Here is an 89806-nt window from a genome sequence, read left to right as displayed (position 1 = left end):
CGGAGCCGCCGCCATCGCCGCCACCACCGTCACCGGAGCCGCCGCCATCGCCGCCACCACCGTCACCGGAGCCGCCGCCATCGCCGCCACCACCGTCACCGGAGCCGCCGCCATCGCCGCCACCGCCATCGCCACCAGAGCCACCGCCATCGCCACCAGAGCCACCGCCATCGCCACCAGAGCCGCCGCCATCGCCACCAGAGCCGCCGCCGTCGCCACCAGAGCCACCGCTGCCGCCAGAACCACCGCTGCCGCCGGAACCACCGCTGCCGCCGGAACCACCGCTGCCGCCGGAACCGCCGCTGCCGCCAGAACCACCGCTGCCGCCAGAACCACCGCTGCCGCCAGAACCACCGCTGCCGCCAGAACCACCGCTGCCGCCGGAACCACCGCTGCCGCCGGAACCGCCGCTACCGCCGGAACCGCCGCTGCCGCCGGAACCACCGCTGCCGCCGGAACCACCGCTGCCGCCGGAACCACCGCTGCCGCCGGAACCACCGCTGCCGCCGGAACCACCGCTGCCGCCGGAACCACCGCTGCCGCCGGAACCGCCGCTGCCGCCGGAACCACCGCTGCCGCCGGAACCACCGCTGCCGCCAGAACCGCCGCTGCCGCCGCCAGTTGGAGTTACACCACCGCTGCCACCGGAGCCTCCACCCGAGCCGCTGCCGCCAGAGCCGCTGCCACCCGAACCACTGCCGCCAGTTCCACCACCGGTGCCGCTACCAACAACATCTTCATCATCTTCGTTCGCACGGCCGTCACCAGACCGCTGATCGGTCGCTGAAACTGTTGCTGTTGGAAAGTCGGTGAGCACCGCTGCAAAGCCCGGGCAGGTTTTCAAGGTGCGGGCAAGAATGTCCTCGAAGTCAGCGCGCCGCTGAATGTAACGCAACATACGCGCGTCAACGACTGTACATGCGCAGAGCGATTCGGTTGAAACTGATTGCTTAGCTGTTCGAACCGTACATTTCTCGGCTGCTTGTGTTGCACCACCGGCCAGTAGGGGAAATGTCGCGGAAGCAAAAACGAAAGATAACAAACGCGGTTTGATGCGCATAGCGCCTCTCCTTGAAACTCTTTACTTACTCCGTTGCCTTATGCACCGTTAAACCATCGGTGTTTATGAACAACGTCACACTTTGGACATAAATACACCTTTGTCCGGCCGGATTTACAAGGGCGTACTTGAGGGATTCCGTTAAAGTTGACTCACCTATAAGTAGATTATTCATAGAAATCAGAAAGAAGACCTGACGTAGCGGCAGGCCTTCGGTTTCTGATCATTTTCAGAATGGATGAAAAAATGTCACAGGTGTGCCATTGTTTCCAAACTGTCCGGCATGAAATTGCCTTAAATCAGGCTGATTTAGCCATGCGCTTGCGTTCGTGGGGGTCAAGAAACCGCTTTCGCAGACGAATGGCATTGGGTGTAACCTCAACCAGCTCATCGTCATCGATGTAGGCGATTGCTTCCTCCAGCGAGAACTGGACATGCGGAGTGAGTCTTACTGCGTCGTCAGATCCGCTTGCGCGTACGTTCGTCAGTTTCTTGCCCTTCAGGGGGTTCACTTCCAGATCGTTGTCACGCGAATGCTCGCCAATGACCATGCCCTGATAGACATCTGTCTGCGGGCCAACAAACATGCGACCACGCTCTTCGAGGTTCCAGAGGGCGTAGGCGACAGCCTGACCATTTTCCATCGAGATCAGAACCCCTGCACGACGGCCCGGGATAGGGCCCTTGTGTGCCGCCCAACCATGGAAGACGCGGTTCAGAACGCCGGTGCCGCGGGTGTCGGTCAGGAACTCACCGTGATAGCCGATCAGGCCGCGTGAAGGCACATGCGCGATGATGCGGGTTTTGCCGGCGCCAGCGGGGCGCATCTCGACCAGTTCACCTTTGCGGGCGCCGGTGATCTTTTCAATAACCGCACCCGAGTATTCGTCGTCCACATCAATTGTGACTTCTTCGATGGGCTCCAGACGCTGTCCGTCTTCCTCGCGAAACAGAACCTGCGGACGCGAAATGCTGAGCTCAAAGCCCTCACGGCGCATGTTCTCGATCAGAACACCCATCTGCAATTCACCACGGCCAGCGACTTCGAAGGCTTCGCCGCCCGGAGTGTCGGTGATGCGGATCGCGACGTTCGATTCAGCTTCTTTCATTAGGCGGTCACGGATGACGCGCGACTGAACCTTTTTACCGTCACGACCGGCCAAAGGAGAATCGTTGATACCGAAGGTCACGGTGATGGTCGGCGGATCGATTGGCTGGGCGGGCAGGGCTTCTTCGACCTGCGGCGAGACCAACGAGTCGGCTACGGTTGCCTTGCTCATGCCTGCGATGGTGACGATGTCACCCGCTTCGGCCACGTCAATGGGCTGTTGCGCCAGGCCGCGGAAGGCCAGGATCTTTGACGCGCGGAAATTCTCGATCAGCGTGCCGTCGCGGCTCAGCGCCTTGAGGCTGTCACCGGCTTTCAGCGTACCACTTTCGACACGGCCGGTCAGGATGCGACCGATAAAAGGGTCGCTGCCCAGTGTGGTGGCCAGCATACGGAAGGGTTCGTCTTTCTTCTCGGCCTGTTTCGGGGCAGGAACGTGATCGACGACAAGATCGAACAGGGCGGTCAGGTCCTTGCGCGGTCCGTCCAGCTCCATATCTGCCCAGCCCGAACGGCCCGAGGCGTACATGGCAGGGAAGTCCAACTGGTCATCGTCGGCCCCCAAGTTCGCAAACAGGTCGAAACATTCGTCCAGCGCGCGGTCAGGTTCGGCGTCAGGCTTGTCGACCTTGTTCAGTACCACGATGGGACGCAGGCCCAGCGCCAGTGCCTTGGAGGTTACGAACTTGGTTTGCGGCATCGGACCTTCGGCAGCATCCACCAGCAGTACAACACCATCGACCATGCTGAGAATGCGTTCTACTTCGCCGCCAAAGTCGGCGTGACCGGGCGTGTCGACGATGTTGATGCGCGTGCCTTTCCATTCGACCGAAGTCGCCTTGGCCAGAATGGTGATGCCGCGCTCACGCTCAAGATCGTTGCTGTCCATGGCGCGCTCGGCCACGGCCTGATTTTCCCGGAATGCACCGGATTGTTTAAGCAGCTCATCGACCAAAGTCGTCTTGCCGTGGTCAACGTGAGCGATGATTGCGATATTGCGCAGGTCCATGAGAGGTCAGCCTTTGAACGGGAAGTTGCCGCGCGCATAACGCGACGCGAACAAATATACCAGCCCTAACCGGCGGTCAGTGACCTGCTGTCTTCGAAAACAGGTGAATAACCAGAATTCCGGCCATGATCATTGTCAGGCCGAATACGGCTGGCCAATCCAGCCTTTGTCCAAAAACGATAAATCCAATCAATGCGATGAGGAAAATTCCCAGACCTGACCAGATCGCATAGACGATGCCAACCGGCATGACCTTGAGTGTGAGAGCCATCAGGTAAAAAGCGCATCCATAGCCAAATACAACAAGGACAGATGGCCAGAAGCGGGTAAATTGCTGGCTTGCCTGAAGGGCTGTTGTTCCAATGGTTTCAGCAACAACAGCCAGCAATAGGATCAGATAAGCTTTTGGCACCGGGCAGAACCTTCTCGCTGATTTTCGCGCAAGCTTGAGCACGAAAACGAAATGTTGAGCAAGCGGATTCGTTTGCCGGTTGATCGCTTTCTGTCACCACATACCTGAAGGTGTCTTCCGTAGGTCAGGTAATCCCGACTATGTGGGCTGGGGGAGTTATGTTACTATTTAAATGTTTTTGATTTTAAGTTTAACGAGTGTTTGTCATGACGAAATTTGCTAAATACGTCATTTTTGCTTCGGCTCTTATTGTGGCGCTTGGGTGGCTTGCTGGCGGGGGGTCCGTCGAAATTGATGCAGCCCAGATGGTTGAACGGTTTGATGATACAGCGGTTTAGGCGTCTGCCGGGTAAAGGATAAAGAGGCTTTCGGGCCTCTTTTTCTATTCTGAAACTAACTGGCAGCGGTTTTTGAGTTTGAGAAAAAATCCTCAAGCTGCGGCCTGAGCCACGCCCAAAGTTTTGGTGAGCCCCGGTGTACAGATGTTCCAACCCGGCTCTCAATCTGTGCCAAGGTTACATCGTAATCGATCCACGATCCGCCGCCCGTTTCCAGATTGGCAATCGGTGTTTGAATTCGGTCAACTGCTTTGGCGAACCGGGCATCAGGCGTCTCTGCGGCCTCAAATTCATGCCACAAGGCTAGAAACTCTTCATATTGATCCGCAGGAAGCATGCCAAACAATCGCGATGCAGCAGCTTCTTCTTTGGCGGCCTGGGCTGCGTGATCAACCTGCCCGTGGATCGGATGGTCGCCTGCATCGATTTCTACAATGTCATGCAGCAGTAGCATTTTGAGGACCCGGTCAGTTTTAACCGTGGGTTCTGCGTATTCCGCCAAAACCCATGCATGCAGCATGATGTGCCATGAATGCTCGGCCGAGTTTTCAAAGCGGTCACCGGACAGCAAACGTGAAGCGCGCTGTACAGACTTTAGCTGATCGGCTTCTGTGAGAAACGGAAGCCGTTGAGTAAACAGATTAGTATCTGTCGGCGTATCCCCGGAATACATCTGCCGGGCGTGCCCATAGGCATATGGAAAAGCGTATTCGAGATAGGCGGCGCGTCCACCATCCAGATTGCTCTGCACAACGTCCAGATGATCAGGGCGCGGCTCACCGGCGCACAGTACTTGAAACAGTGGCTGGCAACGATCCAGAATTTTGGCAAAGCGGGCGTCTGATGTTTTGTCTTCCTCAAACTCGCGCCAGAGGTTTAGAAACGCAATCGCTTGATCCTCGGGGAGAATGCCAAACAACTCTTCTGCGGCTTTGTTTTCAGCCAGTGCAACGGCCTGCCAATCAGTTTTCAGATGGATTGGGTGATCACCCACCAGGATCTCGACCAGATCATGAAGCAGCAGCATCTGAATGACCCGGTTGATACTGACATCTTTCTCCGCAAGCGGCTCCATGACCAGCGCCCAAAGGGTCAGGTGCCAACTGTGTTCGGCAGAGTTCTCGGGTCGGGATTGATCGAGCAGGACATTCGCCCGCTCGACCGATTTCAGTTTGTCTGCCTGTTTCAGGAAAGCGATCTGTGCAGGCAAACGGTCATTCATTGTTTTTCTATGGCCTTCAGTTTTGAGCGATGGTCGGACAACCGCTTGATTACGAATTGTCTGGCCTTGCGTTCGGCCAGACGTACGCGAATCTCGGTCAGATACGCCTCTTCAAGAGACTGCGAGGACGCGCCCAGCAGTTCACCGACTTCGACGTAAAACCGGTCCTGTCCGGTTTCATCCATCACTTTCATCGTGTCCTCGGCCAGTTTCGAGGCCAGGGTTGTGATGGTGTCCGACATCAGCGTGTGTTCTCTGTCAGACGACGCTTCACATATTCCGTGGTGTGATCGATCAATGTGTCCATGTGACGATCTTGGAAGAAGTGGTCTGCGCCTTCGACTTCGGTATGCGTGATCGTGATACCTTTTTGCTCATGCAGCTTGCTGACCAGAGTGGTGGTATCGGCGGGCGGTGCCACGCGATCTGCTGATCCGTTGATGATCAGGCCGGATGACGGGCAGGGTGCCAGGAATGAAAAATCGTACATGTTCGCTGGCGGCGAGACGCTGATGAAACCGGTAATTTCAGGGCGACGCATCAGCAATTGCATTCCGATCCACGCTCCAAACGAGAAACCGGCAACCCAGCAATGCTTGGAGTTGTTGTTCATCGACTGCAGGTAATCGAGCGCCGAAGCGGCATCGCTCAGCTCTCCGACGCCTTGATCGTATTCACCCTGACTGCGGCCAACGCCGCGGAAGTTAAAGCGCAACACGGTAAAGCCCATGTTGTAGAACGCATAGTGCAGATTGTAGACCACCTTGTTGTTCATGGTCCCGCCAAACTGTGGATGCGGGTGAAGCACGATGGCGATCGGTGCGTCTTTTTCCTTTTGCGGGTGGTAGCGGCCTTCCAGACGGCCTTCGGGTCCGGGAAAAATCACCTCGGGCATGTGTGCTTTGGTCCTGTCTTTTTCTCTTATGGCCCCGGGATATACTTGACGATATCCGTCAGGCACCTTAGAACGGTTCTAATTACGATACATAGCGTGAAGACGCTGTCAGTGGGAGATACGCACTGGCTGCGGCGGCGTCAATGTTTTCGCGCGATACTTGCCACGAGGGAAGACAAATGAAGCTATCGACCAAGGGTCGTTATGCGATGGTCGCACTGGCCGATATCGCGCTACAGCCTTCAGATTCGCTGGTCACATTGGGTGAAATTTCCGAACGTCAGGATATTTCCCTGCCGTATCTCGAGCAGTTGTTCGTTAAGCTTCGCCGCGCCGAGTTGGTTGCTTCTGTGCGCGGACCGGGTGGCGGTTACAGGCTTGCGCGTCCGGCGTCCGAGATTCGCGTGGTCGAGATTCTGGCTGCCGTTGATGAGACCGTTGATGCAATGCACAAGGGGGCTGGTGCCTCAGGTGGATCATCGGGCAGCCGGGCGCAATCGCTGACCAATCGTTTGTGGGAGAGCCTCAGTGCTCATGTCTATGTTTTCCTGCATCAGACACGGTTGTCTGATGTGATCAAGAACGATCTTGCGCCATGTCCTGCGGTGCCCAACCTGTTTTCGGTCGTTGATGACTGATGAGTTTAGAGGTTGAGCATAAAGTCCGGACAGGTTTTTCGCAGGAAAAGATGCATCTATGAATCGCGTTTATCTGGATCATAACGCTACGACGCCGCTCAGACCCGAAGCGCGGTCCGCAATGATTGCTGCCATGGAAGTGTGTGGTAACCCGTCTTCTGTTCATGCCGAAGGTCGGGCAGCCAAGGCAGTGGTCGAAAAGGCCAGGGCACAGATTGCTTCAGCGTTTGGCGCGGATGGAGCCGACATTGTCTTTACATCCGGATCTACCGAGGGTGCCGCTTTGACAATGGCTGGGCGTAACCTGCATGGCTCGGCTGTTGAGCATGATGCTGTAAGGGCTTGGTCTGTCGAAGATCTTTCAGTTTCAAATCTTGGGTTGGTCGATATGCCTGACCCTGAGGATTCGACGCTTCAGCTTGCAAATTCAGAGACTGGAATCATCCAAAAGCTACCGCAAGGCGTCGCAGTGACGGATGCGACGCAGGCCTTTGGGAAACTGCCAGTGGCTTTCAACTGGCTGGGAGCGCAGATGGCATTGATTTCCGCCCATAAATTGGGTGGTCCCAAAGGGGTTGGCGCTGTCGTGATGAGGCGTGGAACCGACTTGGCCGCTCAGATCAAGGGCGGTGGCCAGGAAATGGGGCGTCGTTCGGGTACGGAAAATGTCATTGGAATTGCAGGGTTCGGTGCTGCAGCTGAAGTGGCTGCCCGGGATTTGGCTGATGGCGTTTGGGAAAAGGTTGCAGAACTTAGAAATATTCTAGAAAAGGCCCTTGAGGCCGGTTCTAAAGCTACTATTTTTGTCGGGAAAGGTCAGGATCGCCTCCCGAACACTTTGTGTTTTACGACTCCCGGGTGGAAGGGTGAAACACAAGTGATGCAGATGGATTTGTCCGGATTTGCGATCAGTGCAGGTTCAGCATGTTCCAGCGGCAAGGTCCGGGCCAGCGCGGTACTGACCGCGATGGGATATGATGAGGTGACAGCAGCCAGCGCGATCCGCGTTTCGCTGGGCTCTCAGACGACCGAAGAAGATGTGCTGCGTTTCGCGGAAACGTGGCTTGAGAAAGAGAAAAAGCATCGCGCGCGCGCCGCGTGATCTGACGGAGGGTGAGTCATGGCCGCTTTGGACCAGACCCAGGTAAAAGAAGGTGTCGATCAGGAAACCGTTGATGCGGTGCGCGAGGTCGGAACCTATAAATACGGATGGGATACCGATATCGAGATGGAGTATGCGCCAAAGGGCGTAAACCCCGATATCGTTCGCCTGATCTCAGAAAAAAACGACGAACCCGAGTGGATGACCGAGTGGCGCCTTGCAGCGTTCGAACGATGGACCCAGAAGGAAGAACCGAACTGGGCCATGGTTCACTATCCGAAGATCGATTTTCAGGACCAGTATTACTATGCCCGTCCAAAATCGATGGAGGAGAAACCGAAATCTTTGGATGAAGTCGATCCCAAGCTACTGGCGACTTACGAAAAGCTTGGTATCCCGCTGAAAGAACAGATGATTCTGGCTGGTGTGGAAGGTGCAGAGGATGCACCCGCAGAGGGCCGCAAGGTTGCTGTGGACGCAGTATTTGACTCTGTGTCGGTCGGTACGACTTTCCAGGATGAGCTGAAGAAGCATGGCGTAATTTTCTGCTCGATCTCGGAAGCGATCCGTGAGCATCCGGAACTTGTTAAAAAGTATCTGGGATCTGTGGTTCCTGTTTCTGACAACTTCTATGCAACCCTGAACTCTGCTGTGTTCTCGGATGGATCATTTGTCTACGTACCGCCGGGCGTGCGCTGCCCGATGGAACTGAGCACCTATTTCCGTATCAACGCGGAAAACACAGGTCAGTTCGAACGCACTTTGATCATCGCCGACAAGGGGTCTTACGTTTCGTATCTCGAAGGTTGTACGGCACCACAGCGGGATACAGCACAGCTGCACGCAGCTGTGGTTGAGATCATTATCGAGGAAGATGCCGAGGTTAAGTACTCGACGGTTCAGAACTGGTTCCCCGGGGATGAAAACGGCAAAGGCGGCATTTACAACTTTGTGACCAAGCGCGCCGATTGCCGGGGTGATCGATCCAAAGTGATGTGGACACAGGTCGAGACTGGTTCTGCGGTGACCTGGAAGTACCCGTCCTGCATATTGCGCGGCAATGAAAGCCAGGGTGAATTCTACTCGATCGCCATTACCAACAACTATCAGCAGGCTGATACCGGCACCAAGATGGTGCATTTGGGTAAGAACACCAAGTCGCGGATTGTCTCGAAAGGCATCAGTGCCGGTAAAGCGCAGAACACCTATCGCGGGCTGGTGTCGATGCACCCCAAAGCCAAGGACAGCCGCAACTATACCCAGTGTGACTCGCTGTTGATCGGCGACAAATGCGGTGCCCACACGGTGCCTTACATTGAAGTAAAGAATAACTCGAGCCGGGTGGAACACGAGGCCACAACCTCGAAAGTTGACGATGATCAACTGTTCTATTGCCGCCAGCGCGGTATGGACGAGGAAGAGGCCGTGGCACTGGTCGTCAACGGGTTCTGCAAAGACGTCCTTCAGGCATTGCCGATGGAGTTTGCGATGGAAGCCCAGCAACTGGTCGCCATCAGTCTTGAAGGATCTGTAGGCTAATTCGCTATGTTGGACACCCGGACCATAACTGGCTCTGCGCCGCGTTCGGCTGTCCACACGGTGGCTTGCGCAGTGCCGGGCGGAGTCGCGCCAGCATTGCAAAAGCAATTGTTGGCTCACCCTAAAATGGTGATTTGCCTGCCGTTCCAACGCTTGGTATCCAGACGCGGATATAGAGTTTGTGAATTTGGTAGACGCGTCGATGATAGAAGAACAAAAGTCAGCCTTCCAATCACGCGTCGAACGCATCAATGCCCGGGCGGAGGAAGCGTCAAAAGGCACATCTCGACGGTCCGGGGACACCATCTGGCATCGCCTTTCATATCCGATTTCATTCATCGGAGCGTTTCTGCTGGGGGTCGGAGCGGTCTTCCTTTCGCGCTATATCCAGTTTCAGATGATCGGCGTGCCGGGCGATCCAAAAGCCGGTTCTCAGGATCTGATCAGTATTGTTCTGGCCATGGCCGCGATCTTTCTGATTTCGTTCCTGTTGAACGGCAGGCAGAAAGAATTCGCACGGACAAGTGCATTGGCGATGATGGCAACCACGTTCACGTTCCACAATGCCGTCTGGGCCTACCCAGACTCGTTCGAGCAGGTGTATGGGCCAGACTGGGTGGAAATGGTGAAAAAGCAAACCGAACCATCAAGTATCCGACTGTTCAGTATAGTGATCGCCTTCGACTGATCGAGAATAGCTCAGAGCCGATCACTGACACTTATCTGCAGATGCCAGCCGATGGCGCTGTAACTGACAAGATTCGTTCAAACCAATGGTTTCTGCTGCGGCCGTCACATCTCGGTCAGAGATGTGACGGCCCGGGCCTGCAGAAATCAATCAGATAAAGCCGCCAAATCAGACGGCATCGAAGTATGTGAGGAAAAAATGCTGGAAATCAAAAACCTGCACGTGAAACTTGAGGAAGAAGACAAGCAAATCCTCAAAGGCGTCGACCTGACTGTCGAAGCTGGCAAAGTGCACGCGATCATGGGGCCGAACGGTTCAGGTAAGTCGACGCTTAGCTACGTGCTGTCCGGGCGTGACGGCTATGAAGTCACTGAAGGTTCAGCGACTCTGGACGGGGAAGACCTGCTGGAGATGGAACCGGAAGAGCGCGCGGCAGCGGGTGTTTTCCTTGCTTTCCAATACCCGGTTGAAATTCCCGGCGTTGGCAACATGACCTTCCTGCGCACAGCCGTAAATGCCCAGCGCAAGGCGCGTGGAGAAGAAGAACTGTCTGCGACAGATTTCCTCAAGGAAGTTCGCGCAAAGGCCAAATCCTTGAAGATCGACGCTGACATGCTCAAGCGTCCGGTCAATGTTGGCTTTTCGGGCGGTGAAAAGAAACGCAACGAGATTCTTCAGATGGCGATGCTTGAGCCCAAGATGTGCATTCTGGACGAGACAGACTCGGGTCTGGATGTCGATGCGATGAAACTAGTGGCCGAAGGTGTAAATGCATTGCGTGACGAAGGCCGTGGCTTCCTCGTCATTACCCACTATCAGCGCCTGCTGGATCACATTAAACCGGACGTTGTGCACATCATGGCAGATGGTCGCATCGTCAAAACTGGTGGTCCTGATCTGGCGCTTGAGGTTGAAAACAACGGCTACGCCGACATCCTTGCTGAGGTGAACTGATGGCCTTGCCCGAAGTCAAACAAAACGCGACTGAGGCTCGGCTGGCATCGCTGAGCCTGCCCGAAGCCGGTTGCACGCGCGCTGCCCGCGAAGCAGCGCTTGCACGTGTTCGTGAAATGGGCTTGCCGAGCCGCAGGGACGAGTACTGGAAGTACACACATCCCGATACTCTGGTGTCCCTAGAAGCTACTCCGGCTGCCTTGTTCAAATCCGACGAACCCATGATGTTCGATGGATTTGACCGGTTGAAGATCGTTTTCATCGATGGTGTGTTCAATGCCGAGGCCTCAGATGATTTGTCGCTGGAAGGCGTGAGCATCGATCGTCTTGAGGATATTTGCTGCAAGGACATCCATTGGGCTAAAGAGCTTTACGGAGTACTGGAAGCTCGTGGTCAATCACCGGTCGAGCGCCCGCTGGCAGCGCTGAATACTGCTTTTGCCACCGATGGTGTTGCGATCCATGTGACAGGTAAACCGTCGAAGCCGATCAGCCTGATATACCGTCATGCATCGGAAACATCGGATGCGATCCTGCACCATATCGTCCGCGTGGAAAGTGGTGCCGAAGTTACGATCCTCGAAAATGGTCCAGCTGCATCTCGTTTCAACAAGTGCATGGAAATTGATATTGCTGACGGTGGTGCATTGCATCATGTGCGAGCGCAGGGCCGCGATCATCAGCGCCGTGCTGCAACACATATGTTTACACGACTGGGTAAAGAGTCGGTCTATAAATCATTTACACTTACCGTGAATGGTGTGCTGACACGCAACGAACAAGTGGTCGAGCTGACGGGCGACGATGCGATCGCCCATGTTGCAGGCGCTTGCGTCGGAGATGGCGACTTTCATCACGACGATACGGTTTTCATCACCCATGATGCGGTGAACTGCGAAAGCCGGCAGGTGTTCAAGAAGGTTCTGCGCAACGGTGCCACCGGTGTGTTTCAGGGCAAGATCCTTGTGAAAGAAGGTGCCCAGAAAACAGATGGTTATCAGATCAGCCAGTCGCTGCTTCTGGATGATGACAGTCAGTTCCTGGCCAAGCCTGAACTCGAGATCTACGCCGATGATGTTGCCTGCTCACACGGTTCCACCTCGGGCGCGATCGACGAGACAGCATTGTTCTATCTGCGCTCGCGCGGTGTTCCCGTGAAAGACGCCACAAATATGCTGACGCTGGCGTTTTTGGCAGAAGCCGTGGATGAGATCGAAGATCAGTCTTTGGCCGAAGACATCGTGACGCGCCTGGAAGGCTGGCTGGCGCGGCGCGGCTAATGCCTGTTACCACAGATATCGTGGCCACATATCGGGGGCCGGGCCGTGTGGTGCGGCGCCTGTTGGATATGGGGCCACGCGAAGATCGAGCGCTGGCGTTTGTGATGGCGTTCTGCGTGGTTGGCTTTATCGCTCAGTTGCCCGGTCTGGCCCGGCGCGCCCATCTTGAGAACCTTGAACTCAACATGCTCTTGGGTGGGGCGCTACTGGGATCGGTCTTCATCCTGCCGTTGATGTTCTATTTTCTGGCTTGGATTTCGTATCTCGGGGCGAAGCTTGTAGGAGGCAAAAGCACATCCTATGGCGCCCGGCTTGCTTTGTTCTGGGCGCTCTTGGCCTCAGCGCCCTTAGTTCTGCTGAATGGCCTGATCGCCGGATTTATCGGACCGGGACCGGCACAAACGGCTGCGGGTCTTTTGTGGGTTGTGGTTTTTGTGTGGTTCTGGTTCTCCGGTTTCAGACAAGCACAAGGGCCTGCCGCATGAATGTCGCCGTATTGGGTAATCTGGCTTTGCTGACAGTCAAAGACCCCGCCGAAGCTGCGCGGAGGTTGTTGACTCTGAATATGAACCGCGAGGCGCTCTGGGTGGCTTTGGCGCTTGCCGTTGTTCTGAACACCTTGCTTCAGGTTCTGTCAAACGTCCTATACCCCGTAAGCGACCCTGATATGCAGGATCTGGCCGGATCAATCACCCTGTATATCGCCGTGGTTGGCGGAGGGCTGGTCGTCAGCATCGCCGCATTCTATCAGGTTGGCCAAAAGATGGGCGGCAAAGGGTCTTTCAATGACATCATGATACTGATGGTCTGGCTTCAGTTTCTGCGTGTCGCCGTTCAGGCCTTCAGTCTGTTGTTGCTGATCAGCCTTCCCGGGCTGTTGGACATTCTGGCTTTTGCAGCTTTCTTGCTGGGCCTTTACATCACGGTCCACTTCATCGATCAGGCCCATCGCTTTGGATCTCCGCTCAAGGCGCTTGGTGTTCTCGTTCTTTCGGCGTTGGCTATCGCCGTTGTTATCACTATCCTGTTGTCCCTCGTTGGGGGACCAATGCTGGGAATCCCCGCCCATGTATGACGTTCAGAAGATCCGATCCGATTTTCCCATCCTGTCACGAGAGGTTAACGGCAAGCCGTTGACTTATCTCGACAACGGCGCATCAGCGCAAAAGCCACAAGTGGTGATTGATGCGGTGACGAATGCTTATGCACATGAGTACTCGAACGTTCATCGAGGGCTTCACTATCTGTCCAACCTCGCTACTGAGAAGTATGAATCCGTGCGCGGAACCGTTGCGCGTTTTCTGGGTGTCTCCAACGAGGATGAGATTGTCCTGAATTCGGGTACAACTGAAGGTATCAATCTGGTTGCCTATGGTTGGGCCATGCCCCGCATGGAAGCGGGGGACGAGATTGTACTCAGCGTGATGGAGCATCACGCAAACATCGTCCCGTGGCACTTTCTTAGGGAACGGCAGGGCATTGTATTGAAGTGGGTCGATGTTGACGCCGATGGCAGCCTGGATCCGCAAGCAGTGATTGATGCGATCGGGCCGAAAACCAAACTGGTTGCGGTCACCCATTGTTCGAATGTCCTGGGCACTGTTGTGGACGTCAAAGCTATCACGCAGGGCGCGCATGACAAAGGTGTGCCGGTTCTGGTGGATGGTAGCCAGGGCGCGGTGCATATGCCGGTCAACGTTCAGGATATTGGCTGCGATTTCTATGCGATCACCGGACACAAGCTTTACGGTCCGTCCGGGTCTGGTGCGATCTACATCAAATCCGAGCGTATGGCCGAGATGCGCCCCTTCATTGGCGGCGGGGACATGATCAAGGAGGTGTCCAAAGACCAGGTCATCTACAACGACCCGCCAATGAAGTTCGAAGCTGGTACGCCGGGCATCGTGCAAACCATCGGGATGGGTGTCGCGCTTGATTACATGATGGAGCTCGGGATGGATGACATCGCCGCGCACGAATCTTCACTTCGTGATTACGCGATGCAGCGCCTCACCGGGCTGAACTGGCTACAGGTTCAGGGAACGACGTCGAACAAAGCTGCAATCTTCAGCTTCACTTTGGACGGGGCAGGGCATGCGCATGACGTTTCTACGATTCTCGACAAAAAAGGCGTAGCGGTTCGTGCTGGTCACCATTGCGCCGGGCCACTGATGGATCATCTGGGAGTGACGGCCACCTGCCGCGCCAGCTTTGGTCTGTACAACACAACAGATGAGGTCGATACGCTGATCGACGCACTGGAGCTTGCCCATGATCTGTTCGCCTGATGTTGCCAAAAGCTTGGCATCAGGAGCAGATTTTCAGTTGCACCCGGATCGTATCAGGGTTAGCTAACGGCCAAGGCACCTGTAGCTCAGCTGGATAGAGCGCTGCCCTCCGAAGGCAGAGGCCAGAGGTTCGAATCCTCTCAGGTGCGCCATATACCCTAAATTAATGTGATTTATCGGTGACTTAAGAGTGCCGGTACTAGCTGTTTGTTCATCCATTCCTTGTTCGGTCTTTTTGGTCGGTCGTATCTGGCGAACTGTCTGCTAAGGCGATGGTTCAGTACTTCTTAGGAGATGAAGAACAGCAGCTGTAATTAATAGCTCTGTGCCGAAAATGGATAGCGTCGCGATCAATTGCGCTGAACGCTCTCAGCAGTCAATGGGTAGCCCGCGACACCGGTATTGCGGGCATGTTCCGGGTTGAGTCAGAAGCCAGCCGTACTGATGAAAGCGTGAAGACGTTGCCAAACCCAGATTTCTCTAGGTCAAAGTCATTGCGTATTTGCGATGAACAAAACTCGGGCTCGTTCTGTGCAGACTAGAAGGCGTTACCCCCCCCATCAGAGCAATCACCCGGCGTAAGTGGTCGGGCATTATTGCGAGTGGCCTGTGCTGGGTATTTCTGCCAGTTCTCTCAGGAAAACCAGTCATCGAATGATGGGACCGTGTCAAAAGTCCAAAACACAGATTCAGGGGTTTCTGTGGTTTGTGAAGACAATGACGAACTTTTTTGTCCCATCAAACTGGACAACCTGAGATCCAACCCATTGGCCGACGCGCCATTTTCGGTGTCCTGAGCCGGAGCGTTAAATACAAACTCGTCGTTGCCAGTCCATGCATTGGTTGCGGTTACAGATTCAGCGAGTTTGAACAAGTTTCCTAATTCCTGCAGTTGCCAACCGCCACTGGCATCGACCGCAACTGCGTTTACCATAGCGGTGCTTCCTGCATTGTTCGTATCGCCATTGGCAACAACATTGTCCGGGAGATCGTCTCTCAAACTATCGATAAGCCCAGGATTCAATGGCCTGCCGCAATATCCACACATAGTGCTCTCCAAGTACGTTTATCGACAGGCCTATGATCCTATCGACTTAAAATAGCATTGATATAGGGCGTATCGATGAAATGCGGCAGTATTTTGGCTATCCGCGCGATGCCTCAATGTAGTCGTCGCGCTTAGGTTGCCAGATGTTGCGGTGGTTCTAACCTTCTGGATCGATTGAACATAAATGCGAATTCACATCTCACTTTCTGAGCCGGAATAGACTGCACTCATAACAAAATCCTACGAAACGTGTGGAGCTCTGAGGCGCGCCATCGACCAACTATTTTTCCGAATGAAGACGCAGGACGCGGTCTTGTGTGATCTGCCGCAATCACTTGACTTACCAGTTCTGGTTGAAACAACTGCGCTAAGTCAGACCAAAGTGAACAAATCCATAAAACAAAACCCCGGGTGGTACGGCACACCGGGGTTTCAGGCAGTTAACGATTTGTATTTCTTAGCCGCGCCAACTGCGAACCACACCGCAATCCATATGGACAAAGTTCGAGCGGTAGTACTGACCAACACCGCCAGCACGACAGGACATAGCTGCTTTGGCCATTTGCGAAACTGAACGTGAAGACAGGCGTAGATCAGCTGCCTGGCCCTTCATATGCAGCGAGTTTCTCGCCACCCCGCGCGAGCGCGAGCGCAACATTGCATTGGTTTGTGGGGAACGATAGCCGGACAGCAGCATATAAGGCTCATTTACGTCCAGCAGGTTATGGGAAGCTGCCATGATGTCGATTGTGCGCAAATCCATTGATTTGGACTGATCGGTACGCCAATCGCGCATGAAGTGGTTCACTTCTTTGACAGCATCCTTGATGTATTTTCCATCGACCCAATATATCATGTCGATGCGTTCGCCAGTGCGACCAGAATACATGCGGATACGACGAATATCGCCACCCCCACGAAGAAAGCCCGCTGCGTTGGAATAATTCGGTGCTGCAACTACTGCTGTTGCCGCAAATGCGCCCAATAGGGCACGCCGGGTCAACCCCGAAGTACTGCTCTCGGCCATTTTATGTTTCGTCCCGTACTGTTCCTGCCTGCACACGATGTTACGTGCGCTCTATTAATTTTTTCCCATCCCCAGATGCGGGATTTATGACACAGTAGGAATCATCCGCCAAGAAGTCTTTCGCACTCATGTTTTCAAGGGGGAATATTCGGCAGTTTCTTGCGCATATGACACAGGTGTGCACAGTTATGACACATTTCGACGGTTTTTCCGGCGTCCGATGCAAACGCGCATCAGCGTCTGACAGATAGGTCAGAGTCATCTATTTGTGAATGGACAAAGGGCAGGTACCGAAATCATATTTGTTCGGCGAGCAGCGCAAACTACAAGTTATTGAAAATTCAAGGCCATCCCATGCAGTCTGTCTTTCGGACAAGTACCAGTCTTCTTCTTGCCGCCTGTTTTGCGGTTTCAGCGTCCTTTACATCGGCAGCAACCGATGAAGGGCAAAGTACAGCTTTCCAGATGTCAGTTGCCGAGAGCACTTCGGCGGGGTCTGGTCTTGCTGAGTTCTATCGCAACAATGGCTTTGAACCTGTTTGGGTTGGCGATACGCCGGAACATGCAGCCAGACGTGCGGCTCTGATCAGAGCTCTGTCAAACGTTGAAATGCACGGTTTGCCAGCGTCCAGATATGATGTTCAGTCGCTGATCTCGAAAATGCAGGATGCCAAATCGGTCAGGGATCTTGGACAGATAGAGGCTGAGCTCAGCCGTGTTTTCCTGAATTACGCGCGTGACGTGCAATCCGGTGCGTTGCGCCCCTCACAAATTGATCCCGGCCTTGTTCGCACCGTCAAACGGCTGCCGGCCGAGGAACATCTGAACGCGGTCTTGGCTTCTAAAGATGGTGCCTACATTCAGCAGCTGGCGCCTCAGACCGGGCAATATCGCGCGCTTATGAAGCAGAAAATGGCGCTTGAAGCTCTGATCGCGAAAGGCGGTTGGGGATCGACAGTTCCGGTTGATAAGCTGGAGTTGGGCGACAGTGGGCCGAATGTAATTAAGCTTCGCAACAGATTGGTTTCATTGGGGTATATGAGGCCGACTGCCAGCCCGACTTTCGATAAAACGCTTCTGTCCGCAGTGAAGGATTTTCAGCGGGATCATGGCCTGGAGCCTGATGGTGTTGCTGGTCAGGGCACGATAACCGAACTTAACCGTCCGGCTTCGGATCGTTTGAAAGCCGTACTCGTTGCGTTAGAGCGGGAACGTTGGCTGCCGCGTGAACGGGGCGAACGCCATATCCTTGTAAATCAGGCGGATTTTTCGGCTAAGATCGTAGATGACGGTCGCGTCACGTTCGAAACGCGTGCGGTTATCGGAAAAAACACTCATGATCGTCGTAGCCCGGAATTCTCGGATGAGATGGAGCATATGGTGATTAACCCGAGTTGGTACGTGCCACGCTCGATCATCACCAAAGAATATCTGCCAAAATTGCGCGCCAATCCGAATGCGGTAGGTCATATCGAGATCACCGATCGCCGGGGGCGTCAGGTAAACCGAGGGGCGGTGGATTTCACCCAATTCACAGCTAAGAACTTTCCGTTCGCCATGCGACAGCCTCCAAGCAAGAGCAATGCACTTGGTTTGGTGAAGTTCATGTTCCCGAACAAGCACAATATCTATCTGCACGATACGCCGCAAAAGAGCTTGTTTGCGCGTGAAGTTCGGGCATTCTCGCACGGCTGTATTCGTTTGGCGCAGCCATTCGAATTTGCGTATGCTTTGCTGGCGCGTCAGGAGGAAGATCCCAAAGCGTTTTTCCACCGCATCCTGAGCACAGGTAAAGAAACCAAGGTGAACCTGGATAAGCCGGTTCCGGTGCACTTGATTTACCGGACAGCCTATATCGGCCCCAAAGGTGAGGTGCAGTACCGCCGCGATGTCTATGATCGGGATCGCAAAATTTGGGAAGCGCTGCAAAAAGCAGGGGTGGTCCTGCCTGACGTTCAGGGGTAATCACGCAGGCAAGTCCTGATATAAGGAAGCTTGCCATGCAGTTTACCATTCAACAAATCGCTGACGCACTCGGTGTCCCGGCCGAGGGTAACACCGATCTGACAATCCTGCGTGCTGCGGAACCGGCTGAGGCGGAGGCCACGGACCTGGCAATGGCAATGTCGCCCAAATACGCCGAGGCACTTTCATCCGGTACTGCGCGCGTAGCAGTGTTATGGGAAGGTGCGGACTGGCAGGCCCTTGGGTTGGAGGCAGCGTTGTTTGTGCCACGTCCGCGGATGGCAATGGCCGGGATTACAGCCATGCTGGACCGGGGGCAGGGCGTAGAACCGGGCATTCACCCTTCGGCAGTGATCGATCCGACTGCTGATATCGGCGACGACGTTGCAATCGGCCCTCTGAGTGTGGTTGGCGCGCGCGCCCAAATTGGCGCGGGATCAGTGATCGGCGCCCATTGCGTTATCGGGATGGATGCGAAGCTGGGCTCCAACGCGGTCCTGCGCGAAATGGTCAGCATCGGTGCACGGGCTCAGATTGGCGATCGTTTCATTGCGCAACCCGGTGCACGGATTGGCGGTGACGGGTTTAGCTTTGTTACGCCCGAAGTGTCTGACGTCGAAAATGTCCGCAAGACCATGGGCGACAAAGGAGACGCCAAGGCTCAGAACTGGCTGCGCATCCATTCGCTCGGCGCGGTCGAAATCGGTGATGATGTCGAGGTCGGCGCGAACTGCACCATCGACAACGGAACTATCCGCAATACGAGCATTGGTAGCGGATCGAAACTGGATAACCTTGTCCACGTGGGCCACAACACCCGGGTTGGGCAAGATTGTTTGTTGTGCGGCCAGACAGGCGTTTCAGGTTCAGTTGAAATCGGAAACAATGTTGTTCTGGGCGGTCAAACCGGGGTCGTGGATAATATTTTCATTGGCAATGGAGTGATCTCTGGCGGTGGAACCAAGATCCTGTCTAATGTACCTGCCGGGCGCGTAATTATGGGCTATCCGGGCATAAAAATGGAAAGCCACACAGACATCTATAAGGCTCAGCGCCGGCTGCCGCGTATGGCACGTGACGTCGAGGCGTTGAAAAAGGCTGTTTTCAAACAGCCTCCAAGCGATTAAATCATCCTCAAAGCGATAATTAGGGGATCACTATGAGCATCAGCGACCGCGTCATCGCGATCATTGCAGAGCAGGCAGTGCTGGAGCCATCCGATGTCACGCCTGAAAGCACGCTTGAGGATCTGGGCATCGACAGTCTTGGATTGGTCGAGAGCATCTTCGCCATTGAAGAAGAATTTGATATAACGATCCCCTTCAACGCGAATGAACCGACAGCCAGCGATTTCGATATTTCGAATGTCGCCGCCATCATCGCCGGGATTGAAAAGCTGGTTGCGGAAAAGGTCTGACAAGCGATCATGAAACGCGTTGTCATTACAGGTGCCGGCACAATCAACTCGTTGGGCCATTCAGTTCCCGATACCCTTGAAGCCATGAGAGAAGGCCGGTGCGGCATATCGGAACTGGAATTCCGGGATGTCGAAAGGCTGGCAATCAAGATCGGCGGTCAGGTCCGCGGGTTCGAAGCTGAAGGCCGTTTCAACCGTCAGCAAATGACATTGTATGATCGGTTCACTCAATTCACACTGACGGCCGCAAAAGAGGCGATCGAACAGTCGGGGATCGAGTTTCATGGCGAACTTGCTGCACGGTCCGGGGTCGTCCTGGGTACTGCCGGCGGTGGAGTGTCTACATGGGACGACAACTATCGCTCTGTCTATGAAGATGGCAAAAACCGCGTTCATCCCTTTGTCGTCCCTAAGTTGATGAACAACGCTGCTGCCAGCCACGTTTCGATGGAGCATAACCTCAAAGGCCCAAGCTTTACAGTTTCAACAGCCTGTGCATCGTCCAATCACGCGATGGCATTGGCCTTTCAGATGGTCCGCAGCGGTGCTGCGCCAGCGATGTTGACTGGCGGTTCGGAATCTATGCTCTGCTTTGGGGGCGTAAAGGCTTGGGAAGGCTTGCGCGTTATGTCCAAGGACGCCTGCCGCCCATTCAGCGCCAACCGCAATGGTATGGTTCAGGGCGAGGGAGCTGGTGTATTCGTGTTCGAGGAGTATGAGCACGCACGGGCTCGGGGTGCTGAGATTTTGTGTGAGGTGGTTGGATATGCGATGTCATCCGATGCCGCAGATATCGTGATGCCAAGCAAGCAAGGCGCATCACGCGCGATGTCCGGGGCACTGGCTGATGCCAAACTGAATGCCAGCGATGTTTGTTACATCAATGCGCACGGAACCGGCACAGCGGCAAATGACAAAACCGAATGCGCTGCGGTTGCAGATGTGTTTGGTCCTCATGCAGATGAATTGATGATTTCTTCAACCAAATCGATGCATGGTCACCTTATTGGTGGTACGGGTGCGGTGGAGTTGTTGGCCTGTATCATGGCACTCAAAGACGGCGTTATTGCCCCGACGATCGGCTATGAAGAACCTGATCCGGAATGCGCCTTGGATGTTGTCCCGAATGAGGCGCGCGAAGCGAAGATCGATGTTGCTTTGAGCAACGCGTTTGCGTTCGGTGGCCTGAATGCGGTTCTCGCGCTGAAGCGGGTCTAACAAAAAAGCCGCCGAGATAACCGGCGGCTTTTTCGTAGGTTTGTTTTCGTCTTAATTCAGATTAACGGACAGTCCGTCAAATGCTGACGTGAAACCGCTGAGGGACATTTCCATGTCCAGTATCTGATCCGGGAAACGGGCCGGAACCAGCGACAGAACGGCTTTTGTGCCCGCCTTCATTGCGTCCACATCACCTTGCGTCAGACCCAGCTGCGCTACGCAGCCGACCGGCACACAGTGGTGATAGTTATAGAGCTTGCGCGGAGCTCCATCGATTGACAGAGCCAGTTGGGCCTGCAGGAGAGTTTCGAGCGGAACAATCACGTTTGCCCAAGCGACAGCGGCACCGCCTTCGGGCAGTTTTCCAACGGTAATCTCGGCAATGGGTTCACCCTGTTGGCCGCTAAGTACCTGGACCATCGCACAAGGGTCTTCACCGTTTTCAGCCTTCAGACACGAAATTTCCCAATCGCCCGATTTTTCCTTAACGTACTGCTCGCCAATGCGGGGACCGGTTTCGCCCAGATCCAGGTCAGTACCCGCTTCGGCTTGCGGCGCTTCTGCCGGTGTTTCCGCGTCCTGCGTGGTTTCCTGAGCAATGGCTACACCGCACCAAAGAGCGGCCGCCACCATGTTAAGTGGGAGAAGTTTCTTGATCATGAATGCCTCATTGTGCTGATCCAGCTTTTCCACTCGTCTAACATCTGAAACTTCAGGTGTCAGGCGCAAACCTGTCATTGTTTTGCGAATTGAACGAAATTCTGCCGAATACGCACAAAGACCGCTGTTTTCGGTCTTGTGCAGGCCAATGAAAAAGGGAGCCGATGAGGCGGCTCCCCTTAGAATAGTTCTCCCCGTCGGACTGGCCGACTTAGTTATGCGCAGACGTTACGAAAGGGGAAGCCAGCGGTCAACAGCTATCCTGAAAATTTAATCATTCTACGCATTTGAATATTTTACTTAAAGGCCACGAAAAAAGCCGTGCCCGCAGGCACGGCCAGTCGACAGGGAGGAAGTCTGCCCCCGACGGCTTGAGCCGCATTGAAGGCAAATTGACTATCGCAGCCAAAGGTTAAGTTTGTATGCTGGTCAAAGAGCGATGAAGTTTAGGACAGTAAATCCATGAGCGAGAACATATTTGTTGGCGGTGCAGGGCAGGACTACGGGCAAGCACAAGGGCTGACTTTGAAGTATGCAAACCGTCACGGTTTGATTGCGGGTGCAACGGGCACAGGCAAAACCGTAACGTTGCAAATCTTGGCCGAAGGTTTCTCGCAAGCTGGTGTTCCTGTGTTTCTGGCCGATGTCAAAGGGGATCTGTCTGGCCTTGCACGCTCCGGCAGCGACCAACACAAGTTACACAAAGCGTTTATGGAGCGCGCAGAGAGAATTGGCTTCACGGATTTTTCCTATGCTGCCTGCCCGGTGACATTCTGGGATCTGTTTGGTGATCAAGGACATCCGGTCCGCACTACAGTAACCGAGATGGGCCCATTACTGTTTTCCCGTTTGCTGGAATTGTCCGAAGCCCAGGAAGGGATTCTGAACATTGCATTTCGGGTTGCCGATGAAGAGGGAATGCCATTGCTGGATCTCAAAGATCTTCAGGCATTGCTGGTTTGGATCGGTGAAAATCGGGCACAACTTTCCCTGAGATACGGTAACGTATCGACAGCTTCGATTGGGGCGATTCAACGGCGTTTGCTGGTACTGGAAAACCAGGGCGGGAACCGTTTGTTCGGTGAGCCAGCCTTGGCTTTGTCTGATCTCATGCGAAAGGATGAAAACGGGCACGGGATGGTGAATATCCTGGCTTCGGATAAGTTGATGGGGGCACCGCGCCTCTATGCGACTTTCCTTCTTTGGTTGCTGAGCGAGCTGTTCGAAGAACTTCCCGAAGTTGGTGATCCCGACAAACCAAAACTGGTCTTCTTTTTTGACGAAGCACACTTGCTATTTGAGGATGCTCCGAAGGTTCTGGTCGACAAGGTTGAACAGGTGGCGCGCCTGATCCGGTCAAAGGGGGTTGGGGTGTATTTCATTACCCAGAACCCTGCTGACATCCCCGAGGATATACTCGGTCAATTGGGTAACCGGGTTCAGCATGCGTTACGCGCCTTTACCGCGCGGGATCGCAAGAACTTGCGGCTTGCGGCCGAAACCTATCGCGAGAATCCCGCCTTCGACACCGAGACTGCGATCCGGGAAGTAGGGGTCGGAGAAGCCGTAACGTCCATGCTTGAGAAAAAAGGTATACCGGGCATGGTTGAACGCACCCTTATTCGCCCTCCTGGGTCCCAGCTTGGGCCAATCACTGCAGCGGAACGTCAAGCTGTTCTCGATGCATCTCCAATGGCGGGAAAGTATGACAGGCTGCTGGATCGGAAATCGGCGTTCGAGATTTTACAAGCTAGAGCGAACCAGGCTGCGCAAGAGGCAGAGGTTGCGGAAGCTGACGAAGTGGTCGAACGGCAAAGTCCGATGGAACGGGAGTATTCGTCGGCTCGCCGATACACCGGGGGACGTGTTGGCCGATCAACATCAAGAGCGGTGCGCAAGAAAGACACTTTTGCCAGTGCAATGAGTGAAGCGGTGATAAAGGAACTCAAAGGCACCACAGGCCGCCGGATTGTGCGTGGCATTTTGGGCGGTTTGTTCAGAAACCGATAGAATTGGCGTTAAGCCCCGCTGAAACGAAACTGCGGGGCTTTTATCGCGCTTAGCGTTTGAGCCGCCGTTGGCCTTCTTGCCGACAGTAGTTATCCGCTTGCGTTACAGACATCTTAGTAGCAGGGTAATCGATTGCACGATCCCAGGTTACACGATCCAGACGATAGAGCTGGCAGGTGACGACACCTTGGGGTGTCTGAACTTGGACTGGAGTCGTTTCAAGGTCTTCCGGGCTGGGGATGCAGCCGGCCAGGGCTGCCAGAACGGGCAAAAGAGTGACGGATGTGGTGAATGGTTTTTTCATGAGTGTCTGTGTTCTTTTATGATGACCAGAGCCGATTGTTACGAAACGCCGAAGATACTGAGTGAATTGGTTCGTTACATTGGAACGAACACGTTTACCGACGATGAACCCGTGTATAAAATTTTTTGTTTAGAATCAAGAAGCCGCGCCGAATTGAGGCGCGGCTTTTAGTTTGTGGAGGTTTCCGGAACTATTTCTCCGGAATAAGGCCCCTTGGACTAAATCTGAGAACAACCAGCAATATCAGGCCCATGGTGAACAGGCGCATGTGGGCTGCGCTTTCGATCAGATGTGTCTTGAGTGCACTTCCGTCCGGCATTCCAGCTGTGATCAGGTTCATCAACCACAGCCCGATTGGTTCGACCTGAACCCAGAGGAACCAGATCAAAAATGCCCCCAGAACAGCACCGAAATTGTTGCCGGAGCCGCCGACAATCACCATGACCCAGACCAAGAACGTAAAGCGCAATGGTTGGTATGCGCTTGGTGTCAGCTGCCCATCCAACGTAGTCATCATGGCACCCGCAATACCACAAATGGCCGACCCCAGAACGAATATCTGCAAGTGGCGACGGGTCACATCCTTGCCCATGGCTTCGGCGGCAACTTCGTTGTCACGGATTGCGCGCATCATACGGCCCCAAGGGCTCTTCAACGCCATTTGAGCCATCCAGAGCAGAATGAGCAGAACGGCCAGGAACAGCACCGAGTATCCCAGTTTGACCGAGAGTGTGGAGGCTGTAACCGGATCAAGGCCAAACCATGCTGCACGTTCAATGAAGCCAGGATCTTTTTGCAGCTCAATCTCATAGCCAACGACCGGGGATGGACGCGGGATGCCGTAGACATTCTTAACGCCCCGAGCCAACCAATCCTCGTTCTTCATGATGGCAATGATGATTTCGGCAATACCCAATGTTGCGATTGCAAGATAGTCCGAGCGAAGCCCCAGCGCCGTTTTGCCGATCAACCATGCGGCACCAGCAGCCAGCAATCCACCTGCAGGCCATGCCAGCAGAACCGGCAAGTTCAATCCGCCAATGTTGCCTTCCACTGCGGGATTGATTGCTTCGACTGCAGCAGCATTCGGATCAAAAATTGCACGGTAAACAAAGAAACCAACGATCAGAATACCTATGATCGACAGAGTCCGAACACGTCCGCTGGGCAGTTTTTGCGCTACAAGAACAGCAGCTACAACCGTTGCGGCACCTAGCAGAAGCGCAAGAATGATTCCGTATCCGCCAGCAGACCATGCACCGGGGGTCGGTGGAGTGGAGACAAGAACCACACCAAGTCCGCCAAGGGCTACAAAGCCCATGACGCCGACATTGAACAGGCCCGCAAATCCCCACTGAAGGTTAACACCTATGGCCATGATAGCCGAGATCAGCCCCATGTTCAGGATCAGGATCGCGGTGTTCCAGCTTTGGGAAAAACCGGTCACAAGAATAAGCGCACCGACCACTACGAATAGCAGAGTGTTTTTGGTCATCTCACTCATACCGCTTTCCCCTTGAATAGCCCCGTGGGCTTAAACAGAAGCACGATCAGCAGGATGACGAAGCTGACGGCAAATTTGTAGTCCGTGGACAAGAACTGAACCAAGCCTGACGGTGCCAAACTTTCGGGTGCAATGTATGTGAGGACTTTCTTCCATGCATAGGTGATCGTGACTTCCGAGAAGGCGATGATGAAACCTCCGGCGATGGCGCCTAACGGATTACCCAGACCGCCGACAATAGCCGAAGCAAAGATTGGAAGCAGAAGCTGGAAGTACACAAACGGCTTAAAGCTCTTGTCCAGCCCATACAGCACACCGGCGGTTGTCGCCAACGCTGCCACGATGATCCAAGTGATCATCACGACGCGTTCCGGGTTGATGCCCGAAAGCAGCGCCAGATCTTCGTTGTCGGAATAGGCACGCATGGATTTCCCGGTGCGTGTTTTGTTCAGGAACCAGAACAGCAAGGCGACCGAGACAACGGCGACGACGACGGTGATGCCCTGTGAGGTCTTGATCGCAAGTCCTTCGTTCAGGCCAGTCATCTTCTTGAAATCACGTGCGGATATCAGAAAACGCGCACCATCCGAAAAGCGCTGATCGTCGGGTCCGATGATAAAGCGAACAAGGCCGTTCATGATGAACATGACACCCATCGAGACAATGACCAATATGACTGGTTTGGCTTTCTGTTCACGATAGAAACGATAAACCAGTCTGTCTGTGATCAGGACAAGAATGATGCATCCAAGTATCGCGAATGGCATGGCCAGCAATGCAGTGGGCAACGGGCCAAAGCTGACACCGGCGGCTTGCAGCCCCCAAGTGACAAGCACAGCAATCATGGCGCCAAATGCCATCGTGTCACCATGAGCAAAGTTGGAAAATCGCAGAATGCCGTAGATCAGAGTGACCCCCAGCGCCCCTAGGGCAAGCTGGGATCCGTAGGCGATTGCCGGCACCAGCACAAAGTTAGCAAGCGCGACAAGCGCGTTCAGTATGTCCATGTGACCTTCTCATTTTCTCGGGTGCGGCTTTATGGCATGCAGGCCGCCCGATACACAACAATCAGGTAGCGAATAACGCTGTTAAATCGGCAATTTTCTCATGTTTTTTCTGGCCCCCGCATCGTCAGGTTGAAAACTCGCATATCGATGAAGGGCCTGAAAATACAAAGGCCGAACAGAGTTCATATCCGTTCGGCCCAATCGTCGAAGTGATGAATATAACCAGACTACTTGTTGGTTACCGCGCAGTTTCCGCGTTCGTCATGCATCTGGCCACCTGACGTATGCACTGAGACCTTTCCGGTTTTGTCATTGACGGTATAGCCAACACTTCCGCCGGCAGAAATCGAGAGGAATTCGTGGGTTCCCAGTCCGGGGAAGACCAGAACTTCGATAACCTTACCCTGCTTAGTCACAGTGCCCTTGGAATTCCCTTCGACCCGGTCCAGCGTGACTGGAATAACGGGATCGAGGGACGAGCACTTTCCCGCCTTGCAGATCTCGGTCAGCTGACATTCATAGACGAACCGACCTTTTGGAACATCCAGCGTCACGGACTGAGCGGCGACAGGAATAAATACGGCTGCAAGGGCGGCCAGGTGTTTCATTTTGCTTCTCCTGAAGTGGTCGCTTGTGGCATAGGCTGCTGCGACGTGGCACCAAAGAATCGTGAGTTTTTGACTCACGATTTTCGGCACCGGGGTAGGCGAGTAGGATCACAAAATCAAACGTTGAATCGCGTGTATCGGATTCAATTATTGGGTGAGCAGTTTTAAACCTCTTCACACGATCCGTGGTCGGTACCGGCGTGAGGTCCTTTGACGGACAGGTCGTAGGTCATGTCCGAGAAATGCACGACAAAGGTCATCACATCACTTTCTTCGATATGCACGAAAGTCATGTTGCCAACACCTTTGAAGACCAATGCATCGCCCGCGATGTCCTTTGTCTCGATGCTGCCCTTGTCTCCTTCAGGAGCACGGTTCAGGCGGACTTCGCTGCCGTCACGATCTGATACACAGACAAAGTGACGTTCCTCTGCGGCTGCACCGGTCGCAAGAACAGCGGCAACAGCAGCAATCATCCAGGTTTTCATGTTGAGATTTCCTTAGTTTTATTGGTCTTGTTTCGCTTTGGCAGCATGTTCAAATTACATGTTTATCCCGGATATCTTTTGCATCCGGACGATGCGGAACTAGTCAGGCATTGTGACGCCAATACAGCCTAACGGTGTCCAACTTCGGTTCGTGCGAAAATCTGCTTGTTCTTTTTTCCAGTTGGTCAAATCAACCAAATCAATGGTTTAGAATGTATGTTTGACCTTGGAAACGTTGATCGCTGGTGTGGTGCCACATTGGAGACACAAAATCGGTCATAAACACGTTGGTTTGTTTGCTTTAAGGTGATTCAGCACTGTCGCTAAAGTCAACCCGTCACCAAGCTGAGTCTGTCTGACCTGTGTACTCCCAAGGTGCTAACACGACAATTCTCACTTACTCTCAACTAGGCGTGAGGCAAGACCGATAAGCCTTTGCGAAGGCAGTATTCTATCTACCTATGATCGTGGCGCAGGGCATGTCCCGCCCCAGACAGGAACAAAGGGTCCCGGCCGGTCACTCATCCGTACCGGACCCCAGAAGGAAAGTGGAACTATGAAAAATACCATCTTGTTGCTCGCCGGTCTTGCCATGCCCACGATTGCTTTCGCCGCAACAAACGATCCGCTGAACGGAGCAGACTTCGTTGTGAACTGTGTATCAGATAGCAATGGCGGTGCAGTGACGCTGGCACGGTCTGGCGCGACTGACAAAGGGTTCATCGTAACCGATGACATCAAGGGCGAAGCGACAATTATTGCAGGTCTGAATTCACTGACCTTCCTGCATATCATGGACAAGGATGTCGTGACCTTTGTCGTAGATTTTGACAACCTCAACTACGACATGTCGATCAAAGGTCCGCATGCGGCGCAGGATTTTGGCTCTTGTGGTGATCCGATTGGGTGAGAACAAAAGGTAGTTTTAAATTAGAAGGGATTGAGGGCAAACCTCCACAGCAAAGATGGTTGTCGATTTGCTCTATTATTTGCTCTCACACCCTTGAAACTCAATGAGAAACTCTGAGAGGCCCGAGTTTTTGAAATGTCTTTCAATCCACTCAAAACCTTTTGGAACATAGGAGAAGAACAACACACCGTTTTCAATAGAGTCTTCATTACCTCCTCGAAAATCCACTGCGTGTTGCTCTGGCATTGAAACTGAAAAATCGTAGTCCGGCTTACCGTGAAAACCATCGTCGAGGAGTTCGATCTTCGTGTGGTAACCCTGCTCTGATGGTGCGTGGCTTAGAAAAACACTTTCATCCCCGTCAATTATCACGAGCAACAAATTGAGGTTTCGGGATTTTCGTTTGCAGCGTCCATTAAACTCGCAGACCGAAACAGTTCGGCACTCCAACGTTAATGCGTAGTCGATGGCTTCTTCAAAAGCAGCTAGAGGGCTGGCTTGAAGTAACGCAATTGCAAACGCGCAGAGAAAGCGCATCCTCAGCCCCCTAGGAAACTCTTCCGAACCTCAGGGTCAGCCAGCAGTTCCTTACCCGTTCCCGTATAGGCATTCCGCCCCTGAACCAGAACATAGCCCTTGTCCGCAATCTCCAGCGCCTGACGGGCGTTCTGCTCAACCATAAGGATCGGCAACCCGGTGCGAGAAACCTCAATGATCCGGTCAAACAGTTCATCCATCACGATGGGCGACACGCCTGCGGTCGGTTCGTCCAGCATCAGAACTTTGGGCTGTGTCATCAGAGCCCGGCCCACGGCCACCTGCTGCCGTTGACCGCCCGACAGTTCTCCGGCCGCCTGATTGCGCTTGTCGCGCAGGATGGGGAAGAGGTCATAGACCTGCTCCATCGTCTGGCTGATATCATCGCGACGGATGAAAGCGCCCATCTCGAGGTTTTCCTCGACCGTCATAGACGTAAAGATGTTCTGCGTTTGCGGAACAAACCCCATGCCTTTGATCACACGGTCCTGAGGGCTGAGGTTAGTGATGTCTTCACCATCCAGACGCACCGAACCTGCGCGAACGTCCAGCATCCCAAAGACAGCCTTCATTGCGGTCGACTTGCCAGCGCCGTTCGGGCCCACGATCACCGCAATCTCACCTTTGTCCACGGCGATGGTGCAGTCGTGCAGAATGTCGGGGCCTTTGCCATAGCCACCCGTCATCGTGTCACCGATCAGGAAGGGGCCGCCGCCAACATAGTGGGTTTCACCGCTTACGCGATGTGCGGGTGTCATTGTACCAACGCCCTGAGTGTTGGTGATCGAGGCGTCCTTGTTCCCGTGATCGTCCTGATAGGGATTGTCGCTCATGCCTCGGCCTCCAGCTTATCTTTGTTCTTGAGGCCGGTGCCCAGATAGGCTTCGATCACGTGCTCATTCGCCTTGATTTCGTCCAGAGTGCCTTCGGCCAGCACTTTGCCTTCGGCCATACAGATGACCGGGTCACAGATCTTGCCGATGAAATCCATGTCGTGTTCGATAACCACGAAGGTATAGCCACGTTCCTTGTTCAGACGCAGGATCGTGTCGGCGATTGTCATCAGCAGGGTGCGGTTCACGCCCGCGCCGACCTCGTCTAGGAATACGATCTTGGCGTCGACCATCATGGTGCGGCCCAGCTCAAGCAGTTTCTTCTGACCGCCCGAGACCTGACCCGCTTTGTGGTCGGCCAGATGTTCGATTGTCAGGAATTCCAGCACCTCGTCTGCTTTGGCCTTCAACGCACGCTCTTCATCTGCGATGCGTTTGCGGCCGAACCAAGTGTTCCAGAGCGATTCACCCGATTGGGCGCCAGGGACCATCATCAGGTTCTCGCGGCAGCTCATCGATGAAAACTCGTGCGCGATCTGGAACGTACGCAGCAGACCTTTATGAAACAGATCATGCGGGGGCAGGCCGGTGATATCCTCGCCATCCATGAACACCTTGCCGCTGGTGGGTGGAAGCACCCCGGCGATGACGTTGAACAGAGTGGTTTTTCCGGCCCCGTTGGGCCCGATGAGCCCGGTGATCGAACCCTTTTCGATTTCCAGCGATGCACCATCCACCGCGTGAAAACCGCCGAAATGCTTATGCACGTCCTCGACGACGATCATGTGTTCCCCTAGCCACTTTTGCGGCGCTTTGCTGAATTGCCCCATCCCCCCGAAAGAGGTGCGGTCTTTTGTCATTGAAACAGCCCGGACACAAGGCCCGGGCTGCTTGGTATTATGAAGAAATCGGTCGGATCAACGGAAGTTGACGGTCTTGTTCTCGCCGTCGGTGACTTCGATCTCGCGATATGAACCCGCGCTTTCACCGGGGCCGATCAGCTCAACGCCCGATGCGCCGACATAGTCGATGTCCTGACCTGCGGCCAGAAGCTCCAGACCTTTCGCCAATTCACCCGGATAGATCTTTTCACCCGGAGCGTTGGCGACGTCCATGATCTTGGCGCCGTACTCAGCCGGGCTGGTCGAACCTGCGGCCTGCATGGCCAGCATGAACAGAGCGGCTGCGTCGTAAGACTCAGGCGAGTAAGGCGACGAACCGTCGAAACCTGCGGCTTCGGCCATTGCGAAGTACTTTTCAGCACCTTCACCTCCCGAACCTGCGATCTGACCAAACGAACCATCGAGGTCCGGACCAACGTTTGCAGGCAGTGAGTCACCGATCATGCCACCAGGCAGACCGAATGTGTCAAACGCACCGCTGTCCAGCGACGACTGGATGATGCCCAGACCACCCTGATCCAGATAACCCGCGACGACCAGAATATCGCCACCGGCTGATGCAAGGGCACCAACTTCGGCCGAATAGTCAGCTTTGCCATCTTCATGTGCAGCTGTGATGGTTACTTCACCACCGGCTGCCTCGAACGAGCTTTTGATCGCGTCGGCCAGACCCTTTCCGTAGTCGTTGTTGGTGTAGGTCAGCGCGATCGAGTTGATGCCACGATCTTTCAGAATGTCAGCCATAACCTGACCTTCACGAGCATCCGACGGAGCGGTGCGGAAGAACAGGCCATTGTCTTCCATGGTCGACAGGCCAGGTGACGTCGCCGATGGCGAAATCATGACCATGCCGTTTGGAATCGCAACGTTCTGCAGGATCGCACCAGTTACGCCCGAGCAGTCACCACCGATGATGCCGGCAACGCCGTCCGCGATCATGCGTTCACCGTTCGATGTTGCCAGACCGTTGTCGATGCAGCCGGTGTCAGCTCGCGAAGCGGTTACGGTCGTGCCATCCAGCAGTTTGCCGGATTCGGTAACTTCAGCCATTGCCAACTCGGCGCCTGAACCCATTGCCGGGGCCAGCGATTCAATCGGACCGGTAAAGCCAAACAGTACGCCCAGTTTGACGTCTTCAGCCATCGCGGTGCCGGCCAGAAGAGCGGTTGCTGCAGTTGCAGTAAGCAGCTTTTTCATATGGTTACTCCCTAATTGGAACGTATTCGTTCTGCGCACGACCCTAGGCAAGCTGTCCGGAAAAGAAAAGTCCTAACGAAAAAGTGCTTTTGTGGGCCATAACTCTATTTGTTTTGATGGGTTTGCCCGATGATGGCGGCGAACATCCGGTATTGGAGAGCAACGATGATCAGAGTTTGCGCGATTCTAGTTCTGCTGGTGATATCCGGAGGTATCAGGGCTGATGTACTTCAAACTTCAGCCGGTTCTGTTCGTGTAACAGAAATGCTGGGTGGCTTGGATACGCCATGGGCCATAGGCATTCTGCCAGACGAGAGCTTTCTGGTCACCGAGCGGGAAGGCGAATTACTATATGTGAAGGATGGTAAGTCTCAGCGAGTGTCAGGTGTGCCGAAAGTTGCAGCATCTGGGCAGGGCGGATTGCTGGATGTCACGATCGCCCGGGATTTTTCGAATAGTCGGGAGGTCTTCCTGACCTATTCCAAGCGTCAGAGTAGTGGCGCCGGAACTGCTGTTGCCGTGGCGCGATTGTCTGAAAATGGAAAGAGGCTTACCAACCTGCGCGTGATCTTCGAAGCAGTGCCAGGCGGGTCTGGGGGTCGTCATTTCGGTTCGCGTGTCGTGGAAGCTAATGACGGGTCGCTGTTCATCACGCTGGGTGAACGCGGAGACCGACCAGCTGCGCAGGACAAATCAAATCATATGGGCACCGTCATCAGGATCAATCGGGACGGAACAATCCCGTCTGACAATCCATTTGTTGGCGACCCCAGCGCGCGACCAGAAATCTGGTCATACGGGCACCGAAACCCTCAGGGCGCGGGACTTGATGCGCGGGGCAGGCTGTGGGTCTCAGAACATGGCGCGCAGGGTGGGGATGAGGTCAATCTTGTGCAGCCTGGTCTCAACTATGGCTGGCCGGTCATTTCATATGGCAAACACTATTCTGGCCAAAAGATTGGCGAGGGCACATCCAAACCGGGGATGGAACAACCCGAATTCTATTGGGATCCCTCCATCGCTCCATCAGGCTTGTTGGTGTATTCAGGCAAACTCTGGCCGCAGTGGAAAGGCGATATTTTCGTGGGATCTCTGAAATTCGACTACATTTCCCGTCTGGCTGGCAACCCACCGCGCGAAGTCGAGCAGATCAAAGGAGCTGAGACGGAACGCGTGCGCGATATCGTCGAAGCGCCTGATGGATCGATCTGGTTTATTTCTGTGGGGCAGGGTGCTGTTTACCGACTGACACCCGGATAGTTCGCGACAAAGTCAGACAGACAAGCGCCCGCCCTGAGTTCCACGCTCACGATACGGAGTAGTATTGTAGTGCGCGCGGTAGCATTTCGAAAAATGCGACGGGCTTGCGAAGCCACAAGCCAATGCGACGTTGATAACGCTCATGTCGGTTTGCATCAGCAGGTTCCGAGCTTTGTGCAGGCGAAGTTCCATGTAATAGCGCTTGGGTGAGCGGCTGAGATAACGGCGGAAAAGACGTTCCAGCTGGCGCGTGGACATACCGACATCTTTGGCAAGAATCGAAGGCGATATCGGCTCCTCGATGTTCTTTTCCATCATCAGGATAACCTGACTGAGTTTCGGATGGCGTACACCAATCCGCGTCGGTGTCGACAGGCGCTGCGTGTCCTGATCGGTGCGGATCGACGAATAGATCATCTGATCCGCAACCGCGTTTGCCAGATCTTCGCCGTAGTCATTGGCAATCAATTTGAGCATCAGGTCGATCGATGATGTTCCGCCCGCGGTGGTCATCCGGTTGCCATCAATCTGAAAGACCGATTTAGTCAGTTCGACGGTGTCAAATTCCTCTGAGAAACTATCGGAGTTCTCCCAGTGAATTGTCGCTTTCTTGCCCTCCAGAAGTCCGGCCTTTGCCAGTGTGTAGGCAGCTGTACATAGACCACCAATCTTAATCCCCTTGCGGGCCTCTCGACGTAGCCAGTTCAGAATTTTCTTGGTCGTGGCCGCCTGCACATCGACCCCGCCGCAGACCAGGATGACATCATCGCGCTGAAGTTCGGACAGGTCCGTGTCGAGCTTGAAAGTGGTTCCGGCAGAACAATGAACGACGTCTCCGCCTTCTCCGGCCAAGGTCCATGTATAGATCGGGCGATCGGACATACGATTTGCAATGCGCAAGCTGTCCAAAGCTGACGCGAATGACAAAAGCGAAAACTTGTCCAGCAGGACAAAGACGAAATTAAGCGGCTTTGCCGCGCTGCTGTCCACAGTGACAACTTGGCGTTGCTCTTGCATGGCGAACTGTCCTTGATTCGGCGACCGCTGCTCTTTAGCTGCGACGGATTTGCCAGACAACATGCTCAAAGCTTGTTTGCCCAGTCAAGAGGCGCAAATGAGATATGGTCACTCTGTAATGCATTTTGTATAGAGGCACCCTGAAATACCTCAGCGGAGATCAAAGCTATGACCGAGTGGCAAAAATCGAACTGGCGCAACAAGCCCCGAGTTCAGATGCCCGATTATACCGACGCGGCCGCACTGGCCAAAGTCGAGGCTCAGCTTTCGCAGTATCCCCCGCTGGTCTTTGCTGGCGAAGCGCGGCGCCTGAAGCAACATCTGGGTGCCGCTGGTCGCGGCGAGGCCTTCCTGCTGCAGGGTGGGGATTGTGCTGAAAGCTTTGAACAGTTCAGCGCAGACGCAATCCGCGACACCTTTAAGGTGATGCTGCAGATGGCGATGGTTCTGACCTATGGCGCCAAGGTGCCTGTGGTTAAAGTCGGCCGTATGGCAGGGCAGTTCGCCAAGCCGCGCAGCGCACCGACCGAGGTCGTGGATGGTGTAGAGCTGCCCAGCTACCGTGGTGATATCATCAACGAACTGGCCTTTACACCCGAGGCGCGCATTCCGAACCCGGGCAAAATGTTACAGGCCTACACGCAGGCTGCTGCAACACTGAACCTGTTGCGCGCATTCTCGACCGGTGGTTTCGCGGATATGAGCCGTGTTCATTCATGGACGCTTGGCTTTACCGATGAACAAGATGTTCAGAAGTATTCCGAGATCGCTGACCGGATCCAGGACACGATCGATTTCATGGGTGCGGCTGGCATCACGGCGGACACGACTCATGAGTTTTCAACCGTAGAATTCTACACCAGCCATGAAAGCCTTCTGCTGGAATACGAAGAAGCACTGACCCGTCTTGATTCGACCTCCGGCAACTGGCTGGCAGGTTCGGGCCATATGATCTGGATCGGTGACCGTACTCGTCAGCCAGATGGTGCACATGTCGAGTTCTGCCGTGGCGTTCTGAACCCAATTGGTCTGAAATGTGGTCCTACAACCACTGCTGAAGATCTCAAAGTTCTGATGTCCAAACTGAACCCGGAGAACGAAGAGGGTCGTCTGACTCTGATCGCACGTTTCGGCGCCGGCAAAGCGGGTGAGCATCTGCCGCGCCTGATTAAGGCCGTTAAGGAAGAGGGTGCGAAAGTTACCTGGGTCTGTGATCCAATGCATGGCAACACCATCAAGTCGGCCACCGGTTACAAGACGCGGCCCTTCGACTCAGTGCTGCGTGAAGTGCGTGACTTCTTTGGTGTGCATCAGGCCGAGGGGACAATCCCAGGCGGCGTGCATTTCGAGATGACCGGTCTGGACGTGACTGAGTGCACCGGCGGTGTACGTGCTGTTACCGAAGAAGATCTGTCGGATCGTTACCACACTGCCTGCGATCCGCGCCTCAACGCGACACAGTCGCTCGAACTGGCCTTCTTGGTCGCCGAAGAGCTGACCAATCTGCGGCGAGATCGCAGCAAGCGTGCTGCAAGCTGATCTAATTAGCAAAATCTTTAAACGGCGGGACCTGTGCCCGCCGTTTTTTCTTGCCTAGTCGTCCCGCGAAACAACAAGGCGAAGGTGGTTGGCAGGTCTGGCGAACTCAGCCTTTTCCTCCGCAAAGCCTGCCGGCTCTGCGGGCCTGGGTTTTGCTGGAGTGTGAAGATCTGCCACGGGTTTCGTCCGGATGTCTTCGATTATGAAACGTCGTGGTGTCGCTCCGATCGCGCCATCGCTGATCATGACGCCCAATACTCGGCTCACATCCCCCAGATCGCTTTTCAACGGCAACAGTATCATACGGGCCTGCAGTCGCGTACGGCCAAGTTTTCCCGATGAGTTCAATCCCAGTTCTGCGATAGCTGGGGACGCGAAAACCTGTTCCAGCGCGTCTTTGACGTCCGAGCGGGCGCTTGGTTCGAAAAATGCCGTCAGGGGCATGCCGCGCACCTCCATGCCAGCAAGCTGGTTCAGATGACTGCCTGCCAACCGAAAGCGCGCGAGGCCGGGTGCTATCCTTTCCAGAATGAAGGTGTATTGCAGAATGTTCTCCAGCCCACGCGGGTCAATCTGCGAACGCATCGGCACGCCATCGCCTGTCAGCAATGCCGTCCAATACGCTTCGACCTGTCGGATGGGTGACAGGCTGCGACCACTGTCAAAGCGATCCATTGCAACGATCTTTCCAAATTTCGACCCGGAACCATTCCCGAAAAAGGTTTTCATTTTGCCACCCTCATGTCGATTGACCACCATTTTCATAAAATGCTCCGCATTGGGCGGAGAGGCAGCCAACCCGTCATCGTGACCGACAGATTGACACGGGTTTATTCAAAATTGGAGCAAATCTTTAATGAATGGTTAACTTCTGGTGATGAATTGCAGCGACAGTGAGTCTTGCCCTATCGCCCCGGATGGCATTAGGTGCGGCAAGCAAGCGGGTCGCAGGCAAAAAAGGAAAGGGCAGTCATGATCAGATCCATGACCGGGTTTGCCTCGGGCAAAGGAGAGTTCGGACCTCACAGTTGGACCTGGGAACTGCGCAGTGTGAACGGCAAGGGGCTGGACATGCGGTTGCGTGTCCCTGAATGGCTGACCGGGCTTGAGACAGCGTTGCGGGCGGAGATGTCAAAATCGCTGAGCCGGGGTAACGTGACTTTGTCCCTGCGGCTGAGCAGAGAAGAAACAGCGACAGAGCTTAAACTCAACGAAGCAGCGATGACTGCAGCTTTAAGGGCGTTGGTGCAGACGCAAGTAATGGCTGAAGAACATAGCGTGGAATTGAGCCAACCCTCGGCGGCTGAACTGATTACCATCAAAGGTATGTTGGACTCGGGCGGTGAACTGGATGACCCAGCACCGTTGGTTCAGGAGTTGAAGTCAGAGTTTGGTGGTCTGCTGGTAGCTTTTCTGGATATGCGTCAAACCGAAGGTGAGGCGTTGTCTACTGTTCTGAACGGACAACTGGATCTCATTTCCGAACTGACCAGCCAAGCCGCCGCGCTGGCCGAAAAGCGCAAAGACCTGATGGCAGAAACGCTGCGCGACAACCTTGCGCGCGTGCTGGAAAACGCGCAGGGCGTTGATCCGGATCGTATTGCACAGGAACTGGCCCTGATCGCGGTCAAGGCTGACATCACCGAAGAAATTGATCGTCTGGCGACGCATGTAACCGCGGCACGCGCTTTGCTGTCGCAAGAGGGGCCGGTTGGGCGAAAGCTGGATTTCCTGATGCAGGAGTTCAATCGGGAGGCCAACACCTTGTGTTCCAAATCTCAGAATGCCGAACTGACTGCGGTGGGGTTGGAACTCAAAGCGGTCATAGATCAGTTGCGCGAGCAAGTGCAGAACGTTGAATAAATACGGGAAAGACTAACGATGGCGGATCGCCGAGGCCTACTTATCATTCTGTCTTCACCCTCGGGCGCTGGGAAATCCACCCTGGCCAAAAGGTTGATGAAATGGGACCCTGAGCTTGAGTTCTCGGTTTCGGCCACCACCCGGGCTCCGCGTCCGGGAGAGGAACACGGTCGCGAGTACTATTTCCTGAGTGAGGATGAGTTCAAACAGCAGGTTGCTGACGGACAGATGCTGGAACACGCCCATGTGTTCGGCAATTTTTACGGCTCACCAGCCGGTCCCGTGCGCTCATCAATCACCAACGGCAGGGACGTATTGTTCGATGTCGATTGGCAAGGTGAGGTCCAAATCCGCAATTCGGAGCTTGGCAAACATGCTTTGTCGATCTTCATCCTGCCTCCATCGATCCGAGAGCTTCGCCGTCGGCTGGAAACGCGCGGACAAGACAGCGAAGATGTGATTTCAAAGCGTATGCTCAAAAGTTGGGATGAGATCAGTCACTGGGGCTACTATGACTACGTACTGATCAATGATGATCTGGATGCTACCGAAGCCAAACTAAAGACCATCGTGAGTGCTGAGCGGATGCGCCGGATTCAACAACCGGATCTGCAAAATCACGTTCGTGCACTGCAAAATGAGTTCGAGGCCCTGTCATGACTGTTTATGCGCTTGGTGGGCATGCCCCTCAAATCCACGAAGATACTTGGGTCGCGCCAGATGCGAACCTTGTCGGCAAAGTCGTGATGGAGCAGGGGGCTTCGGTCTGGTTTGGCTGCACGATCCGCGCTGATCATGAGGAAATTCGTGTCGGGGAAGGCAGTAACGTTCAGGAAAACTGCGTGATGCATATCGATGCCGGGTTTCCGTTGTCCATCGGTAAGAACTGCACCATCGGGCATAAGGTCATGCTGCATGGTTGCACGATTGGCGACAATACTCTGATCGGTATGGGGGCTATCGTACTGAACGGCGCAAAGATCGGTAAGAACTGCCTGATCGGGGCCGGGGCTCTGATAACAGAAGGTAAGGAAATCCCTGACAACTCTTTGGTCATGGGGTCGCCGGGTAAGGTCGTCAGGCAGCTTGATGAGGCCGCTGCCCAGCGCATTACGTTCAGTGCGCTGCACTATCAGGACAACATGCGCAAGTTTCGGGACACCCTCAAACCCGTCACATGAGCAAGCCATCTCAGAGGATTGATCCATGACCGGCGATCTGTTGAACGAAGTCGTCTCGGCCATTCCGATGCCTGCTCTGATGGTTGATCAGACTGAACGGATTATTGCGGCCAACACTGATTCAAGGACACTGCTGGGCCAGAATATCGTTGGCCGTCATTTTGCGACAATTCTTCGCCAACCTCAGGTAATCGAAGCAATTGAGCAGAGCCTGCGCTCTAAAGGCACTGCCAAAGCGCGGCATCTGTCGAATGATGGTGCGCAGGACACAACGTTTGAGATTCAGTGCCGGTATATGAAAGGGGTTGGTGCCGTCGAAGGTGGTGCGGTGTTGGCGACGTTTCAAGACGTCACACATCTGGAACAGGCAAGCCAGATGCGGCGGGATTTTGTCGCAAATGTCAGCCATGAGTTGCGTACTCCTCTGACCGCATTGATGGGCTTTATCGAAACTCTGCGTGGCCCTGCCCGAGAGGATGTAAACGCCCGTGATCGATTTCTTCAGATCATGAACGACGAAGCCAACCGAATGAACAGGCTGGTGGGTGATTTGCTGTCATTGAACCGTGTCGAAAGCGAAGAGCGGGTTCGACCGAAAGAGCAGCTGGAACTTACAGGTCTGCTGGAATCGACTCTCAATTCACTGCGCCCTCTGGCCGATGATGCCGGAGTGGTCTTGAAGTTGAACGCGCCGGATGCGCCGATTTCACTGGTTGGTGACAGCGATCAGCTGCGTCAGGTTTTTACCAATTTGATTGAGAATGCGATCAAGTATGGCGGTAGCGGCGGCAGTGTTGATGTGTTGGTGACCATTTCTGAACGCGATGCTGCAATGCGCGGACCTGCTGTTCGGGTCCAGATTGTGGACAAGGGACCGGGCATCGATGCGGTGCATCTGCCCAGATTGACCGAGCGATTCTACCGTGCCGACAGTCACAGATCCCGAGAACTGGGTGGGACCGGGCTTGGGCTGGCGATCGTGAAGCATATTGTGAATCGTCACCGCGGGCGACTTCGCGTGGAAAGCGATCTTGGTAAAGGTTCAGTCTTTACAGTGATTTTGCCGCGCTGAGGAACGGGTTTTGATCCGTTCGCCGATGACCTTACCCATCGTCAAGTTAAGAAAACCTAAGAAATTCGTGAGTTGTCATAAAACCGTTACGTATGTGTCACAAAAGGCTTACGCGCGGTACTTAGGGGTGCCGACAAGATCATCATGGGGGTGATCAATGTATATCATTACCAAGGAGACTGAGATGTCCTTTGTGAAACTGTCGGCTTCGGCGCTTGCTATCGCTGCCGTATCGGCCACTGCTGCTGCTGCTCGTGACCAAGTACAGGTTGCTGGTTCTTCGACCGTTCTGCCTTACGCGTCGATCGTTGCTGAAGCCTTCGGTGAGAACTTTGACTTCCCGACACCGGTTGTTGAATCGGGTGGTTCTTCGGCAGGCCTGAAGCGCTTCTGCGAAGGTGTTGGCGAAAACACCATCGACGTTGCAAATGCCTCGCGCGCCATCCGTGAAAAAGAAATCAAAGCTTGTGCCGAAAACGGCGTAACCGACATCATCGAAGTTCAGATCGGTTATGACGGCATCGTTTTCGCATCCGACATCAATGGCAACTCGTTCGAGTTCACCCCGGAAGACTGGTACAAAGCTCTGTCCGCTCAGATCGTTGTTGACGGCCAGCTGGTCGACAACCCGAATAAAACATGGGCCGACGTGAACCCTGCGTTCCCGACGCAGCCGATTGCTGCCTTTATCCCCGGCACCAAGCACGGCACCCGTGAAGTGTTCGAAGACAAAGTGATCCTGGCTGGCTGTGAGCATCTGGGAGACTTCGACGCTTATCTGGCCGCTGCAGAAGGCGACAGCGACAAAGCCAAGAAGAAAGCGGCTGAGAAAGCCTGTATCGCTCTGCGCACCGACGGCGTTTCGGTCGACATTGACGGCGACTACACCGAAACTCTGGCGCGTATCGACAGCAACAAAGACGGCATCGGCGTCTTTGGTCTGGCATTCTACGAGAACAACACCGACAAGCTCCAGGTTGCGACCATGTCGGACGTTGTTCCTTCGACCGAATCCATTGCTTCGGGCGAATACCCGGTTTCGCGCCCGCTGTTCTTCTACGTGAAGAAAGCCCACATCGGCGTGATCCCCGGCCTGAAAGAATATGCCGAGTTCTTCGTCGCTGACGAGATCGCTGGCCCCGACGGCCCACTGGCAGAATACGGCCTGGTATCTGACCCTGAGCTGGTCAAGGTCCAGGAAGCTGTTGCCAACGAAACCGTTCTGGGCGGCGGTTCCTAATCACCCTTGCTAACGGAACCGGGGCGATTTATGCGCGCCCCGGTTCTTTTTGACTCCAAGTCTGCCATTCCTACGGAGTTCTCATGGCGTTATCCTGGCTGTTGCTTATCCTGCTTGCGCTGGCAGTGATTGGATACTTTGCGGGTCGATCCCGCGCTCTGGCAAGTGTGGGAGGTGACACCCGCGATTTGCACTCTCTGCCATCCTACTATGGCTACAACGTTGCGCTAACAGCACTGGTTCCGGCCTTGGGCGTGTTGATTATCTGGCTCTTGGTGCAGCCGATGATCGTGAACAGCACAGTATCCGGCCTTATTCCTGATCAAGCGATCCCCGAAGGTTCAGATCGCGGCTTGGTCATGAGCGAGGTGCGCCGTGTAGCTTATGGTCTGGAAGGTGCCGTCGCGAGCGGTGCAATGACCGAAACACAGGCGCAGGACGGCAGCGCAGATATCGAGACCCTGACCAAAACGCTGAAAGATGCAGGACAGGTTCTGACACAGGATATTACGCAGCCCATTTTGGTGGCGGCGCAAAAGTTCCGTAGCATGACATCAACCGGCAAGGTTGCGATGCAAGTCGTCGTACTCGCTCTGGCGCTGCTTGGTGCTGCCTTCGCCTATGTGCGCACGCACAAGGAGTTCCGGGCCCGCAATGTGGTCGAGCAGGGCGTTCTGGCGCTGTTGCTGCTGGCCGCGTCAATCGCGATCCTGACCACGGTCGGCATTGTTCTGTCGATGTTGTTCGAGACAATGAACTTCTTCCAACTGCATTCTTGGAAGGATTTCTTCTTCGGCAGCACCTGGGCCCCGAACTTCCGCGGAGGTAGTGAGTTATCGATCCTGCCGCTGCTGTGGGGGACACTATATATCTCGGTAATCGCATTGCTGGTGGCCGTGCCGATCGGCCTCTTTGCCGCGATTTACCTTTCCGAATATGCATCGGGCGCGACACGGTCTATCGCCAAGCCCTTGCTTGAAATTCTCGCAGGTATCCCGACTATCGTTTATGGTCTCTTCGCGTTGCTGACCGTTGGTCCGGCACTCGTGTCGATGTTTGGCCAAGGCGGCACGCTGGGCGTCGGCTGGATGGCCAGTTCCAACGCAGTTCTGACCGCCGGGCTGGTGATGGGGATCATGCTGATCCCGTTTGTGTCATCGCTGTCGGATGATATCATCAATGCCGTGCCACAATCCATGCGCGATGGTTCGCTGGGTCTTGGCGCAACCCATTCCGAAACTGTGCGCAGTGTAATTCTGCCTGCAGCGCTGCCGGGTATCGTCGGAGCAGTTCTGCTGGCCGCCAGCCGCGCCATCGGTGAAACGATGATCGTTGTTATGGCTGCTGGAGCAATTGCCAAGTTCTCGGGCAACCCGTTCGAGGCTATGACCACAATCACGACGCGGATCGTGAGCCAGTTGACCGGGGACACTGACTTTGCCAGCCCCGAAACGCTGGTCGCGTTTGCGCTGGGTCTGACCCTGTTCATCATCACGCTGGGGCTGAACATCTTCGCCCTCTACATCGTACGCAAATACCGGGAGCAGTACGAATGACCGATATTTCCCAAACACCTGGCGCTGCTCCGACCGCTAAACCTAAGAGTGGTTCGCTGTTCGAAAAGGACGCGCGCACTAAGCGGCGTAACGCGGCTGAAAGCCGGTTCAAGATGTACGGTATCGCCGCCATCGGTATCGGGCTGCTGATGCTGATCGTGCTGGTGACGAACATCGTGACCGCTGGCACCGGGGCCTTTCAGCAAACCTATCTTGAACTGGATGTCGACCTGAAAGCCGACAAGCTGGACAAGAAGGGCAATCGCAACATCGAGGATATCAAGAAGGTTTCGACCTTCGGTTATGCGCCTCTGATTGCTTCTGCCTTGGAAGCTGAAGTTGCAAAACTTGGTATTCAGACTGATTTGTCGGCCAAGGACATGGGCAAAATCCTGTCCAAAGCAGCCCAAGCTGAGTTGCGGAACTACGTGATCGCCAACCCTGATGAGATCGGCAAGACGGTCAGCTTCCGTTTTCTGACCAACAGCCGCGTTGATGGCTACATGAAAGGCCGCGTAACTCGCGAGTCGATCGCGAACGACAAGAGTATCTCGGTCGAACAGCTTGATTTCGTTGACCAGTTGCGGGATGCCGGAGTTCTGTACAAAGCGTTCAACCCGGACTTCATCCTTGGTGCTGATGCGTCCGACCAACGGCCCGAGGCTGCGGGGATCGGTGTGTCCATGCTGGGTTCGCTGTTCATGATGTTTGTGGTTCTGGCGCTGGCGTTGCCGATTGGTGTTGCGGCCTCGATCTACCTTGAGGAATTTGCACCCCAGAACCGGCTGACGGACATCATCGAGGTCAACATCTCGAACCTGGCTGCTGTGCCGTCCATCGTGTTTGGTATTCTGGGTCTGGCTGTGTTCATCAACTACATGCACCTGCCGACGTCCGCTCCTCTGGTGGGTGGTCTGGTGCTGACGCTGATGACCTTGCCGACGATCATCATTTCGACCCGCGCGTCGTTGAAGGCGGTTCCGCCGTCGATTCGGGATGCGGCTCTTGGGGTAGGGGCCTCGAAAATGCAGGCCGTGTTCCATCATGTACTGCCGCTGGCCGCGCCCGGCATCCTGACCGGTACCATCATTGGTCTCGCGCAGGCGCTGGGGGAAACTGCTCCGCTGCTGCTGATCGGGATGGTAGGCTTTATCGCCTCGAACCCGCCCGACGGTATCGTTGCCGGCTTCCTGTCCCCGAACTCGGCCATGCCGGCGCAGATCTACGAATGGTCCAAGCGTGCCGACCCGGCCTTTTATGAACGCGCATGGGGGGGCATCATCATTTTGTTGATCTTCCTCGTCACAATGAACACGATTGCGGTCATCCTGCGCCGCCGCTTCGAACGCCGCTGGTAAGTGGAGGCTAAAATGAACGACATGTCACGAGTGGAGAGAACTGTGGACTCCAAAGATATCAAGATCGCCGCGAAGAACGTTCAGGTCTACTATGGCGATACTCACGCCATCAAAGACGTAGACGTGGAAATCGAAGACAAGACGGTTACCGCCTTCATCGGTCCTTCGGGCTGCGGCAAGTCAACGTTCCTGCGTTGTCTGAACCGGATGAATGACACCATCGATATCTGCCGTGTCAAAGGGGATATCCTGCTGGATGGTGAGGATATCTATGACAAGCGAGTCGACCCGGTTCAGTTGCGGGCAAAGGTTGGCATGGTATTCCAAAAACCAAACCCGTTTCCGAAATCGATCTACGATAACGTAGCCTACGGCCCGCGCATTCATGGCCTTGCTAAGAACAAGGCGGAACTGGATGAGATCGTTGAAAAATCTCTGCGCCGTGGTGCAATCTGGGATGAGGTAAAGGATCGCCTCGACGCTCCGGGAACCGGATTGTCCGGTGGTCAACAGCAACGTCTTTGCATCGCACGCGCCGTGGCAACCGCACCCGAAGTTCTGCTCATGGACGAGCCATGCTCAGCGCTTGATCCGATCGCAACCGCTCAGGTCGAAGAACTGATTGATGAACTGCGCGAACGCTACTCGGTGGTGATCGTGACCCACTCGATGCAGCAGGCCGCGCGCGTCAGCCAAAAAACCGCGTTCTTCCACTTGGGCAATCTGGTCGAGTTTGGCGAAACTGGTCAGATCTTCACAAATCCGGTCGATCCTCGCACGGAAAGCTACATTACAGGCCGTATCGGCTGAACACAGGTATTCAGATATGACCGAACAACATATTGCATCCGCATTCGACCGGGATCTCGAAGCCATTCAGGCACACATCATGAAAATGGGTGGTCTGGTCGAGGCTGCGATTATGGGCGCTGCGCGCTCACTGGAAACACGTGACGAAGAACTGGCGCAAGAAGTACGTCAGGGCGACAAGGCCATTGACGCGTTGGAAGACGTTATCAACGAAGAAACCGCGCGCCTGATCGCATTGCGGGCCCCCACAGCGGGTGACTTGCGGTTGGTTCTTTCGGTGTTGAAGGTTTCGGCCAACCTGGAACGTATCGGCGACTATTCCAAAAACATCGCCAAGCGGACTACGGTTCTGGTCAATGCCGGCGAGATCAACGGCAGCGCTGCCGCCTTGCGCCGCATGGCACGAGAGGTTGAGGTTATGCTGCGTGACGCTCTGGATGCGTACATCCAGCGTGATGCCGAGCTGGCCACCGACGTGATCGAGCGCGATGAAGAAGTCGACCAGATGTACAATGGTCTGTTCCGCGAGTTCCTGACCTTTATGGCGGAAGATCCTCGCAACATCTCTTCGTGTATGCACCTGCATTTCATCGCCAAGAACATCGAGCGCATGGGCGACCATGTCACGGCAATTGCCGAGCAGGTCGTGTACCTCGTGACAGGTGAGCGCCCGACCGAGGCGCGGCCCAAAGCCGATACCACGTCGCAAACCGCCTAGGAGACAAGACAATGTCCGCTGATCAGCCAACAGTTCTGGTTGTAGAGGATGAATTGGCGCAGCGCGAAGTGCTGGCCTACAATCTTGAGGCCGAAGGCTTCCGCGTTTCCAAAGCGGCCAGCGGCGACGAAGCCATGCTGCTTGTGGATGAAGACAGCCCAGACATCATTGTTCTGGACTGGATGATGCCCAATCTCAGCGGAATCGAGGTTTGCCGGCGCCTGAAAACGCGCCCGGATACACGTTCGATCCCTATAATCATGCTGTCAGCCCGCAGTGAAGAGGTGGACAAGGTTCGCGGCTTGGAAACCGGCGCAGACGACTATGTGGTCAAGCCGTATTCGGTAGTCGAACTTATGGCTCGCGTCCGGACCCAGTTGCGCCGGGTACGTCCGGCGACGGTTGGTATCCGGCTGGAGTTCGATGACATCATCCTAGACTCGGAAACCCATAAGGTCAGCCGTGGCAACAAGCCTCTGAAACTTGGTCCCACAGAGTTTCGGCTGCTGAGTACGTTCATGGAAAAACCGGGCCGGGTCTGGAGCCGAGAGCAACTGCTGGATCGGGTGTGGGGCAGGGACATCTATGTTGATACCCGCACCGTGGATGTCCACATCGGGCGACTGCGGAAAGCACTCACACAGCACGGTGGCGAGGATCCTGTGCGCACAGTTCGAGGCGCTGGATATGCCTTGGGCTGAAGCCTATCGCGGCAGCGTTTCCTCGGTCTGTGCCTGAGAAGCAAGCCAGTGCCGGAACTCTCGCAAAGACGGGTCATTGGATTTGGATTTAGGCCAGACCAGATAATATGCGCCCATGGTTTCCACGGCATCTGGAAAGACAGCAATCAGTTTGCCTGTCGCCAGATCCTGCTCGATCAAATAGTTCGGTAGCAGCGCGACACCAAGGCCATGCAACGCAGCCTGATTGATGGTTGTAAACTGATCATGAACTGTGCCGGGCAGGGCATCCGGATGATGAACGCCCATTTGGCGAAACCATTCCTGCCAGGCTGCCGGGCGGGTCTGTATGTGCAACAATGGCAGTTTCAGAAGATCAGCGGGTGAACGAAGTCGCCCGGTCGGTAGCAAGGAAGGCGAGCAAACCGGTAGGACGCGTTCGACACTAAGCAGAAGGCGCTCTGTTCCCGGCCAGTCAGGTTCACCAAAATGTAGTGCTGCATCAAATGGTTCTGCGGTAAAGTTAAATGGCCGCAGGCGCGTTGACATGTTGATTGTGATATCAGGATGCAAGCGCGCAAAGTCAGGTAAGCGTGGAACAAGCCAACGCATACCGAAAGTAGGTAGGATGGCCAGGTTCAGGGTACCCCCAACGGGCGCAACGTGAAGTTTCAGCGAAGCCTGTGCAATGTGGTTCAATCCCTGCCGAATTTCGGCGACGTATTCCTGTGCAGCCGGCGTCAGTGATAGGCGTTTTCTGTCCCGGCTGATCAGTTCCACACCCAATTGATTTTCCAGTGTTTGCAACTGGCGGCTGACTGCACTTTGAGTAAGCGCAAGTTCGTCAGCCGCCGCAGAAGCTGATCCAAGGCGGTCCAGTGCTTCAAGCGCACGGAGCGAAGAGATTGACGGGAAAAGGCGTCGGGTGGTTTCCATATATGCGATATACTCATGGAAACATGCAAATGTCTCGCTGTTTTTTGCGGTTTTGTCAGGGTAGGGTTCGGCAAACAGATTTAAGGAGCTGTAAGATGAACGCCCCAGAAACTAAACCTGTCCTTCGCGCAAAAGATGCTCCGGACCTTGGTAACTTTACTTGGGACGATCCATTCCGTTTGTCCGATCAGTTGAATGAGGACGAACGCCTGATCGCCGATAGTGCACGTGCGTATGCGCAAGAGAAGCTACAGCCGCGCGTTACCAAGGCGTTTGAGAATGAGGAAACTGATCCCGGAATTTTCCGCGAAATGGGCGAAATGGGCCTGTTAGGGACTACTATTCCCGAGGAATACGGTGGGATTGGCGCGGGCTATGTAACCTATGGGCTGGTTGCTCGTGAAGTTGAGCGCGTGGATTCTGGTTATCGTTCGATGATGTCAGTTCAAAGCTCATTGGTGATGTATCCGATCTATGCCTACGGCAGTGAGGAACAGCGCAGGAAGTATCTTCCAAAGCTCGCAAGTGGCGAATGGATCGGCTGTTTTGGTCTGACTGAGCCTGACGCCGGATCTGATCCCGCCGGCATGAAGACACGCGCAGAAAAGATTGATGGCGGTTACCGTTTGACCGGTAGCAAGATGTGGATTTCCAACTCACCGATTGCGGATGTGTTCGTGGTCTGGGCGAAATCTGACGCACATGACGGTAAAATCCGAGGCTTTGTGCTGGAGAAAGGCATGAAAGGCCTCAGTACGCCAAAGATTCAGAACAAGCTGAGCCTGCGCGCATCGATCACCGGTGAAATCGTGATGGATGGCGTTGAGGTAGACGAGGGCGCCTTGCTGCCGCACGTTCAGGGCCTCAAAGGACCATTTGGTTGCCTCAACCGTGCGCGTTATGGGATCAGTTGGGGTGTGATGGGATCAGCTGAGTGCTGCTGGCATGCAGCTCGTCAATACGGTTTGGACCGGAAGCAGTTCAATCGTCCTTTGGCGCAAACGCAGCTGTTCCAGCGCAAACTGGCTGATATGCAGACCGAGATAGCGCTGGGTCTTCAGGCCAGCTTGCGTGTTGGCCGTCTGTTAGATCAGGCCGAAGCAGCACCAGAGATGATTTCGATCGTAAAGCGCAACAATTGCGGCAAGGCACTGGATATCGCTCGGATGGCGCGTGACATGCATGGTGGCAACGGAATTTCGCTGGAATTCCAGGTCGTGCGGCACATGATCAATCTGGAAACTGTAAACACCTATGAAGGGACGCATGACGTTCATGCGTTGATACTAGGGCGGGCACAAACCGGGCTGCAGGCGTTCTACTGAACCATATGACAGATATCGTGTAATCGGTATTATGTAATTTATAGTATATATGAGCACCGCCAATGTTCGCATTGGCGGTGTTTTTACAAGATGTTACGCTGTGATTTGAAACAGATACAGCGGGCCCCCAGATGGAACTTAAAGACAAAGTAATTGTCATTACCGGAGCTGCCGGTGGTATTGGCAAAGGACTGGCTGAGCGGTTCGCCCGCGAAGGTGCACGTATCGTCTGTGCAGACTTGAATTTTCCCGAAGCTCAAGCAGTCGCTGATGCGATCAACGGCAAAGCCGTCAAATGCGATGTTTCCAGTGAAGATGACATCCAGGCGTTGATCGAAACCGTCGAAAGTACACTAGGGCCAATCGACCTCTTTTGTGCCAATGCAGGAATTCTGACTCTTGGCGGACTTGAGGTGCCGAATGAAGATTGGGACCGAATCTGGAAAATCAATGTCATGTCGCATGTGTGGGTCGCACGTCATCTGGTGCCAAGGATGGTTGAGCGTGGTCACGGCTACATCATGACAACTGCATCAGCTGCTGGCTTGTTGAACCAACCTGGCGCTGCTCCATATGGGGTCACCAAACACGCAGCCGTTGGTTTTGCCGAGTGGCTTTCTCTGACTTACGGCAATCAAGGTATACGCGTTTCGGTACTGTGTCCGCAGGCTGTTCGATCCGAGATGACGCGCGGACACGAAAATTCGGTTGCCGCAATCGATGGAATGCTTGAGCCCGAAGATGTGGCGCAGGCCTGTGTAGAAGCAATCGCTAAAGAGCGGTTCCTTGTTTTGCCGCATCCGCAGGTACTCGATTATATGCGTTTGAAAACAGCTGACTATGATCGATGGCTGGGCGGAATGCGGAAGCTAAATCAACAGTTTGCCGGTGAAACCTAAGATCTTTTTTGTGGTTTGCGCAACAGCCCTTCCTGTGCCACCGACGCGACAAGAGTGCCATCCTGGGAATAGATTGACCCGCGGTTAAAGCTACGTCCCTGCCCCGTCCATGGCGACTCCATAGAATACAAATGCCAGTCCTGAAACTGAACTGGCGCGTGGAACCACATCGCGTGATCGAGGCTTGCGCCATTGATTTCACCGGTAAACCAGCTGAGCCCATGCGGGCGCATGCCCGAGCTCAACAGGCTCATATCCGATGCATATGCCAACAAAAGGTGTTGCGTCACCTGGCTTGCTTGATCGGCGGCCTGCATCCGGAACCATATATGGTTATGATCATCTGCTTTCTCTGGCTGAAACAGGTCCAGCGGCTCAATTTCTCGCACGTCAATCGGACGTTCACGTAGGAATTCCGTGCGTAGCCTTTCAGGGACGCGAGGCAGATATCTTTGCCTTAACTCATCCCGCGTGGCGTGCTTTTCCGGCGGTTCCACGTCCGGCATTTTATGCTGGTGATCCCAGCCGTCATCCTGAATGTGAAAAGATGCCGACATGTTCAGGATTTGCTTTCCGTGTTGAATGGCAACAACGCGACGGGTTGTAAATGAACCTCCATCTCGTGCCCGATCAACTTGATATATAACCGGAATCTCTGGATCGCCGGGCCTTATGAAATAAGCATGTAGCGAGTGACACAAACGATCCTCAACGGTCCGATACGCTGCCGCCAATGCCTGTGCGATCACCTGTCCGCCAAATATGCGCATTGGCGTCTCACCGCCCGATCCGGTGCCGCGGAACAGATCGACCTCAAGGCGCTCAATGTTCAACAGGTCCAGCAGAATGCGTTCGGCTTCAGTCATATCCGACTCTCCGGTTTGGTTTTGCCATCGGGTAGCAGCCCTACGGCCCTCATTCAATCAATGCCCCAAGGACAAGCCCCTTGAGTTCTGATCGCGACGGGTAGGAGCTGGACGGCGAAAGTTGGGTGAAGAACACACAAGTGAAATCATTCTCACGGTCAATCCAGAAGAAAGTTGAGGCCATTCCACCCCAACTAAAGTCGCCAACAGAGCCCGGCGTGCGGGCACGTGCCGGATCGAGAACGACGGCGCCGGCCAAACCAAAGCCCATGCCTTCCATAGGTTGTTCAGCAAAGCTATGCGGCCCCATTGATGCGATGTCACCGGGTAAGTGATTGCGCATCATGAAGTCGACGGTCTTTGAACCCAGTAGTCTGTTGCCGTTGAATGCTCCCTTGTTTCGTAGCATCTCTGCAAATCTGGCATAGTCGTCGATCGTTCCGACCAATCCTCCGCCACCGGAAAATGTTGAGGCATTCTCGAACGGTGAATGACCGGGCTGATCCGTCAGACGCAAAGTTTCCCCACCGCTATTAGCCGCATTCAAGGCCATCGCGTCACCTTCTAGCGGGGTGTAGAGCGAGGCAAATCGATCCCCTGCCCCTGAGGGTACGGAAAAGGCAGTCTCCTGCATCCCCAATGGCGCAAATATTTGTTCTGCGAAGAACTGATCCAGCGTTTGTCCCGATACGATTTCGATCACACGCCCGATTACATCAATCCCGACCGAATATTCCCATTGAGTTCCCGGTTTAAATGCGAGCGGGAGTTGCGCCAACTCTTTGACTTTGTCTGCCAAGTGCCCTTGGTTTGGCCCAAAAATCAGGTCCAGCTCATCCATTGCCGCTGGCAAAATGCCGGGGTTGAATGGATAGCTTAAACCGCTGGTATGGGTGAGTAACTGGTGCAGTGTGGGTGTCGGAGCATCTTCGGTTTGATCAATGCGCTCAGCATTTGGGACCAAGGCCTGCATGTTCCGAAATTTTGGGATGAACTCTGAAACGGGTGCTGCCAGATGGAAAAATCCGCGCTCTGCCAGCATCATCAATGCGACAGATGTTATTGGTTTGGTCATCGAGTATATTCGGACCAGGGTATCCCGTTTGAATGGTAGATTGTTCTCGACGCTGCGCTGCCCACAGGTGTGAAAAAATGCTTCTCGTCCACGTTGGTGCAGCAATATTGAACTGCCTGCGTATTTTCTTTGGTCTACATAGCCTTGCATCCAATCACGAATGCGATCCAATCGTGCTGTATCAAAATTTGCTGTCACGATCCCTACCCGCTCAATACCCTTATCTGAGGTGATCTTGCCGCCTTGTCCAATGAAACGACAGACAAAAATGAAAGAGTTTGCCTGAAAGGCTAAAGCAGTATCGGCGCATGCACAGTGACGCTGCTAAACTGAAACAGGTAAAGATTCGCAGTTTTTTGTTTTTCCCCGCATCAAAGTTCTATTTCGGAGTAAGATCATGCCGCATAGTGTTGATTTTATGTATGATTTTAGTAGTCCCAATGCGTTTCTTGCGCACAAGGTGCTACCGGATCTGATCAGTCGCCGCTCGGCCGATCTGCGGAATGTTCCGATACTACTAAGTATTGTTTTTAAGGCGACGAATAACCAGAGTCCCTTTCAGGCATTTGCGGAGAACAGACAAAAATCGGCTTACCTGACGCATGATCTACACCGTTTCGCGCGACGTCGCGGAATTAGCTTTCACATGAGCCCGCATTTCCCGCTGAACACAAAATTCGCGATGCGAGGTGCCGTGTTTGCGATGGGTAAACCATGGGAAAACAAATACATAGACGCCATTTTTGACGCAATTTGGGTGCATGGCCAAAAGATCGATGACCTTAACGTTTTGTCTGATGTTCTTCAGGAAAATGGTCTTCCTATAAGAAAGATCCGTGAAGCGATCTCGAGCGCCGACATCAAACAGAAGTTGAAAGATCAAACCAAGGCAGCGGTGAGGAGTGGTGTGTTTGGCGTACCCAGCATGTTCGTCGGGCCCGAGATGTTCTTTGGAAAGAACAGCCTGGGAAATCTGGACCTTGAGCTTTCGCTGGACAAGTAGGCTCTAAGGCCGCATCCCCAATTCGTGCGCTGCAGACTTCAATCTTTCAGCGTGTTCATTTTCCAGTTCTTCCGGTGTGACATAGAAACTAGGCCCACCGATATTCAGGCCGAAGAACCGGTCATCTTGCGGTGAAGGAACTGGAACAGAGATGGCATGAACATCGTCGCGCCAGAGTGAGTATCCGGTGCAATACCCATGCCTATCATATTCATCTTGCGCAGTTTTTATCGAATCTTGCAGCTGAACCCTACCCAAGCCGAGATCTTGTTTTGCGGCTTCGATTGCTGCCTCTTGGCGGTCTTGGGACATTCCAACCAGAATGGAGCGGCCCATTGCCGAGGTGAACAATGGCAGGCGTGATCCGACATGCATGGTTAGCGCAACATTCTCGGTCGATCTATTTACCGCCACATAGATCACTTCGGCGCGGTGGGCTTCACCCAGTGCGACTGTAAGATAGGGGTTCGCTCCGCTTCTTAGATCGCGCAACACGTCCGTAGCACGCTCACAAATATCTGTTCCGGCCAAGACGCTGAAACCCAGCCTCAGAACCCCTGCCCCAAGCCTGTATGAGCCCCCGGGATGATCCTGAACCAAATAGCCAAGTTGGCAGAGTGTGTGGGTCAATCGAGAAATCGTGGGTTTCGGTAAACCTGTTCGATCAGAGAAATCGGTGTTGGTTAAAGCTGCCTCACCATGGCGATAACAACGCAGAATTTGCAGGCCACGCGCCAGCGAAGTGACAAAGTTCCTGTCTTTTTCCCCTTGACCGGGTTCGGCTAGATCATCTGTGGCCATACGCGTTTCCGATCACTTCAATGCTGACAACCCATGTTGTGCAAAAACAGGAACATAGGCGCCAAAGGCCTGCGCGCGTGCAGGATCAGATGCATTCCCATCGAGTGCGCGCTTGTAGACCCCTTGCAGGATGCCCGCCATACGAAAGAAGTTGAAAGCAAGGTAAAAGCCGAAGTTTTCTATACCGGATATCCCGCGACGCTCGCAATATCTGGCGATAAAGGCTTGGTCCGATGGTAGGCCAAGGCTATCGCGATCGATATCAGCAAGCCCCCGTCCCTCTCTACCCGGCGGCATTTGCCATTGCATGATGACAGCAGCCAAATCGGCATATGGATGGCCGATCGTTGACAGTTCCCAGTCCAGAACCCCGATACAACGGCTGCCGTCACGCTCGAACATCAGGTTGTCGATCCTGTAGTCACCATGCACCAGAGTTCTCTGACCATCATCTTCCGGAATCGAGGCTTCCAACGCAGAAATCAGGGCGTCCATATCTGCAATCTCGTTGGTTTCCGAAGCCCGGTACTGTTTGGTCCAACGCGCAATCTGACGTTCAAAGTAGTTTCCCGTCGGTCCATAGTCAGACAATCCAACCGCATCGATATCGACCATATGAAGCTCGGCCAGAACCCGGTTCATTTCGTCCAGTATTGCAGTTCGGGTTTCGTTGGATTCGCCTTTCATCGTCGGCTCTAGAAAGGTTCGCCCCTGCAAATGTTCCATTACATAGAAGGCTGATCCAATGATGTCGTCATCTTCGCATAGCAGATACATCTTGGGCACCGGCACCTTGCTGCCTGCAAGAGCGCTCTGCACACGAAACTCACGGTCAACAGCATGAGCCGATTTCAGTAAGACACCAGGAGGTTTTCGCCTTAAAACAAAGCTTTTATCTGGAGTTCTTAACTCAAAGGTGGGGTTGGATTGCCCCACTGCAAACTTTTTAGCCTCCAGCGGGCCACGATAACCGTCCAGGTGATTTGCCAAATAGGCGTCGACAGCATCAATATCCAACGTATCGGTGCTCATAGCGCATCGGCAAAAATATTGCCGCCTGTTACCACGTTGATACCGCCAGAGACCGGGACCACCGAACCGGTCACATAGCTGCCACCGCGGCCGCAAAGGAACAACAAGCAGCCCGCGATGTCTTCGTCGCGGCCTACTCTGCCCAGCGGCACGGATTTGCCTACCTTCTCTCTCTTTTCTTCGTCTGCTGTCGCGAAGGCCGTCATCCGCGAGACAAATGGTCCGGGGGCCAGAGCATTAACCGTAACGTTGTACGGGGCAAGTTCCTTGGCCATGATCCTTGTAAGGTGAATGACTGCCGCCTTTGAAGCCGAATAGCTGTAGGCCCCGTCTCCCATAGGAACTTCACCCATAACTGACGCAACATTAACCACACGCGCAGGATCGTCACCGGACCCTGATTTCATCAAGAGAGGCAGCAGCTTTTGCGTCAGGTCAAAGATACCGGCGACATTGACCGACATGACCTTTTCCCAAGCATGATAGGGAAACTGACCCAGCGGGGCACCCCAACTGATACCCGCATTATTCATCAGAATATCAAGGTGTTCCGTCCGGTTTTTAATTTCCGATACCAGTGCGTCAATGCCTTCTTCTGTACTGATGTCACCTGAAAAACCCTCTGCAGATCCCTCGGCATCGAGTGCGTTCAATTCTGCCGCCACAGCCTCACAGGAGTCTCCCTTTCGCGACGCGATCAACACTCTAGCGCCTGCCCGCACCAGCGCCTCGGCGGCCATGCGCCCGATACCTGTTGCACCGCCGGTGACCAGTGCAGTCTTACCCTGCAGGGAAAAGAGTTGTTCAGGGGTCATAGGGTGTCCTTTTCTAATCGACTGCTCTGTGTTGCCCGTTCTTACACAAATACACCCTCTCAAACCGAGGCTGTTTCGCTGTGCAGAATTACATTTCGCTAAATTCTTGACAACACATGCACGTGGTTCAACTTTCTGTGCTTAACAGAGGCAATTACGAGAGACTCAAATGCAAGCATTACTCAGCGTCGCGCCAGGAGGCCCCGAGACTCTTGAATTGACCACAATGTCCGATCCGGAGCCGAAAAAGAACGAGTTGTTGATCAGAGTGCGGGCAGCAGGCGTCAATTTCCCGGATACACTGATTATTCAAGACCTTTATCAGATGAAGCCACCTCGCCCGTTTGCGCCAGGTGGTGAGGTTTCGGGTGAGGTCATCGCAACCGGATCTGGGGTTGAAGGTTTCCGGGTGGGTGATCGCGTTCTGGCGCTAACCGGCCATGGCGGATTTTCAACGCATCTGTGCATCAATGCATCTTCGGCGATCAAGTTTCCCGAGACGATGCCGTTTGAAGATGCTGCCTGCTTTATCTTCACGTACGGCACCTCCTACCACGCCCTGAAAGACCGGGCGGCGTTGAAACCCGGAGAAACGCTGTTGGTACTCGGGGCCGCCGGTGGCGTTGGGTCTGCAGCGATTGAGCTTGGGAAAACCATGGGCGCACATGTAATCGCTGCGGTCTCTTCGGAGGACAAGGCCAAGTTCTGTCGCGAAATTGGCGCTGATGAAACGATCATCTATCCGCGAAAGCTCGACAGGGACGCACAGAAGGCTTTGTCAGCGGAGATCAAGCGGCTTTCCGGTGGTGAAGGTGTCGACGTGATCTATGATGCCGTAGGGGGTGAGTATGCTGAACCAGCGCTGCGCAGCATGGCGTGGAATGGTCGGTATCTGGTGGTTGGTTTTCCCGCAGGCATTCCCAGCATCCCCCTGAATTTGCCTCTGCTTAAAGGTTGTCAGATCGTTGGGGTCTTTTGGGGAGCTGCAGTGTTTCGCGACCCTCAGGGCCACGCCGAAAATATAGGCGAGCTGTTTCAGATGTACCTGAACGAAAAGATAAAGCCTCGGATCAGCGCAAGTTATCCGCTGGATAAGGCGGCTGAGGCGTTAGACTTGCTGACGCAGCGATCTGTTCTCGGAAAGGTTGTTGTCACAATGGACGATTGACCAACAATCTTTCAGCTCTCCCGACAAGACTGGCCACAGAGATTCACCAATGCTCGCCTCATAAGAGCAATGCTGGTGGACAGCCCCACCTTTTCGCGTTTAAGAGAAAGTATGGGGATAGTGAGATAATGCACAACGTTCTGGTTTTGAATGGCCCGAATCTCAACCTGCTAGGAACGCGGCAGCCTGAGGTTTATGGCCACACGACACTCAAGATGATCGAAGACCTGTGCGTTTCGCACGGCAACTCGATTGGGCTGACTGTATCGCATATGCAGTCAAATCACGAAGGCGCATTGATCGATGCGATACATGCCGCTCGTGGTGTGCAGGCCGGGATCGTGCTGAATGCCGGAGCTTTCACGCATACATCTGTGGCGCTGATGGATGCTATTTCTTCAGCCGAAGTGCCGGTTGTTGAAGTTCATCTTTCCAACATCCACGCGCGCGAAGCATTTCGCCACAAATCCTACATCGCACCAGTAGCCATCGGACAGATCTGCGGCTTTGGGGCCAAGGGGTATGTGCTGGCCCTTGATGCGTTGGCAGCTCATCTAAGTGATGGGGGCAGCGGATGAACCTTCATGAATATCTGAACTTCGTAAGTTATTCCACGACGCTTGAAGAGCTTTGGGATGGGCATTGTCGTCAGATGGCGGGATACGGTTTCGACCGCCTGCTCTACGGCTATACACAGTACCGGACAGAAACGTCGCTGGGTGATCCCGAAGACTTTGTGATACTGACCAATCATGGCGAAGGGTATCTGGAGGGTTTCCTGAAAGATGGCCTATACTTTAACGCTCCGATGTTGAAATGGGCGTTGAACCACGAAGGTGCTGCCAGCTGGAGCATGATCCATGAGATGATGTCCAGCGGTGTAATGACACCAGCAGAACGCAAAGTTTTTGATTACAACAAGTCCAAAGGCGTTACAGTCGGCTATACCGTCAGCTTCAACTCGGTCTCGGTACGTTCAAAGGGTGCGATCTCACTGTCGGACAGTAGTGGCCGAACGCAGGATGACCTAGATGCGCTCTGGGAGGAGCATGGTGACGACATTCTGCTTATGAACAATGTTGTGCATCTCAAGATTCTGACCCTGCCCTATAACGCGCCCAATCGCGCTTTGACAAAACGTCAGAAAGAAGCACTGCAATGGGTTGGTGATGGTAAGACCACGCAGGATATCGCCCTGTTGATGGGGCTCACATCGGCCACAGTTGAAAAGCACCTTCGACTCGCGCGTGAGGCTCTGTCAGTCGAAACAACGGCTCAGGCTGTGCTGAAGGCATCGCTTCAGAACCAGATATTCGTCATGGAAGCCTGAGAGTAAAATCGGCGCTAATCCGCGTCAATTTACCTTAGGTAAGGAAATCATGACTTTTCGAATCTGGGCGTAAAATTGCAAAGTGATACTGTTCCGTGAGTGGTGGCTTTAGCCAGGGAACATTTGGTCGGATCTTTGCAATTCCAGAGCTCTCCGATCGCTCTGACAAAGGGGCGCCTATTCGTCCGCGTACCTGTGTCGGAAATTTTGGGGGGCCTCGACCATCCCCATCATGCGGGGCCCCTCAATCCAAATTATGATTGTTCTCAAGCTGCGCCTTCTGGGCGCTTTTTTTGTTCAGGCTTTTCCCTCGACATTAAAAAGCCGGCTACGCCTTGGGCGTAACCGGCTCTTTTTCGATCACGGTCGCCCGTGAAATCGCGGGCTTAGCCCTGAGCTGCCTTGGCAACTTCGGCTGCGAAGTCTTCTTTTTCGACTACGATGCCTTCGCCAACTTCCAGACGGACGAAACCGGTGATGGTTGCGCCTGCTTCTTTGGCCGCTGCTTCAACGGTCAGGTCAGGGTTCACAACAAACGCCTGGTTCAGCAGTGTCGATTCCGCGACGAATTTCTTCATACGGCCTTCGATCATCTTTTCGATCACCTGCTCCGGCTTGCCGGATTCGCGGGCGATGTCCATCTGAACCTGCTTTTCTTTCTCGACAACAGCCGGATCCATGTCCGCTTCGGACAGAGCGGCAGGGTTCACAGCTGCGATGTGCATCGCAACCTGCTTGCCGATGGTTTCGTCACCACCCGACAGAGCAACCAGAACGCCGATTTTACCCATGCCATTGGTGGCTGCGTTGTGGACGTAGGAAACAACGGTGTCGCCCGACAGTTTGGCCATGCGGCGAACCGACATGTTTTCACCGATGGTCGCGATTTTGTCGGTCAGGGTGTCAGCAACGCTCTTGCCGCCCAGATCGGCCGCCAGCAGAGCTTCGACATTGTCGACGCCTTCAGCTGCGTATGCGATCTTGCCGACCATTTCCTGGAACTCAGCGTTTTTCGCGACGAAGTCGGTTTCCGAGTTCACTTCAACAGCAACACCGTTGCCACCGTCGACGTGGACTGCAACCAGACCTTCAGCTGCGGTACGGCCCGATTTTTTAGCCGCTTTGGCCAGACCTTTGGTGCGCAGCCAATCAACGGCTTCGTCCATATTGCCGCCGGATTCGGTCAGCGCTTTTTTTGCGTCCATCATGCCTGCGCCGGTCGAGTCGCGCAGTTCTTTAACCATTGCTGCTGTGATTGCCATCTTTTGGCTCTCCTCAATTCAAACGGAATTGGGGCAGGTCTACCCTGCCCCATATGTCATTTACGTGACGGGCAGCTTACGCTTCGGCAGGAGTTTCTGCTTCTGCGGGGGCTTCTTCTTCTGCAACGGCTTCTTCGACCGGTGCTTCTTCGAAGGCACCCAGGTCAACGCCTGCAGCGCCCATCTGAGCGGTCATACCGTCCAGAGCGGCACGTGCGGCCAGGTCACAATACAGCGAGATTGCGCGAGCTGCGTCGTCGTTGCCGGGGATGATGTAGTCAACGCCGTCGGGCGAGCAGTTGGTGTCGACAACAGCCACAACCGGGATACCCAGCTTGTTGGCTTCGGCGATGGCCAGCGCTTCTTTTTTGACGTCGATGACGAACAGCAGGTCAGGAACGCCGCCCATTTCGCGGATACCGCCCAGCGAAGCCTGCAGTTTGCCCTGGTCACGCTCCATGCCCAGACGCTCTTTCTTGGTCAGGCCTTCGGCGCCCGATTCCATGGCTTCGTCGATCTGGTTCAGACGGTTGATCGACTGGGAAACGGTTTTCCAGTTGGTCAGCGTGCCGCCCAGCCAGCGGTGGTTCATGTAGTACTGAGCCGACTTTTCAGCCGCTTCAGCGATCGGACCAGCGGCCTGACGCTTGGTACCAACGAACAGAACGCGACCACCTTTAGCGACGGTGTCACGAACGGCCTGCAGAGCCTGATCCAGCATCGGAACGGTCTGGGTCAGGTCCATGATGTGGATGCCATTGCGCGAGCCGTAAATGAACGGGCCCATGCGGGGATTCCAACGCTGTGTCTGGTGACCAAAGTGAACGCCAGCTTCCAGCAGCTGACGCATGGAGAACTCGGGAAGAGCCATGCTATATTTTCCTTTTCCGGTTTACGCCTGGGCGGGGGTGAAAGAAGCAGATGCTCCAACCGGCGGTCTTGATGAGGATGTCTCCCTCAAAAAGCCCAAACCCCGCCTGCGGGTTTGAATGGCGCGCGTATACGGCAGCTTTGGATATAGCGCAAGGGCCAATCGCCCTTATTTTTCAAGCCGCGCCAAGCTGTGCGCGTGGCGTACGGCCTCTTCACAGTGCGCAGCCAGTGCCTTGCGATTATCAAAGTCGCAAACCCGGGCCGGAGAGTGATAGATCAGTTCGACAGTACCTTGCCGCCGCGCGCCGAGCGTCTTGAGCAAATGAGGTCCAAAATCCATGTCGCCCCACCAGCCATAGAAGCGATCTGGTTGTCCGGTTGGCGCGTGAAACACTACCGATACTGGCTGTACGAACATAAAATCGCGCAACTCGTCTGAGAAGAACGCAGCAAAAAGCGTTGTTTTAAAAGGTAAAACCCGCAAGCCATCGGTCGATGTGCCTTCGGGAAAGAACAACAACTTGTGTCCTGCAGTAAGGCGTTCTTCGAAAATCTGCGTTTGCTCACGCGCTTTTTTGCGATCTCGTTCTATGAAAACGGTACCCGTAGCGCGTGCCAGCCAACCGATGACTGGCCATTTCGCCACCTCTGCTTTGGAGACAAAGTAGACGCGCTTGCGTGCGTTCAAAGCGAAAATGTCCAACCACGAAGTGTGGTTTGCCACGACCGCACCTCGTTCCCTCATCAATTCGCCTGAACTCTGAAAACCGATTCCGAGAATTCGGAAGGCATTGCGGCAAACAAATTGGGTGACAAACGGCGTTATCGGGCGCTTCACCCCAAACAGAGGCAGTTCAACAAGGCGGATGGTCAGCAGCACGATCAGGCCACCAAATACGAGCAGCGCCAGCGGCACACCGCGCAGGATCACAAGCAGCCAGCCCAGAAAACCCAGTTCGATTGAATCGGGGGCGTCTTCGCTGTTCCAGAGTGGATCGTTCACCTGTTTAGGCTCCGCCGTAGATGCGTTTTTGGCGTTCATTCATGCGAGCTGTATCCAGGATCAGGCACACATCCGTGGTATTGAAGGCGTGATCAATGAAAGCCCCCTCGCCCACAAAGCCACCAAGCCTAAGATAGGCTTTGATCAGCGCGGGAACCTGAACCATTGCCGCGCGTCGGTCCAGCGCTTTGGGAGCGACAAGATCCATAGTTTGAAACACATTCGGCTGAGCCCGCACCCTCAGATCTGGCGGCGCCAGATGGTTGTGGTGCAACATCGAAAGTGGTTGCTCTAATTTCTGAACGTCCGTTCCGTGAAAACTGGCAACTCCGAAAAGAACCTCAATTTCTCGTTCGGCAACGTAGCCAGCAAGACCGTTCCAGAGGTGATACATGGCCGTTCCACCCCGATAGTCCGGATGCAGGCAAGACCGACCTAGTTCCAACAGTTTACGACCACTTTGCTTGAGTATGGTCAGATCATATTCATCTTCGGAGTAGAATTGCCCAAGCTCGGCAGCGCGATCGCCCGGCAACAGCCTGTAGACGCCGACCACCTCGCCCTTTGCATCATCATAGGCCAGCATGTGATCGAAATAGGGGTCGAAACGGTCCTGCTCCAGCCCAGCCTCATGGTCGACCATCTCACCGCCGCCACCTAGTTCACGAACAAAAACGTCATAGCGTAACCGCTGCGCAGCGCGCATTTCTTCTTCGGTTTCAGCCAGTTTGATCGTGAATGAGGGGCCAGCGTCCGGCATGTCAGGCGTATGGGTCCTTTGTTGCTACGGCGGCTGATACCCCAGTTCTTCGACCGAAGGCAACAAGTGCGCGACTGGCTATTCCCGTTAACTTTTCTTAAACCAGTTTCACGGATCAAAGACCGGCATCAGAGCGATGCGTGTTCCGTCAATCACCACCTTCCCCTGCTCGCGGAAATTCACGGTGATTTTGCCCGCGATGTTGGACTGAACCTGTCCAACACCCCAGTCGGGGAAATCCGGGTGGCGGACATACATGCCCGGTGCAAGAATGGCATTCAGATCTGTCATGCAGAGGCTCCGGTCCGGCAATAGGCAGATGTATCAGGAGGTACGCATGGGCGACACCAACGTCAACCTGGCCGAGCTAATCGGCTCTCGGATCTGTCACGATCTGATCAGCCCCATCGGGGCGATCACCAATGGGTTGGAGCTGTTGGATATGGTCGGTGCCGTACAGGGCCCCGAGATGGAACTGATATCAGGCAGCGTTGGTAGCGCAGGCGCGCGGATTCGGTTCTTTCGGGTGGCCTTTGGCTCGGCCAGCGATCACCCATTGGGACGTGCTGAAATCGCCGAATTGCTCAAGGATATCGAACGCGCTGGCCGGGTGCGCGTTCATTGGGCACCAAGCGAAGCCATCCCGCGCAATCAGGTAAAGCTGGCCTTTCTCGCAATGATGTGCTGCGAAAGTGCAATGCCTATGGGCGGAGAGGTTGAAATCACCGTCCAAGGCGACCAGTGGCAGGTAATGGGTACTGGCGACAAGCTGAATATTGATGGTGATCTATGGAAGAATGTCACAACCGGCCGCTTTCCAAACAAGATCACCCCGGCTCAGGTGCAATTCGCGCTGCTGCCTGAAACAGCCGGGATTCTGGGGCGGCGGGTCGCGGTAGAAACCACCTCAACCCGCGTCGCGATCAAGTTCTAGCTACGGGTCGTTCCGTTTCCGCGAACCAGATACTTGAAGCTGGTCAGCTGAGCTGCGCCAACTGGGCCACGGGCATGCATCTTGCCAGTGGCAATCCCGATTTCAGCCCCCATGCCGAACTCGCCACCATCGGCGAATTGGGTCGAGGCGTTGTGCATCAGAATGGCACTGTCGAGACGTTCAAAGAACCGCGCGGCCGCCTCGGCGTCTTCGGTCATGATACAGTCCGTGTGGTTCGAGCCAAATTCGCGAATATGCGAGATCGCTTCGTCGATATCAGCAACTGGTTTTGCAGAAATGATGCTGTCGAGAAACTCTTTGCCCCAATCTTCGCCCGAGGCTGCGACGGTACCATCAATCGCCAAAGCGCCTTCTGCGTGAACTTCCACACCCGCTGCCAGAAGTGCTGCTATGACGTCTCTGCCAAGCGTCTCTGCAACGTCCTGATGGATCAGCAGACATTCGGCTGCGCCACAGATGCCTGTGCGACGGGTCTTGGCGTTAAGTACAACGTCCAGAGTTTTCTGAGGATCAGCAGCTTTGTCGATATAGATGTGCACAATGCCCTCGAGGTGGGCAAATACTGGCACCCGAGCCTCACGCTGTACTAACCCAACCAGCCCTTTACCACCACGCGGTACAATGACGTCCACATAGTCAGTCATGGTCAGCAATTCCTGTACGGCAGCGCGGTCTCGCGTGGGTACCAATTGAATTGCATCTTCAGGCAGGTTTGCGGCTGTCAGCCCCTCGACCAGACAGGCATGGATAGCGGTTGAGGAATGGAAGCTCTCAGATCCGCCCCGCAAGATCACAGCATTTCCTGATTTCAGACAAAGCGCGCCTGCATCAGCGGTCACGTTCGGACGGCTTTCGTAAATCACTCCGATAACGCCCAACGGTGTGCGAACGCGCTGGATGTTCAGACCGGTCGGCATATCCCATTCCGAAAGAACTTCACCCACCGGATCAGTCTGCTCGGCAACGGTACGCAAGCCATCAACCATGCCCTGAATACGGGCCTCGTCCAGCATCAGGCGATCCATCATCGCCGGGCTCAAACCCTTTTCGCGGCCAAATTCCAGATCCTTCTGATTGGCTTCGATAATCTTCGCGCGGTTCTTCCAGACTGCGTCCGCTGCCGCGATCAGGGCAGCGTGTTTGCGTTCTGCGGTGGCAAAACCAAGGTCTTTGGACGCCTCTTTCGCACGTTTTCCAAGATCGGCCATCAGGGCGGGGATGTTGTCGAAATCCTTCATTTTATGTGCCTTTCAGGTCGGAGTATTCTGATTAGTAGTTCGCGTTTTTAAAGAGCCAGATCGTCACGATGAACCAAAGCAGCCCTGCCCGGATAACCCAATGTGGCCTCGATTTCCGAGGATTTGCGCCCCTTGATGGCATCGGCTTCTTGCGCAGTATAGCGGCTGAGACCTTGTGCCAGCCGCCGTGCATCAGGATCTAATATCGCTACCGGATCACCGCGCCCGAAATCGCCGGTCACTTCGACGATACCAGCGGGCAGCAAGCTCTTACCATTCGCAAGTGCCCGCGCAGCACCTTCATCTACGGTGATTTCTCCACGTGGCTTCATAGCAGAAATCCAGCGCTTGCGGGCCGCGTGCGGATCAAGCGTAGCGGTAAACCAGGTGCAGTTCGCACCATTTTCAAGCGTTTTCAGAGGGTTCAGCGGGGATCCTTCAGTGATCGCCATATCGCAACCGGCGGCAATAGCCATCTTACCAGCCAGCAATTTGGTTTTCATGCCACCTTTGGACAATCCAGAACCGGCATCACCGGCCATCGCTTCGATCTCGGGCGTGATCTGGTCAATCACTTCGTAGCGCGTGGCGGTGGGATCTTCGTTAGGATTGCCAGAATAGAACCCATCCACATCCGACAGAAGGATCAATTGATCAGCACCCACTGTCACCGCAATCTGTGCCGCCAGACGATCATTATCGCCATATCGGATCTCATCCGTCGCAACTGTGTCGTTTTCATTAACGATCGGCACAACGCCAAGGCTTAGCAGAGTTTCCAAAGTGGCACGAGAGTTCAGGTATCGCCTCCGGTCCGCACTGTCCTCAAGCGTTACCAATACCTGAGCCGTTTTGATCTCATGCGGGGCAAGCGCCTCTTCATAGGCACGCGCCAGCTTGATCTGGCCTACAGCGGCGGCGGCCTGAGACTGCTCCAGCGGTAGATTTGCCAAAGGCAATCCAAGAACCCCACGCCCAAGAGCGATTGAGCCTGACGAAACTAGAATAACATCCGTCCCCTGCCCCTTGAGCCAAGCAACGTCCTGCGCCAGTGAATGCAACCAGTCTGAGCGCAGCAATCCCGTTTCGCGGTCTACAAGCAGTGCAGACCCGATTTTGACAACCAGGCGTTTGGCAGTGCTTAGGGTTGCCAAGACTGCGCCTCCTCAGTGGGCTTTTGCCGCAGGCGATTTTCATCAATTTGCGCGCGTAGAGCACGCAACACATCTGTGACGCCCAGATGAGCTACGCCAGACATCGTCATGACGGGGCCACCGACAGCTTCTTCCAGCTCAGTCTTGGCGAGTTCGAGCTCTTCTTCATCCAAAGCATCAACTTTGTTCAATACTGTGATCCGCGGCTTTTCCGCCAACTCACCACCATAAGCTTCCAGCTCATGAATGATTGTTCGATAGTCTTCAGCCACGGTTTCAGAGGTGCCATCAACCAGATGCAGCAGAACGGCGCAGCGTTCGACATGCCCCAGGAACCGGTCGCCAATGCCGCGCCCTTCGTGTGCACCTTCGATCAAGCCGGGAATGTCGGCCACCACAAATTCGACGTTATCGACACCTACAACACCCAAGTTTGGGTGCAGAGTTGTAAACGGATAATCGGCAATCTTCGGACGCGCGTTGGAAGTTGCGGCGAGGAAGGTTGATTTGCCGGCATTTGGCATACCCAGCAGACCCACATCGGCAATCAGCTTAAGTCGCAGCCAGATGGTGCGATCGATGCCGCCCTGTCCGGGATTGGCACGGCGTGGCGCTTGATTGGTGGCGGATTTGAAATGAAGGTTTCCGAAGCCGCCATTTCCGCCCTTGGCCAGCAGAACACGTTGACCGACCTCGGTCAGGTCACAAATGACGGTTTCCTCGTCCTCATCAAGGATTTCGGTGCCGACGGGTACACGCAGGACGATGTCATCACCATCCTTGCCAGTACGTTGCTGGCCACGACCGGGTTGGCCATTCTTGGCAAAGAAGTGTTGCTGATAACGGAAGTCGATCAGGGTGTTCAGCCCATCCACAACTTCGGCCCAGACGGACCCGCCCTTACCGCCGTCGCCGCCGTCGGGACCGCCGTATTCAATGTACTTTTCGCGCCGAAAGCTGACGCACCCGCCACCGCCGGCCCCGGACCGGATGTAGACCTTTGCAAGATCGAGAAATTTCATGACTGTCCCCTAATGCAAAGGCCCCATCGGCCACAAGTCAGAGTTTTTTACTGTACGTCCAGGTGGGCACATTTGCATCGCGCGCCACCGAATAGCTTTCCGCATCACCAAGGTATTCAAACCCGCAGTGAGTCAGCACCCGGGCCGACGCCGGATTGTCCTGAAACACGCTGGCGAACATGTTCGAGTTTTCCAGCGGGTTGGCCAGAACTAACGCTTCGACCGCCAGTGAAGCGATACCGGTATTCCAATAGAGCGGAGCAACCCAATAGCCCACTTCGGACTGATTGCGGTCGAGACCCTGAAGCGAGATCAGGCCAATCAGCTCTGGTCCACCATCCTTGGTGGCATCCATGGCCCAAACGTCCTCTTCCCGCTCTTCCGACATCGCACGCGTTACAAAAGCCTCGGTCGAACCGGGCGGTAACGGATGCGGAATGGTTGTGGTCATGCGTGCAACACGCTCATCGCCTGCATAATGCTCGATGAGACCCATATCCGAACGGCGCAATGGGCGCAGATCGAACCGCTCGGTTTCTATGACCGGCTGATTTATTATTGTCTCAAGTTTCATGAGTGCGTTCCTCCTCCGAACAACACAAAAAGTACGGACGCAACAGTGAGACTCGCTAACGTCCACATCAGATATTTTTCCGCGGGTCTACCTTCAACCACGTGGGCAATTCTATCTCCGGCAAATGTCCAGATCGGGTGTAAAATCACCTGACAAAACAATAAACAGAGAGCGATCGTGAACGTTGCGTTAAAGGTGGGCGTGCCAGCCGCAACGAACCCGGTAAACCCGGCAATGATCATGGCCCAAGCCTTTGGATTAAGGGGATGAACAATCAAACCCGCCCAAAAACCGGGCACTTCTCCGGTAGTCTCACTGCGTGAAAGGCGCAGATTGGCGATCTTCCAGGCCAGCCAGCAGATATACGCCGCTGAGGCGTATTTCAGGACCGTAAAGACCATCGGCGCCTGATCCGCGAGCTGAAGCAGACCAAAACCTACCGGCCAGATGATCAGCTGTTTGCCCAAGATGACACCAGCCACAAACGGCAGCGCGGCTTGGAACCCATACCGCGCACCCGTGCCCAGTAAAACCATGTTGGCAGGACCTGGCGTGCCGACCTGACTTGCAGCGAAAATCAGGAAACTGGTTGTGGCGACTGTCATTGCTGCGCCTCCCAATCCCTGCGTGTCAAAAGCACGTCCTGAATGGTCACATCTTCGTTGGTAGATCGTACTGTTGCTGCGTGTTGGCCGTCAGGTTTGAACCCAAGCTTCGTCAGAACGGACTTGGATCGCTCATTGCCCAGGTGATAACCAGACGTGAGCTCGGACCGATCGGACCGAAAGAACCGTGCAATCATCGCGCGGCAGGCCTCGGTGACGAAGCCCCGCCCCCACGATCCTTTCTCGACCCAATAGCCCAACTGGGAACCGGTTGAGATGCAGCCGACCAAAGCGTCGTCTTTAGTAATGGCAAAGGCATCGTGTTCATTGGCCATGGTGTCGATGAATTCGGCCGAATGCGTATCCTCATAGGGGTGCGGTACTACTGTCAGCCACCGCGCCACCTCGAGGTCGTTCAGAAGTGTGACCAGACGCGACGAATCCTCACGCCGGAACCGACGCAGGACAAGACGCTCTGTTTTAATCACTTCGGTCATAAGACCACTCCTGAAAACGAGAAAGGGGACCGGCACTTTGTGCCGGTCCCCCATGAAATTTTCTTAAACCTTCTGGGTTTCGGCTTACTCTGCGGCCTCCGCCACTGGCAGGACCGAAATAAAGGTGCGGTTTTTGAGTCCCTTGTGGAACTTCACGGCGCCATCGACAGTTGCAAAGATGGTGTGGTCTTTGCCGATGCCTACGCCTTCGCCCGGCCAGAACTTGGTGCCGCGCTGACGTACGATGATGTTGCCTGCGATGGCAGCCTGGCCACCGTACAGTTTCACGCCAAGGCGGCGACCCGCTGAGTCGCGACCGTTACGGGAGGAACCGCCAGCTTTTTTATGTGCCATTCTCTCTCTCCTTAGCCTTTGGCCAGCTCTTTGGCCTGCTCAACCCACTCGGGTTTCACTTTGACCGTTTCGATAGCAGCAATCTGCTCGTCCGACAAGGCGGCCAGAGCAGCAAAGCTCTCGATACCGGCTTCGGCCAGCTTCTTGGCAGCGGCAGGGCCGACACCGTTCAGCTTGGTCAGATCATCAGCGGCAGCAGTTGCAGCGGGTGCTTCTGCTTTGGCTTCAGCTTTCTTGGCAGGCTTTTTCGCTGCAGGAGCAGCTTCGCCAGCCGGAGCCGAACCGGTTGCAGCTTTGATGCCCGACTTGTCAGCGCCCGACGACAGGATGTCGGTGATTTTGACCAGAGTCAGTTTCTGACGGTGGCCAACGGTACGCTTCGAGCTGTGCTTACGACGGCGCTTGACGAATTTGATGACCTTGTCACCTTTGATCTGTTCGATCACTTCGGCCTGTACGCCTGCGCCTTCGACGAAAGGTGCACCAACAACCGGAGCATCACCGCCCAGCATCAGAACGTCGTTGAATTGAACAGTTTCACCTGCGTCGGCAGCCAGTTTTTCAACGCGGAGGATATCACCCGCCTGAACCTTGTACTGCTTGCCGCCAGTCTTGAGGACCGCAAACATGCGTCTTTCCTTTTCATACCCGCGTTCTGTGGTCCCCAATCGGGTGTTTTGGCCTAGGCCACCTCGAACAGCGCGCCCTTTTCGGGCTGTGTGACGACCCCGGAGCGAACCCCATAGGTCAAATAATAACGAGACCCGGCGCGGAGATTCCGGCCGGGATGCGCGCTTATCTAAATATTCGGGTGGAAAGTCAACCCAGAACCTGCATCACAATTCGGATGCCCCGACAACACGCCCAACAGCCATTCCAAGCTGGTATGAAGTCTCGTTGAACATCTCGTCAAGACCAATGAACAGGGCGTCGTTCAATGCCCGCCCTGCATCGGTTCTGGAAAAAGCGATGTTTTCACGCATCTGGGCTTCGTTCAGTGGCCGATACGCCAGTAACAAGAACGAATACAACCAATTGCGGGTCACAGTTTCGGTCTCGTCTTTCTGCGCAAGAAGCTCGGCCAGCATCTCGCCATCATCACCAACGATCCCCTGCCCGTCCATGATACCGCGGAAGAACCTGTAATCGGAACTGAAAGAACCCTGTACGTTGCGTTCGATCAGATCGTTGATCTCGATATATTCTTCAATCAGCCGAAAGAACTCGGACTCTCTGTCCATATCTTCGTATGAAGACTGAGCCATTTCCTCGACCGTCTCATCCGAAAAGGCACGGCGTGCCGAATTTTCCAATGCGACGATGGTCTTGCCGAGATCGCTTTCGAAGAAGATCGCTGCTTGTTCCAGCTGCTTGTCATTCATCCTTGCGCCAAGAGCATCGGTTATCTTCGATCGCATCCAGGTTGAGTCAAATGTATCATCAACCTGCGCATGAAAGAATGTCCCGCCGGCCCCGCTTAGAAGCATCTCATCCAGCTCGCGTCCCTGAACCAGCCCCTCTTCGCGGAAAATCTCAACGACCTGATCCAACTGCATCGCTATGGCCAGTCGTTCGACATTTTCACTGGCCGAAACGGGCGCGACCCATAGCAGGATGACAGAGGCGAAGGTTGCGATCAGACGCATCATATATCTTGTGCCGGACGCAGTTCCGCCATTCTGGCTGCAAGAACCTCGAACCGCATCGCCATGATTTCGTACTGAATGGCATTCAGAAGTTCATAAACTTCCTGCATCAATGGCTGTTCAAGCGCAGCAGCATAGGTGTCAATATCCGTGTCCGAGAAGTCCTGATAGGTGTAAGCTGCGCCGGCCAAAGCTGAAAGCTGGATCGACTGACGCATCTGAGCCTCGTTCCTTCGCAACACCTCACGAAGTTCATCCCCGCTGAATTGCAGATCTATGACACCCGAAGCACTTGCGGCCAGAAGGAACCTCAGTTGAATTTCCTGTAACGCGCGCAGCGACGTATCGCTTGAATCGATTGCGCGGTTCATCCTCTTCAGGCCTTCGACGCGATCTGATCCTGATCTGACGAGATCCGAGATGATTTCCTGCCCTTCAAGCTGTTTCGCGTCATCATCTTCGACCATATGCGAGGCATTTTCCGCCTCGACCAATCGTTGTCCAAGATCTGAGGCGTAAAACTCGACGGCATGGTTTAGCGCTTCGTCGCGAAGCGTCTGCTCGAGAATCGATACAGCAGTTTCATGCATCTCCTCGGTATCGAAAACTTCTTCGGTTAAGCGCGTCCAATCGGCCCCGAAACCATCAGGGTCGATGCCCAGCATTTGCGGAGCCGAGGCAGAAGCGAGCGCAATACTCTCGAGGGCGACATCAAACCCTGTCGTAGTCAAAAAGGCCTCAATTCGGTCCCGGCTTGCAGCCTCAACCGGCATTGGGTTTGAAACGAGTGCCACCATCGGCACAACCAGGCAGAAAATCATGTAGCGGATGCTGTATGTCATAGGCTTCAGCCTAGGCCTTTTCCGAGGACAGGCAATGGAAAATCCATCGATTGCGAATTTCAGGAATTTTCTGCTTGCACCCCTGCGCGTTCATCACTAAATCCCCCCCTCACAGACCCCCGCGGAGAGGTGCCGGAGTGGTCGAACGGGGCGGTCTCGAAAACCGTTGTCGGTGCAAGCCGACCCAGGGTTCGAATCCCTGTCTCTCCGCCATAAGCTTACCTTGGCATGTCAATTCAAGTGTTGGAAATCACTGCATTTCAACTCGCTATTTTGGCGAGTGGCGTGATGTTGCCACCATCATACAGCCTGATCAGCGTCGCATAGCTCAAATCCCGGATATGAAAAGGTTTCCGGGGTTTTCCCCTTTGAAGTCACATAGCTTTATTCCATCTCAGCGGCACATATTCCAAAGGAGATCGTCATGTCCCGCCTAATCCTTATTGTCGTCATCGCCGTGATCGGCATCGGCGCTTACTATTATGTAAACCAACCAGAACAAACACCGGCCGAGAAAATTCAATCAGCTGCCGAAGATGCAAGCGATGCGGTCGGTGAAGCTGCATCTGCAGCGCAGGAAGCAGCCAGTGATGCGCTCAATTCAGCGACTGAACAAGCAAGCGAAGCTGCGTCCAGCATCGCCGATCAAGCAAATGCAGCCGCTGAACAGGCCGGTCAAGCCGCAACAGATCTGGCAAATCAAGCAAGCGATACTGCCACAGATCTGGCCAATCAGGCCACGGATACAGCAACCGACCTTGCCAATCAGGCAGGCGATCAGGTTGCGGCCCTAACTAGCCAAGGACAGGAGCTTTTCAACTCTTGGATTCAGGACGGCATGTTGACTGCGCAGCAGTTTGACTATGAAAAGATGGTCGCGTCTGTGCAGGAAAGCTCGCTGACGCAAGAAATTAAAACGCAGGCCATCAAGATTCTGGATGATATCAAAGCAGCACCCGACACTGTGGTCGAGAAAATTCAGGAACTTCGCAATTTGCTGACTCAGCAATAACTTTTTCGGGCCGGTGTGATCCGCCGGCCCGAACTCTTCTGTCATTCGGGGCCGTTCCGCTACGTTATGGGACAGAATAATTGACGCAGAGCGGCGCATTTGTTTGGCTCGGATCAATTCTGCCGCGAAAATATCTGGGGATGGGTGCGATCATATTTGCATCGACACGGGCGACCAGCCTTTTTCCTCCCTGTCGCGCGGCAACAACTGCAAAGCCGAGGATGCACTCATGTCCCCTATCCCCTCATCAATGTCCGCGGTTATTCAAAAATTTGAAGGCTATTCGAATACGGCCACGGGGCCTGTGATTGAAGACGCCGCTGATTGGCTGGAAGCCGCGCAAATCCCGGTGCCAAAGCCCGGCCCCGGACAAGTTCTCATCCGTTTGCGTACGGCGTCGGTTAACCCATCCGATATTCATTTCATCAAAGGCGAATACGGCCAGCCGCGCATCAAGGGAATGCCAGCAGGATTTGAAGGCTGCGGTGATGTGGTCGCCACCGGAACCGGTGCCGAAGCATTGCAGGACCAGCGGGTTGCGTTTGTGGCCGCAGGATCTGGGGCATGGGCCGAATACATCGTGACGCAAGCTCAGATGTGTATCCCTTTGCGCCCGGAAATTTCGGACGAGGACGGGGCGGCGCAAATCGTGAACCCCCTGACCGCGATGGCAATGGTCGATATCGCCCAAGGCGCTGGCAATGCCTTCGTTCTGTCCGCAGCAACCAGCCAGTTGGGTAAGCTGATGTGCAGCTTGGGACGGGATTTGGGATTGCATCCCATCGCGCTGGTTCGCCGTGCTGAGACGGCAGAGACGCTCAGGGAATTGGGCGCGGCAGAGGTCCTGGCCACGACCGATCCTGACATGGTGTCAAAGTTTGCCAAACTCAGCGCAGAACTGAAGCCACGCGTTTTTCTGGACGCCGTCGCTGATCAGATATCCGAGCAGGTGTTTTGCGCCATGCCGAACGGTGCGCGCTGGGTGTGCTACGGAAAGCTAAGCACCGAGCTGCCGAAGCTGACACAAATGGGTCAGTTGATTTTCATGAACAAACGCATCGAAGGGTTCTGGCTGACGCAATGGATGATGTCGACCCCGCCTGCGGATCAAATGCGCGTGGTAGGAGAAGTTCAGGCCAGATTTGCCGACGGGCGTTGGAAAACTGATGTTTCTGAACGCCTTGCACTCAAGGATGTCGTACCAAATCTTGTGACAGCACTAAAAAAGAGTGACGGAAAGGTGATTATCACGCCATAGTAGAAAAGTGTCCCGGCTTTTTGGAGGAGAACCGGGGCGCAAATGACGCCGGACGTACCGGTATAGGGAGGAGAGCTTGGATAATGCGCAGCTGTTGATCAGCGGGCTGGCGAATGGCTGTGTTTATGGCCTTATCGCACTGGGATTTGTACTGATCTACAAGGCGACCGAGGCAGTGAACTTCGCGCAGGGCGATTTCATGATGCTGGGTGCCTTCGTGACGATCGGACTGACAAACACCGAATATATGGGTCTGCCGTTCTGGCTGGCTTTACCAATTTCACTGGGGATCATGGGTGCATTAGGCTATCTGCTTGATCGCCTGATCATCCGCCGCCTCTTTGGCGAGAGCCAGACAGCCGTTGTCATTCTGACTATCGCTTTGGGCTTTGTTATTCGTTTTGTCGCCGGATTGATCTGGGGCCACGAACCCCAAACACTGCAAAATCCACTTGCCGGAAAAGAAGTGCGATTTGGTGGCCTTGTCCTCGGGATGGAGGATGTCGCGGTCATCGTGGTCACGGTTCTTCTGACCTGGGGTCTTTACGTTTTCTTCAGCAAAACAAAGCTGGGCCTTGCAATGCAGGGAGCGTCGCAAAACCAGCTTGCCGCCTACTATATGGGCATCCCGGTCAAGCGGGTTCAGGGGTTCATTTGGGCCTTGGCCGGGGTGGTTGCTGGTATAGCAGGCATTCTGTTTGCGGCTAAAGGCTCTGTTGACCCAACCACCGGTCTTTTGGGTATCAAGGCATTTGCCGCTGCGGTAATCGGCGGGTTCGGCAGTCTTCCCGGTGCACTTGCCGGCGGATTGATTGTTGGTGTGATTGAGCCCTTCGCCAGCCGCTATATCGCCGCCGGCTACAGCCAGATCGCCCCTTACGCGCTATTGCTGGCTGTCCTGATCTTCCGTCCCCACGGATTGTTCAGTCAGGTTCGGGTCAAAAAGGTCTAGATACATGCGCATAGTATTCAAGACCAATTACATGCAGGATATCCGTCCCTGGAAGGACGGGTATCAGCTGAGCCTCTACCTGCTCTTGCTGGCTGTGGTTGCGGCCGCTCCTTGGTGGCTGGACGAGTTCTATCTGGGCGAGCTGACTAACGTACTGATCTGGGCGATTGCCGGGCTGGGACTTATGGTCCTGACCGGGCATACCGGACAAGTCAGCCTTGGGCACGCTGCCTTTCTGGCCTTCGGTTGCTATGCGAATGTCATCCTGATCGAGGCTGGTGTTCCGTTTCTTATCGCCTTTCCTTTGGCCGGTATATTGACCGGAATAGCCGGCGTTACAGTCGCCATCCCTGCCCTGCGCTTGCATGGAATCTACCTTGCTATCTTTACGCTTGCTCTATCCATACTCATGGATGACGTAATCGTTTTGGCTGAGCCCATTACAGGTGGAGTTGCTGGTAAGTATCTCGGTGGCGTTGAGATATTCGGTCATCTGGTTGATCGCTGGGCGACCCCGGATCAGTTCTTCTGGCTGGTTCTGTCGATCACTGTTCTTGTCACTCTTGGGTACATCAATCTGCTGAGGGCACCGCTAGGGCGCAGCTTCATCGCCGTCCGCGACTCCGAAGTGTCTGCTCAGGCAATGGGCGTAGACATTTCGCGGACCAAGATGATCTCATTCGCACTGTCCTGCGCGGTCACAGGTTGGGCTGGCGCTTTGATGGGTCTATACGCCGGCGCATTCAACAACGAGACGTTCAGCGTCGTCATCTCGATCCAGCTGCTTATGATGATTGTGATCGGCGGATTGGGTTCGATCCACGGTGCTTTCCTTGGGGCCATCGTCATTGGGTTCCTGCCGCAGTTTCTTTCAATCTCCAAAGAATATGTCGGTGCCATTGTTGGTGGAGGCACAGTCGCCATTCCGGGGTTGGAGTTCGGCATTTTCGGCATGATCCTGATCGGCTTCATCCTGTTCGAACCGATGGGTATCTACGGTCGTTGGCTCAAGATCCGTACTTGGTTTGAACTGTTCCCCTTCTATCGCAAAGACATGTTCCGGCGGCAGAAGTCGTATCTGAAGACGGAGCGTCTGAGGTGAGTCTGCTGGAGTTTGAAAACGTCACTCTGAAATTCGGTGGCCTGACGGCAGTGAACGATCTGTCTTTTGAGGTTGAAGAAGGCGAGGTGTTCGCCATCGTCGGGCCGAACGGTGCGGGCAAATCTACTGTCTTCAACCTGATCTCGCGGTTCTATGATCCTTTTGCGGGATCCATCAGATATGATGGGCACGATCTTCTGGCGGTCAAACCCTCGGGTGTTGCGGCCTATGGAGTTGCGCGTACGTTCCAGAATATCGAGTTGTTCGAACACGCCACGGTTTTACAGAACCTTCTGGTCGGACGTCATCGCCATCGCAAGACCAACCTAATCTCTGAAATTCTGTTTGCACCATCGGTTCGTCGGCAGGAGATAGAGAACAGAGAAAAGGTTGAGGAAATCATCGACTTTCTCGACCTACAGGCCTTCCGGGACAAGATGATCTCAGGCCTGCCCTACGGGGTCCGCAAGGTTGTGGAAGTCGCACGTGCGCTGGCCACTGACCCCAAGCTTTTGTTGCTTGATGAACCCGCCTCGGGTCTGTCGGTCGAAGAAACCACGGATATGCGTTGGTGGATCGACGATATCCGGCGACAGATGGGGATCACCGTCCTGATGGTCGAGCATGACATGGGGTTGGTTTCAGGGGTTTCAGACCGGGTTCTTGCCATGGCCGACGGTGCCAAGTTGGCTCTGGGAACGCCTGCCGAAGTTCAATCCCATCCGGCCGTTGTAGAAGCCTATCTGGGTAAAGCATCATGAGCGAACCCATTCTGAAAATCCGCAATATCGAAAGCTTCTATGGCCCCATCATGGCCATACGCGGGGTTTCGCTGGACGTGCATGATGGGCAAATCGTGTCGATCCTTGGGGCAAATGGCGCTGGCAAGACAACGCTGATGAAAACGGTGTCCGGCGTAATGGATCCTGAAAAAGGTACCATCAACTTTGATGGTGAGGACATTCAGGGATCAGAACCGCACAAAGTTGTTCAAAAAGGCATCGTACATGTTCCAGAAGGTCGCGAGGTCTTTCCCCTGCTGACCGTGGACGAGAACCTGAGCCTTGGTGCGTACACGTCATCAGACAAAGGCCAGATCGAACACGATCGGGATTTGGTCTTCAGCTATTTCCCCATCCTCAAAGAACGCCGCCATCAAGAGGCCGGAACACTGTCAGGTGGACAGCAACAGATGCTGGCCATTGGTCGCGGCCTGATGGCAAACCCACGGATCATGTTGCTGGACGAACCATCGCTTGGTTTGTCCCCCCTGCTGGTGCAGGAAATTTTCGGCATTCTCAGTCGCCTGAATCATGAGCAAAACATGACGATGATGCTTGTTGAACAGAATGCAAATGCAGCACTGGCACTGGCACATCATGGCTATGTGATGGAGGTCGGTCGCATCGTCATGGATGGTGCTGCGGATATCTTGATGCAGTCCGAAGACATCCAAAACTTTTATCTCGGCGTTCAAGAAAAAGGCTCGAGAGAAAACCGCCGCTGGAAGCGAAAAAAGACGTGGAGGTGAGCACAATGAACATGGCAGCCCTGCCCGCCCAAACCGTCATCAATGGTGTTGAATTCAATGCCACGCCGGGTCAACGACCGCTGCACGTTGACGGCTGCACAACGATCAGTGGTCTGTTTCAAAAACGCTGCGCTGAACTTGGTGATCGTACCGCCCATCGTGAGAAAGACTTCGGTATTTGGAAATCCTACTCCTGGGCCGACTATTGGCATCATGCCAAGTGGATCGGGCTTGCGTTGAGAAAAATGGGATTGCAGCGCGGGGAAGTCGTCTCGATCCTTTCCGAAGATCGCAAGGAATGGGCCTGGTTTGATATGGGCATTCAATGCGTCGGCGGGATCGCATCGGGTGTCTACACGACTGATTCAGCCAATCAGCTTCAGTATCTGATCAATGACAGCGACAGCCGGTTTCTGATCGTTGAAGACGAAGAGCAACTGGACAAGTTTCTTGAGATTGAAAACGAGGTCCCTGACCTTATCAAGGTGATCATTCTCGAAGATGAAGGTCTGCATGACCTTGATCATCCCCGCTGCATGATGATCAACGATCTCTATGCTCTTGGCCAGCAGGCAGAAGCCGAACAGTCCGGGCTATTTGAAGCTGAAATAGCGCTGGCGTCGCCACAGGATACTGCGCTGCTGATTTACACATCAGGTACAACTGGCAAGCCCAAAGGCGCGATGCTGAGCAATGAGAACATCATGGCCGCAATCGAAGCGGGCGCACATTGCCTGGCAACATACGCCTCTGATGAGCAGCTTTGCTTCCTGCCGCTGTGTCATATCCTTGAGCGTGATGTCTCAATCTACTTTCCGCTCGCTGCCAGATGCACAGTGAATTTCGCAGAAAGCCCTGAGACGGTCTTTACCAATCTGCAAGAGGTTTCCCCTTCAACATTCACCGCTGTGCCGAGGGTCTGGGAAAAGATCTATTCACAGGTATTGATCCTGGCGCAAGAAGCCACTCCGGCAGGTCGTGCAGCGTTTGGAATGGCGCTCAAGGCTGGTATGAAACGTGCGGAGTATATTCTGGAAAACAAACCCGTTCCCGCCACCGTTTCAGCCCAATACTGGCTCTGGGATCGGTTAGTTCTTCGCAATCTAAGGCGGATGCTGGGAATGGATAAACTGCGCCGCGGCGGGACTGGCGCAGCTCCGATCTCACCTGAATTGCTGAAATGGTACTGGGCGATTGGTGTTCCATTGATCGAAGGTTTCGGGATGACAGAAACCGCTGGGATCGCAACAATTAACACCACCGAAAACAACAAGATTGGCACAATTGGCAGACCTGTGGTTGGCAACGACCTGCGTATTTCTGACGAGGGTGAAATTCAGGTCAAAGGCCTGAATGTGTTTCAAGGCTATTGGCGCAACAACGCCAAGACAGCGGAGACATTTACCGCAGATGGATGGTTGCGAACCGGAGATATGGGGCACGTCGATGACGATGGATTCGTCACGATCACCGGACGGTTGAAAGACATCATCATCACAGCTGGTGGTAAGAACATCACGCCTGCCGAAATCGAAAGCCGACTGAAATTCAGTCACTACATCTCAGATGCAGTCATCATAGGTGATCGTCGTAAGTACCTTACCGCATTGATTATGATCGATCAGGAAAACGTCGAAAAATTTGCTCAGGACCGAAAGGTCCCCTTCTCCAACTTTGCTTCTTTGTGTGCCGCGCAGGAGATCAAAAACCTTGTAGAGCAAGAAGTTAAGGCCGTGAACAAAGAGTTCGCTCGGGTCGAGCAGATCAAGGACTTCCGTCTGATCGATGTATTGCTGACGGCAGAAGATGACGAGCTAACCGCGACCATGAAACTGAAACGCAGCTTCGTTGAAAAGAAGCACGGACATCTCATCGAGGAGATGTACAACTAGATAAGGGATGACCTAAAGGGAGGAATAACATGAAGAACGTCTTCAAAAGACTGGCGACTGCGACCGCTTTGACCGCAACAGCAGGGCTAGCAATGGCCGAAACCCAAGGCGTCACCGACGATGAAATCGTCATCGGTTCCGTCAATGATCTGAGTGGTATTTTCGCTGCGGTCGGTGTTCCGGCAATCAAGGGCGCGAATGTCGTTTTCGATCGGGTCAATGCTGAAGGCGGCGTACACGGTCGCACGATCCGCTATGTGGTTGAAGACAATGGCTATCAGATGCCGCGCGCGATGCAGGGCTATAACAAGCTTCTGAATCGCGACAAGGTTTTCGCCATGTTGCAATCGCTTGGAACTCCGATGAATCTGGCCGGCTTCAAGCTGTTGGATCCAAAAGGTATTCCTAATGTCGCTCCTCTCTCTGCGGCGCGTCAGATGCTGCAGGAACCGATGGATAACAAGTTTACGTCGTTCTCCAGCTACTACGACCAAGCCCGTGTCGGGGTGAAGTATCTCGCTGCCGAATTCGGCGGCCAAAATGTATGTACCATGTATCTGCCGACCGATTTTGGAAAAGAGATTTTGGAAGGTAGTCATGCAGGTGCCGAAGAGGCCGGAATTACCTTTGCGGCAGAGACGACCCACAAACCGGACGAGACCGATTTTGTCGGCTCTCTTAGTAAGCTTAAAGAAGAAGGCTGCAATATCGTTACAATAGCCCTTGGTGTTCGTCAGGCGATTACAGTCGTCGGAACCGCCAAGAAGATGGGACTGGAAGACATGAAGTTCCTCGGAACTTCCGCCAGCTTCCTGACTGTTGTGGCGCAAGTTCCCGGGGGTGTCACGGACGGCTTCTATGCTGCCGCCTCGTGGCAGGATCTCTGGGCGCGTGCGGATGAACCCGCCCCGGCAGCGTTTATCGAAGAATACAAAGCGGCGACCGGAGAAGACCCTGTTGGTTTCTCGATGCTCGGATATGCGGCCGCTGAAATGATGGTCAAAGCCCTAGAGGCTGCTGGACCGGATCTGACGCAAGAGAGCTTTATCGCCGCAATGGAAACATTGGACTATCAGGATGATCTGGTCGGAAACCACATGACATTCGGTCCAGACGACCATCAGGGGGCTGATTCAGTCTATGTAAGCGTCGTGGAAAACGGTGCTTGGAAGATGGTTTACGAAGAGTGAGCTTTTCTGAGTGCCCTGTTTATCCTGCAGGGCGCTCATCCTCCGCGTTTTTATTCGGCGGGTAAGCATCCTACGCACTTGACGAGGCGTCGCTCACGCCCCAAGAATCTCTACAGGAGCATACAGTTCACGCTTCACCCGATGAACTCGGGCAAGTGATACAAAGTGTGTCCGTAGATATGATAAAGTCAAAGTCCTGTTGTTTTTTCCAGGTTGCGAGTTCAAATGGTTAAGTTTTTGAAGAACACCGTCTTGGTGCTGATTTTTTCCGCGGTTCTATTCGCTCTTATTGAGGTGATTGTCCGCCAGTTCTTTCCACAAACGGTCAGAACCACCTATCTGGTAGGTGAAACTCTGGGCATCAAAGACCCCGTTACAGGCCACCTGAACCGGCCGAACACTCATGCCGCAGTTACCGCCCCTGAATTCAGTGTGGAATATATCGTGGACGAACGTGGTTTCAGAAATGCGTCTTTAGACAGTCGACCGAACTCAGAAGCCACTGCAACCAAAGTACTTTTAGTCGGGGACTCCTTTGTTTTTGGGGCAGCAAATCACTTCGACGACATATGGCCAGAGCTGCTTGCAAACCGTTTCAAACAGGAAGGCTTGGACGTCGAGGTGATCAATGCTGGCGTGCCGGGATTCGATACATCTCAACAGGTCCTGTATCTGGAGCGCCTGTTTGAGACCTATCAACCAGATATCGTCCTACTCACATTCCTGCCAAATGACTTGTTTGCTAATCGACCTATTCAGAATGTCGATGGTCAGGATCAGGCGCGTGGTGATGCCCGTGCTGTCGTCCAGACCGGCGGTAGTAAGAAGTCTTCTTTCCAATCCGTCACTTTGTTGAAGCGGATGATGATGGGGACCGACGCTGCCTATCGACGTCTCTACCTTATGACTCCGAGAAAGGCATTCTTTGAGAATCCGCCTTCGGAGAAAATGGAGACAAAAGCGGACACAACCAAAGATATACTCATGAGAGCGAAACAATTCACCTCGCAACACGGTGCTGATTTTGTTGTGCTGTCTGTGCCGCAATTGTTTCAGGTCTTGCAGAAGGCAAGTGGTGAAGTTGTTCCAGATGTAAATCCAGATCTGCCCGATCAGATGTTCGAAGAATTTTCATCGGAGAATGAGATCGATTGGATTGCTACCCTGCCTGTGCTTGCGCAAAACTATGCGGAGAACAAGGCCGAGCTCTATTACAGATTTGATGGGCATCTGAATGCAGAAGGCAATCGCGTCGTCGCCGATATAGCCTATGATGCGCTGGAGCCATTGGTTTCGAACTACTCGAACTAGAGGCGAGCGCTTTCCGAAACATTCAACAAAAAAAGCGGCCGCACCATTGCGCGACCGCCAATGTAAATTTGTTTCGGAGCGAATTAACGCTTCGAGAACTGGAACGAACGACGCGCTTTGCGCTTACCGTATTTCTTACGTTCAACAACACGGCTGTCGCGTGTCAGGAAGCCAGCGGCTTTCAGTGCGCCACGCAGCGACGGATCGTACAGCTGCAGTGCTTTCGAGATGCCGTGCTTGACCGCACCGGCCTGACCGGTCAGGCCACCGCCTTTGACGGTTGCAACAACGTCGAATTCGCCTTCAACACCAGCAACCTGGAACGGCTGGCGCAGGATCAGCTGCAGAACGGGACGAGCGAAGTACTTGTCCTGGTCTTTGCCGTTCACGGTTACCTTGCCGGAACCCGGCTTGATCCAAACGCGGGCAACAGCGTCTTTACGCTTGCCGGTGGCATACGAACGACCCAGTTCGTCACGTACGGGTTCACGTACGATGACTTCTTCGGCCACGGTTTCAACGCCTGCGACGGCGCTCAGCTCTTCGAGAGTATTGATCTGATCAGCCATCGGTCATTAGCTCCGGGTGTTTTTCTTGTTCATGGACTTAACGTCCAGAACTTCGGGGGCCTGGGCTTCGTGCGGGTGCTCGGCACCGGCGTAAACGCGCAGGTTGGTCATCTGCTGACGCGCCAGACGGTTGCCTGGCAGCATGCGCTTGACCGCCTGGGTCACAACGCGCTCGGGGTGTGCACCCTCGAGGATCTGCTGCTTGGTGCGCGACTTGATACCGCCCGGGTGGCCAGTGTGCCAGTAGAAGTTCTCTTCGCGCTTCTTGCCGGTCATCTGGATTTTGTCAGCGTTGATCACGATGACGTTGTCGCCCATGTCCATGTTCGGGGTGAACGACGCTTTGTGCTTGCCACGCAGGCGCATGGCGACGATCGAAGCAAGACGGCCCAGAACAACGCCTTCGGCGTCGATCAGGATCCATTTCTTGTCGATGTCTGCAGGTGTTGCAGAAAAGGTTTTCATGGCAGGATAGTCCTGTTTGATGTGAAAGACCGGCCTGAATGCAGACCGGTCCGAATTCGATGGAGCGTATTTAGAGTGTGCCGCTGCGCACGTCAAGCGCATCAATATTGATATTATTAAGCATAAACAGTCACTTACAAATTAGGTATTATAGTACCCCACATTCAAACGCTGATTTGCTCAGGTGGATTATCCAACAGGGCACGCAAGCGAAGCATTGCATCTTCAAATTGATCCAGAGTGACGTGACCATTCATTGCGATGCGCACGGCATTTGGGGCACGACCGTCACGCAAAGCAAACTCATCCGCTGATCTAAGTTGAATGCCCTCTCTCTCTGCTGCCCGGCTAAATGCTGCTGACCTCCAGCCCGATGGTAAGTTGAGCCAGACAAAGGGTATTTCGGAATCCCAGTTCAGATCAAAGCCGCCCAAAGCATTAACTGTGACTCGGACATACTCGCCCATTTTTGTACGGACATCCTGAGCAAGCTGCCTAGCCCGAGGATCACTGAGTAACAGCCGGGTCAATTCAGCTAATGGCTGTGCCAGTCCGAAATAGCCATATTCCGCTGAGCGACGCAGATCCCCGCTTCGCTCTTTTGGCGCAATCGCGAACCCGACACGTAGGGCAGGTGTAAGTGTTTTTGAGATTGACGAGACATGCCAACCCCTTTCCGGAGCAAGCGCCCGATAACTTGGAGCCCGCGCATCACCCATACGATAACAGTCGTCTTCAATGATCTGCACATCATGGCGCCGCGCAACTTCGATCACTTCTTTCCGACGTTCCAGCGGAGTGTGACCGCCAGTGGGATTCTGCACTTCAGGTGAGACACATATTGCCTGTGCTGGGGTCTGGCGAAGTACATGGTCCAGCGCCTCGGCACTGATGCCCCACTTGTCCATTCTGACGCCGACGACCTCTGCCCTCATTAACTCCCCTGCCCGCCGGAATCCTGCGTAAGACAGATCTTCGACCAGTACGATGGGTTTCGGCCCCTTCAGGACTGTTTGGAAAACGACGCAGATACCGCTTTGTCCCCCGTGTGTCAGAACAATGTCATCAGCGGTCACCACCCCCAAAGGCAAATCAGACAGCCAGTCGGCTACGACCTGCCGAACGGGCTGATACGCATCTCGCGTCGGGTAGTTCATGAACATGCGCGGATCGCCCTGCGCAACTTTAGCCATGCACTCTCGGATCAGAGACACCTGCCCTGCATCAGGCAATCGAGGGCTGAACAAGCTAACATTCGCATCATACTTGTCATCGCGCAGATGCAATTGGCGTGACCACACATCATCCAGGATCGGGGATTTTGGTGGCGCCACAAATGTACCACGCCCGACCTCGGCTTGTAGCAAACCCTCGTCTGTCAGAATCGTATAGGCCCGCGCGACTGTCCCGGGAGTTATCTTCAATCGATACGCAAGCTCCCGTACCGGAGGTAGCTTAACCCCTACCCCCAGTGTTTTGTTTTCGATAGCTTTTCGTATCGTATCTGCAACCAAAGTGTACTTTGGACCCTTTGCTTTGGGTAACGCCTCGGGCCAAATTGTATCCATTACAATTCTTCCTTTGATTTCGACACAATTCCGAATGTATCAAGCATATGTACCGAGCATTTATACTTTGTGTCAATACAATTTGAAAGGACTATGACATGACACGCGCAATGCACAACCCCGCCCTCATGCTGCTGAACGACAGTCCCCGGCTGCCGATTATCGCCGCACTGGCCGTGCGGTTTGCGGCGACTGTCACACAATGGGAACGCCGGCGCCGCAGCCGCGTAAACCTTGGCCAACTGGACGACAGGCTGCTGCGTGACGTCGGACTGACACGTTATCAGGCCGACCGCGAGAAGCGCCGTTACTTTTGGCTATCTTGATTAATCCCCAGTCCCATTTCGGGACCTCTTCCTGGGCCGGGGCTTGTCCCCGGCCATTTTTATCCGAACGCTGCTGCCGCTGATCCTGCAGGTGGAAGTGAGTAGGTCATGGTCGCCCTTGCGACTGGCTTGTCTGACCCATCTGAATACATCAGCACGTCTCCCACAGCCAGAGTTCGGCCGAGCTTCAGCAATCTGCATTTGGCGATCATATCAACGCCCCCATCTGGTTTTCTCAGGAAATCCAAAGAGCTATTGGTCGTTACTGCCAGCGACTGACGACCCATTCGGGCAAGAACCATGGCATAGACGCTTACATCAGCCAGCGAGAATGTCGAAGGGCCTGATACGGTGCCACCGGGACGCAAATGGCGTTCTTGCACCACTAGCCGAATTGTAATTGTGTCGTCGGTCAGCTCTTCGACAACAAAGTCTTCGCGCACCTGCGGAAAAACCTGCGCAAGATATTCCGACAATTCCTGTTTGTTCATCGCCAACGACATGCTTTCCCTCATCGATTTGCCGACCTAGAGTTGGCCCGACAGCCAGCGGGAGGGCAAGATGGCAATTCTGGAACGTAACGACACAGGCGCGGTCGCTCAGCTAAAAATGAACACTCCGGAGCGCCTGAATGCCCTGAGTGACGAAATGCTTGCAGCACTTCAAAGCGAATTCGACACATTGCGGGACGACCCATCGATCCGAGCAGTAATCCTTTCGGGTGAGGGCAAGGCCTTTTGTGCCGGTCATGATCTCAAGCAAATGACTGCGGGACGCCAGAGTGAAGATGGTGGGCTTGCCTACTTTCAGGACCTTTTCAGCCGCTGCGCAAAAATGATGATGTCCATACAGTCCCTGCCCCAGCCTGTGATTGCTCAGGTTCATGGCATCGCCACAGCCGCTGGATGCCAATTGGTTGCGACCTGTGATCTGGCGGTGGCTGCCGAAGGTACGCGATTTGGCGTAAATGGCGTAAACATCGGATTGTTTTGCTCAACGCCAATGGTCGCGCTGAGCCGCAACATTCCACGTAAACAAGCATTTGAGATGCTGACGACAGGCGATTTTATCTCAGCCGAACGTGCAGCCGAATTGGGTCTAATCAATCGCGTCGTGCCCGAAATGCTGCTGGAACATGAAACGGTCTCGTTGGCAGAACAGCTAGCGACGAAATTGGGGTCGGCCGTCAAGGTCGGAAAACAAGCGTTTTATCAGCAACTTCGGATGCCAATAGATCAGGCTTATGCCTATACCGGAGACGTAATGGCCGAGAATATGCTGCATCGGGATACCGAAGAAGGAATTTCTGCATTTATTGAGAAACGATCACCAAATTGGTCTCAATTGCGAAAAGATGATACATAATTTTATCAAGTGTTCGCATTTTTGCACTTTTCAAAAGGGCGACACTGTGGCAATGCTGAGACAGGGCTGAGGCTCTGAAACACTTTTGGGTCGCCGTGGGCGGAAGGTCCCTCCAGGCTGGTCTCTCTCACCGGCACAGACATCCCCGCAGCGGCGACCCCAAGATTTCATGACAAATATGGTTCTTGCACTGCGTCATTGCGCATGCCTGCACTCTGCCCTATGTGGCAGCTTATGACACAGAAATTGCATATCGTGGGCGGCGGCATGGCCGGGTCCGAGGCTGCTTGGCAAGCCGCAGAAATGGGCGTGGATGTCGTCATCCATGAAATGCGGCCTAAGGTTGAGACATTCGCACACCAAACGGGAAACCTGGCCGAGATGGTGTGTTCGAACTCCTTCCGTTCAGATGATGACGAGCAAAACGCCGTCGGGCTGCTGCACTGGGAGATGCGTGCAGCCAATGGTCTGATCATGACTACCGCAGATGCGCATCGTCTGCCTGCTGGCGGGGCATTGGCGGTTGACCGTGATCCATTTGCTGAGACAGTGACAGCCAAACTACATGATCACCCCCGGGTCAGTGTCACGAATGAGGAAGTCGATGCGCTTCCCGGTGAAGGTCACTGGATTTTTGCCACCGGTCCGCTGACCTCCCCCTCTTTGGGTGAAGCCATCCGAACCGAAACCGGCGCTGAGTCACTGGCATTCTTCGATGCAATTGCACCCATTGTGTATGCCGAGAGCATCGACATGAGTCAGGCGTGGATGCAATCGCGATACGACAAGGGCGAAACCGAAGAAGAGCGAACGGCTTATCTGAATTGCCCCATGGACCGTGATCAGTACGAAGCGTTCATAGATGCCTTGCTTGCAGCAGACAAAACCGAGTTTCATGAAGGCGAAACTGCTGGTTACTTTGATGGCTGCCTGCCAATCGAAGTCATGGCAGAGCGAGGCAGGGAAACCCTTCGCCACGGCCCGATGAAGCCTGTAGGTCTGACCAATCCGCATCAGCCCGATGTCAAACCGTATGCGGTTGTTCAATTGCGGCGCGATAATGCCCTGGGCACCTTGTTCAATATCGTCGGCTTCCAGACCAAGATGAAATACGGGGCGCAGACCGAAGTGTTCCGCATGATTCCGGGGCTGGAAAACGCAAGCTTTGCCCGGTTAGGTGGTATTCACCGCAATACGTTCATCAACTCACCGACCTTGCTGGACGCTGAAATGCGGCTGAAATCCAAGCCAAACATTCGCTTTGCCGGTCAGATTACTGGTGTTGAAGGATATGTGGAAAGTGCTGCGATGGGGCTTTTGGCTGGCCGGATGGCAGCAGCGGAAATACTGGGGCACACCCTGCCTTCGGTTCCGCAGAACAGCGCAATGGGCGCTTTGATCCATCACATAACCGGTGGGGCCGAAGCGAAGACCTTTCAGCCTATGAACGTGAACTTCGGACTGTTCCAACCTGTTGATGGCCTGAAAGGTGGGCGTCGCGGCCGCAAGGATCGCTATAAGGCATACACAGATCGCGCCAAAGCCGCATGGACCGACTGGCTGGCGCATTGCTGACTGGACGAGGCCAGCGGCGAACGCCTAACATAGCTGTATGAGCGAGAAGTTTCTGAAAGACACCTATAACCTGAACACGCCTCAGGAAACCTGCGAACACTATCAGAAATGGGCAGGTTCCTACGACGACGAGGTTGGCGAGCATGGCTATGCCACGCCGGGCCGCGTCGCCGAAGCATTATGGTTAAAAATGCCTGAGGCGCAGACGCCAATCCTAGATTATGGCTGTGGAACCGGGCTTTCAGGTGTTGCGCTGAACGCCGCAGGTTTCCAGATCATCGACGGTGTGGATCCTACCTCGCAAATGCTTAAGGGTGCCGCGGCCAAGGGTGTCTATCGAAACCTTTCCACTTTTGAGATCACAGATCCTGACCCGCTTCAGCAGGATGCATATAAGGCGATAACAGCGATCGGAGTGATTGGGGTCGGAGCCGCACCGCCAGAGACATTCGATTTGTTGATGAATGCATTGCCCAAAGGCGGCCTTTTGGCATTTTCTTTCAACGATCATGCCCTTGCTGATCGCGCTTACTCTGGTCGCCTGAACGACTGGCTGGATATGGGTTCCGCCCGGCTGCTGTTTCGGGAATATGGCCCCCACCTACCCGGGCTTGACCTTAAATCTGACGTATATGTTGTTGAGAAGACGTGACCTTTATCACTCGCTTTGCGCCATCACCAACCGGGCCGCTGCATCTGGGACATGCCTATTCGGCAATATTGGCCCACGATATCGCAACCGCTCAGGGTGGCGAGTTTTTGCTGCGGATAGAAGATATCGACCAGTCTCGCTCGCGCACGCACTGGGAAGATCAGATCTATGATGACCTCAATTGGTTAGGCCTCAATTGGCCTGAACCGGTTATGCGTCAGTCAGTGCGATTGGATGTATATGAAAGGGCCCTTGATCGGCTTTGGGAACAAGGTCTGCTCTACCCCTGTTCATGTAATCGGAAAGACATTGCAGCCGCCGCAAGCGCACCACAAGAAGGTTCCCCGCTTCATGGTCCTGACGGGATCATCTATCCGGGAACTTGCCGACAAAACTGGGCGACCACTGATCTGCCCGAACGGCCAAAAGAGGTTCCCTTAAGGCTCAACATGGCTGAGGCAACGCGTCAGGCAGCGAACTTGTTCCGATCCCGCGCGACGTTCACCGAACTTGGACTAGGCCCGAATGGCGAAACCGGATTGATCGAATTCACTCCCGACGAGTTGGAAAAGACCATCGGCGATGTGGTTCTTTCGCGGCGCGGGATGGGAACGTCCTACCATCTTTCAGTCGTTTTGGATGATGCTGAGCAAGGTATCACGCGGGTTATTCGCGGGCAGGATCTGTTCGAGGCGACCCGGATTCATGTTTTGTTGCAAAGCCTTCTGGGCCTGCCTGCACCTGAATACTATCATCATAGCCTGATCCGTGATGATGCAGGTAAACGACTTGCGAAACGCGACGATGCGCGTGCCATTTCGAAGTATCGTCAGGAAGGCGCGACACCACAGGACATCCGACGTATGGTCGAATTAGACGCTGCCCTAGTGTAATTAGGGCGACGTCTTCCGGTCATTCCATCGGTGACATCAGCTCAACTTCTTCACCATCGCGTATTGCAGTGTAAAAACAACTGCGCCGATTGGTGTGACAAGCCGGGCCTGTCTGGTTGACTACGACCAGCAGGCAATCCCGGTCACAATCGACGCGGAAATCCACCAGTTCCTGAACATGGCCCGAGCTTTCGCCCTTGATCCAGAATGCCTGTCGAGACCTCGACCAATACGTGACCCGTCCCGTTTCCAACGTCTGGGCGATGGATTCGGCATTCATCCATGCCATCATCAGCACCTCGCCCGTATGATCATCCTGAGCAATCGCAGGGACCAAACCGGCCTCGTTGAATTTCAGGGTCGATGGGTCAAACAAGACGGTGTGTGACATGGTAAAAACCTTTTGCATCCCGGGTCATGGCCACTATGTATGAGGAACAGCAAACGAGGGAAAGCCATGTCGGGCGAAACCGATCTGATCAAGCTCTATTCCGGTCGAATTCTGGCCCTTGCTGCGGACATTCCGCATCTCGACCGGCTTGAAAACCCCGATGCCAGCGTCAAGAAGCGCTCGCCCCTTTGCGGGTCGACCGTAACCGTTGATGTCAAACTGAATGACGGTCAAATCTCTGAATTTGGCCAGGATGTCAAAGCCTGCGCTCTGGGACAGGCCTCAGCTGCGGTCGTCGGTGCAGCCATTCTTGGCGCAACCCGCGCTCAGGTCGAAGCTGCACGGGATCAGCTCTCTGATATGCTTAAGAAGGATGGCCCGGCACCGGATGCGCCGTTCGACGGTCTCGAAGTTCTAATGCCAGCTCGTGATTATAAAAACCGCCATGCGTCAATCCTGTTGGCTCTGGACGCTACGGCAGAAGCTATGGCTCAGGCCGAGCAAGCTAATTGCGCGTAAACATGGTATTTGCGGTTAAACGCGTCTAGTCTCACGACAATTTTAGGGGAGAGATGCGTTGAACAATTTACTGGAACACTTTGTAACCCTTTGGGTAGTTATCGATCCCATCGGTACAATCCCTGTCTTCATCGCAGTAACTGCAGGTCTTGGAACGGCTGCGCGCCGTCGCACAGCACTGATGGCCGCGCTGATCAGCGCAGGTATCCTGCTCTTCTTCCTTGTTTTTGGACAGCTTCTGATCGAAGCGCTGGATATCGGGTTGAACTCATTCCAGGTCGCAGGCGGTATCATCCTATTCCTTTTCGCCCTGACAATGATTTTCGGTGAAAGCAAACAGGATATCGAACAACGACAAGCCGAAGAAGATAAAGAAGACACGATACATCAGCACAATCCTGCCATCTTTCCGCTGGCGGTTCCATCTCTGGCCTCACCCGGTGCTATGCTGGCGATCGTCATTCTGACCGACAATCATCGCTACAGCGCTGCGGATCAGGGGATCACCGCTCTGGTAATGTTGTCGGTTCTTGCCATTGCCTTTGTGCTCATGCTGCTTGCAGAGCCCATCATTCGGCTGATTGGCCATTCCGGTGCGGCCATCATCAGCCGCGTCATGGGCATGATCCTTGCTTCGGTCGCGGTAAACTCGGTTCTCTCTGCAATGCTCGAAATATTGAAAACCGGTCAGCTATAAAAAAAACCGCCGCACCTTCCGGGCGGAAAGGGCGGCGGCAA

The 89806-nt window shown here is 54.4% G+C and carries 97 protein-coding genes and 2 tRNA genes; 53 read left to right on the top strand and 46 right to left on the bottom strand.

Going from position 1 to position 89806, the window contains the following annotated elements:
* The 3 genes from ACR0IO_RS08710 to ACR0IO_RS08700 all read right to left on the bottom strand — a co-directional run.
* Window positions 1-1060: hypothetical protein (locus ACR0IO_RS08710; protein ID WP_480740828.1), on the bottom strand; the 1060-nt coding region annotated here is incomplete at its 3' end.
* A 299-nt stretch (window positions 1061-1359) separates the two neighbouring features.
* Complete coding sequence (typA, locus tag ACR0IO_RS08705) at window positions 1360-3177, bottom strand: translational GTPase TypA (protein WP_155143127.1); 1818 nt, start codon at window positions 3175-3177, stop codon at window positions 1360-1362.
* A gap of 76 nt (window positions 3178-3253) precedes the next feature.
* Entirely contained in the window at window positions 3254-3589 is a 336-nt protein-coding gene (locus ACR0IO_RS08700; RefSeq protein WP_170330336.1) for a DMT family transporter, read from the bottom strand.
* A gap of 206 nt (window positions 3590-3795) precedes the next feature.
* Between ACR0IO_RS08700 and ACR0IO_RS08695 the strand changes: the two genes are divergently transcribed.
* Complete coding sequence (locus tag ACR0IO_RS08695) at window positions 3796-3927, top strand: hypothetical protein (RefSeq protein ID WP_256372778.1); 132 nt, start codon at window positions 3796-3798, stop codon at window positions 3925-3927.
* 55 nt (window positions 3928-3982) lie between these two features.
* Here the strand turns inward: ACR0IO_RS08695 and ACR0IO_RS08690 are convergent, their stop codons facing one another.
* The 3 genes from ACR0IO_RS08690 to ACR0IO_RS08680 are packed head-to-tail and all read right to left on the bottom strand — an operon-like array spanning window position 3983 to window position 6044.
* Window positions 3983-5149 (bottom strand): HD domain-containing protein, encoded by a 1167-nt coding sequence (locus tag ACR0IO_RS08690; protein WP_480740825.1) that lies wholly within the window; start codon window positions 5147-5149, stop codon window positions 3983-3985.
* Window positions 5146-5391 carry a hypothetical protein gene (locus ACR0IO_RS08685; RefSeq protein WP_155143130.1) on the bottom strand — a complete coding sequence of 82 codons (246 nt, stop codon included), beginning with the start codon at window positions 5389-5391 and terminating at the stop codon, window positions 5146-5148. The genes ACR0IO_RS08690 and ACR0IO_RS08685 overlap by 4 nt, the downstream gene beginning before the upstream one ends.
* Window positions 5391-6044, bottom strand: coding sequence for an alpha/beta hydrolase (locus tag ACR0IO_RS08680; protein ID WP_155143131.1), 654 nt, complete (start codon window positions 6042-6044; stop codon window positions 5391-5393). Before ACR0IO_RS08680 ends, ACR0IO_RS08685 begins: the two co-directional genes overlap by 1 nt.
* Window positions 6045-6223: 179 nt before the next feature.
* Between ACR0IO_RS08680 and iscR the strand changes: the two genes are divergently transcribed.
* From iscR to ACR0IO_RS08630, 10 genes are all read left to right on the top strand, one after another.
* Window positions 6224-6682: a Fe-S cluster assembly transcriptional regulator IscR gene (gene iscR, locus ACR0IO_RS08675; RefSeq protein ID WP_170330340.1), complete on the top strand. Its 459-nt coding sequence runs from the start codon at window positions 6224-6226 to the stop codon at window positions 6680-6682.
* Between the two features lie 58 nt (window positions 6683-6740).
* Window positions 6741-7784 carry a cysteine desulfurase family protein gene (locus ACR0IO_RS08670; protein WP_480740821.1) on the top strand — a complete coding sequence of 348 codons (1044 nt, stop codon included), beginning with the start codon at window positions 6741-6743 and terminating at the stop codon, window positions 7782-7784.
* An 18-nt stretch (window positions 7785-7802) separates the two neighbouring features.
* The gene (gene sufB, locus ACR0IO_RS08665) at window positions 7803-9323 is read left to right on the top strand and encodes a Fe-S cluster assembly protein SufB (RefSeq protein WP_155143134.1); all 1521 of its coding nucleotides are present in this window, start codon (window positions 7803-7805) and stop codon (window positions 9321-9323) included.
* Between the two features lie 202 nt (window positions 9324-9525).
* Entirely contained in the window at window positions 9526-10011 is a 486-nt protein-coding gene (locus ACR0IO_RS08660) for a hypothetical protein (RefSeq protein ID WP_480740818.1), read from the top strand.
* Window positions 10012-10209: 198 nt separating this feature from the next.
* Window positions 10210-10965 (top strand): Fe-S cluster assembly ATPase SufC, encoded by a 756-nt coding sequence (gene sufC, locus ACR0IO_RS08655; protein WP_480740817.1) that lies wholly within the window; start codon window positions 10210-10212, stop codon window positions 10963-10965.
* The gene (gene sufD, locus ACR0IO_RS08650; RefSeq protein WP_480740815.1) at window positions 10965-12245 is read left to right on the top strand and encodes a Fe-S cluster assembly protein SufD; all 1281 of its coding nucleotides are present in this window, start codon (window positions 10965-10967) and stop codon (window positions 12243-12245) included. The genes sufC and sufD overlap by 1 nt, the downstream gene beginning before the upstream one ends.
* On the top strand, window positions 12245-12730 hold the full coding sequence (locus ACR0IO_RS08645; RefSeq protein ID WP_170330352.1) for a YIP1 family protein: 486 nt from the start codon (window positions 12245-12247) through the stop codon (window positions 12728-12730). The genes sufD and ACR0IO_RS08645 overlap by 1 nt, the downstream gene beginning before the upstream one ends.
* On the top strand, window positions 12727-13320 hold the full coding sequence (locus ACR0IO_RS08640) for a YIP1 family protein (protein WP_480740812.1): 594 nt from the start codon (window positions 12727-12729) through the stop codon (window positions 13318-13320). The genes ACR0IO_RS08645 and ACR0IO_RS08640 overlap by 4 nt, the downstream gene beginning before the upstream one ends.
* Window positions 13313-14533, top strand: coding sequence for a cysteine desulfurase (locus tag ACR0IO_RS08635; RefSeq protein WP_480740808.1), 1221 nt, complete (start codon window positions 13313-13315; stop codon window positions 14531-14533). The genes ACR0IO_RS08640 and ACR0IO_RS08635 overlap by 8 nt, the downstream gene beginning before the upstream one ends.
* Before the next feature lie 75 nt (window positions 14534-14608).
* Window positions 14609-14685: transfer RNA gene (locus tag ACR0IO_RS08630), tRNA-Arg, on the top strand.
* A gap of 482 nt (window positions 14686-15167) precedes the next feature.
* On the opposite strand, the gene ACR0IO_RS08625 is transcribed toward ACR0IO_RS08630, so the two are convergent.
* Window positions 15168-15581: a hypothetical protein gene (locus tag ACR0IO_RS08625; protein ID WP_480740807.1), complete on the bottom strand. Its 414-nt coding sequence runs from the start codon at window positions 15579-15581 to the stop codon at window positions 15168-15170.
* Window positions 15582-16038: 457 nt separating this feature from the next.
* Complete coding sequence (gene mepK / locus ACR0IO_RS08620; protein WP_480740805.1) at window positions 16039-16608, bottom strand: peptidoglycan L,D-endopeptidase MepK; 570 nt, start codon at window positions 16606-16608, stop codon at window positions 16039-16041.
* Window positions 16609-16962: 354 nt separating this feature from the next.
* Here mepK and ACR0IO_RS08615 point away from each other — a divergent pair, with 354 nt between their 5' ends.
* Genes ACR0IO_RS08615 through ACR0IO_RS08600 form a run of 4 tightly spaced genes read left to right on the top strand, consistent with a single transcriptional unit; the run spans window position 16963 to window position 21208 of the window.
* Window positions 16963-18573 carry a L,D-transpeptidase family protein gene (locus ACR0IO_RS08615; RefSeq protein ID WP_480740804.1) on the top strand — a complete coding sequence of 537 codons (1611 nt, stop codon included), beginning with the start codon at window positions 16963-16965 and terminating at the stop codon, window positions 18571-18573.
* 35 nt (window positions 18574-18608) lie between these two features.
* A complete protein-coding gene (gene lpxD, locus ACR0IO_RS08610) occupies window positions 18609-19700 on the top strand; it encodes a UDP-3-O-(3-hydroxymyristoyl)glucosamine N-acyltransferase (RefSeq protein WP_480740800.1) in 1092 nt (363 codons plus the stop codon).
* Window positions 19701-19732: 32 nt separating this feature from the next.
* On the top strand, window positions 19733-19990 hold the full coding sequence (locus tag ACR0IO_RS08605; RefSeq protein ID WP_155143143.1) for an acyl carrier protein: 258 nt from the start codon (window positions 19733-19735) through the stop codon (window positions 19988-19990).
* A 9-nt stretch (window positions 19991-19999) separates the two neighbouring features.
* Window positions 20000-21208 carry a beta-ketoacyl-[acyl-carrier-protein] synthase family protein gene (locus tag ACR0IO_RS08600; RefSeq protein ID WP_155143144.1) on the top strand — a complete coding sequence of 403 codons (1209 nt, stop codon included), beginning with the start codon at window positions 20000-20002 and terminating at the stop codon, window positions 21206-21208.
* 51 nt (window positions 21209-21259) lie between these two features.
* Here the strand turns inward: ACR0IO_RS08600 and ACR0IO_RS08595 are convergent, their stop codons facing one another.
* On the bottom strand, window positions 21260-21868 hold the full coding sequence (locus ACR0IO_RS08595; protein WP_155143145.1) for an invasion associated locus B family protein: 609 nt from the start codon (window positions 21866-21868) through the stop codon (window positions 21260-21262).
* Window positions 21869-22330: 462 nt separating this feature from the next.
* Between ACR0IO_RS08595 and ACR0IO_RS08590 the strand changes: the two genes are divergently transcribed.
* Window positions 22331-23878: a helicase HerA-like domain-containing protein gene (locus tag ACR0IO_RS08590; protein ID WP_480740796.1), complete on the top strand. Its 1548-nt coding sequence runs from the start codon at window positions 22331-22333 to the stop codon at window positions 23876-23878.
* A 49-nt stretch (window positions 23879-23927) separates the two neighbouring features.
* Here ACR0IO_RS08590 and ACR0IO_RS08585 read toward each other — a convergent pair whose 3' ends face one another.
* The 5 genes from ACR0IO_RS08585 to ACR0IO_RS08565 all read right to left on the bottom strand — a co-directional run bounded on the left by ACR0IO_RS08585 (window position 23928) and on the right by ACR0IO_RS08565 (window position 27789).
* The gene (locus ACR0IO_RS08585; protein ID WP_155143147.1) at window positions 23928-24182 is read right to left on the bottom strand and encodes a hypothetical protein; all 255 of its coding nucleotides are present in this window, start codon (window positions 24180-24182) and stop codon (window positions 23928-23930) included.
* Between the two features lie 190 nt (window positions 24183-24372).
* Window positions 24373-25686 carry a branched-chain amino acid ABC transporter permease gene (locus tag ACR0IO_RS08580; RefSeq protein WP_155143148.1) on the bottom strand — a complete coding sequence of 438 codons (1314 nt, stop codon included), beginning with the start codon at window positions 25684-25686 and terminating at the stop codon, window positions 24373-24375.
* Window positions 25683-26693: a branched-chain amino acid ABC transporter permease gene (locus ACR0IO_RS08575; protein WP_480740793.1), complete on the bottom strand. Its 1011-nt coding sequence runs from the start codon at window positions 26691-26693 to the stop codon at window positions 25683-25685. Before ACR0IO_RS08575 ends, ACR0IO_RS08580 begins: the two co-directional genes overlap by 4 nt.
* Before the next feature lie 227 nt (window positions 26694-26920).
* Window positions 26921-27301, bottom strand: a complete 381-nt coding sequence (locus ACR0IO_RS08570; RefSeq protein ID WP_480740791.1) for a hypothetical protein — start codon at window positions 27299-27301, stop codon at window positions 26921-26923.
* A 164-nt stretch (window positions 27302-27465) separates the two neighbouring features.
* Window positions 27466-27789, bottom strand: a complete 324-nt coding sequence (locus tag ACR0IO_RS08565; protein WP_480740790.1) for a hypothetical protein — start codon at window positions 27787-27789, stop codon at window positions 27466-27468.
* Between the two features lie 556 nt (window positions 27790-28345).
* Between ACR0IO_RS08565 and ACR0IO_RS08560 the strand changes: the two genes are divergently transcribed.
* A complete protein-coding gene (locus tag ACR0IO_RS08560) occupies window positions 28346-28699 on the top strand; it encodes a hypothetical protein (protein WP_155143152.1) in 354 nt (117 codons plus the stop codon).
* A gap of 75 nt (window positions 28700-28774) precedes the next feature.
* Here ACR0IO_RS08560 and ACR0IO_RS08555 read toward each other — a convergent pair whose 3' ends face one another.
* From ACR0IO_RS08555 to ACR0IO_RS08540, 4 genes are all read right to left on the bottom strand, one after another.
* Window positions 28775-29236: a hypothetical protein gene (locus ACR0IO_RS08555; protein WP_480740789.1), complete on the bottom strand. Its 462-nt coding sequence runs from the start codon at window positions 29234-29236 to the stop codon at window positions 28775-28777.
* A gap of 2 nt (window positions 29237-29238) precedes the next feature.
* Complete coding sequence (locus ACR0IO_RS08550) at window positions 29239-30069, bottom strand: ABC transporter ATP-binding protein (protein ID WP_155143153.1); 831 nt, start codon at window positions 30067-30069, stop codon at window positions 29239-29241.
* Window positions 30066-30854 (bottom strand): ABC transporter ATP-binding protein, encoded by a 789-nt coding sequence (locus ACR0IO_RS08545; RefSeq protein ID WP_155143154.1) that lies wholly within the window; start codon window positions 30852-30854, stop codon window positions 30066-30068. The genes ACR0IO_RS08550 and ACR0IO_RS08545 overlap by 4 nt, the downstream gene beginning before the upstream one ends.
* A 132-nt stretch (window positions 30855-30986) precedes the next feature.
* On the bottom strand, window positions 30987-32168 hold the full coding sequence (locus tag ACR0IO_RS08540; protein WP_155143155.1) for an ABC transporter substrate-binding protein: 1182 nt from the start codon (window positions 32166-32168) through the stop codon (window positions 30987-30989).
* A gap of 165 nt (window positions 32169-32333) precedes the next feature.
* Here ACR0IO_RS08540 and ACR0IO_RS08535 point away from each other — a divergent pair, with 165 nt between their 5' ends.
* Window positions 32334-33428 carry a PQQ-dependent sugar dehydrogenase gene (locus ACR0IO_RS08535; RefSeq protein WP_480740786.1) on the top strand — a complete coding sequence of 365 codons (1095 nt, stop codon included), beginning with the start codon at window positions 32334-32336 and terminating at the stop codon, window positions 33426-33428.
* Between the two features lie 12 nt (window positions 33429-33440).
* Here ACR0IO_RS08535 and ACR0IO_RS08530 read toward each other — a convergent pair whose 3' ends face one another.
* The gene (locus tag ACR0IO_RS08530; RefSeq protein ID WP_155143157.1) at window positions 33441-34445 is read right to left on the bottom strand and encodes a GlxA family transcriptional regulator; all 1005 of its coding nucleotides are present in this window, start codon (window positions 34443-34445) and stop codon (window positions 33441-33443) included.
* Between the two features lie 168 nt (window positions 34446-34613).
* Between ACR0IO_RS08530 and ACR0IO_RS08525 the strand changes: the two genes are divergently transcribed.
* Window positions 34614-35984: a class II 3-deoxy-7-phosphoheptulonate synthase gene (locus tag ACR0IO_RS08525; protein ID WP_170330374.1), complete on the top strand. Its 1371-nt coding sequence runs from the start codon at window positions 34614-34616 to the stop codon at window positions 35982-35984.
* A 54-nt stretch (window positions 35985-36038) separates the two neighbouring features.
* On the opposite strand, the gene ACR0IO_RS08520 is transcribed toward ACR0IO_RS08525, so the two are convergent.
* On the bottom strand, window positions 36039-36713 hold the full coding sequence (locus tag ACR0IO_RS08520) for a PAS domain-containing protein (protein ID WP_480740784.1): 675 nt from the start codon (window positions 36711-36713) through the stop codon (window positions 36039-36041).
* 243 nt (window positions 36714-36956) lie between these two features.
* Here ACR0IO_RS08520 and ACR0IO_RS08515 point away from each other — a divergent pair, with 243 nt between their 5' ends.
* The 10 genes from ACR0IO_RS08515 to phoB all read left to right on the top strand — a co-directional run bounded on the left by ACR0IO_RS08515 (window position 36957) and on the right by phoB (window position 46483).
* Complete coding sequence (locus ACR0IO_RS08515) at window positions 36957-37847, top strand: YicC/YloC family endoribonuclease (RefSeq protein ID WP_480740783.1); 891 nt, start codon at window positions 36957-36959, stop codon at window positions 37845-37847.
* 18 nt (window positions 37848-37865) lie between these two features.
* A complete protein-coding gene (gmk, locus tag ACR0IO_RS08510) occupies window positions 37866-38507 on the top strand; it encodes a guanylate kinase (RefSeq protein ID WP_170330379.1) in 642 nt (213 codons plus the stop codon).
* The gene (locus tag ACR0IO_RS08505) at window positions 38504-39028 is read left to right on the top strand and encodes a gamma carbonic anhydrase family protein (RefSeq protein WP_480740778.1); all 525 of its coding nucleotides are present in this window, start codon (window positions 38504-38506) and stop codon (window positions 39026-39028) included. The genes gmk and ACR0IO_RS08505 overlap by 4 nt, the downstream gene beginning before the upstream one ends.
* Before the next feature lie 25 nt (window positions 39029-39053).
* The gene (locus ACR0IO_RS08500) at window positions 39054-40100 is read left to right on the top strand and encodes a sensor histidine kinase (protein WP_480740776.1); all 1047 of its coding nucleotides are present in this window, start codon (window positions 39054-39056) and stop codon (window positions 40098-40100) included.
* A 184-nt stretch (window positions 40101-40284) separates the two neighbouring features.
* Entirely contained in the window at window positions 40285-41340 is a 1056-nt protein-coding gene (locus ACR0IO_RS08495; RefSeq protein WP_480740774.1) for a substrate-binding domain-containing protein, read from the top strand.
* An 83-nt stretch (window positions 41341-41423) separates the two neighbouring features.
* Window positions 41424-42896, top strand: a complete 1473-nt coding sequence (gene pstC, locus ACR0IO_RS08490; protein WP_155143165.1) for a phosphate ABC transporter permease subunit PstC — start codon at window positions 41424-41426, stop codon at window positions 42894-42896.
* Window positions 42893-44254 carry a phosphate ABC transporter permease PstA gene (gene pstA, locus ACR0IO_RS08485; protein ID WP_480740771.1) on the top strand — a complete coding sequence of 454 codons (1362 nt, stop codon included), beginning with the start codon at window positions 42893-42895 and terminating at the stop codon, window positions 44252-44254. The genes pstC and pstA overlap by 4 nt, the downstream gene beginning before the upstream one ends.
* 12 nt (window positions 44255-44266) lie before the next feature.
* Window positions 44267-45064, top strand: a complete 798-nt coding sequence (gene pstB / locus ACR0IO_RS08480; RefSeq protein ID WP_155143167.1) for a phosphate ABC transporter ATP-binding protein PstB — start codon at window positions 44267-44269, stop codon at window positions 45062-45064.
* 16 nt (window positions 45065-45080) lie between these two features.
* Window positions 45081-45782, top strand: a complete 702-nt coding sequence (gene phoU / locus ACR0IO_RS08475; RefSeq protein WP_155143168.1) for a phosphate signaling complex protein PhoU — start codon at window positions 45081-45083, stop codon at window positions 45780-45782.
* 11 nt (window positions 45783-45793) lie between these two features.
* Window positions 45794-46483: a phosphate regulon transcriptional regulator PhoB gene (gene phoB / locus ACR0IO_RS08470; RefSeq protein ID WP_155143169.1), complete on the top strand. Its 690-nt coding sequence runs from the start codon at window positions 45794-45796 to the stop codon at window positions 46481-46483.
* Window positions 46484-46486: 3 nt separating this feature from the next.
* Here the strand turns inward: phoB and ACR0IO_RS08465 are convergent, their stop codons facing one another.
* Window positions 46487-47398 carry a LysR family transcriptional regulator gene (locus ACR0IO_RS08465; RefSeq protein WP_155143170.1) on the bottom strand — a complete coding sequence of 304 codons (912 nt, stop codon included), beginning with the start codon at window positions 47396-47398 and terminating at the stop codon, window positions 46487-46489.
* A gap of 95 nt (window positions 47399-47493) precedes the next feature.
* Here ACR0IO_RS08465 and ACR0IO_RS08460 point away from each other — a divergent pair, with 95 nt between their 5' ends.
* Both ACR0IO_RS08460 and ACR0IO_RS08455 read left to right on the top strand, forming a co-directional pair.
* Entirely contained in the window at window positions 47494-48723 is a 1230-nt protein-coding gene (locus tag ACR0IO_RS08460) for an acyl-CoA dehydrogenase (RefSeq protein WP_480740766.1), read from the top strand.
* Window positions 48724-48854: 131 nt separating this feature from the next.
* Window positions 48855-49622 carry an SDR family oxidoreductase gene (locus tag ACR0IO_RS08455; protein WP_480740764.1) on the top strand — a complete coding sequence of 256 codons (768 nt, stop codon included), beginning with the start codon at window positions 48855-48857 and terminating at the stop codon, window positions 49620-49622.
* Here the strand turns inward: ACR0IO_RS08455 and ACR0IO_RS08450 are convergent.
* Window positions 49619-50488 (bottom strand): acyl-CoA thioesterase, encoded by an 870-nt coding sequence (locus tag ACR0IO_RS08450; RefSeq protein ID WP_480740762.1) that lies wholly within the window; start codon window positions 50486-50488, stop codon window positions 49619-49621. The genes ACR0IO_RS08455 and ACR0IO_RS08450 overlap by 4 nt on opposite strands.
* A 49-nt stretch (window positions 50489-50537) precedes the next feature.
* Window positions 50538-51713 (bottom strand): serine hydrolase domain-containing protein, encoded by a 1176-nt coding sequence (locus ACR0IO_RS08445; protein ID WP_480740869.1) that lies wholly within the window; start codon window positions 51711-51713, stop codon window positions 50538-50540.
* 247 nt (window positions 51714-51960) lie between these two features.
* Between ACR0IO_RS08445 and ACR0IO_RS08440 the strand changes: the two genes are divergently transcribed.
* Entirely contained in the window at window positions 51961-52566 is a 606-nt protein-coding gene (locus ACR0IO_RS08440; RefSeq protein WP_480740760.1) for a DsbA family protein, read from the top strand.
* A gap of 3 nt (window positions 52567-52569) precedes the next feature.
* Here ACR0IO_RS08440 and ACR0IO_RS08435 read toward each other — a convergent pair whose 3' ends face one another.
* Genes ACR0IO_RS08435 through ACR0IO_RS08425 form a run of 3 tightly spaced genes read right to left on the bottom strand, consistent with a single transcriptional unit; the run spans window position 52570 to window position 55214 of the window.
* Window positions 52570-53367 carry an IclR family transcriptional regulator gene (locus ACR0IO_RS08435; RefSeq protein WP_480740757.1) on the bottom strand — a complete coding sequence of 266 codons (798 nt, stop codon included), beginning with the start codon at window positions 53365-53367 and terminating at the stop codon, window positions 52570-52572.
* A 12-nt stretch (window positions 53368-53379) separates the two neighbouring features.
* Window positions 53380-54399 (bottom strand): phosphotransferase family protein, encoded by a 1020-nt coding sequence (locus ACR0IO_RS08430; RefSeq protein ID WP_480740755.1) that lies wholly within the window; start codon window positions 54397-54399, stop codon window positions 53380-53382.
* A complete protein-coding gene (locus tag ACR0IO_RS08425; RefSeq protein ID WP_480740752.1) occupies window positions 54396-55214 on the bottom strand; it encodes an SDR family NAD(P)-dependent oxidoreductase in 819 nt (272 codons plus the stop codon). The genes ACR0IO_RS08430 and ACR0IO_RS08425 overlap by 4 nt, the downstream gene beginning before the upstream one ends.
* A 169-nt stretch (window positions 55215-55383) precedes the next feature.
* Between ACR0IO_RS08425 and ACR0IO_RS08420 the strand changes: the two genes are divergently transcribed.
* The 3 genes from ACR0IO_RS08420 to ACR0IO_RS08410 all read left to right on the top strand — a co-directional run bounded on the left by ACR0IO_RS08420 (window position 55384) and on the right by ACR0IO_RS08410 (window position 57712).
* Complete coding sequence (locus tag ACR0IO_RS08420; RefSeq protein WP_480740750.1) at window positions 55384-56382, top strand: NADPH:quinone oxidoreductase family protein; 999 nt, start codon at window positions 55384-55386, stop codon at window positions 56380-56382.
* A 128-nt stretch (window positions 56383-56510) separates the two neighbouring features.
* A complete protein-coding gene (aroQ, locus tag ACR0IO_RS08415) occupies window positions 56511-56960 on the top strand; it encodes a type II 3-dehydroquinate dehydratase (RefSeq protein WP_155143179.1) in 450 nt (149 codons plus the stop codon).
* Complete coding sequence (locus ACR0IO_RS08410) at window positions 56957-57712, top strand: autoinducer binding domain-containing protein (protein ID WP_155143180.1); 756 nt, start codon at window positions 56957-56959, stop codon at window positions 57710-57712. Before aroQ ends, ACR0IO_RS08410 begins: the two co-directional genes overlap by 4 nt.
* Window positions 57713-58098: 386 nt before the next feature.
* Here the strand turns inward: ACR0IO_RS08410 and tsf are convergent, their stop codons facing one another.
* The 5 genes from tsf to ACR0IO_RS08385 form a co-directional block, all read right to left on the bottom strand.
* On the bottom strand, window positions 58099-58974 hold the full coding sequence (gene tsf, locus ACR0IO_RS08405) for a translation elongation factor Ts (protein WP_480740747.1): 876 nt from the start codon (window positions 58972-58974) through the stop codon (window positions 58099-58101).
* 76 nt (window positions 58975-59050) lie between these two features.
* Window positions 59051-59845: a 30S ribosomal protein S2 gene (gene rpsB, locus ACR0IO_RS08400; RefSeq protein WP_480740744.1), complete on the bottom strand. Its 795-nt coding sequence runs from the start codon at window positions 59843-59845 to the stop codon at window positions 59051-59053.
* A gap of 168 nt (window positions 59846-60013) precedes the next feature.
* Window positions 60014-60889, bottom strand: a complete 876-nt coding sequence (gene olsA / locus ACR0IO_RS08395) for a lyso-ornithine lipid O-acyltransferase (protein WP_480740741.1) — start codon at window positions 60887-60889, stop codon at window positions 60014-60016.
* On the bottom strand, window positions 60855-61610 hold the full coding sequence (gene olsB / locus ACR0IO_RS08390; protein ID WP_480740738.1) for an L-ornithine N(alpha)-acyltransferase: 756 nt from the start codon (window positions 61608-61610) through the stop codon (window positions 60855-60857). Before olsB ends, olsA begins: the two co-directional genes overlap by 35 nt.
* 108 nt (window positions 61611-61718) lie before the next feature.
* On the bottom strand, window positions 61719-61901 hold the full coding sequence (locus ACR0IO_RS08385; protein WP_008756567.1) for a DUF3553 domain-containing protein: 183 nt from the start codon (window positions 61899-61901) through the stop codon (window positions 61719-61721).
* Window positions 61902-61947: 46 nt separating this feature from the next.
* Between ACR0IO_RS08385 and ACR0IO_RS08380 the strand changes: the two genes are divergently transcribed.
* The gene (locus ACR0IO_RS08380) at window positions 61948-62544 is read left to right on the top strand and encodes a histidine phosphotransferase family protein (protein WP_480740736.1); all 597 of its coding nucleotides are present in this window, start codon (window positions 61948-61950) and stop codon (window positions 62542-62544) included.
* On the opposite strand, the gene ACR0IO_RS08375 is transcribed toward ACR0IO_RS08380, so the two are convergent.
* The 10 genes from ACR0IO_RS08375 to ACR0IO_RS08330 all read right to left on the bottom strand — a co-directional run bounded on the left by ACR0IO_RS08375 (window position 62541) and on the right by ACR0IO_RS08330 (window position 70497).
* The gene (locus tag ACR0IO_RS08375) at window positions 62541-63803 is read right to left on the bottom strand and encodes a glutamate-5-semialdehyde dehydrogenase (RefSeq protein WP_480740734.1); all 1263 of its coding nucleotides are present in this window, start codon (window positions 63801-63803) and stop codon (window positions 62541-62543) included. The genes ACR0IO_RS08380 and ACR0IO_RS08375 overlap by 4 nt on opposite strands.
* A 47-nt stretch (window positions 63804-63850) precedes the next feature.
* Window positions 63851-64957 (bottom strand): glutamate 5-kinase, encoded by a 1107-nt coding sequence (gene proB / locus ACR0IO_RS08370; RefSeq protein ID WP_480740732.1) that lies wholly within the window; start codon window positions 64955-64957, stop codon window positions 63851-63853.
* Window positions 64945-65979: a GTPase ObgE gene (gene obgE / locus ACR0IO_RS08365; RefSeq protein WP_170330417.1), complete on the bottom strand. Its 1035-nt coding sequence runs from the start codon at window positions 65977-65979 to the stop codon at window positions 64945-64947. Before obgE ends, proB begins: the two co-directional genes overlap by 13 nt.
* Before the next feature lie 37 nt (window positions 65980-66016).
* Window positions 66017-66553, bottom strand: a complete 537-nt coding sequence (locus ACR0IO_RS08360; protein WP_155143188.1) for a GNAT family N-acetyltransferase — start codon at window positions 66551-66553, stop codon at window positions 66017-66019.
* Window positions 66550-67158, bottom strand: a complete 609-nt coding sequence (locus ACR0IO_RS08355; RefSeq protein WP_155143189.1) for a LysE family translocator — start codon at window positions 67156-67158, stop codon at window positions 66550-66552. The genes ACR0IO_RS08360 and ACR0IO_RS08355 overlap by 4 nt, the downstream gene beginning before the upstream one ends.
* Window positions 67155-67655, bottom strand: a complete 501-nt coding sequence (locus tag ACR0IO_RS08350) for a GNAT family N-acetyltransferase (RefSeq protein WP_480740726.1) — start codon at window positions 67653-67655, stop codon at window positions 67155-67157. The genes ACR0IO_RS08355 and ACR0IO_RS08350 overlap by 4 nt, the downstream gene beginning before the upstream one ends.
* An 84-nt stretch (window positions 67656-67739) precedes the next feature.
* The gene (rpmA, locus tag ACR0IO_RS08345) at window positions 67740-68009 is read right to left on the bottom strand and encodes a 50S ribosomal protein L27 (protein WP_050602452.1); all 270 of its coding nucleotides are present in this window, start codon (window positions 68007-68009) and stop codon (window positions 67740-67742) included.
* 11 nt (window positions 68010-68020) lie between these two features.
* Window positions 68021-68638, bottom strand: coding sequence for a 50S ribosomal protein L21 (locus tag ACR0IO_RS08340; RefSeq protein ID WP_170330422.1), 618 nt, complete (start codon window positions 68636-68638; stop codon window positions 68021-68023).
* A gap of 207 nt (window positions 68639-68845) precedes the next feature.
* Entirely contained in the window at window positions 68846-69655 is an 810-nt protein-coding gene (locus tag ACR0IO_RS08335) for a DUF2059 domain-containing protein (protein WP_480740722.1), read from the bottom strand.
* The gene (locus ACR0IO_RS08330) at window positions 69655-70497 is read right to left on the bottom strand and encodes a DUF2059 domain-containing protein (RefSeq protein WP_480740719.1); all 843 of its coding nucleotides are present in this window, start codon (window positions 70495-70497) and stop codon (window positions 69655-69657) included. The genes ACR0IO_RS08335 and ACR0IO_RS08330 overlap by 1 nt, the downstream gene beginning before the upstream one ends.
* A gap of 123 nt (window positions 70498-70620) precedes the next feature.
* Here ACR0IO_RS08330 and ACR0IO_RS08325 point away from each other — a divergent pair.
* The 10 genes from ACR0IO_RS08325 (at window position 70621) to ACR0IO_RS08280 (ending at window position 80745) form a co-directional block, all read left to right on the top strand.
* A tRNA-Ser gene (locus ACR0IO_RS08325) sits at window positions 70621-70710 on the top strand.
* A gap of 211 nt (window positions 70711-70921) precedes the next feature.
* On the top strand, window positions 70922-71509 hold the full coding sequence (locus tag ACR0IO_RS08320; protein ID WP_480740716.1) for a hypothetical protein: 588 nt from the start codon (window positions 70922-70924) through the stop codon (window positions 71507-71509).
* 229 nt (window positions 71510-71738) lie between these two features.
* On the top strand, window positions 71739-72767 hold the full coding sequence (locus tag ACR0IO_RS08315; RefSeq protein WP_480740714.1) for an alcohol dehydrogenase catalytic domain-containing protein: 1029 nt from the start codon (window positions 71739-71741) through the stop codon (window positions 72765-72767).
* 76 nt (window positions 72768-72843) lie between these two features.
* Window positions 72844-73719 (top strand): branched-chain amino acid ABC transporter permease, encoded by an 876-nt coding sequence (locus tag ACR0IO_RS08310; RefSeq protein ID WP_155143195.1) that lies wholly within the window; start codon window positions 72844-72846, stop codon window positions 73717-73719.
* Between the two features lie 4 nt (window positions 73720-73723).
* Window positions 73724-74821, top strand: a complete 1098-nt coding sequence (locus ACR0IO_RS08305; RefSeq protein WP_480740711.1) for a branched-chain amino acid ABC transporter permease — start codon at window positions 73724-73726, stop codon at window positions 74819-74821.
* Complete coding sequence (locus tag ACR0IO_RS08300; protein ID WP_170330431.1) at window positions 74818-75582, top strand: ABC transporter ATP-binding protein; 765 nt, start codon at window positions 74818-74820, stop codon at window positions 75580-75582. Before ACR0IO_RS08305 ends, ACR0IO_RS08300 begins: the two co-directional genes overlap by 4 nt.
* Window positions 75579-76352: an ABC transporter ATP-binding protein gene (locus ACR0IO_RS08295; protein WP_480740708.1), complete on the top strand. Its 774-nt coding sequence runs from the start codon at window positions 75579-75581 to the stop codon at window positions 76350-76352. Before ACR0IO_RS08300 ends, ACR0IO_RS08295 begins: the two co-directional genes overlap by 4 nt.
* A gap of 5 nt (window positions 76353-76357) precedes the next feature.
* On the top strand, window positions 76358-78244 hold the full coding sequence (locus ACR0IO_RS08290; RefSeq protein WP_480740707.1) for an AMP-dependent synthetase/ligase: 1887 nt from the start codon (window positions 76358-76360) through the stop codon (window positions 78242-78244).
* A 29-nt stretch (window positions 78245-78273) separates the two neighbouring features.
* Window positions 78274-79434, top strand: coding sequence for an ABC transporter substrate-binding protein (locus ACR0IO_RS08285; RefSeq protein ID WP_480740705.1), 1161 nt, complete (start codon window positions 78274-78276; stop codon window positions 79432-79434).
* Window positions 79435-79689: 255 nt separating this feature from the next.
* Window positions 79690-80745 (top strand): SGNH/GDSL hydrolase family protein, encoded by a 1056-nt coding sequence (locus ACR0IO_RS08280; RefSeq protein WP_480740867.1) that lies wholly within the window; start codon window positions 79690-79692, stop codon window positions 80743-80745.
* Window positions 80746-80828: 83 nt separating this feature from the next.
* On the opposite strand, the gene rpsI is transcribed toward ACR0IO_RS08280, so the two are convergent.
* The 3 genes from rpsI to ACR0IO_RS08265 form a co-directional block, all read right to left on the bottom strand.
* A complete protein-coding gene (gene rpsI / locus ACR0IO_RS08275; RefSeq protein WP_039535473.1) occupies window positions 80829-81314 on the bottom strand; it encodes a 30S ribosomal protein S9 in 486 nt (161 codons plus the stop codon).
* 6 nt (window positions 81315-81320) lie between these two features.
* Window positions 81321-81779: a 50S ribosomal protein L13 gene (gene rplM, locus ACR0IO_RS08270; RefSeq protein WP_039536983.1), complete on the bottom strand. Its 459-nt coding sequence runs from the start codon at window positions 81777-81779 to the stop codon at window positions 81321-81323.
* 164 nt (window positions 81780-81943) lie between these two features.
* Complete coding sequence (locus ACR0IO_RS08265) at window positions 81944-83347, bottom strand: aminotransferase-like domain-containing protein (RefSeq protein WP_480740704.1); 1404 nt, start codon at window positions 83345-83347, stop codon at window positions 81944-81946.
* Window positions 83348-83445: 98 nt separating this feature from the next.
* On the opposite strand from ACR0IO_RS08265, the gene ACR0IO_RS08260 reads away from it, so the two are divergent.
* Window positions 83446-83673, top strand: coding sequence for a DUF1127 domain-containing protein (locus ACR0IO_RS08260; RefSeq protein WP_170330442.1), 228 nt, complete (start codon window positions 83446-83448; stop codon window positions 83671-83673).
* Between the two features lie 59 nt (window positions 83674-83732).
* On the opposite strand, the gene ACR0IO_RS08255 is transcribed toward ACR0IO_RS08260, so the two are convergent.
* The gene (locus tag ACR0IO_RS08255) at window positions 83733-84176 is read right to left on the bottom strand and encodes a PaaI family thioesterase (protein ID WP_170330444.1); all 444 of its coding nucleotides are present in this window, start codon (window positions 84174-84176) and stop codon (window positions 83733-83735) included.
* Between the two features lie 58 nt (window positions 84177-84234).
* On the opposite strand from ACR0IO_RS08255, the gene ACR0IO_RS08250 reads away from it, so the two are divergent.
* The 4 genes from ACR0IO_RS08250 (at window position 84235) to gluQRS (ending at window position 88158) form a co-directional block, all read left to right on the top strand.
* Window positions 84235-85038, top strand: a complete 804-nt coding sequence (locus ACR0IO_RS08250; RefSeq protein ID WP_480740702.1) for an enoyl-CoA hydratase — start codon at window positions 84235-84237, stop codon at window positions 85036-85038.
* 234 nt (window positions 85039-85272) lie between these two features.
* Window positions 85273-86613: a methylenetetrahydrofolate--tRNA-(uracil(54)-C(5))-methyltransferase (FADH(2)-oxidizing) TrmFO gene (trmFO, locus tag ACR0IO_RS08245; protein ID WP_480740700.1), complete on the top strand. Its 1341-nt coding sequence runs from the start codon at window positions 85273-85275 to the stop codon at window positions 86611-86613.
* A gap of 37 nt (window positions 86614-86650) precedes the next feature.
* Window positions 86651-87265, top strand: a complete 615-nt coding sequence (locus ACR0IO_RS08240; RefSeq protein WP_155139104.1) for a class I SAM-dependent DNA methyltransferase — start codon at window positions 86651-86653, stop codon at window positions 87263-87265.
* Window positions 87262-88158, top strand: a complete 897-nt coding sequence (gene gluQRS, locus ACR0IO_RS08235; protein ID WP_480740698.1) for a tRNA glutamyl-Q(34) synthetase GluQRS — start codon at window positions 87262-87264, stop codon at window positions 88156-88158. Before ACR0IO_RS08240 ends, gluQRS begins: the two co-directional genes overlap by 4 nt.
* A gap of 19 nt (window positions 88159-88177) precedes the next feature.
* Here the strand turns inward: gluQRS and hisI are convergent, their stop codons facing one another.
* Window positions 88178-88567, bottom strand: coding sequence for a phosphoribosyl-AMP cyclohydrolase (hisI, locus tag ACR0IO_RS08230; protein WP_480740696.1), 390 nt, complete (start codon window positions 88565-88567; stop codon window positions 88178-88180).
* Window positions 88568-88615: 48 nt separating this feature from the next.
* On the opposite strand from hisI, the gene ACR0IO_RS08225 reads away from it, so the two are divergent.
* Together ACR0IO_RS08225 and ACR0IO_RS08220 are read left to right on the top strand one after the other, a co-directional pair.
* Window positions 88616-89068 carry an iron-sulfur cluster assembly scaffold protein gene (locus ACR0IO_RS08225; protein WP_480740865.1) on the top strand — a complete coding sequence of 151 codons (453 nt, stop codon included), beginning with the start codon at window positions 88616-88618 and terminating at the stop codon, window positions 89066-89068.
* Between the two features lie 58 nt (window positions 89069-89126).
* Window positions 89127-89765 (top strand): MarC family protein, encoded by a 639-nt coding sequence (locus ACR0IO_RS08220; protein ID WP_170330458.1) that lies wholly within the window; start codon window positions 89127-89129, stop codon window positions 89763-89765.
* Window positions 89766-89806: the final 41 nt, after the last annotated feature.

This window comes from Ruegeria sp. CE12 (assembly GCF_056537525.1).
Note: the sequence above shows the minus strand (reverse complement) of the source record. Positions and strands in the feature narration are given on the sequence as shown.

Bases quoted from the DNA above. Each gene is read 5' to 3' on its own strand.
- typA (WP_155143127.1), bottom strand. From the start codon at position 3,177: ATGGACCTGCGCAATATCGCAATCATCGCTCACGTTGACCACGGCAAG.
- ACR0IO_RS08695 (WP_256372778.1), top strand. From the start codon at position 3,796: ATGACGAAATTTGCTAAATACGTCATTTTTGCTTCGGCTCTTATTGTG.
- ACR0IO_RS08690 (WP_480740825.1), bottom strand. From the start codon at position 5,149: ATGAATGACCGTTTGCCTGCACAGATCGCTTTCCTGAAACAGGCAGAC.
- ACR0IO_RS08685 (WP_155143130.1), bottom strand. From the start codon at position 5,391: ATGTCGGACACCATCACAACCCTGGCCTCGAAACTGGCCGAGGACACG.
- ACR0IO_RS08680 (WP_155143131.1), bottom strand. From the start codon at position 6,044: ATGCCCGAGGTGATTTTTCCCGGACCCGAAGGCCGTCTGGAAGGCCGC.
- iscR (WP_170330340.1), top strand. From the start codon at position 6,224: ATGAAGCTATCGACCAAGGGTCGTTATGCGATGGTCGCACTGGCCGAT.
- ACR0IO_RS08670 (WP_480740821.1), top strand. From the start codon at position 6,741: ATGAATCGCGTTTATCTGGATCATAACGCTACGACGCCGCTCAGACCC.
- sufB (WP_155143134.1), top strand. From the start codon at position 7,803: ATGGCCGCTTTGGACCAGACCCAGGTAAAAGAAGGTGTCGATCAGGAA.
- ACR0IO_RS08660 (WP_480740818.1), top strand. From the start codon at position 9,526: ATGATAGAAGAACAAAAGTCAGCCTTCCAATCACGCGTCGAACGCATC.
- sufC (WP_480740817.1), top strand. From the start codon at position 10,210: ATGCTGGAAATCAAAAACCTGCACGTGAAACTTGAGGAAGAAGACAAG.
- sufD (WP_480740815.1), top strand. From the start codon at position 10,965: ATGGCCTTGCCCGAAGTCAAACAAAACGCGACTGAGGCTCGGCTGGCA.
- ACR0IO_RS08645 (WP_170330352.1), top strand. From the start codon at position 12,245: ATGCCTGTTACCACAGATATCGTGGCCACATATCGGGGGCCGGGCCGT.
- ACR0IO_RS08640 (WP_480740812.1), top strand. From the start codon at position 12,727: ATGAATGTCGCCGTATTGGGTAATCTGGCTTTGCTGACAGTCAAAGAC.
- ACR0IO_RS08635 (WP_480740808.1), top strand. From the start codon at position 13,313: ATGTATGACGTTCAGAAGATCCGATCCGATTTTCCCATCCTGTCACGA.
- ACR0IO_RS08625 (WP_480740807.1), bottom strand. From the start codon at position 15,581: ATGTGTGGATATTGCGGCAGGCCATTGAATCCTGGGCTTATCGATAGT.
- mepK (WP_480740805.1), bottom strand. From the start codon at position 16,608: ATGGCCGAGAGCAGTACTTCGGGGTTGACCCGGCGTGCCCTATTGGGC.
- ACR0IO_RS08615 (WP_480740804.1), top strand. From the start codon at position 16,963: ATGCAGTCTGTCTTTCGGACAAGTACCAGTCTTCTTCTTGCCGCCTGT.
- lpxD (WP_480740800.1), top strand. From the start codon at position 18,609: ATGCAGTTTACCATTCAACAAATCGCTGACGCACTCGGTGTCCCGGCC.
- ACR0IO_RS08605 (WP_155143143.1), top strand. From the start codon at position 19,733: ATGAGCATCAGCGACCGCGTCATCGCGATCATTGCAGAGCAGGCAGTG.
- ACR0IO_RS08600 (WP_155143144.1), top strand. From the start codon at position 20,000: ATGAAACGCGTTGTCATTACAGGTGCCGGCACAATCAACTCGTTGGGC.
- ACR0IO_RS08595 (WP_155143145.1), bottom strand. From the start codon at position 21,868: ATGATCAAGAAACTTCTCCCACTTAACATGGTGGCGGCCGCTCTTTGG.
- ACR0IO_RS08590 (WP_480740796.1), top strand. From the start codon at position 22,331: ATGAGCGAGAACATATTTGTTGGCGGTGCAGGGCAGGACTACGGGCAA.
- ACR0IO_RS08585 (WP_155143147.1), bottom strand. From the start codon at position 24,182: ATGAAAAAACCATTCACCACATCCGTCACTCTTTTGCCCGTTCTGGCA.
- ACR0IO_RS08580 (WP_155143148.1), bottom strand. From the start codon at position 25,686: ATGAGTGAGATGACCAAAAACACTCTGCTATTCGTAGTGGTCGGTGCG.
- ACR0IO_RS08575 (WP_480740793.1), bottom strand. From the start codon at position 26,693: ATGGACATACTGAACGCGCTTGTCGCGCTTGCTAACTTTGTGCTGGTG.
- ACR0IO_RS08570 (WP_480740791.1), bottom strand. From the start codon at position 27,301: ATGAAACACCTGGCCGCCCTTGCAGCCGTATTTATTCCTGTCGCCGCT.
- ACR0IO_RS08565 (WP_480740790.1), bottom strand. From the start codon at position 27,789: ATGAAAACCTGGATGATTGCTGCTGTTGCCGCTGTTCTTGCGACCGGT.
- ACR0IO_RS08560 (WP_155143152.1), top strand. From the start codon at position 28,346: ATGAAAAATACCATCTTGTTGCTCGCCGGTCTTGCCATGCCCACGATT.
- ACR0IO_RS08555 (WP_480740789.1), bottom strand. From the start codon at position 29,236: ATGCGCTTTCTCTGCGCGTTTGCAATTGCGTTACTTCAAGCCAGCCCT.
- ACR0IO_RS08550 (WP_155143153.1), bottom strand. From the start codon at position 30,069: ATGAGCGACAATCCCTATCAGGACGATCACGGGAACAAGGACGCCTCG.
- ACR0IO_RS08545 (WP_155143154.1), bottom strand. From the start codon at position 30,854: ATGATCGTCGTCGAGGACGTGCATAAGCATTTCGGCGGTTTTCACGCG.
- ACR0IO_RS08540 (WP_155143155.1), bottom strand. From the start codon at position 32,168: ATGAAAAAGCTGCTTACTGCAACTGCAGCAACCGCTCTTCTGGCCGGC.
- ACR0IO_RS08535 (WP_480740786.1), top strand. From the start codon at position 32,334: ATGATCAGAGTTTGCGCGATTCTAGTTCTGCTGGTGATATCCGGAGGT.
- ACR0IO_RS08530 (WP_155143157.1), bottom strand. From the start codon at position 34,445: ATGCAAGAGCAACGCCAAGTTGTCACTGTGGACAGCAGCGCGGCAAAG.
- ACR0IO_RS08525 (WP_170330374.1), top strand. From the start codon at position 34,614: ATGACCGAGTGGCAAAAATCGAACTGGCGCAACAAGCCCCGAGTTCAG.
- ACR0IO_RS08520 (WP_480740784.1), bottom strand. From the start codon at position 36,713: ATGAAAACCTTTTTCGGGAATGGTTCCGGGTCGAAATTTGGAAAGATC.
- ACR0IO_RS08515 (WP_480740783.1), top strand. From the start codon at position 36,957: ATGATCAGATCCATGACCGGGTTTGCCTCGGGCAAAGGAGAGTTCGGA.
- gmk (WP_170330379.1), top strand. From the start codon at position 37,866: ATGGCGGATCGCCGAGGCCTACTTATCATTCTGTCTTCACCCTCGGGC.
- ACR0IO_RS08505 (WP_480740778.1), top strand. From the start codon at position 38,504: ATGACTGTTTATGCGCTTGGTGGGCATGCCCCTCAAATCCACGAAGAT.
- ACR0IO_RS08500 (WP_480740776.1), top strand. From the start codon at position 39,054: ATGACCGGCGATCTGTTGAACGAAGTCGTCTCGGCCATTCCGATGCCT.
- ACR0IO_RS08495 (WP_480740774.1), top strand. From the start codon at position 40,285: ATGTCCTTTGTGAAACTGTCGGCTTCGGCGCTTGCTATCGCTGCCGTA.
- pstC (WP_155143165.1), top strand. From the start codon at position 41,424: ATGGCGTTATCCTGGCTGTTGCTTATCCTGCTTGCGCTGGCAGTGATT.
- pstA (WP_480740771.1), top strand. From the start codon at position 42,893: ATGACCGATATTTCCCAAACACCTGGCGCTGCTCCGACCGCTAAACCT.
- pstB (WP_155143167.1), top strand. From the start codon at position 44,267: ATGAACGACATGTCACGAGTGGAGAGAACTGTGGACTCCAAAGATATC.
- phoU (WP_155143168.1), top strand. From the start codon at position 45,081: ATGACCGAACAACATATTGCATCCGCATTCGACCGGGATCTCGAAGCC.
- phoB (WP_155143169.1), top strand. From the start codon at position 45,794: ATGTCCGCTGATCAGCCAACAGTTCTGGTTGTAGAGGATGAATTGGCG.
- ACR0IO_RS08465 (WP_155143170.1), bottom strand. From the start codon at position 47,398: ATGGAAACCACCCGACGCCTTTTCCCGTCAATCTCTTCGCTCCGTGCG.
- ACR0IO_RS08460 (WP_480740766.1), top strand. From the start codon at position 47,494: ATGAACGCCCCAGAAACTAAACCTGTCCTTCGCGCAAAAGATGCTCCG.
- ACR0IO_RS08455 (WP_480740764.1), top strand. From the start codon at position 48,855: ATGGAACTTAAAGACAAAGTAATTGTCATTACCGGAGCTGCCGGTGGT.
- ACR0IO_RS08450 (WP_480740762.1), bottom strand. From the start codon at position 50,488: ATGACTGAAGCCGAACGCATTCTGCTGGACCTGTTGAACATTGAGCGC.
- ACR0IO_RS08445 (WP_480740869.1), bottom strand. From the start codon at position 51,713: ATGCAAGGCTATGTAGACCAAAGAAAATACGCAGGCAGTTCAATATTG.
- ACR0IO_RS08440 (WP_480740760.1), top strand. From the start codon at position 51,961: ATGCCGCATAGTGTTGATTTTATGTATGATTTTAGTAGTCCCAATGCG.
- ACR0IO_RS08435 (WP_480740757.1), bottom strand. From the start codon at position 53,367: ATGGCCACAGATGATCTAGCCGAACCCGGTCAAGGGGAAAAAGACAGG.
- ACR0IO_RS08430 (WP_480740755.1), bottom strand. From the start codon at position 54,399: ATGAGCACCGATACGTTGGATATTGATGCTGTCGACGCCTATTTGGCA.
- ACR0IO_RS08425 (WP_480740752.1), bottom strand. From the start codon at position 55,214: ATGACCCCTGAACAACTCTTTTCCCTGCAGGGTAAGACTGCACTGGTC.
- ACR0IO_RS08420 (WP_480740750.1), top strand. From the start codon at position 55,384: ATGCAAGCATTACTCAGCGTCGCGCCAGGAGGCCCCGAGACTCTTGAA.
- aroQ (WP_155143179.1), top strand. From the start codon at position 56,511: ATGCACAACGTTCTGGTTTTGAATGGCCCGAATCTCAACCTGCTAGGA.
- ACR0IO_RS08410 (WP_155143180.1), top strand. From the start codon at position 56,957: ATGAACCTTCATGAATATCTGAACTTCGTAAGTTATTCCACGACGCTT.
- tsf (WP_480740747.1), bottom strand. From the start codon at position 58,974: ATGGCAATCACAGCAGCAATGGTTAAAGAACTGCGCGACTCGACCGGC.
- rpsB (WP_480740744.1), bottom strand. From the start codon at position 59,845: ATGGCTCTTCCCGAGTTCTCCATGCGTCAGCTGCTGGAAGCTGGCGTT.
- olsA (WP_480740741.1), bottom strand. From the start codon at position 60,889: ATGAACGCCAAAAACGCATCTACGGCGGAGCCTAAACAGGTGAACGAT.
- olsB (WP_480740738.1), bottom strand. From the start codon at position 61,610: ATGCCGGACGCTGGCCCCTCATTCACGATCAAACTGGCTGAAACCGAA.
- ACR0IO_RS08385 (WP_008756567.1), bottom strand. From the start codon at position 61,901: ATGACAGATCTGAATGCCATTCTTGCACCGGGCATGTATGTCCGCCAC.
- ACR0IO_RS08380 (WP_480740736.1), top strand. From the start codon at position 61,948: ATGGGCGACACCAACGTCAACCTGGCCGAGCTAATCGGCTCTCGGATC.
- ACR0IO_RS08375 (WP_480740734.1), bottom strand. From the start codon at position 63,803: ATGAAGGATTTCGACAACATCCCCGCCCTGATGGCCGATCTTGGAAAA.
- obgE (WP_170330417.1), bottom strand. From the start codon at position 65,979: ATGAAATTTCTCGATCTTGCAAAGGTCTACATCCGGTCCGGGGCCGGC.
- ACR0IO_RS08360 (WP_155143188.1), bottom strand. From the start codon at position 66,553: ATGAAACTTGAGACAATAATAAATCAGCCGGTCATAGAAACCGAGCGG.
- ACR0IO_RS08355 (WP_155143189.1), bottom strand. From the start codon at position 67,158: ATGACAGTCGCCACAACCAGTTTCCTGATTTTCGCTGCAAGTCAGGTC.
- ACR0IO_RS08350 (WP_480740726.1), bottom strand. From the start codon at position 67,655: ATGACCGAAGTGATTAAAACAGAGCGTCTTGTCCTGCGTCGGTTCCGG.
- rpmA (WP_050602452.1), bottom strand. From the start codon at position 68,009: ATGGCACATAAAAAAGCTGGCGGTTCCTCCCGTAACGGTCGCGACTCA.
- ACR0IO_RS08340 (WP_170330422.1), bottom strand. From the start codon at position 68,638: ATGTTTGCGGTCCTCAAGACTGGCGGCAAGCAGTACAAGGTTCAGGCG.
- ACR0IO_RS08335 (WP_480740722.1), bottom strand. From the start codon at position 69,655: ATGCGTCTGATCGCAACCTTCGCCTCTGTCATCCTGCTATGGGTCGCG.
- ACR0IO_RS08330 (WP_480740719.1), bottom strand. From the start codon at position 70,497: ATGACATACAGCATCCGCTACATGATTTTCTGCCTGGTTGTGCCGATG.
- ACR0IO_RS08320 (WP_480740716.1), top strand. From the start codon at position 70,922: ATGTCCCGCCTAATCCTTATTGTCGTCATCGCCGTGATCGGCATCGGC.
- ACR0IO_RS08315 (WP_480740714.1), top strand. From the start codon at position 71,739: ATGTCCCCTATCCCCTCATCAATGTCCGCGGTTATTCAAAAATTTGAA.
- ACR0IO_RS08305 (WP_480740711.1), top strand. From the start codon at position 73,724: ATGCGCATAGTATTCAAGACCAATTACATGCAGGATATCCGTCCCTGG.
- ACR0IO_RS08295 (WP_480740708.1), top strand. From the start codon at position 75,579: ATGAGCGAACCCATTCTGAAAATCCGCAATATCGAAAGCTTCTATGGC.
- ACR0IO_RS08290 (WP_480740707.1), top strand. From the start codon at position 76,358: ATGAACATGGCAGCCCTGCCCGCCCAAACCGTCATCAATGGTGTTGAA.
- ACR0IO_RS08285 (WP_480740705.1), top strand. From the start codon at position 78,274: ATGAAGAACGTCTTCAAAAGACTGGCGACTGCGACCGCTTTGACCGCA.
- rpsI (WP_039535473.1), bottom strand. From the start codon at position 81,314: ATGGCTGATCAGATCAATACTCTCGAAGAGCTGAGCGCCGTCGCAGGC.
- rplM (WP_039536983.1), bottom strand. From the start codon at position 81,779: ATGAAAACCTTTTCTGCAACACCTGCAGACATCGACAAGAAATGGATC.
- ACR0IO_RS08265 (WP_480740704.1), bottom strand. From the start codon at position 83,347: ATGGATACAATTTGGCCCGAGGCGTTACCCAAAGCAAAGGGTCCAAAG.
- ACR0IO_RS08260 (WP_170330442.1), top strand. From the start codon at position 83,446: ATGACACGCGCAATGCACAACCCCGCCCTCATGCTGCTGAACGACAGT.
- ACR0IO_RS08255 (WP_170330444.1), bottom strand. From the start codon at position 84,176: ATGTCGTTGGCGATGAACAAACAGGAATTGTCGGAATATCTTGCGCAG.
- ACR0IO_RS08250 (WP_480740702.1), top strand. From the start codon at position 84,235: ATGGCAATTCTGGAACGTAACGACACAGGCGCGGTCGCTCAGCTAAAA.
- trmFO (WP_480740700.1), top strand. From the start codon at position 85,273: ATGACACAGAAATTGCATATCGTGGGCGGCGGCATGGCCGGGTCCGAG.
- ACR0IO_RS08240 (WP_155139104.1), top strand. From the start codon at position 86,651: ATGAGCGAGAAGTTTCTGAAAGACACCTATAACCTGAACACGCCTCAG.
- hisI (WP_480740696.1), bottom strand. From the start codon at position 88,567: ATGCAAAAGGTTTTTACCATGTCACACACCGTCTTGTTTGACCCATCG.
- ACR0IO_RS08225 (WP_480740865.1), top strand. From the start codon at position 88,616: ATGTCGGGCGAAACCGATCTGATCAAGCTCTATTCCGGTCGAATTCTG.